Annotated in this window: 82 protein-coding genes, 1 tRNA gene, 1 rRNA gene and 1 riboswitch; of the genes, 55 read left to right on the top strand and 29 right to left on the bottom strand. The window is 63.9% G+C overall.

The genetic code is table 11. The features are described 5' to 3' along the window. The first annotated feature begins 69 nt into the window (after positions 1-69). Positions 70-186, top strand: a 5S ribosomal RNA gene (gene rrf, locus ASG84_RS14760). Positions 187-1382: 1196 nt separating this feature from the next. Here the strand turns inward: rrf and ASG84_RS14770 are convergent. Further along, positions 1383-1667 carry a GNAT family N-acetyltransferase gene (locus ASG84_RS14770; RefSeq protein ID WP_057477812.1) on the bottom strand — a complete coding sequence of 95 codons (285 nt, stop codon included), beginning with the start codon at positions 1665-1667 and terminating at the stop codon, positions 1383-1385. 186 nt (positions 1668-1853) lie between these two features. Between ASG84_RS14770 and ASG84_RS14775 the strand changes: the two genes are divergently transcribed. Next, complete coding sequence (locus ASG84_RS14775) at positions 1854-2621, top strand: hypothetical protein (RefSeq protein WP_057477813.1); 768 nt, start codon at positions 1854-1856, stop codon at positions 2619-2621. A 230-nt stretch (positions 2622-2851) separates the two neighbouring features. Continuing rightward, positions 2852-3172 (top strand): hypothetical protein, encoded by a 321-nt coding sequence (locus tag ASG84_RS14780; RefSeq protein ID WP_057477873.1) that lies wholly within the window; start codon positions 2852-2854, stop codon positions 3170-3172. A gap of 15 nt (positions 3173-3187) precedes the next feature. Here ASG84_RS14780 and ASG84_RS14785 read toward each other — a convergent pair whose 3' ends face one another. After that, a complete protein-coding gene (locus ASG84_RS14785; protein WP_057477814.1) occupies positions 3188-3550 on the bottom strand; it encodes a helix-turn-helix domain-containing protein in 363 nt (120 codons plus the stop codon). A gap of 65 nt (positions 3551-3615) precedes the next feature. Here ASG84_RS14785 and ASG84_RS14790 point away from each other — a divergent pair, with 65 nt between their 5' ends. Beyond that, positions 3616-4272 carry an FMN-dependent NADH-azoreductase gene (locus ASG84_RS14790; RefSeq protein WP_057477815.1) on the top strand — a complete coding sequence of 219 codons (657 nt, stop codon included), beginning with the start codon at positions 3616-3618 and terminating at the stop codon, positions 4270-4272. Positions 4273-4295: 23 nt separating this feature from the next. On the opposite strand, the gene ASG84_RS14795 is transcribed toward ASG84_RS14790, so the two are convergent. The 6 genes from ASG84_RS14795 to ASG84_RS28205 form a co-directional block, all read right to left on the bottom strand. Continuing rightward, positions 4296-5045: an ABC transporter ATP-binding protein gene (locus ASG84_RS14795; protein WP_057477816.1), complete on the bottom strand. Its 750-nt coding sequence runs from the start codon at positions 5043-5045 to the stop codon at positions 4296-4298. Beyond that, positions 5038-5874, bottom strand: coding sequence for an ABC transporter permease (locus tag ASG84_RS14800; RefSeq protein ID WP_057477817.1), 837 nt, complete (start codon positions 5872-5874; stop codon positions 5038-5040). Before ASG84_RS14800 ends, ASG84_RS14795 begins: the two co-directional genes overlap by 8 nt. Next, positions 5852-6865, bottom strand: a complete 1014-nt coding sequence (locus ASG84_RS14805; protein WP_057477818.1) for an ABC transporter substrate-binding protein — start codon at positions 6863-6865, stop codon at positions 5852-5854. Before ASG84_RS14805 ends, ASG84_RS14800 begins: the two co-directional genes overlap by 23 nt. Then, positions 6862-7584 carry a TenA family protein gene (locus ASG84_RS14810; protein ID WP_082521004.1) on the bottom strand — a complete coding sequence of 241 codons (723 nt, stop codon included), beginning with the start codon at positions 7582-7584 and terminating at the stop codon, positions 6862-6864. The genes ASG84_RS14805 and ASG84_RS14810 overlap by 4 nt, the downstream gene beginning before the upstream one ends. Then, a riboswitch (TPP riboswitch) is annotated at positions 7579-7678 on the bottom strand. Its footprint overlaps the gene before it by 6 nt. 63 nt (positions 7679-7741) lie before the next feature. Further along, positions 7742-9139, bottom strand: a complete 1398-nt coding sequence (locus tag ASG84_RS14815) for a sugar porter family MFS transporter (RefSeq protein ID WP_057477819.1) — start codon at positions 9137-9139, stop codon at positions 7742-7744. Between the two features lie 118 nt (positions 9140-9257). Then, positions 9258-9917 (bottom strand): hypothetical protein, encoded by a 660-nt coding sequence (locus ASG84_RS28205; RefSeq protein ID WP_235581673.1) that lies wholly within the window; start codon positions 9915-9917, stop codon positions 9258-9260. A 98-nt stretch (positions 9918-10015) separates the two neighbouring features. Between ASG84_RS28205 and ASG84_RS14825 the strand changes: the two genes are divergently transcribed. The 10 genes from ASG84_RS14825 (at position 10016) to ASG84_RS14870 (ending at position 21550) form a co-directional block, all read left to right on the top strand. Continuing rightward, a complete protein-coding gene (locus ASG84_RS14825; protein ID WP_057477820.1) occupies positions 10016-11578 on the top strand; it encodes a carboxylesterase/lipase family protein in 1563 nt (520 codons plus the stop codon). Positions 11579-11714: 136 nt separating this feature from the next. Beyond that, on the top strand, positions 11715-13232 hold the full coding sequence (locus ASG84_RS14830) for an ATP-dependent DNA ligase (RefSeq protein WP_057477821.1): 1518 nt from the start codon (positions 11715-11717) through the stop codon (positions 13230-13232). A 120-nt stretch (positions 13233-13352) separates the two neighbouring features. Further along, positions 13353-14192: a nitrilase-related carbon-nitrogen hydrolase gene (locus ASG84_RS14835; RefSeq protein WP_200936598.1), complete on the top strand. Its 840-nt coding sequence runs from the start codon at positions 13353-13355 to the stop codon at positions 14190-14192. Continuing rightward, positions 14192-15613 carry a dihydropyrimidinase gene (hydA, locus tag ASG84_RS14840; protein ID WP_057477823.1) on the top strand — a complete coding sequence of 474 codons (1422 nt, stop codon included), beginning with the start codon at positions 14192-14194 and terminating at the stop codon, positions 15611-15613. The genes ASG84_RS14835 and hydA overlap by 1 nt, the downstream gene beginning before the upstream one ends. Positions 15614-15616: 3 nt before the next feature. Continuing rightward, positions 15617-16648 (top strand): TIGR03842 family LLM class F420-dependent oxidoreductase, encoded by a 1032-nt coding sequence (locus ASG84_RS14845; RefSeq protein ID WP_057477824.1) that lies wholly within the window; start codon positions 15617-15619, stop codon positions 16646-16648. Beyond that, positions 16645-17577 carry an ABC transporter permease gene (locus ASG84_RS14850; RefSeq protein ID WP_057477825.1) on the top strand — a complete coding sequence of 311 codons (933 nt, stop codon included), beginning with the start codon at positions 16645-16647 and terminating at the stop codon, positions 17575-17577. Before ASG84_RS14845 ends, ASG84_RS14850 begins: the two co-directional genes overlap by 4 nt. Further along, a complete protein-coding gene (locus tag ASG84_RS14855; protein ID WP_057477826.1) occupies positions 17577-18356 on the top strand; it encodes an ABC transporter ATP-binding protein in 780 nt (259 codons plus the stop codon). Before ASG84_RS14850 ends, ASG84_RS14855 begins: the two co-directional genes overlap by 1 nt. Then, the gene (locus ASG84_RS14860; protein WP_057477827.1) at positions 18353-19096 is read left to right on the top strand and encodes an ABC transporter permease; all 744 of its coding nucleotides are present in this window, start codon (positions 18353-18355) and stop codon (positions 19094-19096) included. Before ASG84_RS14855 ends, ASG84_RS14860 begins: the two co-directional genes overlap by 4 nt. A 12-nt stretch (positions 19097-19108) precedes the next feature. Then, positions 19109-20245: an ABC transporter substrate-binding protein gene (locus tag ASG84_RS14865; protein ID WP_200936599.1), complete on the top strand. Its 1137-nt coding sequence runs from the start codon at positions 19109-19111 to the stop codon at positions 20243-20245. Next, positions 20246-21550 carry an aspartate aminotransferase family protein gene (locus ASG84_RS14870; protein WP_057477828.1) on the top strand — a complete coding sequence of 435 codons (1305 nt, stop codon included), beginning with the start codon at positions 20246-20248 and terminating at the stop codon, positions 21548-21550. It begins immediately after the preceding gene. 71 nt (positions 21551-21621) lie between these two features. On the opposite strand, the gene ASG84_RS14875 is transcribed toward ASG84_RS14870, so the two are convergent. Continuing rightward, entirely contained in the window at positions 21622-23004 is a 1383-nt protein-coding gene (locus ASG84_RS14875) for an FAD-binding oxidoreductase (protein WP_057477829.1), read from the bottom strand. A 231-nt stretch (positions 23005-23235) separates the two neighbouring features. On the opposite strand from ASG84_RS14875, the gene ASG84_RS14880 reads away from it, so the two are divergent. Further along, a complete protein-coding gene (locus tag ASG84_RS14880) occupies positions 23236-23547 on the top strand; it encodes a hypothetical protein (protein ID WP_057477830.1) in 312 nt (103 codons plus the stop codon). Between the two features lie 7 nt (positions 23548-23554). Here the strand turns inward: ASG84_RS14880 and ASG84_RS14885 are convergent, their stop codons facing one another. Together ASG84_RS14885 and ASG84_RS14890 are read right to left on the bottom strand one after the other, a co-directional pair. Beyond that, positions 23555-24199, bottom strand: coding sequence for a Type 1 glutamine amidotransferase-like domain-containing protein (locus tag ASG84_RS14885; RefSeq protein ID WP_057477831.1), 645 nt, complete (start codon positions 24197-24199; stop codon positions 23555-23557). Beyond that, positions 24196-24636, bottom strand: a complete 441-nt coding sequence (locus tag ASG84_RS14890) for an HIT family protein (RefSeq protein WP_057477832.1) — start codon at positions 24634-24636, stop codon at positions 24196-24198. The genes ASG84_RS14885 and ASG84_RS14890 overlap by 4 nt, the downstream gene beginning before the upstream one ends. Positions 24637-24888: 252 nt before the next feature. Here ASG84_RS14890 and ASG84_RS14895 point away from each other — a divergent pair, with 252 nt between their 5' ends. Genes ASG84_RS14895 through ASG84_RS14905 form a run of 3 tightly spaced genes read left to right on the top strand, consistent with a single transcriptional unit; the run spans position 24889 to position 27751 of the window. Next, complete coding sequence (locus ASG84_RS14895; protein WP_057477833.1) at positions 24889-26007, top strand: Re/Si-specific NAD(P)(+) transhydrogenase subunit alpha; 1119 nt, start codon at positions 24889-24891, stop codon at positions 26005-26007. Beyond that, on the top strand, positions 26007-26330 hold the full coding sequence (locus ASG84_RS14900; protein ID WP_057477834.1) for an NAD(P) transhydrogenase subunit alpha: 324 nt from the start codon (positions 26007-26009) through the stop codon (positions 26328-26330). Before ASG84_RS14895 ends, ASG84_RS14900 begins: the two co-directional genes overlap by 1 nt. Beyond that, complete coding sequence (locus ASG84_RS14905; protein WP_057477835.1) at positions 26330-27751, top strand: NAD(P)(+) transhydrogenase (Re/Si-specific) subunit beta; 1422 nt, start codon at positions 26330-26332, stop codon at positions 27749-27751. The genes ASG84_RS14900 and ASG84_RS14905 overlap by 1 nt, the downstream gene beginning before the upstream one ends. A 52-nt stretch (positions 27752-27803) precedes the next feature. Here ASG84_RS14905 and ASG84_RS14910 read toward each other — a convergent pair whose 3' ends face one another. Beyond that, complete coding sequence (locus ASG84_RS14910) at positions 27804-28343, bottom strand: hypothetical protein (protein WP_156399535.1); 540 nt, start codon at positions 28341-28343, stop codon at positions 27804-27806. Between the two features lie 756 nt (positions 28344-29099). On the opposite strand from ASG84_RS14910, the gene ASG84_RS14915 reads away from it, so the two are divergent. Next, on the top strand, positions 29100-29426 hold the full coding sequence (locus ASG84_RS14915; RefSeq protein WP_057477837.1) for a hypothetical protein: 327 nt from the start codon (positions 29100-29102) through the stop codon (positions 29424-29426). A 97-nt stretch (positions 29427-29523) separates the two neighbouring features. Continuing rightward, entirely contained in the window at positions 29524-30549 is a 1026-nt protein-coding gene (locus ASG84_RS14920) for a phosphotransferase family protein (protein WP_057477838.1), read from the top strand. Between the two features lie 4 nt (positions 30550-30553). On the opposite strand, the gene ASG84_RS14925 is transcribed toward ASG84_RS14920, so the two are convergent. After that, entirely contained in the window at positions 30554-31027 is a 474-nt protein-coding gene (locus tag ASG84_RS14925) for an acyl-CoA thioesterase (RefSeq protein ID WP_057477839.1), read from the bottom strand. Positions 31028-31037: 10 nt separating this feature from the next. Continuing rightward, positions 31038-32255, bottom strand: coding sequence for a benzoate/H(+) symporter BenE family transporter (locus tag ASG84_RS14930; RefSeq protein WP_057477840.1), 1218 nt, complete (start codon positions 32253-32255; stop codon positions 31038-31040). Positions 32256-32425: 170 nt separating this feature from the next. On the opposite strand from ASG84_RS14930, the gene ASG84_RS14935 reads away from it, so the two are divergent. Then, a complete protein-coding gene (locus ASG84_RS14935) occupies positions 32426-33169 on the top strand; it encodes a GntR family transcriptional regulator (RefSeq protein ID WP_442970955.1) in 744 nt (247 codons plus the stop codon). A gap of 2 nt (positions 33170-33171) precedes the next feature. On the opposite strand, the gene ASG84_RS14940 is transcribed toward ASG84_RS14935, so the two are convergent. Together ASG84_RS14940 and ASG84_RS14945 are read right to left on the bottom strand one after the other, a co-directional pair. Then, the gene (locus tag ASG84_RS14940; RefSeq protein WP_057477841.1) at positions 33172-33636 is read right to left on the bottom strand and encodes a PTS sugar transporter subunit IIA; all 465 of its coding nucleotides are present in this window, start codon (positions 33634-33636) and stop codon (positions 33172-33174) included. After that, complete coding sequence (locus ASG84_RS14945) at positions 33633-33863, bottom strand: glucose PTS transporter subunit EIIB (protein WP_032378914.1); 231 nt, start codon at positions 33861-33863, stop codon at positions 33633-33635. Before ASG84_RS14945 ends, ASG84_RS14940 begins: the two co-directional genes overlap by 4 nt. 179 nt (positions 33864-34042) lie before the next feature. On the opposite strand from ASG84_RS14945, the gene ASG84_RS14950 reads away from it, so the two are divergent. Genes ASG84_RS14950 through nagB form a run of 3 tightly spaced genes read left to right on the top strand, consistent with a single transcriptional unit; the run spans position 34043 to position 37260 of the window. After that, complete coding sequence (locus tag ASG84_RS14950) at positions 34043-35290, top strand: PTS transporter subunit EIIC (RefSeq protein ID WP_057477878.1); 1248 nt, start codon at positions 34043-34045, stop codon at positions 35288-35290. After that, positions 35287-36471 carry an N-acetylglucosamine-6-phosphate deacetylase gene (locus ASG84_RS14955; protein WP_057477842.1) on the top strand — a complete coding sequence of 395 codons (1185 nt, stop codon included), beginning with the start codon at positions 35287-35289 and terminating at the stop codon, positions 36469-36471. Before ASG84_RS14950 ends, ASG84_RS14955 begins: the two co-directional genes overlap by 4 nt. Continuing rightward, positions 36472-37260 carry a glucosamine-6-phosphate deaminase gene (gene nagB / locus ASG84_RS14960; protein ID WP_057477843.1) on the top strand — a complete coding sequence of 263 codons (789 nt, stop codon included), beginning with the start codon at positions 36472-36474 and terminating at the stop codon, positions 37258-37260. Between the two features lies 1 nt (position 37261). On the opposite strand, the gene ASG84_RS14965 is transcribed toward nagB, so the two are convergent. From ASG84_RS14965 to ASG84_RS14975, 3 genes are all read right to left on the bottom strand, one after another. Next, positions 37262-38089 (bottom strand): shikimate 5-dehydrogenase, encoded by an 828-nt coding sequence (locus ASG84_RS14965; RefSeq protein ID WP_057477879.1) that lies wholly within the window; start codon positions 38087-38089, stop codon positions 37262-37264. 10 nt (positions 38090-38099) lie between these two features. Beyond that, positions 38100-38828, bottom strand: a complete 729-nt coding sequence (locus ASG84_RS14970; protein WP_057477844.1) for an HNH endonuclease family protein — start codon at positions 38826-38828, stop codon at positions 38100-38102. 89 nt (positions 38829-38917) lie between these two features. After that, positions 38918-39823 carry an NADP-dependent oxidoreductase gene (locus tag ASG84_RS14975; protein WP_057477845.1) on the bottom strand — a complete coding sequence of 302 codons (906 nt, stop codon included), beginning with the start codon at positions 39821-39823 and terminating at the stop codon, positions 38918-38920. 103 nt (positions 39824-39926) lie between these two features. On the opposite strand from ASG84_RS14975, the gene ASG84_RS14980 reads away from it, so the two are divergent. The 7 genes from ASG84_RS14980 (at position 39927) to ASG84_RS15010 (ending at position 48982) form a co-directional block, all read left to right on the top strand. Then, on the top strand, positions 39927-42764 hold the full coding sequence (locus ASG84_RS14980) for a DEAD/DEAH box helicase (RefSeq protein WP_057477880.1): 2838 nt from the start codon (positions 39927-39929) through the stop codon (positions 42762-42764). Beyond that, a complete protein-coding gene (locus tag ASG84_RS14985) occupies positions 42764-43516 on the top strand; it encodes an SWIM zinc finger family protein (protein ID WP_057477846.1) in 753 nt (250 codons plus the stop codon). Before ASG84_RS14980 ends, ASG84_RS14985 begins: the two co-directional genes overlap by 1 nt. Before the next feature lie 78 nt (positions 43517-43594). Next, on the top strand, positions 43595-45103 hold the full coding sequence (locus ASG84_RS14990; RefSeq protein WP_057477847.1) for a CoA-acylating methylmalonate-semialdehyde dehydrogenase: 1509 nt from the start codon (positions 43595-43597) through the stop codon (positions 45101-45103). Between the two features lie 6 nt (positions 45104-45109). Continuing rightward, on the top strand, positions 45110-46249 hold the full coding sequence (locus tag ASG84_RS14995; protein WP_057477848.1) for an isobutyryl-CoA dehydrogenase: 1140 nt from the start codon (positions 45110-45112) through the stop codon (positions 46247-46249). Next, complete coding sequence (locus ASG84_RS15000; RefSeq protein ID WP_057477849.1) at positions 46246-47304, top strand: enoyl-CoA hydratase/isomerase family protein; 1059 nt, start codon at positions 46246-46248, stop codon at positions 47302-47304. Before ASG84_RS14995 ends, ASG84_RS15000 begins: the two co-directional genes overlap by 4 nt. Continuing rightward, complete coding sequence (gene mmsB / locus ASG84_RS15005; protein WP_057477850.1) at positions 47301-48209, top strand: 3-hydroxyisobutyrate dehydrogenase; 909 nt, start codon at positions 47301-47303, stop codon at positions 48207-48209. The genes ASG84_RS15000 and mmsB overlap by 4 nt, the downstream gene beginning before the upstream one ends. Further along, positions 48206-48982, top strand: a complete 777-nt coding sequence (locus tag ASG84_RS15010) for an enoyl-CoA hydratase (RefSeq protein WP_057477851.1) — start codon at positions 48206-48208, stop codon at positions 48980-48982. The genes mmsB and ASG84_RS15010 overlap by 4 nt, the downstream gene beginning before the upstream one ends. A gap of 52 nt (positions 48983-49034) precedes the next feature. Here ASG84_RS15010 and ASG84_RS15015 read toward each other — a convergent pair whose 3' ends face one another. From ASG84_RS15015 to ASG84_RS15050, 8 genes are all read right to left on the bottom strand, one after another. Beyond that, positions 49035-49859 (bottom strand): hypothetical protein, encoded by an 825-nt coding sequence (locus ASG84_RS15015; protein ID WP_057477852.1) that lies wholly within the window; start codon positions 49857-49859, stop codon positions 49035-49037. Positions 49860-49957: 98 nt separating this feature from the next. After that, entirely contained in the window at positions 49958-50494 is a 537-nt protein-coding gene (locus tag ASG84_RS15020) for a MarR family winged helix-turn-helix transcriptional regulator (RefSeq protein WP_032402876.1), read from the bottom strand. A gap of 35 nt (positions 50495-50529) precedes the next feature. Continuing rightward, on the bottom strand, positions 50530-51873 hold the full coding sequence (locus tag ASG84_RS15025) for a DUF2254 domain-containing protein (protein ID WP_057477853.1): 1344 nt from the start codon (positions 51871-51873) through the stop codon (positions 50530-50532). A 61-nt stretch (positions 51874-51934) separates the two neighbouring features. After that, positions 51935-52522 carry a class I SAM-dependent methyltransferase gene (locus ASG84_RS15030; protein WP_057477854.1) on the bottom strand — a complete coding sequence of 196 codons (588 nt, stop codon included), beginning with the start codon at positions 52520-52522 and terminating at the stop codon, positions 51935-51937. A 14-nt stretch (positions 52523-52536) separates the two neighbouring features. After that, entirely contained in the window at positions 52537-53433 is an 897-nt protein-coding gene (locus ASG84_RS15035; RefSeq protein ID WP_057477855.1) for a hypothetical protein, read from the bottom strand. A gap of 60 nt (positions 53434-53493) precedes the next feature. Further along, positions 53494-53566 (bottom strand) — tRNA-Arg (locus tag ASG84_RS15040). A gap of 69 nt (positions 53567-53635) precedes the next feature. Then, positions 53636-54352: a DUF305 domain-containing protein gene (locus tag ASG84_RS15045; protein WP_057477856.1), complete on the bottom strand. Its 717-nt coding sequence runs from the start codon at positions 54350-54352 to the stop codon at positions 53636-53638. Then, the gene (locus tag ASG84_RS15050; protein WP_057477857.1) at positions 54352-55257 is read right to left on the bottom strand and encodes a DUF3105 domain-containing protein; all 906 of its coding nucleotides are present in this window, start codon (positions 55255-55257) and stop codon (positions 54352-54354) included. The genes ASG84_RS15045 and ASG84_RS15050 overlap by 1 nt, the downstream gene beginning before the upstream one ends. Positions 55258-55489: 232 nt before the next feature. On the opposite strand from ASG84_RS15050, the gene argS reads away from it, so the two are divergent. The 22 genes from argS to ASG84_RS15160 all read left to right on the top strand — a co-directional run bounded on the left by argS (position 55490) and on the right by ASG84_RS15160 (position 78224). Further along, positions 55490-57142: an arginine--tRNA ligase gene (argS, locus tag ASG84_RS15055; protein WP_057477858.1), complete on the top strand. Its 1653-nt coding sequence runs from the start codon at positions 55490-55492 to the stop codon at positions 57140-57142. Beyond that, positions 57139-58560: a diaminopimelate decarboxylase gene (gene lysA / locus ASG84_RS15060; RefSeq protein ID WP_057477859.1), complete on the top strand. Its 1422-nt coding sequence runs from the start codon at positions 57139-57141 to the stop codon at positions 58558-58560. Before argS ends, lysA begins: the two co-directional genes overlap by 4 nt. Beyond that, positions 58557-59858, top strand: coding sequence for a homoserine dehydrogenase (locus ASG84_RS15065; RefSeq protein ID WP_057477860.1), 1302 nt, complete (start codon positions 58557-58559; stop codon positions 59856-59858). Before lysA ends, ASG84_RS15065 begins: the two co-directional genes overlap by 4 nt. Further along, on the top strand, positions 59855-60922 hold the full coding sequence (gene thrC, locus ASG84_RS15070; RefSeq protein WP_057477861.1) for a threonine synthase: 1068 nt from the start codon (positions 59855-59857) through the stop codon (positions 60920-60922). Before ASG84_RS15065 ends, thrC begins: the two co-directional genes overlap by 4 nt. Before the next feature lie 19 nt (positions 60923-60941). Next, positions 60942-61874, top strand: a complete 933-nt coding sequence (gene thrB / locus ASG84_RS15075; protein WP_057477862.1) for a homoserine kinase — start codon at positions 60942-60944, stop codon at positions 61872-61874. Positions 61875-62182: 308 nt separating this feature from the next. Further along, positions 62183-64366: a transcription termination factor Rho gene (gene rho, locus ASG84_RS15080; protein WP_082521005.1), complete on the top strand. Its 2184-nt coding sequence runs from the start codon at positions 62183-62185 to the stop codon at positions 64364-64366. Between the two features lie 199 nt (positions 64367-64565). Next, the gene (gene rpmE, locus ASG84_RS15085) at positions 64566-64799 is read left to right on the top strand and encodes a 50S ribosomal protein L31 (RefSeq protein WP_008715081.1); all 234 of its coding nucleotides are present in this window, start codon (positions 64566-64568) and stop codon (positions 64797-64799) included. Between the two features lie 97 nt (positions 64800-64896). Further along, on the top strand, positions 64897-65973 hold the full coding sequence (gene prfA / locus ASG84_RS15090) for a peptide chain release factor 1 (protein ID WP_032378891.1): 1077 nt from the start codon (positions 64897-64899) through the stop codon (positions 65971-65973). A 107-nt stretch (positions 65974-66080) separates the two neighbouring features. Next, positions 66081-66896, top strand: a complete 816-nt coding sequence (locus ASG84_RS15095; RefSeq protein ID WP_057477864.1) for an SHOCT domain-containing protein — start codon at positions 66081-66083, stop codon at positions 66894-66896. 34 nt (positions 66897-66930) lie between these two features. Beyond that, positions 66931-67815: a peptide chain release factor N(5)-glutamine methyltransferase gene (gene prmC / locus ASG84_RS15100; protein ID WP_057477865.1), complete on the top strand. Its 885-nt coding sequence runs from the start codon at positions 66931-66933 to the stop codon at positions 67813-67815. Positions 67816-67870: 55 nt separating this feature from the next. After that, entirely contained in the window at positions 67871-68533 is a 663-nt protein-coding gene (locus ASG84_RS15105) for an L-threonylcarbamoyladenylate synthase (RefSeq protein WP_057477881.1), read from the top strand. Between the two features lie 18 nt (positions 68534-68551). Further along, positions 68552-69763 carry a glycosyltransferase family 4 protein gene (locus tag ASG84_RS15110; protein WP_057477866.1) on the top strand — a complete coding sequence of 404 codons (1212 nt, stop codon included), beginning with the start codon at positions 68552-68554 and terminating at the stop codon, positions 69761-69763. Between the two features lie 66 nt (positions 69764-69829). Next, positions 69830-70261 carry a hypothetical protein gene (locus tag ASG84_RS15115; protein WP_057477882.1) on the top strand — a complete coding sequence of 144 codons (432 nt, stop codon included), beginning with the start codon at positions 69830-69832 and terminating at the stop codon, positions 70259-70261. 441 nt (positions 70262-70702) lie between these two features. After that, positions 70703-71428: a F0F1 ATP synthase subunit A gene (gene atpB / locus ASG84_RS15120; RefSeq protein WP_057477867.1), complete on the top strand. Its 726-nt coding sequence runs from the start codon at positions 70703-70705 to the stop codon at positions 71426-71428. A gap of 78 nt (positions 71429-71506) precedes the next feature. Beyond that, positions 71507-71746 (top strand): ATP synthase F0 subunit C, encoded by a 240-nt coding sequence (locus ASG84_RS15125; RefSeq protein WP_008715092.1) that lies wholly within the window; start codon positions 71507-71509, stop codon positions 71744-71746. Positions 71747-71753: 7 nt separating this feature from the next. Continuing rightward, positions 71754-72323, top strand: coding sequence for a F0F1 ATP synthase subunit B (locus ASG84_RS15130; RefSeq protein WP_032378886.1), 570 nt, complete (start codon positions 71754-71756; stop codon positions 72321-72323). Between the two features lie 8 nt (positions 72324-72331). After that, positions 72332-73159 (top strand): F0F1 ATP synthase subunit delta, encoded by an 828-nt coding sequence (locus tag ASG84_RS15135; protein WP_057477868.1) that lies wholly within the window; start codon positions 72332-72334, stop codon positions 73157-73159. An 88-nt stretch (positions 73160-73247) separates the two neighbouring features. Beyond that, a complete protein-coding gene (gene atpA, locus ASG84_RS15140) occupies positions 73248-74891 on the top strand; it encodes a F0F1 ATP synthase subunit alpha (RefSeq protein ID WP_032378884.1) in 1644 nt (547 codons plus the stop codon). 52 nt (positions 74892-74943) lie between these two features. Beyond that, positions 74944-75915 carry a F0F1 ATP synthase subunit gamma gene (locus tag ASG84_RS15145; protein WP_032373970.1) on the top strand — a complete coding sequence of 324 codons (972 nt, stop codon included), beginning with the start codon at positions 74944-74946 and terminating at the stop codon, positions 75913-75915. Positions 75916-75918: 3 nt separating this feature from the next. Then, a complete protein-coding gene (gene atpD / locus ASG84_RS15150) occupies positions 75919-77367 on the top strand; it encodes a F0F1 ATP synthase subunit beta (protein WP_027497899.1) in 1449 nt (482 codons plus the stop codon). Positions 77368-77397: 30 nt separating this feature from the next. After that, positions 77398-77757, top strand: coding sequence for a F0F1 ATP synthase subunit epsilon (locus ASG84_RS15155; protein WP_057477869.1), 360 nt, complete (start codon positions 77398-77400; stop codon positions 77755-77757). Positions 77758-77786: 29 nt separating this feature from the next. Beyond that, positions 77787-78224, top strand: coding sequence for a DUF2550 domain-containing protein (locus tag ASG84_RS15160; RefSeq protein ID WP_057477870.1), 438 nt, complete (start codon positions 77787-77789; stop codon positions 78222-78224). Here ASG84_RS15160 and ASG84_RS15165 read toward each other — a convergent pair whose 3' ends face one another. Beyond that, a complete protein-coding gene (locus tag ASG84_RS15165) occupies positions 78225-78827 on the bottom strand; it encodes a cob(I)yrinic acid a,c-diamide adenosyltransferase (protein WP_057477871.1) in 603 nt (200 codons plus the stop codon). It lies immediately after the preceding gene. 53 nt (positions 78828-78880) lie between these two features. On the opposite strand from ASG84_RS15165, the gene murA reads away from it, so the two are divergent. Continuing rightward, positions 78881-80134: a UDP-N-acetylglucosamine 1-carboxyvinyltransferase gene (murA, locus tag ASG84_RS15170; RefSeq protein WP_057477883.1), complete on the top strand. Its 1254-nt coding sequence runs from the start codon at positions 78881-78883 to the stop codon at positions 80132-80134. Here murA and pdxR read toward each other — a convergent pair. Continuing rightward, a complete protein-coding gene (gene pdxR / locus ASG84_RS15175) occupies positions 80127-81530 on the bottom strand; it encodes a MocR-like pyridoxine biosynthesis transcription factor PdxR (protein WP_235581674.1) in 1404 nt (467 codons plus the stop codon). The two genes, murA and pdxR, sit on opposite strands and share 8 nt — an antisense overlap. 92 nt (positions 81531-81622) lie before the next feature. Here pdxR and ASG84_RS15180 point away from each other — a divergent pair, with 92 nt between their 5' ends. Beyond that, on the top strand, positions 81623-82306 hold the full coding sequence (locus ASG84_RS15180; protein WP_057477872.1) for a pyridoxamine 5'-phosphate oxidase family protein: 684 nt from the start codon (positions 81623-81625) through the stop codon (positions 82304-82306). The last annotated feature ends 241 nt before the right edge of the window (positions 82307-82547 follow it).

An 82547-nucleotide genomic window follows, 5' to 3' on the forward strand; every position in this document is an offset into this window, starting at 1 on the left:
TTCGGGGGTAGCCACGAACTTGCCGATCGTATGACCGTTGTGTTCGCTCGTGACACTGTTTCGCAGAGTTACGGCGGCCATAGCGGAGGGGAAACGCCCGGTCCCATTCCGAACCCGGAAGCTAAGCCCTCCAGCGCCGATGGTACTGCACTCGACAGGGTGTGGGAGAGTAGGACACCGCCGAACACACTTTCCCGGAATGCCCCCGACCCTCGCGGTCGGGGGCATTCCGCATTTCGAAACCATTGCCCACACAACAGCATTCACCGCTCTCATGCGCCGTCCGATCGTGGTGGGCGTCGAACGCCCACAGCTAACGACCTTGCAGTGTCTCGAGACTGCATATCGGAGCGCACAGACCGAATCGCTGCCGGCTCACCCAGCGAGCGGAACCGTCAACGCCATGGTGAGCGTCAGGGCACACGCGAGCGCGTTCGCCAGACGCGCGCAGAGTCGTCACACCGATGAACGCCAATCCCCGTGCGGCGGACGAACGCGCACGCGTTTGCCATCGCCCGACGCGCAGAGCGACCGGTCTGTCCCAGGAATCGATACACCGGTGCACGCTCAACAGTCCTTGGATCGGTCCGCGGACATGATGGTGCCAGGATCGCGCTCCTCACGAACGAATGCGCGCGTTTGCCGGCCGTACATGATGGTGCACCCCACTGCTCACCGCACGCTCGTCCACCTGAAGCGGCCGCAAGCGTATGTGCCGTCGCGGCGGGCGCACTCACGTCGAGGCCGACGGTTGTGCTTTCGATAGCGTCGACGCTCCAGTGCTCCGATCGCACGTCGGCAGCGTCGATCGCAGAGGCGAGTGCGAGAGGGCCGGGTTCTTCGGTCGAAATCAACTATCGTGCAATGAGATTCGAGTCAAAGGCGCGTCTGTCGCTCGTGCATGAATTAATTCGGTGGAGTTCACGGCTCAGGCCGTGCATGATCATGGCACAGGCAGATCGTAGAGACCGTGGAGGTGGACAATGGCAGCAGAATCGAAGTACGCAAGCCGACGAGTCGGCTGCACTCGGTTTGCGGGTATTGCCAATAGTGCTCTCTGAGTAGAGCTTCGGACCGAAGGTGAAGTGGCACCCTTCGAATTCCTCGCCGCGCAGCGCATCGCTGTGTTCGGCGTCCATACTTGTTGTAGGAGAACAGATGTACCAATACGAACAGATCTTGAACGAACACCGACAACGCGTGGAGCGTGGTGTCCGGAACTACGAGCGGCTTCGAGTCTTGGCGGAAAGGGCAGCGAAATCGTCTGCGAGCAAGCAGAACTCACGGGAAGTCGATGTCATCGGCACCGGAGAACCCGAGGACTGCGATGACGGGACGTTCGAATCCGACGTCCACGTCGGGACGTCGTCGATGAGGTGAACTCAACGCTGGACCAGATCGGAATAACGATCGCCTGCCGCTTCGATGAAATCGCGAACGAACCAGCACGCAGGGACCACCCGGAGTCCCTGCGTGCTGGTGTCGTCCAGTGCGTGCTCGGTAAGTGTTGCTGCGAGACCGCGGCCGCGAAATCGAGGAACAGTGACGGTGTGATGGAACGTTCTGACGCCGTCGGATTCGAGGTACTCCGAGTAGCCGGCCAGCTGAGAATCGACGTAGATCTCGAATCGATTGTTCGCACTGTCATGGGTGATCGTCACCTGCATGTCGGTACCTCCCGGCCGAGTTCGCTCTGCTCACCGTAACCGGCACTCGCCCGACGGGGTGTTCGGCGGTTACTCGAGCGTGGGTCGAAGCAGTAGGGTGAGGTAAACCGAGTCGTGCAAGCGCCACCCGTCGCAACACCGCTCTTCATAAGTACGGGGGGCTCTCGAGGCTGAAGGTGGCAATCCGTGGAAGACACATCCGACCGGGGAATCAAGGCATTCATTCGAACCGTGGCGCAGCGCGGTGGACGTGCGGAGCGGCTGACCACGTCCCGTCGTAACCCCGTGCAGGTCTGGTCGATGGACGGAAAATCCTCGTGCATCGTACGAGTGCGATCGAAGGTCACCGGGGATTGGAAGGCTCGCAGGCAAGACGAGTCGCTCGAGAGCGACGACACCGGATCCTCGTATTGGGTGTTCGTCGACCTGGCGAACGAAGCGCCGCGCTTCTACATGGTGTCCTCGGAAGAGATGGCTACCGACATTCGCGGGGAAGTGGATTTGTGGGTTCAGGATTCGCCTCTTCGCACCAGAACCGGACATCACGCTATCGCGGTGGACCGGGTGGCACATGGCAGTGAGCGGTGGGACCTGTTGGGTCTGAGCTCCACGTTGGACACCACGCTCGATGTCGGTCCGGAGCAGACGTGGGTTCGTACGCCCCGGGTCAAAGCAACGCGAAAGTCCAAGGTCGTCGTCGAAGAAGAAGTGGTCGACAACCGTGTGCGGGTCGTCGCTGATTGCGAGGGCTATCGGCTGAGCGGCCGCTACGACCCCGAGACCCAGCGGTTGGAGATCACTGCTGGACCGATGGAGGGTCGGCGGTTCGACAACCCGTCCGTCGCCGCCAGTGCCGTCGCCACCCACATCAGCGGAGATGTCGAAGAGCGTGACGGCTGGCAATTCTGGCAACTGGACACTCCAGATCGAGCTCCGCTGGGGTCGTTTCATTAAAGAACCGCAGGCCGGACGGGCTTCGTTGTGATTGCTCACCAAATTGTTCCATCGGCCGGAAACGGGCGAAGGGTCGGATTAATCTAGCGCTGGTAGGACGAGCTCCCTGTTTTAGCCACTGGGTCGAATCGATGTTCGAGAGTTCGTTCGTACATCGAAGTTCGGGTATCAGCGAGCTCAACGGTCGACAGTGCGAGGGGTGCTGTCGACCGTGGGGAGAGGTATTCACCATGGAGCATTCCTACCGGTCAGGTTCGGCCCACGCGTCCCGTTTCGTGTTCCTCATCGCGCAGTTCGTCGATCGAAGAATCCCAGCCGAGTTCTTCTCGGCCCAGTTTCGCGAGCTGCAGAACACTCAAACCGCGTATCTCGACGCCGACGTGTCGTCCGTCATCGGCATGTTGTCGGTGGACGTCGGTGCCTACCTGGGTGACGTCGAGATCCGCGGAGTCGACTACATCGACTCCGAACAACTGTGGATGGCCGCCGGACAGGCGTTTCGTGATCTGATGACTGTGCAGTCCGAGCACATGGAGCGTGAGGCGGGCTGACGGTCCGCGGCGATGTCACCTGAACCGATCACGCTGCCGCAGAAGATCTTCGAGCCTGAATCGTCGATGGGTTCCGCGCATCTCGATGGGTAGATCGCCGGCATCGGCCAACCGTCGGACATAGGTATCGGAGACCCCGAGTACTGCTGCGGCTTGTGAAGTCGTGAGAAGCTCGTCGACAGTTCCGATTGCCACCGCTCGGCCGGTGGCCAGCTGGGTGAGTAGTTCGAGCACAGCAGTGCGCGCCGCGTCGTCGAGTGGGACCGACGAATCGCCGATTCTGACATCGACGTCCGCACCGGTTCGCTTGTGTACGATGGCCGCGAGTTGCGTGGCCGAGCGCGACGCGAGAGCGGGCATGACGAATCGGAAGTCCATTCGAACAGGATAGAAGCGGACCGTACGCATAGGCTCGAGGCACCCGACTCACAAGGAGTGCTTCAGTGCCGCAGTTGTTGCATCTCGATTCGTCCGCCGACCCGGTTCGTTCGATCAGCCGTCGGGTCACGTCCCGCTTCTCGGACAGCTGGCATTCGATCGGCACCGACCACTCCGTGATTTATCGAGACCTACACCTGAATCCGTTGCCGCACCTCCCCACCTCTGCACTGCACTGGGCACCACACCTGCGCACAGCCGACGAAAGTGTGGAGGCATCCGCCGAGGCGCTGCAGACCGAACTGATCGAAGAACTGATCTCGGCGGACGTTGTGCTCATCGGCGCACCGATGTACAACTGGTCGATCCCGTCGACCTTGAAGGCGTGGATCGATTACGTGCACGTTCCCGGCATCACCGTCCCGTTCGACGCCGACACGGCACCCCTCGTCGGCAAACCTGCCGTGGTGGTGACGAGCCGCGGCAACGACTACACCCCCGGTACGGACGGCGCGTCGGCCGATCACACCACGGCCCAGTTGCGGCAGGTCCTCGGGGTCGCGCTCGGGATGGACGTCCACTTCGTCCCGGTCGATCTGACGCTTGCCGAGCGGGTGCCGGCGCTGGCACCCCGTATTCCGCAGGCGCAAGCCAATCTCGAGTCCGCGTATGTCGCGGTCGAGGAACTCGCGCAGCAGTTCGGCGGGGCGTCGCCCAGGTAGGACCCGATCAGCCTGGCGAGGTGCTACCGAGGTGACGACACGTTCAACAGAACATCCATCAGCTGCTTCTCCACCGCAGCGAACTGAGGTGTCGTCACGATCCCTAGACTCCGTGGGCGGGGAAGGGTTACCTCGACCTGCCGTCGCACGTGGGCAGGCCTGGGGGAGAGGACGACGACCCGATCGGAGAGGTACACCGCCTCACGGATGTCGTGCGTGATCATCAGCACCGTCCATCGAAAGTCCGACCAGACCTGCTGCAACCAGGACTGCATGTCGCTGCGGGTCAACGAGTCCAGCGCACCGAACGGCTCGTCGAGCAACAGCACCGACCGGCCCTGCACCACCGTCCGTAGTAGCGCAGCTCGCTGGCGCATGCCGCCGGAGAGCTCGGCCGGCCTGGCCGACTCGTATCCGTCGAGGCCGAACACCGGGAACAGTTCCCGCGCCCGCGCCCGCGCTTCCTTCTTGGCGACACCCTGCACTTCGAGTCCGAGAGTCGTGTTGTCCAACACGGATCGCCAGGGAAACAGAAGGTCCTTCTGCGGCATGTAGGCGCATGGTGGCGCATTCACCGTGCCGGAATCGGGTCGGTCGAGCTGGGCCAGCATGTTGAAGACCGTGCTCTTGCCGGATCCGCTCGGCCCGATGATCGAGACGAACTCGCCGGGCTTCGCATCGAACGAGACGCCGTCCAGCACACGCTTGTCGCCGAACGATTTGGTCAGATCGCGAACAACGATGCAGTTGTCGGAGGCGGGCGGTTCAGACATGCAGTCCCGCCGAACCGTGGCGTGCCCACGGAGCAACCAATCGCTCCACCACGAACGTGGAGACGAAGAGCACCACACTGATCACGGCTGTGACGGCCACCGCGGCAAGAACCAGATCGGTTCGGAACGAGTTCTTCTGTTGGCTCATGTAGATGCCCAGCCCTGCACTCGCTCCGGCGTATTCGGCGAAGATCGCCCCGACGACCGCGTAGGTGATACCGATGCGTAGTGCGGTGAAGAACCGGGGGAGAGCAGACGGTAGGCGTACGTACCGAAACTGTTGCCAGCGTGAGGCTCCCATGCTCACGAGGAGAGACCGCGCATCGCGATCGGCCGCCGCGAAGCCCTCGATCAGCCCGATGGCCATGGGGAAGAACGTGGCCAGAGCGATCACCAGAACCTTGGGGAGCAAACCGAAACCGAACCAGATGATCAGCAAGGGTGCGATGGCAATGATCGGCAGCGTCTGCGACACGACGAAGAGTGGTACGAATGCGCGCCGGAGCCACGGCGAGAAATCCACCGCAACGGCCAGTAGCCAGGCGAGGGCCAGGGAGACCGCAAAACCGACGAGCGTCACCTGCAGGGTCGCAGCCGCGTTTTCGGCGATCGCGTCACGCTGCGCCCAACCCTGCACGACGACGCGACCGGGCGACGGCAGCACCTGCGGGCGGATGCCGCTGACCTGGACGTAGACCTGCCAGGCAGCTATCAGCGCGGCGACAACGGTGACTGCGGGCCACGCCCAGCGGATGGAGGCGCGGATTCCACTGAACGAGAACGTGTCTCGCTCAGCGGTGACCGGCTTACCGATCGCCGAGGTAGTCATTGGTGAAGTACGTCGACCAGTCCGGCTCCGTCGTGAGAGGGGTGCCGTTCTGATCGGCCAGTACACCGCTCTCGTACAGGAATTTCGAGTACGCCGTCCACTTGTCGAGGCTCTGTCTGCCGACCTCGCCGGAGGCATCCTTCATGTACTTCGCTGCGAGCATCTCCTGGCTCTCGAAAACGAGCGACTCGTCGGTGAAGGTTCCGGGGTTGGCGTCGATCAGATCCTGGGCAGCTCTGTCCGGATCGTCGGCAGCGAGTTGGTAACCGCGTTGCAGGGCCTGTACGAACTTCTTCGCCTCGTCCGGGTGGGCAGCGAGCCAGGGTTCGTTGCCACTGATGGTGAGAGCGTAGGCGTCGGGAAATCCGTAGTCGGTGTAATCGAAGTACTTCATCGGGGTTCCGCTGTGTTCGGCTTCGATGCCCTCCCACGCGAAGTAGGAGACGGTGAAGTCCGCGGTGCCCGAATACACCGCCTCGTACGCCGAGGTTCCCAGGACGACGGTCTCGTATTCGCCTGTGCCACCGTCGTTCTTGATGACCTGCTGGAGTCCGGCCTGCTCCCCGGATTCGCCGAAGCCGGCATAGACCTTGCCGTCGAGGGCCTTGGGGCTCGGGATGTCGTCTCGATCTGCGCGGACTCCGATGCCGGTCGCCCAATGCTGTAGCGGTGCGAGAACAGAGACGGTCTGCGCGCCCGCCGAGGTGGCGAACACCCCCGAACTCTGGGTGCTGATGCCGAACTCGGCGTTACCGGCATCGACGAGCGTGTCCGCTGCAGTGTTGTTGTAGGGCAGAACCTCTACGTTCAACCCGGCGTCGGCGAAGTAGCCTTCTTGCAGGGCAACGTACAGGCCGGTGTGATTGGTGTTCGGGGTCCAGTCGAGGGCGAATCGAATGGTGTCGGAATCGGTCGATTCCGAGCAACCTGCCAGCCCGGTGGTTGCCACGACCGCCGCTGCAAGCGTGGCGAGGATTCGTGTGGTTCTCATGCGTACACCGCGCTCTCGGCCAGGGGCCACGCAGTGGGATGTAAAGCGCTGTCCCAGAACATCAATTCGTATCGCGACGCGACGACGAAGGCGTCGATCATCTGCTTGCGCTGATCGAGCGTCGCAGCCGCAGCGGCGTCGTCCACGAAAGTCTTCGCAGCGTCGACGATGGCATGAAATTCGGGTGCGTCGTAGGCAGCCACCCATTGCGCATAGGGGTGTTCGGGATCGCGATCGAGAACCGTCTTCGCTGCCGCGGCGAGTGAGCGGCCGACCTCCGCGTAGATCCAGAAACACGGCAGCACCGCGGCGGCGGCCACGGCATACGGCTCGGTTGCTGCAGTGGCGATCAGGTAGGACGTGTAGCCCAGGCACTCCGGTGAAGCCTCCGGAGTCGACGTCGACGAGGGGAGCGACCCCCCGTTCAGCATGGCCTCGTGCGACGATGCCTCGTCCATGGCGCTCGCGGCGGCGCTTGCCCAGAATGCCCCGGCGAGCGGGTTCGGTGCATGTGCGGCCAGCAAGGACAACGACTTCACGTACCCGCTCAGATAGAGCGAGTCCTGCTCCAGATACCGACGGAACGCATCGAGCGGAAGTGTCCCGGCACCGAGCAGTCGGAGGAATTTTAGGTCGTCGATCGCGTGCCGGATATGCGCGGAGGCATCCCACAGGAGATCGGTGAAGCGGACCGGGTCCGCAGATACAACAGGCGTCATCGCCTTCGACATCCCTTCGTCAGCATTACCTGAATCAGGTTCGGCGGGTTTGATCTCAGCATCCGCATCGGCGGACACACCCCGTGTCAGAACGAAAGCGACAGTAACACCGGTCACCTGGTGTCGGTGCCGCCGCCCCTGTATCTGCGGCCCGGGCTCACCCCAGCATGTCTTCGAGTTCCATACCCTTGGTCTCGGTGATCTTGGCCTTGACGAACAAGAACGACAAGGCCGCGAACAGTGCGAAGCCGGCGTAGATGGCCCACAGGCCGACCGACGACGTGAGCGGCGGGAAGGCAAGCGTCACAGCGAAGTTGGCAATCCAGTTGGCTGCCGTGCCGATGCCGAGGGCCATGGCTCGCATGCGGTTGGGGAACATTTCGCCGAGCATGACCCACATGATCGGACCCCAGGTCGACGCGAAGAAGATGACGAACAGGTTGGCACCGATCAACGCAATGGCACCCCACGGAGCGGGGAGCGTGATGTCGTCGCCGCTACCGATCGACTGCGAGAAAGCTACCGATGCCATGACCAGTCCGACGAACATGCCGAGCGAACCCGCCAATAGAAGCTTGCGCCGACCGATGCGGTCGACGAACAGGATCGCCACGAATGTCATGACCACATTGATCACCGCGGTGATGACCGACGTGGTGAACGACTGGTCTTCGGTGAAGCCGACCGAGCGCCACAGCGTCGTCGAGTAGTAGAAGATCGCGTTGATGCCCACGAGTTGCTGCAGCACGGCCATCGTGATGCCCACCCACACGATCGGTTGCAGGCCGAACTTCGGCCCGCGGATGTCGGCAAACGACGAACGTGATTCCTTGCGCAGCGTCAGCCTGATTTCGTGAACGCGCTCGTCGGGATGCAGTTCGCCGGTGATCTCGGCGAGCACTCGCGCTGCTTCTTCGTCGAGATGCTGGCCCACCAGGTACCGCGGGGATTCCGGGATCAGTGTTGCCAGCAGCCCGTAGACCAGTGCCGGCACGACGCCCACGAGGAACATCCAGCGCCATGCTTCGACACCGAACCACAGGTCGTTCGACGCCCCGTCTGCAGCACCTGCGAGAAGTGCGTCGGACAGCAGGGCGGCGAAGATACCGATGGTGATGGCCAGCTGCTGAAGCGAGGCCAGGGAGCCGCGCCATTTGGCCGGTGCAATTTCGGCGATGTAGGCCGGTGCGATCACCGACGCGATGCCGATGCCGAGGCCGCCGAGCACTCGCCACAGCATGAGGTCGGGGACGCTGAACGCAAAGCCGGAGCCCACGGAGGAGATGATGAACAGCGCCGAGCCCAGCAGCATCACTCTCTTGCGTCCCCAGCGATCCGCGAGGCTACCGGCGAACCATGCGCCCACAGCGCAGCCGATCAGGGCGATCGCCACCACGAAGCCGGTGGTGAACGAGCCGAGGGAAAAGTGATCTTCGATCGAGTCGACGGCTCCGTTGATGACCGAGCTGTCGAAGCCGAACAGGAAGCCACCCACAGCTGCGGCGACGCTGACGCCGATGACCTTCGCTGTGTGGTGGTCCGAGGTCTGATTCATGAGTGACGCACCTTCTGGCCGCGCGCGGGGGCGTCGGCCGCTGGGGAGACCGTACGGCAGAGATTGTCGTACCGTACTCGGACATTACGCCTGGTCCTTTGCCGCGCAAACGACGCCGTCAGCGAAGGTCGAAATCCTCGGCCGAGACGGTGAAGCCATGGCCGACCTGGTCGGTGCAGGTGACGCCGGCTTGCTCGTCGACGCTGCATTGCAGGCCGTTGGTGGATCCGCTGCCGGGGACGGTGAGCACCTCGCCGTACGGCAGTGCCGCCGCGGGGCCGTCGAAACGATGGAACTTGGGATCGCCGAGGCTCTCGAACTTCGCCGGTGACCCAGCGATCAACTGCACGGCATTGGGTTCGACGACGGACTCCGAGGCTCCGCTTCCAGGAACCTTCGGTGCCGAATCGGGGAGCGAACCGTGGCAACCGGCGATCGAGGTGTTCAGCACGGCGATACCGCACTCGAATTTTCCACTGGGGCTCGAAAAGTAGTACCAGCCAGGTGCTTTGCCCGCGTAGTCCTTCGAATCGACCTGAGCCGCTGCCGAAGTCGTCGGCGTTGCCGTGGTGGTGGGTGGCGGCGTGGTGGACGCCGGCGGCGTCGTGGACGCAGGTGAGGGTGAGAGCGTACTGCGGGGCGTGGTCGGAAGCGCGGTGATGGGGGTGGGGCGGTCGGTGATGACGGTGGCCATCGCCCCGTCGCCGCCACTGGAACCGCAGGCGGCCAGTAGCCCGACTGCCACGACTGCCGCTGCGGCACATCCGATTCTTCTCATCGTCGATTCCTTCGCTCGGGGGCGTCGACGCCGAAAGAAGCGTCGCCGAGCCCAGGGGTGATGTTGGTACGTTGGGCAGCGAACGAACAGGAGGCTCGATGGGCAACGCGTCCGACTCCACCGTGTGTGTGAGCACGCCGTACGGCGAAGTTCTCGGCTATCCGGTCGCCGTCGACGCATCGCCGATCGTGGCATGGAGGGGAATTCCCTACGCGGCGCCGCCGGTGGGGAAGCTCAGATTCCGATCGCCGCGTCCCCTGCAACCGTGGAACGGCGTGCTCGACGGTCTGCACTTCGGTGCGATGGCACCACAGGGTCGCGACAGTCCGGTCCCGATCGATCCGTCGTTGTCCATCTCCGAGGATTGCCTGTCGCTCAACGTGTGGGCACCACGGCCCGACGGCGAACTGCGTCCGGTGCTGGTGTGGATCCACGGCGGCGCGTATTCGCTCGGTTCTTCTGCGCAACAGGTGTACGACGGGCGACATCTGAGCGAGAACGGCGACGTGGTCGTGGTCTCGATCAACTTCCGCCTCGGTGCCTTCGGGTTCCTCGACTTGTCGTCGTTCTCCACCGACGAGCACACGTTCGAGACCAATCTGGGACTGCGAGACCAGATCGCAGCCCTCGAATGGGTGCGCGAGTGCATCGCCGCGTTCGGTGGCGATCCCGATCGAGTCACCCTGTTCGGCGAATCCTCCGGGGGCGCATCGGTCACCACGTTGATGACGTCTCCGAAGGCCGAGGGCCTGTTTCAGCAAGCGATCGTGCAGAGTGCTCCTGCGACATCGGTGTACGGCCCCGATCGAGGTGCCGCGGTGGCGTCGAGATTTCTCGAATTGGTGGGTGTCGACCGGGACGACATCGGCGAATTGTTCGACATGCACTTCAGCAGGTTGGTCACCGCGGGGGACACGCTCTGCTACGAAGTTCCCACGAGAGTTCCTGGCACTTTGGGTCTTTCGCCGGTCGTGGACGGTGACATCGTTCCGCGTTACCCGGTGGCGGCGTTCCAGAAAGGGCTCTCGCACAAGATTCCACTGATCATCGGCACCAACCACGACGAGCCGTCGATCTTCCGATTCATGAAGTCCCCGTTGATGCCCATCACCTCCGACACCGTCTCGGAGATGTTCCGGGCCATTGCCCACGATCATGCCGATCTTCCCGCTCACCGAGTCGCCGAGATCATGGCGGCCTACCCGGACCGGAACAAACCGGCCGGCGCACAAGCCATGTCGCGTGACGCGGGATTCGTCATGCCGAGCATGTGGATCGCCGACGCGCACAGCAGGCACTCGCCGACCTGGATGTACAGATTCGATCACGCGACACCGATGCTCAAAGCGGCTCGTGTGGGCGCCGGACACGCAACCGAACTGCCGTACGTCTTCGGCAATTTCGGGACGTTGAACCGAGACCCGACGTTCTGGCTCGGTGGACGTAAACCGGCGATGGCGGTGGCGGCGCGGATCCAGAGGCGGTGGCTCGCTTTCGCGCGGTACGGCGTGCCCGCTGCGCTGGACGCGTCCAAGCACTGGGCTCCGTACACCGAGAAGACGCGATGGACGCTGGTGATCGACACATCCGACACCCTGGTCGAGGATCCCGACGGCGACATGCGCGCTGCCTGGGGCGACCGGGTTCTCGGATTCAGCTGACACGTCACCATGCGTCCTGTCGCATGGACGTTGCTGACATGAATCGAACGTAACAGCAAGAACACCGGTCGCTCGAGTCCCAGCGGTAACAATTGGATGTCAGCAGCCTGTCGGTAGGTGCAGTTATGTTCGGTGAGTGTTGATGTCCAGGATCGTCGAAGCCTCCCGTGCCGTGGCCGCGACGCGCTCGCGCAAGGTCAAGATCGAGCAGCTGAGCGCGGTGCTCGCCGAGGCGGAAGCCGGCGACATCGAATCCGCGGTGTCGTGGCTGTCGGGGGAGTTGCGGCAGGGACGAATAGGAGTCGGTTGGCGCACGCTGGCCGATCTCGACGTCACCTCCGCCGAGGTCTCGACGTTGACGGTGACCGAGGTCGACGATGCGATCTCCGCGGTCGCGTCGACGTCGGGTGCCGGGTCGGCTGCGCGGCGAGTAGCGCTGTTGACGGACCTCTTCTCGCGCTGCACCGCGGAGGAGCGGCAGTTTCTCATCAGGCTCGTCACCGGCGAACTCCGTCAGGGGGCGCTCGAGGGAATCATGGTCGACGCGGTCGCAGCCGCCACTAATCTTCCGCAGGCGCCGGTGCGTCGCGCGTTCATGCTCTCGGGCCGCCTGTCGGCCACTGCTGTTGCCGCGATCACCGGCGGCGTAGAGGCCCTGGATGCGTTCCGGCTCGAGGTGGGACGCCCGGTCCGCCCGATGTTGGCCTCGCCCGCAGAATCTCTGCGCGCGGCGTGGGAGCAACTGGACGGCGACGTCACCGTCGAATACAAGCTCGACGGCGCTCGAATTCAGGTGCACCGCTCCGGAACCGTCGTGAGCATCTACACGCGGACCTTGCGAGACATCACTGCGAGCGTGCCCGAGTTGGTGGAACTCGTACTCGCACTGCCGTGCGACTCAGTGGTCCTCGACGGGGAGACCCTTGCTCTCGACGACAGTGGGCGGCCGCGACCGTTCCAGGAAACGATGAGCCGGTTCGGCGCGGAGAGCACGCACGAACTCCTGCTGCAGCCCTACTTCTTCGATTGTCTGCACCTGGACGGCGACGATTTGCTCGATGTGCCCCTCGAAGAGCGGCTGGCTGCACTCGAACGAGTGGCACCGGGGCACCGAATTCCCAGTGCCGTTCGGCCCGATGCGGACGGAGCAGCCGCCCATTTCGATGCTGCACTCGACGCCGGGCACGAGGGGGTCATGCTGAAGGCTCTCGGAGCGCCGTATGCCGCAGGCCGCCGCGGAAAGAGCTGGCAGAAGGTCAAACCCGAACACACCCTCGACCTCGTCGTCCTCGGAGCCGAGTGGGGATACGGACGTCGTACCGGTTACCTGTCCAATCTGCACCTCGGAGCTCGCGATCCCGATGGCGGTGATCCGATCATGGTCGGCAAGACGTTCAAAGGCCTGACCGACGTTCTGTTGCAATGGCAGACCGAGGAATTTCCCAAACACGAGAGAGGGCGCGACGAGCACACCGTGTATCTGCGCCCCGAACTGATCGTCGAGATCGAACTCGACGGCGTGCAGGTCAGCCCACGCTACCCGGGCGGCGTGGCGCTGCGATTCGCGCGAGTCCTGCGGTACCGACCCGATAAGAACCTCGCGACTGCCGACACCATCGACTCCGTGCGTGCACTGTTGCCGAAGTCCAACTGATCAGCATCCCACCTGTGCACACCACGGACGATTAATACATACGAAACCGGACGAACGATCCCGTAACACGGCGCAAAATATTCTCGAGGGTGCAAGCCAGCGAGAGATGGAGTGCCAATGATGTCCACAGTTCGAGCTGCACTGGTCCAAAGCAAGTGGACCGGTGACAAAGAAACGATGATCGCGGCGCACGAGGGGTTTGCTCGGTCCGCCGCCGAGCAGGGCGCGAAAGTCGTTTGTTTCCAGGAACTTTTCTACGGTCCGTACTTCTGCCAATTGCAGGACGCAAAATTCTACGAATACGCCGAATCGGTACCCGGGCCCACCGTCGATCGTTTCGCCGCATTGGCGAAAGAGCTGGGCATCGTGATGATTCTGCCGGTGTACGAGCAGGAGCAGCCGGGCCTTCTTTACAACACGGCCGCCGTGGTGGACGCCGACGGCACCTATCTCGGCAAGTATCGGAAGCACCACATTCCCCATGTCAACGGATTCTGGGAGAAGTTCTACTTCCGACCCGGCAACCTGGGATGGCCGGTGTTCGACACCGCGGTCGGTCGAATCGGGGTGTACATCTGCTACGACCGGCACTTTCCCGAAGGTTGGCGTGCGTTGGGCCTTGCCGGCGCGGAGATCGTCTTTAATCCCTCGGCTACCTCGCGCGGCCTGTCGAACTACCTGTGGAAGCTCGAGCAACCCGCATCTGCCGTCGCGAACGAGTACTACGTGGGCGCGATCAACCGGGTCGGAATCGAATCCGAATACGGAGACGACGATTTCTACGGGACCAGCTACTTCGTGGACCCCGAGGGCAAATTCGTCGGCGAGGTGGCGTCGGATTCCGAGCCCGAGATCGTCGTTCGAGATCTGGACATGGACTTGATCAAGGTGGTCCGTGACCGATGGGCCTTCTATCGTGACCGCAGACCCGACGCCTACGGCCCGCTGGTGCAACCCTGATGGCCACCACCTTCGTGCACGGTGGAACCGTGGTATCCACCACCGGCGCACAGGAATTGGATGTGCTCATCGACGGTGAAACCATCGTCGCAGTATTGGCACCGGGCTCGGTGTCACTGGCCGCAGACTTGAAGACCTCGGCAGACGTCGTCATCGACGCCACCGGGAAGTACGTGATTCCGGGCGGCGTCGACGGACACACCCACATGGAGATGCCGTTCGGTGGCACGTTCGCCTCCGACACCTTCGAAACCGGAACGCGCGCGGCAGCCTGGGGTGGTACGACGACCATCGTGGACTTCGCGATTCAGACTCCTGGCCAGCGAGTACAGGACACATTGGCACAGTGGCACGAGAAAGCGGCAGGGAAGTGCGCCGTCGACTACGGGTTTCACCAGATCATCGGCGACGTCACCGACGATTCCCTGAAAGCCATGAGCGAGTTGGTCTCCGAGGGTGTCACCAGCTTCAAACTCTTCATGGCCTACCCGGGCGTCTTCTACTCCGACGACGGCAAGATTCTGCGCGCCATGCAGTCGGCGGCCGAAACAGGTGCGTTGCTGATGATGCACGCGGAGAACGGCATTGCCATCGACGTTCTCGTGGCGCAGTCGATCGCACGCGGAGACACGGCCCCGTACTTCCACGGGACGTCGCGTCCGTGGCAGCTCGAGGAGGAGGCGACGCACCGAGCCATCATGCTGGCCGACGTCACCGGCGCGCCGCTGTATGTGGTGCACGTATCCGCCAAGCAGGCGCTCGAGCAGATTGCGCAGGCTCGGGGCAACGGGCAGAACGTGTTTGCCGAAACGTGTCCGCAGTATCTCTATCTGTCGCTCGAAGAACAGCTCGGTGCGCCGGGTTTCGAGGGGGCCAAATGGGTGTGCTCGACGCCTCTGCGGTCGCGGGCCGAGGGGCATCAGGACGAACTGTGGCGTTACCTGCGCACCGGTGACGTCGCAACCGTCAGTACCGATCATTGCCCGTTCTGTATGAAGGACCAGAAGGAGATGGGTATCGGCGACTTCTCCAAGATTCCCAACGGAATCGGGTCGGTGGAGCATCGGATCGATTTGATGTTCCAAGGGGTGAAGAGCGGAAAGATCACCCTCGAGAAGTGGGTGGATGTCTGTTGCACCACCCCGGCCCGGATGTTCGGCATGTACCCGAAGAAGGGCGTCATCAGCCCCGGAGCCGATGCCGACATCGTGATCTACGATCCGAACGGGCACACCAGCATCGGAGTGGACAAGACCCATCACATGAACATGGACTACTCCGCGTACGAGGGTTTCGAGATCGACGGGCACGTCGACACCGTGATGTCTCGCGGGCGGGTGATCGTCGACGGCGGATCTTACTCCGGCACTGCAGGACACGGCAGCTTCGTCCGACGCGACCTGTCGCAGAATCTGATCTGAGCCATGGACATCGGGGTAGTGCTGCAGTGCAATCCGCCGGCGTCCCGTGTGATCGATCTGGCCAGACAGGCCGAGACACATGGCTTCTCGCACGTATGGACCTTCGATTCGCATCTGCTGTGGCAGGAGCCGTACGTCATCTACAGCCAGATTCTGGCCGCGACCAGGCGCGTGACGGTGGGTCCGATGGTCACCAATCCGGCTACCCGCGATTGGACGGTGACGGCATCGACATTCGCGACGCTCAACGACATGTTCGGCAATCGCACCGTCTGCGGCATCGGGCGTGGCGATTCCGCGGTCCGCGCTCTCGGTGGTAAGCCGACAACGCTTGCCGCGCTTCGTGAGTCGATCGATGTGATCGGCAGTCTCGCGAACGGGCGTAGCGCCCGAGTCGGTGAGACGACAGTGCAGTTCCCGTGGGCAGAGCACTCGAAGCTCGAGGTGTGGGTCGCGGCCTACGGACCCAAAGCCCTCGAGCTCACCGGGCAGGTAGCGGACGGCTTCATCCTGCAGTTGGCCGATCCGGATATCGCTGCCTGGACGATCGGTCGAGTACGTGCTGCGGCCGAGGAGGCGGGTCGCGATCCCGCTTCGATCTCGATCTGCGTGGCCGCTCCCGCCTATGTGACCGACGGTACCGAGGCCGGCCTCGAACATGCCCGCGACCAATGCCGCTGGTTCGGCGGGATGGTCGGCAACCACGTCGCCGATATCGTCGCGCGCTACGGCGGTGATGGCGGCGGGGTGCCTCAGGCACTCACCGACTACATCGCAACACGTACCGGGTACGACTACAACGAGCACGGTCGAGCAGGAAACTCGCACGCAGAATTCGTTCCGAACGAGGTGATCGACAGGTTCTGCCTGCTCGGCACCCCGGCCGATCACATCGCCAAGCTGAAGGATCTGGAGGCACTCGGCGTCGACCAGTTCTCGGTCTACCTCCAGCACGACGCCAAGGCTGCGACGCTGGAGGCGTACGGAGAGAGCATCATTCCGCAGATCCGCAAGTCCGTGACGGCTACGTCGTGACCGGTGTTCTCGATCAGGCGGCGGTGGTAGCTCCTACTCCCGCCCGCTCGGCGCGAGGGCTTCGTCGACCGGTCATGGCGGTGGCCGCAATCGTGTTGCTTCTGGTGTTGTGGGAGCTGGTGAAAGTGCTCGTCCCCGAGAACGGCGTGAGTGTCGGCGGTGTGCGGGTGTTGCCGCGCACCGACGACGGCGCTCTGCCGCATGTGTGGTCGGTGCTGGCGGCGCTGACCGAGCCGGAGGTGAACGTTGCCGGGGCGCGCAGTGTCGGCGCTGCGATCGTCTCGAGCGGACTGTTCACTTTCGGTCTTGCGGTGCTCGGATTCGTTCTGGGGGCGGTGGTCGGACTGGTGCTGGCTGTGGCCATGCAACGGTTCGTGTGGGTGGAGCGGTCCGTCTTGCCCTACGTGATCGTCTCCCAGACGGTGCCGCTGATTGCGCTGGCACCGCTCGTCGCCGGCTGGGGCGGGAAGATCGCCATCGGCGGGTACGCCTGGCAGCCGTGGATGAGCATCACCGTCATCGCGTCGTATCTCGCGTTCTTCCCGGTGGCGGTGGGGATGCTGCGCGGCCTACGTGCACCCGACCGGGCATCCCTGGATTTGATGCACAGTTACGCGGCCGGATGGTGGACCACACTTGTGCGGCTACGGCTCCCGGCCTCGGTGCCGCACCTGATCCCGTCTCTGCGGCTGGCTGCCGCTGCCGCTGTGATCGGTGCTGTCGTTGCCGAGATCTCGACCGGAACCACCGGCGGTATCGGCAGGCAGATCATCGTGTTCTCGCAACAGGCGACAGGTGACGCGTCTCGTCTGTACGCAGCTGTTCTGGGTGCAGCGGTGCTCGGACTCGTGGTCACCGGATTGGTGGCCCTGCTCGATATCGCTCTTGGGCGATATGCAGGCCGTACTCCTGCGCGAAGGGCGGATTGATGACCGTGCATGCCGTTGACGTCGAGAGCGTCGGCAAGACCTTCGATGGGGGAGTGACAGCGCTGGACAATGTGTCGCTGTCGATCGCTCCCGGCGAATTCGTCTCCCTGATCGGCCCTTCCGGCTGCGGCAAGTCGACGCTGCTTCGCGTCATCGCAGATCTCGAGCAACCCACCTCCGGTGCGGTGTCGGTGTTCGGTCTGACGGCGCGGCAAGCTCGGGTCGAACAGAAGTACGGCATCGCATTTCAGCAGGCAGGGCTGCTCGATTGGCGAACGGTGCAGTCGAACGTTGCGTTGCCGCTCGAGCTGCACAAGGTGTCCAAACGAGAACGCGCGGAACGGGTACGCGAACTGCTCGAACTCGTGGGACTCACCGATTTTGCCGACAGCTTTCCCAGTCAGTTGTCCGGCGGCATGCAGCAACGCGTGGCGATCGCTCGTGCATTGGCTCGAACGCCCGGACTGTTGCTGATGGACGAACCGTTCGGCGCTCTCGACGAGATGACGCGCGAGAAGATGCAGAACGATCTGTTACGCATAGCCGAGGAGTCCGGCGCAGCAGTGGTCTTCGTGACCCACTCCATTCCCGAAGCGGTGTATCTGTCCGACCGAGTTGTCGTGATGTCGCCCCGGCCCGGGAGGATCGTGGACACGCTCACGATCGGCACGTTCGACTCCGTCGGGGACCCACGCGAATCCACGGAATTCTTCTCCGCCATCACCTCGGTTCGGGATGCACTGCACGGGCGCGTCGTTCGCGGTGCGGATCTCCGATGAGAGTCTGGCTGCCGCCGGTGGTGTTCGGCGTGTTCCTGCTCGGATTGTGGCAGCTGCTGACCGTCGTCGCCGGGGTACCGTCGTTCCTCCTTCCCTCACCTAGTGCGATTGCCGAACAGTTCGCTCGTAACGTCGGCAACATCGGATCCGCAAGTGTGGCAACCGGAACCAATGCGTTGGTGGGGTTGATCGCGGGATCGGTCCTCGGTCTTCTCGCTGCGATGGTGGCCGTTCGCCTCAGGATCGTCGACGAGCTTCTCACCCCGCTGGCGGCGGGTGCCGCTGCGGTTCCCATCGTGGCCCTCGCTCCGGTGTTCAACTCGATGTTCTCCTCGACCACCGACTTACCGCGCCGCCTCGTCGTGACCATTGTCGTGTTCTTCCCGGTCTTCGTCAGTGCGGCAAAAGGACTCCGACAGGTGTCGCCGGTGCATCACGACCTGATGACCTCGTATGCGGTCGGCGGCTGGCAGTTCACGCGCATCGTTCGTCTTCCGTCTGCGGTGCCACACATCTTCACCGGGTTGCGGGTTGCGGCTCCGAATGCTGTCATTGCAGCCATCATCTGCGAGTACTTCGGTGGATTGCAGAACGGTTTGGGGTCGCGGATCACCTCCGCCGCGGCGAACACCGCCTACCCCCGGGCATGGGCCTACGTCGTGGGTGCCATCGCAGTCGGGTTGCTCTTCTTTCTGGTCGTTCTCTTGCTCGAGAAGCTCGTGTCCCGCCGTCGTACCTAGGAGAAGTCGAACGTGAAGATCACTCGAACCCCCCGACGCCTGCTGGCCGTCGTCATGGCACTGGCGGTAGTCGCCTCGGCCTGCAGCACCACCACGACCGAAACCGAGACCGGTGCCGACGGGAACACCCCGATCAAGTTGCAATTGCAGTGGTTCAAACAGGGCCAGTTCGCGGGCTATCTGGCGGCCGTCGACCAGGGCTTCTATACCGAGCAGGGACTGGACGTCGAAATATTGGACGGCGGAACTGATATCGTTCCGCAGACCGTGCTGGCGCAGGGACAAGCCGATTATGCCGTCGCGTGGGTGCCGAAAGCGCTCGCCTCCCGCGAGGCCGGGGCGGGCATCACCGACGTCGCTCAGATCTACCAGAAATCCGGAACATTGCAGGTCTCGTTCAAGGATCAGAACATCGCCTCACCCGCGGACCTTCGCGGCAAGACCGTCGGAAACTGGGGCTACGGCAACGAATTCGAGTTGTTCGCAGGTATGACCCAAGCCGGAGTGAGTCCGTCCGACGTGACATTGGTGCAGCAGCAGTTCGATATGAACGGCCTGCTGTCCGGCGATATCGCTGCCGCACAGGCCATGTCCTACAACGAGTACGCACAGCTGCTCGAGACGGTGAACCCCGCGACCGGTGCCTTGTACACCGCGGACGACTTCAACTCGCTGAACTGGAACGACGACGGTGTCGCCATGTTGCAGGACGCGATCTGGGCCAATACGGACAAGCTCTCCGACGAGGCATACCAGGATCAGACCGTCAAATTCTTGGCGGCATCGTTGAAGGGTTGGATCTTCTGCCGAGACAACGTCGAGAAGTGCCGCGACATCACCGTCGCTGCCGGCTCCACACTCGGCGCGAGCCATCAGCTCTGGCAGGTCAACGAAGTCAACAAATTGATCTGGCCGTCGGGTGAGGGCATCGGGATGATCGACGAGGCCGCCTGGCAGCAAACCGTGGACATCGCGAAGACCACGAAGAACGCCGAGGGCTCGACGGTGCTCACCGCTGATCCCGATGCCGAGGCCTACACCAACGAGTATGTCGGTAAGGCTCTGGATTTGTTGAAGGCCGACGGTGTGGACGTCACCGGAGAGTCGTACGCTCCGATGGAGGTCACACTGGAGGAAGGCGGCAAGTAGATGGATCACGTGTTCTACTCCTGGTCGGCGCAGGCCGAACTGAACCCGATTACCGTCGAGGGTGCCGAGGGGTCGTGGTTCTGGGACGACAAGGGCAACCGATACCTGGACTTCTCTTCCCAATTGGTCAACGTCAATCTCGGCCATCAACACCCCGACGTAGTGGCCGCCATCGTCGAGCAGGCGCAGGTGTTGACCACGATTTCCCCGACGGTCGCCAACAACAAGCGCAGTGAACTGGCCGCGTTGATCGCCGAGCGGGCCCCGGGTGATCTGAACCGAGTGTTCTTCACGACGGGTGGTGCCGAAGCCGTCGAGCATGCGGTGCGGCTGGCGCGTCAGCACACCGGACGCACGAAGATGCTGGCCGCGTACCGCTCGTACCACGGCGGAACCGGAGTTGCGATCGGTCTCACCGGCGAACCGAGGCGATGGGGCACCGAGCCGACCAACGTCGACGTCGTACGCTTCTTCGGGCCGTACCCTTACCGGTCACCCTGGGGCACAACGACTCCCGAGGACGAGACGGCCGCAGCACTGGCACATCTCGAACAGGTCATCGTGCTCGAAGGTGCGCAGAACATCGCCGGACTCATTCTCGAATCGGTCATCGGCACCAACGGAGTGCTGATCCCGCCGCCCGGATATCTGGCCGGCGTTCGGGCGCTGTGCGACAAGTACGGGATCGTCTACATCGCCGACGAAGTGATGGTCGGATTCGGGCGAATCGGCGAATGGTTCGCATGCCAGGCCTGGGATGTGACACCGGATCTGATCACGTTCGCCAAGGGCGTCAACTCCGGATACGTACCCCTCGGCGGAGTCGTGATCTCGGAGAAGATCGCCTCGCAGTTCGACCACAAAGCCTATCCGGGCGGATTGACCTACTCCGGTCACGTACTCGGGTGCGCCGCGGGCGTCGCGTCCATCGAAGTGTTCGAGCGCGACAAGATACTTCCGCACGTGCGTCACGTCGGCGAGGACGTACTCGGAGCGGGCCTGTCCAAGCTGGCCGAATCTCACCCCAGCGTGGGCGAGGTGCGCGGCAAGGGATTCTTCTGGGCCGTCGAACTGGTCAAGGACGGCACGACCCGAGAGCCGCTGGTGCCTTTTGCCGCGTCGGGCAAGGATGCGGCGGCGATGGGCACCGTGACCGCCGCGGCGAAGTCACGCGGACTGTGGCCCTTCGTTGCCGGAAATCGACTCCAGATCGCACCGCCGCTGACGACATCCGAGGACGAGATTCGTCAGGGACTGGAAATCCTCGACGAGGTGCTGACGGTGGCGGACGGGTTCACCGTCTGACTCGGGGTCGTGCACGGAACTTCGACCCCTGCTACGAAGTTGCGCGCACGTGCGGCGTCAGCCGCTCGTGGTCAGAGCACTGCACCGGGGTTGAGGATGCCCGCCGGATCGAGAGCGGTCTTGATGCGGCGGGTCAGTTCCATGACGTCTTCTCCGACCTGATCGGGCAGCCAGGCCTTCTTGAGACGACCGACGCCGTGTTCTCCGGTGATGGTGCCGCCCAGCGAAATTGCGAGATCCATGATCGCTCCGAAGGCGACATTGGCTCGGCGGGTCATGTCGGCGTCCTCGGGGTCGAACACGATCAGCGGATGGGTGTTGCCGTCGCCGGCATGAGCGATGACGGCCACCAGCACGTCGTACTTCACGGACAGCTCGGCTATTCCGTCGACCAGTGCGGGGAGCGCGGGCAGTGGTACTCCGACGTCCTCGAGCAGCAGGCTGCCGAGTCGTTCGACCGCGGGAATGGCGAATCGCCGTGCGGCAGCAAATGCTTCGCCCTCGTCGGGGTCGTCGGTGGTGAAGACATCCGAGGCACCGGCCTCGGTGCACGCGGCCGCCATGATCTCGATCTCGCGCCCACGGTCGGCACCGGGGGAGTCGGACCGAGCAATGAGCATCGCTGCTGCCTCGCGGTCGAGTCCCATGTTCATGGCATCTTCGACGGCACCGATGGACGCGCGGTCCATGAACTCGAGCATCGACGGTCGCAAGGTACGGGTGATGGCCAGAATCGCAGTCGTCGCATCGTGCACGGAGGCGAACGAGGCGACGACGGTGCTGGCCGGAGGTTGCGCAGGGATCAATCGAAGAGTGATCTCGGTGATGATGCCCAGCGTGCCCTCGGATCCGACGAAGAGCTTCGCAAGAGACAGTCCGGCAACATCTTTCAGACGTGGACCGCCGAGTCGGACGGCAGTCCCGTCGGCGAGGACGACCTCGAGCCCGAGAACGTAGTCGGTGGTGACGCCGTACTTCACGCAGCACAGCCCGCCGGCGTTGGTGGCCGCATTGCCGCCGATGGAACACATCTCGAACGACGAGGGATCCGGCGGGTACCACAGTCCGTGCTCGGCGACCGCCTTCTTGACCTCGACGTTGAGCAGTCCGGGTTGTACGACGGCGATACGGGTCACCGGATCGACGGTGATCTCGCGCATCAGTTCCGTGGTGAGCACGATTCCGCCGTCGACGGCAGTGGCACCGCCGGACAATCCCGACCCGGCGCCGCGGGGAACGACCGCCACGTTGTGTTCGGTGGCCCAGCGCATGACGGCACGAACGTCCTCGGTGGACTGTGCACGAACCACGGCCAGCGGGGTGCCGGCGTCGGGATCCTTGGCCCAATCGCGTCGGTATCCCTCGGTGATGTCCGGGTCGGTGACCATGGCACCGGCAGGAAGTAGGGATTCGAGTTCGGTCAGGCGGGCATCTGCATCCGTCGTCACCGACATCCGGTTCTCCTCACGTCGAAATGTGACCGTCGCCACTCGAGTCTGCCACGACCGAGAGTGGGGCGCGGACGAGGGACGCCGTCGCGCCTGCCGAGTCACATAAGTAACACCAGCCTCAGGCGTTACCAGATCGATGCGTCGTCGACACGCAATCTTGTAGTTCGCCACGCTAGCGTCCACCACAGCGAATCTCGCGCCCCATGTGACGCGAGTCGACAAGGAGGCTGCACCATGATCGATCCCGGAAGTGACTCCTGGAACTACGTGGCGGCGATGTTCTCGTACGAATTCCTCGGTGGTGGTGTCGAATACGACACCATCGAGCGGATCCATCGAGGTGACATCGACGAGTGGGTGCAGGCCTTGGCGCACTCCGGGATGTTCGAGAAGGCCACCGTGTCGCACATCGCGGACTCGTGGCGAGCGGCACCGCGCCAGTTGTTCGACATGCTCGTCCTGGACGCGGACGAGATGACCGCTCGACGATGCTCACTGGCGTGGTCGTCGCTCGACCGGCTCGCTCCACTCGCCCGCCTGGGTTGATAGCCGTTCAACCACCCAGAATTCGAGGGCCCGAATCATCGACGACGATGGCCTGTTCGTCGGTCAAGCCGTGACAGCGAACGCCGTCACGGCGGAGGCGCTGCAGGGTAGCCCATCCCGAATCATTCTCGTCCAGAACGGAATTCAGGTGGGGCACGATCGAGAAGTCCACCAGATTCAGTCCGTCCCATACCGTCTCGATACCGGTAGTGGGTCGGACCTCGGCGGGATCGTCTGCATCCTCGACTCCGACCAACGACGGAGCCGCCACACACGCACCCGCGCTGTAACCGCCGTAGGCGATGGAGTTTCCTCGCACACGCTCGCTCAGAATTTCGTCGGCACCGGAGCGGGTGAGCTGGGCGCGCAGGACGAACGTGTTGCCGCCGCGAACCCATACAGCACCGAATCCGTCGAGGACTCGCTCGAACGCTGCCGGCTTACCGACGTAGTCGCGTAGATCCACCTCCGCCGGTCGATATCCGAGAGCGCGCAACGGACCGAACTCGCTGCGGAGCGAGGAATCGCGCGCCGCGGCGGGCCACGCGTCCGACGCGTTCGCGATGACGGCGAGATCGGAGGGCGGCCCGGTGAGTTGGACGAAGGCGTCGGAGTGACCGCCGAATCGGTACGACGACAGGAAGAGTTTCACGCCGTCGGTTCTTCTCTGAGCCGAGTCAGCCCGACGCGAACGGCGTCCGCGACACGATCGGGCTCACGCAGGCGACGAGCCACAAAACCGGCAGCGAACCGCAGCCGATCTCGGTGCCATCGCGGTACGACGTGCAGATGCAGGTGAAATACCGTCTGAAAGGCAGCCTTGCCGTCGTTGATGACGAGGTTGGCTCCGTCGGCGCATAGGTCCGAGTCGCGCACCGCGCGCGCCAGGGTGTGTCCGACGCGAAACACCTCGGCGGCCGCGTCCGGATGGCTCGAGTTCAGATCGTTGGTGTGCTCGCGCGGAACGACGAGGAGGTGTCCGCGACTGATCGGTCGAATGTCGAGAAAGGCGACGGTGTGGTCGTTCTCGAACACTCGATGGGCGGGGGCGTCGCCGGCAACGATCGCACAGAAGATGCAAGATTCCACGGGTGTCACTGTAGGGTCCGATCATCAGCGATAGGCCTGTGTGGCGTGCAACACAAATGCGCGTCCCGTCGCCGGGGAATGTCGAACGGACTCGATTCAGAACGAATCGGACAGTGTTTCGGGTACCCGCGGTCTGTTTCCTCTGGCTACTATCAGGGACCTTGTGCCTTGTCGCATGGGTTCGTCCACTCGTCGCAAGTTCGGGGCCGTTGGCCGACACGTGGGCACCATTCAACGCAGGAAGACGGAGATTTGGATACATCGCAGAGCACGGAGAAGGGTTCGGGATCCACGACAGTCGTCGGTGTGGTTCGGGAATCGGGGGAGGGCGAGCGTCGTGTCGCTCTGGTGCCCAAGATCGTTGCGTCCCTGACGGGCAAGGGCGTCGAGATCGTCGTCGAATCGGGTGCCGGTCTCGGCGCTCTGATTCCGGACGAGCTCTACGTCGCCGCCGGCGCGACTATCGGTGATCCATGGTCGGCGGACGTCGTGGTCAAGGTCGCGCCGCCGTCGGATGCCGAGATCGCCAAGCTGACGTCGGGTTCGACGCTCATCGGATTCCTGGCACCGCGTAACGCAGAGAACAGCATCGGCGCATTGAAGGCTGCAGGAGTGCAGGCCTTTGCCGTCGAAGCTATTCCGCGTATCTCGCGCGCCCAGGTGATGGACGCACTGTCCTCGCAGGCCAACGTGGCCGGCTACAAGTCCGTGCTGCTGGCCGCCTCGGAATCGACCAGATTCTTCCCGATGTTGACCACCGCCGCGGGCACCGTCAAGCCCGCGACCGTGCTGGTTCTCGGAGTCGGGGTGGCGGGTCTGCAAGCGTTGGCCACCGCCAAGCGTCTCGGCGGTCGACCGACCGGATACGACGTGCGTCCCGAGGTTGCCGACCAGGTTCGATCCGTCGGCGCACAGTGGCTCGATCTGGGGATCGACGCAGCCGGTGAGGGTGGATACGCACGTGAGCTGACCGACGACGAGCGTGCTCAGCAACAGAAGGCGCTCGAAGAAGCCATCAAGGGCTTCGACGTGGTCATCACCACCGCACTGGTGCCCGGGCGCCCCGCGCCCCGGCTGGTCACCGCCGCGGCTGTCGAAGGGATGAAGCCCGGCAGTGTCGTGGTCGACCTTGCCGGCGAGACGGGTGGAAACTGTGAGCTCACAGAGCCCGGCCAGACCGTCGTCAAGCACGACGTCACCATCTGCTCCCCGTTGAACCTCCCGGCCTCGATGCCCGAGCACGCCAGCGAGCTGTACTCGAAGAACATCTCGGCATTGCTCGAACTCATGTTGGTCGACGGCACGCTCGCCCCCGATTTTTCGGACGAGGTCCTTGCCGGTGCCTGCGTGACACGTGAGAAGGAGAACTGATGTACACCCCGCTGCTCGCGAACATTGCGATCCTGGTGCTGTCCGGGTTCGTCGGCTTCGCGGTGATCTCCAAGGTGCCCAACACCTTGCACACCCCACTGATGTCGGGAACCAACGCCATCCACGGCATCGTCGTGCTCGGTGCGCTCGTCGTACTCGGAAAGGTCGAGGATCCCTCGATCGGCCTGCAGGTCATTCTGTTCGTCGCGCTGGTATTCGGAACGGTCAACGTCATCGGTGGCTTCGTGGTCACCGACCGCATGCTCGGCATGTTCAAGTCCAAGCCCGTCCCCGCCAAGATCGAGAAGGGGGCTGACTCCTGATGGACAATCTCGTCAACATTCTCTACATCGTCGCCTTCGGCATGTTCATCTACGGGTTGATGGGTCTGACCGGACCGAAGACAGCCGTGCGTGGCAACCAGATCGCTGCTGTCGGCATGTTCGTCGCCGTCGTGGCGACGCTGATCTCCATTCGTGACACAGAGAACTGGATCCTGATCATCGTCGGACTCGTCGTCGGCGTCGCGCTCGGAATCCCGCCGGCACGCAAGGTGAAGATGACCGCTATGCCGCAGCTGGTGGCGCTGTTCAACGGCGTCGGCGGCGGCACGGTCGCGTTGATCGCGTGGGCCGAATTCCTCGACACATCCGGGTTCTCGAACTTCAACCACGGTGAATCGCCGACGGTGCACATCGTCATCGGTTCACTGTTCGCGGCGATCATCGGTTCGATCTCGTTCTGGGGCTCGCTGATCGCTTTCCTCAAGCTGCAGGAGACTCTGCCCGGCTCGCCGATCACCATCGGCAAGTTGCAGCAACCGCTCAATGCCCTGCTGCTCATCGGTGCCGTCGCCGCTGCGGTGGTCATCGGCATCAACGCGATCCCGGGCGGCGGAGTATCGCAGTGGTGGATCGTCGCAGTTCTGGTGCTGGCGGGCATCCTCGGTCTGACGGTGGTGCTGCCGATCGGCGGCGCGGACATGCCGGTGGTCATCTCGCTGCTCAACGCTCTGACGGGCTTGTCGGCAGCGGCCGCCGGTCTGGCGCTGAACAACACGGCGATGATCGTCGCGGGAATGATCGTCGGTGCGTCCGGCACGATCCTGACCAACCTCATGGCCAAGGCGATGAACCGTTCCATCCCGGCGATCGTCGCCGGTGGATTCGGCGGCGGCGATGCAGCTGCCGGGCCGGCCGGTGCCAGCGGCGGAACGGTCAAAGCAACGTCCGCCGCCGACGCGGCGATCCAGATGGCCTACGCCAACCAGGTCATCGTCGTGCCCGGATACGGGTTGGCTGTTGCGCAGGCGCAGCATGCGGTCAAGGACATGGCCAAGTTGCTCGAGTCGAAGGGCGTCGAGGTCAAGTACGCCATTCACCCCGTCGCCGGTCGTATGCCGGGGCACATGAACGTGTTACTCGCCGAGGCCGACGTCGCGTACGACGCGATGAAGGAGATGGACGACATCAACGACGAGTTCTCGCGTACCGACGTCACGTTGGTCATCGGCGCGAACGACGTGACCAACCCTGCGGCGCGCAACGACCCGTCGAGCCCTATTCACGGGATGCCGATTCTGAACGTCGATCAGTCGAAGTCCGTCATTGTCCTCAAGCGATCGATGTCGTCGGGGTTCGCGGGCATCGAGAACCCTCTGTTCTTCGCCGAGGGCACGTCGATGTTGTTCGGTGACGCGAAGAAGTCGGTCTCGGAAGTGACCGAGGAGCTCAAGGCTCTCTAGTCACGACCTTCGCTCCCAGCGGGTGGGACGCTTCCGGCATCGATTCTCGATGTCAGCGGAAGCGTCCCATTTTGCGTTGGACGGCCATGGCCGCCGTATCCAACGGGTTGCGCGCTTCGCGGGCAGCGGCATCGGGGGAGTAGAGCATGACGATCGAGCATGCGGGCCACCACATGAAGACGACCAGCAATGCGCTTGCGATCCCGACGATCGATGCGGAACCGGTGATCAGGGCTGCCGCTGCCACCGCAAGCGTCGCGGTGGTGCCCAGACCGAGGACCACGGGTCGCCACGCCGAGGACGCCACCATGGATGCGGCACCGAGCAATGCCGTCGTGGCGACGAGCTGCCCGTGAGGAAGCCCGGTAGGCGCTACGGACGACCCGGCGAATTCACGAGCGAGTTCGCCGGTCACCACCGACCCGATGGTGCAGGCGATCACCACCCCGATCCCGTACGGCAGTTTTCGTAGCACCGCTACCGCGGCGAGGACGGCAACGGCGATCAACACCGTCGTCACGTCGATGGCACCGAGCGCCGCGCTGGCCAGTGCTGCGACGGGAGTGGCGTCCGCAGACGCTGGTGATGCCATGTGCGGTGCAGAGATCAGCAGTGCCAGAAGCGCGCTTGCGGACAGGCCCGACACTGTCGCACGCGTGACAATGGCTCGACGACGCCGATGTGCCGAAGTACCACCCCGTGCTGCGGTGCTCCCGGTTCGATGGGATCTGCGGATCGGTCCGCTCTCGAGGCTCGACGATGACATGACGGCCACAGTGCCCGATCAGCCTGAACGAAGCGTGTGAGGAACTCGAGAGCCCGCTGAATGGTTTCGGTAACGTTTCGGTCACAGTGACACGTTCGGGCTCCCTCTCTGGTTCCGAGGCCAGCCGGAACGCTCCGGGTAGCGACGCAGGTAGGTAAAAGTGCCTCAATGCGGGTGGCAAGAATGTTTTACGGGGCACGAGCAACCCTGAGGTTCGATACCGATTGCCACCATTTCGCTGGTCGTGTGGCTGCTTCTGGATGGATGCCGTCGGCAGAGGGTGTGGTATCAGGCCGTCTACCTGGGCTTTGTCGTGTTCGTTGTCCGCGATCACAGCAATTCGTAAAGCAAACTATGACTTCGTTGCAAGACGTTGATTGGATGGGTCCAAGTATGTGACGATAGTCACATAGTCCGGCTCACCTAGAGCGAGACCGACCAAAAGGGCGTAGTTTCAGCCGCATCGGAAAACCGTGTTTCGTTGTTACACGCAAATCGGTAACGATCTGAACACGGTATCCGGAGCAAGTCGAAGGCGAACTTCGCCATGAATCGGACGCCGGAAACTCGAAGGAGAAGAACATGACCGCAATGTCTCAGGGACAGCTCGATATGGTCCGCGCGTTCTTTTGCAACGAGTTCCAAGCGGACTCTCTCGATCGGTCCGTCATGCCCGAGCCTACCGCCGAAGCCGTGACCGAGTGGATCCATGCGTTGGCCACCAGCGGACTCTTCGCCCCGGCCGAGGTGCACAACATTTCTTCGGTCTGGAATGCCGAGCCGGATGCGCTGGTTGCGTTGCTCGTCGGTGAGGTGGACGAGATTGCCGTCAAGCGTCACGGTGCGTCGGTGCCTGCGGCCGCGATCGCTACCCCGGCGCTGATCTCGGCCTTCGAACGCGCCAGCTGACTCCCTGCCCTCGAAGGGGCCTGCGCTTCGCTACGATCATCCGATTGGATGACAGCAGTCGACGATTCTTCGTCGCGCAGCGAAATGAGGGCACTGAATGGGCGCGGTGGGACTGGACGAAGATGCGGTGTCGACCTGGATCGAAGGATTGGGAATCGGCGCGACGTCCCCGCTGACCTACCGTCGAATCGGAAACGGGCAGTCCAATCTCACGTTCGAGGTCCGGGACGCAGCAGGATCCTCGTGGGTTCTTCGCCGACCCCCGCTCGGACACCTGCTGGCCTCCGCGCACGATGTGGTGCGTGAACACCGAATTCTGTCGGCGTTGCAGAACACAGCGGTGCCGGTTCCGAAAATGATTGCAATGACCGAGGATTCGTCGATCTCCGATGTTCCTCTGGTGCTCATGAGTTTCGTGGACGGTGTTGTGGTCGATTCGGTTGCGGCGGCCGAGCAACTCGACATCGACCACCGTCGCCGAGTCGGGCTCGGTCTGACCGTAGCGCTCGCCGACATTCACCGCGTCGATCTCGAGTCGTCCGGCCTCAACGACCTGGCAAGCCACAAGCCCTACGCCGCTCGTCAGCTCGCCCGATGGACCAAGCAATGGGAGTCCTCGCGCACCAGGGACGTACCCGGGATCGATTCTCTCGCAGCCAGACTCGCAGCCGGCATTCCAGAGCAGCACGAAGTGGCCCTGGTACACGGAGATTTTCACCTCAGCAACGTCATCACCGCCCGCGACGACGGCCGAGTAGCTGCGGTCGTCGACTGGGAGCTGTGCACACTCGGGGATCCGCTGGCAGATCTCGGCGGACTGCTGGCCTACTGGCCACAAGCCGACGACGGGGTCGCGGGCCCGTTCATGGCGTCGACATTGCCCGGATTCCCCACCAGGTCCGAGCTCGTCGACTCATACGCTCAGCACACGGGGCGCGATGTCTCCGACGTCGGATTCTGGCAGGTTTTGGCGTTGTGGAAGCTCGCGATCATCGCGGAAGGCGTCATGCGCCGCATGGAAGCGGACTCGAGAAACAGAGCGATCGCGGGCGGTCCCACCACGACGCTCATCGACGACATCGTCACCCGTGCGGTGAACACCGCCGACGACATCGGCCTGTAGACCGTCAGCTCGCCGAGGTTCCGATCACCAGAGTGCGTGCTGCGCTTTCGATCTCGGGAGGGATGGGGACAGGTCTGCGCGTGACGCCGTCGACGTAGACGTGCACGAAGCGACCCCGGGCTGCCAGTTCCAGCGCATCGTCGTCGGCTTCCCGGAACAGTGCGAGCGAGTACACGATGCTGCGGGTGCCCAACTTCTCGACGGCCAGGCCGACCTGAAGGCGATCCGGGAAACTCAACTCGGACAGGTAACGACACGAGGTTTCCGCCACCACGCCGATCGCCGGGAGTTGCCGGATGTCCACACCCGTCGTCTCCATCAACCAGCCGTTGACGGCAGTATCGAAATACGCGTAGTAGGTGACGTTGTTGACGTGGCCGTAGTGGTCGTTGTCGTCCCACCGGGTCGGCACGGGCCACAGAGCCGGGAAATCGGATGCATGCTCCAACTCGGCCGTGGCGTTCGCCTGATCCGTCATGAACGAGACACTAGCCAGTGTCCTCGGGGGTAGTGGGCACCGGGGACTGCCGACGTAGAACGGACCGCACCACGAGCCCGACGGCCAATGCCCAGAACGCCGATCCGATTCCGGCGAACGTCAGGCCGGACGCGGCGACGAGGAACGTCAGAACGGTCGCTTCCCTGTCCGACGGGTGTTCGAGTGCTCCGAACAACGACGCGGCGAGCGTTCCCAGCAAGGCCAGTCCGGCAACGGTTTCCACCACTCCGGCAGGTGCAGCGGCCACCAGAGTTGCCAGAGCCGTGGCCAACAGTGCGAGCACGAGATACGAGCAACCGGCGGAGAACGCCGCGATCCATCGCCGCTTCGGGTCCGGGTGTGCGCCGGGATTGGCCGACAGCGCGGCACTGATGGCGGCGAGGTTGATCGTGTGACCACCGGCGAATGCGCCCAGGACGGTACCGGTTCCGGTGACCGTCATCGATGCACGCCACGGGATTCGGAAACCGAACGATGCCATGACGGTGGTGCCAGGAATGTTCTGCGACGCCATCGTGACGATGTACAGCGGTACGGCGATCCCTATCGTGGCCTGCCATGTCCAGTGCGGAACCGTCCAGTCGATTCCGGGAACGAGATCGGACGGCGCGATCGAGGTGTCGCTGCCGATCAAGTCTGCGGCGATGACCGCAGCCGCGGCAACGAACGCTGCCGGCACTGCCCATCGGGTGCTGAAACGGAGAACGACGAGCCACACGACTGCCACCGGCGCTATCAGCGCGGGGGAGTCGGCGAAGGCGGCCACCGGAGCCGAGCACAGGGGTAGGAGAACCCCCGCCAACATTGCCTGGGCAAGAGGGACCGGAATGCGCGAGACCAGCGCGCCCAGTCTGGGCCAGAGGCCGGTCAAGACGATCAGGACGCCGACCGTGACGAACGCTCCCACGGCGGCGGGCCACCCTCCGGCCACCACGCCGGTTCCGGCCAGCAGCGCCGCACCGGGCGTCGACCATGCCAAGGTGATGGGCTGTCGGTATCGGCGGGCCAGCCACATCATGCCCAGTGCCTGCGTCACGCACAGCGCCGACAATCCGGACGCCGCCTCTGCCGGGCTGGCACCGACCGCGCGCAACCCGGTCAGCACGACGGCGAACGAGCTCGTGAAACCTACCAACGCGGCGACGATTCCGGCGCTGATGGGAGTCGAGAGTGGAGTCGGTCCGTAGGCGGAATCGGCAGCGGTCACGAGTGTCGATCATGCACGGTCGGTCGCATCTTTCCCAGTGAACGAGTCCGCGATACTCCTCGGGTAGCGGAATACCGTCGAGGTGGTGCCGACGTCGCGTAGTCTTCGGTTGGACCGGACCAGTCCGTACCGCTGGTTCGGCGAATGACCGAAAGGCCGGCGCAGTGGTGATGCCTGTACACCTGAGGGACAGTCAGGTCCCGAAACACGAACAATTGCGCGCAATTCTGTTGCACCGCTGCACCAAGGAACTCCAGCCGGGCGATCTGATGCCGAGCGAGCGCAAGCTGATGGAAGACTACGGCGTCAGCCGTATCACCGTCAGGGAAGCGATCGGTCAACTCGTCAACGACGGTCATCTGGTGCGCGTGCGCGGCAAGGGCACGTTCGTGGCCAGCCGGACCGTGCAATCTCGTCTGCATCTGGCGTCGTTCTCGGAGGAAATGCGTGCACAAGGATTGACGCCGACGACCGTGGTGCTTTTTGCGCGGCTCGAAAAACCCTCGGCGGCAACCGTTCGCGCCCTCGGGCTGGCCGCCGGGGAGCAGACTTACCACATCAAGCGGCTGCGGCTTGCCGATGCCGAGCCGGTGAGCGTCGACGACGGTTGGTACCGGGCCGGACTGCTTCCGGACCTGATCGATCACGATCTGAGTCAATCGATCTACGAGGCTGTGCGCAATCACTACGGCCTGACGATCGACCGGGCCGAGCAGACCGTCAAAGCGACTGCAGCCGATAGTGATACGGCGACCCTGCTGGGGACCAAGCGCGGCGCACCGGTGTTGTACTTCGACCGCGTCTCCTTCAGCGGTGGTGAGCCGCTCGAGCACGCCGAGAGTTGGTATCGATGCGATCGATACCAACTGTCGATGGAGGTGGAAGGGCAGCGACGCACCACGCCGCGTCGGTGAGATCAGGGCAGCTCGAACAACGGATCACCCGTGGACACATCGGTGCCGACGTACGCGCTCGTGATCGAATCCGGTCTCGAATCCATCAGGACGACGGGCACGACATCGGAGTAACCCGCTGCTGCGATGGCGGCAGGGTCGTAGGTGACGACGAGATCGCCCGCCTGCACCGAATCGCCCTCGGCTGCAACGAGATCGAAGCCTGCACCCTTCATCTTCACGGTGTCTATTCCGATGTGCACCAGTACACCCGCCTTGTCGTCGGTGAAGACCACGAACGCGTGCGGATGAAGCTTGAGAATTTTGCCTGCGACCGGAGAACGAACCTCGACGGGACCGTCGCTCGCGGCCGGTTGCAGTGCAACACCGGAACCCACCATCTGTGCGGAGAACACCGGATCGGGCACGTCGGCGAGCGAGATCACCTGGCCGGCAACGGGGCTGAGGACAAGGTTGGCGTCGTTCACAGAATGTCTTCGATGTCTTCTGCGAGCGTATCCGCTTCGGGGCCGACGATGACCTGAACGGCTGTGCCCTTGTGGAACACCCCGTGGGCGCCCGCCGCTTTGAGTGCAGCCTCGTCGACCAACGAGCCGTCTTTCACTTCCGTGCGAAGCCGAGTGATGCACGCTTCGATCTCGACGATGTTGTCGGCACCGCCGAGGCCCTTCACGATCGCGTCCGCCTTGGACATGGTGCGTTCCTACTTTCTTCTCGGCTGCGACCCTGTCGGTTGGATCACAAGTCTGGGTTGACACGAGCTTGCCACCTGGTCAAACTACAACTGGTAATGACCGGACAGTACCCCTGATGGCACTCGGTCACAACAGCGAAATCCACCCTCGAAGGATCAGCCTCGAAGAGAAGGTCGCCATGACCCCGAAGAACACGGACTCGGTCGATACCGAGTCGAAGAAGGACTCCCGATCGTTGGCCGGACTGCAGCGGTTCGGTCGCAGTCTCATGCTTCCCATTGCCGTTCTACCTGCTGCAGGAATCTTGCTCAGGCTCGGCCAAGACGACCTGCTGGGCAGATTCAGTGCGCTCGAGACCGCCGCCGCCGTCATCTCGGCCGCCGGTCAGGCTGTGTTCACCTGGCTTCCCCTGATCTTTGCCGTCGGTATTGCCATCGGCTGGGCCAAGAAGTCGGACGGCTCGACGGCGCTCGCTGCGGTCGTCGGCTACATGGTGATGAACGGAGTCTTCACGGCGATGTCACCGGTGGTGCTCGACGGCAAGGTCGATGCCAACGGTGACCCGGCGGTGATCGACTACGGCGTTCTCGCGGGCATCGTCATCGGTCTGCTCTCGGCAATCCTCTGGCAGCGGTTCTACCGTCAGAAGTTGCCCGATTATCTCGGTTTCTTCAGCGGCCGCCGGCTGGTGCCGATCCTGACAGCGATCACCGGTCTCGTTGTCGCCGTCATCATGTCGTTCATCTACCCGCTCTTCTACAGTGCGCTCAACTGGGTCGGCAACACTGTCGCCGATCACAGCGTGGTGGGCAGCGGTATCTACGGATTCGCCAACCGCATGCTCATTCCGACCGGGCTGCACCACATTCTGAATTCCGTGGTCTGGTTCCTCGTCGGCGACTACCAGGATGCGAGCGGTCAGTTGGTGCGCGGCGACCTCAACCGGTTCTTCGCCGGCGACCCGTCCGCTGGAGTGTTCATGACCGGATTCTTCCCGATCATGATGTTCGCACTTCCCGCGGCAGCATTCGCGATCTACCGCAATGCCAAGCCTTCCCAGAAGAAGATCGTCGGTGGAATCATGTTGTCCACCGGCCTGACTGCTTTCGTCACCGGAATCACCGAGCCGCTCGAGTATTCGTTCATGTTCGTCGCCTGGCCGCTCTACATCATTCACGCGGTCCTGACCGGAACGTCGATGGCGCTGACCAATGCTCTCGGAATTCATGACGGATTCTTCTTCTCCGCGGGTGGTATCGATTACCTGCTCAACTACGGAATCGCCACCAAGGCATGGCTTTTGATCCCCATCGGTCTCGTGTACGCGGCGATCTATTACGTGCTGTTCAGCTTCGTCATCAAGAAGTGGAACCTGCGTACCCCCGGTCGCGAGGACGACGTGGTGGCCGAACCGACCCAGGCATGACCGATTCGATCTCGACGACGCTACGAGGGCGTGTCGTCACCGGTGAGGAAGTCATCGAGGACGGCGTGCTTGCACTGGCGGGAGATCGGATCTCGTGGGTGGGGCCCGCACAACTCTGGACGGGAGATGCAGTACCGCAGTCTGATTCGACAATCCTGCCGGGTTTGGTCGATGTGCACTGTCACGGCGGTGCGGGGGCATCGTTCCCCGATTCCGCAGCCGCCGATCTCATGACGGCGGTGCGGCATCACCGCTCCCGCGGCACCACGACGATGCTTGCCTCTCTGGTGTCGGCACCATCCGAACGGCTGATCGGGCAGACGTCGCTGTTGGCCGATCTGTACGAATCCGGTGATATCGCCGGGGTGCACGTCGAGGGTCCGTTTCTGTCGGTCGCCCGCTGCGGCGCACAGGATCCGGGCTCGCTTCGCAGCGGTGACACCGGACTTCTGGCGGACATCATCGGCGCGGGCAGGGGAGCGGTCCGGTCGATGACTCTCGCACCGGAGGTCGACGGATTCGCCGCTGTTGCGCAGATCCTGAGAGAGAACGACATCGTGCCGAGCATCGGGCATACGGACGCCGACGCTCTGACCACCCGCCGCGGTATCGAGATGCTGGGGGGCGGCCCGATCACGGCGACGCACCTGTTCAACGGAATGCCGACCTGGCACCACCGAGCACCCGGGCCTGTGAGCGAATGTCTGGCCGCCGCGGCGCGCGGAGGCATGGTGCTCGAATTGATCGGAGACGGAGTACATCTCGCCGACGAGACGGTGCGCGCGGTATTCGATCTCGTCGGCGGTACGCAGATCGCGCTGGTGTCCGACGCGATGGCCGCCGCCGGTATGGTCGACGGCCGCTATCGACTCGGGCCTTTGGACGTGACCGTCCAGCACTCGGTCGCACGACTCTCTCGTGGCGCCGATCCGGAGACAGCACCGATCGCGGGTGGAACCGCGACGGTATTGGACCTGGTGCGCCGGGCCGTGCAGGACGCCGGTGTGCCGCTGGTCGAGGCGGTGCGGGCGGGGTCGTCGACACCGGCGACGACGATCGGTCTGGGTTCGGACATCGGTTGTCTCCAGCCGGGAATGCGAGCCGACGTGCTGGTGGTCGACGGGACATTCGAGCCGGTGCAGGTCATCAGGGGCGGAATCGCGATAGAGGAGGACAGCTAGATGGAGATCGTGATCCTCGACGGAGTGGACGCGGTGGATCGAACAGCCGCCGACATCGTCGAGCGAACAGTTCGGGCAACACAAAAATCCACTCCCGTACTTGGCTTGGCTACCGGATCCACGCCGGTGGGCACCTATCGCGAACTGGCGAGACGTCACCGAGACGAGGGGCTGTCTCTCTCGCACTGTCGAGCGTTTCTGCTCGACGAGTACATCGGTCTCGCGAGAAGTGCCGAGCAGTCGTACTTTTCGTTCATTCGGGAGAACTTCGTCGACCACGTCGATCTGGACGACGCCGCGGTGTTCTCACCCGACGGCGAAGCGCACGACATCGAGGCAGAGGCGCAGCGCTACGACGCGGCGATTGCGGAAGCGGGCGGCATCGATGTTCAGATCCTGGGAATCGGCACCGACGGACACATCGGCTTCAACGAGCCCGGATCGTCGCTGCGATCCAGGACCCGAGTGAAGACGCTTACCGAACAGACCCGTACCGACAATGCCCGCTTCTTCGACTCGCCCAATGCTGTGCCGCATCACGTACTGACGCAGGGCCTGGGCACCATCGACGAGGCGCGCCACCTCGTCTTGATTGCGACCGGCGAGTCGAAGGCAGAAGCGGTGGCCGCTGCCGTCGAGGGCCCGTTGTCGGCTCACTGCCCGGCGTCGGTGATTCAGTGGCACCCGCACGTGAGCGTGCTGTTGGACAACGCTGCGGCGTCGTCGCTGGCTCTCGCCGACTACTACCGATACGCCTACGCCAACAAGCCTCGGTGGCAACACTTGTGAATCAGCTGCGGGCAAACTCCGATGCGCGGGTGATCTGTTCGTCCGACGGCCGGACGCCGGTGTAGAGGACGAATTGCTCGGCCGCTTGCAGGGCAATGACTTCGGCACCGGTGATGACAGGCTTGCCGGCCGCTCGGGCCGCCACGATCAGCGGTGTTTCCGATGGCATGGCGACCACGTCGAACACAGCCTGCGCCGCACCGATCTGTTCGTCGGTGAACGGCATGGAATCGGCTCCGGGACCTCCGGCCATGCCTAGCGGGGTGACGTTCACCAACAGATCCGCGGCCACTGCCTCGGCAGACCATTCGTAGCCGTAGTTCTCGGCCAGGGCGGGACCGGTGCGCGCGTTACGGGCAACGACGGTGCCGCGGGTGAAACCCGAATCTCGCAGTGCTGCAACAACAGCCTTCGCCATGCCGCCGCTGCCGGTGACGGCCACCGAGAAATCGGATGAGACGGAGTGCGTAGCCAGCAGATTCGCTACGGCCTGGTAGTCCGTGTTGTAGGCGTGCAGAACGCCGCCCTCGTTGACGATGGTGTTGACGGATTCGATGGCGCTCGCCGACTCGTGCATCACGTCGACCAGTTCGATGACGTCTTCCTTGAACGGCATGGAGACGGCGCAGCCTCGAATGCCCAGCGCGCGTACGCCTCCTACGGCGGCCGCAAGATCGGTGGTGGTGAATGCCTTGTAGACGAAGTTCAGGCCCAACTCGTCGTACAGGTAGTTGTGGAAGCGTGTTCCGAAGTTGCTCGGTCGGCCGGACAGAGACATGCAGAGCTGGGTCTCACGGTTGAGAAAGCTGCGCGACGGTGCCGTTGACATTCGGATCACCTTACGCCGCGCACGTTGTTGCAACCGATTGGAGAACGCCACGATCGGCCTCGGTGATCGGTAGTTCGTACTGCGCGGCCACCGTGAGGTACTTGCCCGCGTAGAAGCAGTGGTAGGCCGGGTTCGGTGGCATCCAATCCGACGGTGTCTTATCGCTTTTCGATTGATTGTCGGGCCCGTTGACGGCCAGCAACTCGAACGAGACATCATTCGCGAACAGAACGCGCTTGTCCGGCGGCCACGCGTGCGCGCCCATGTCCCATGCTGCGGCGAGGGGGTAAACATGATCGATCTGGACCGCGCTTCCATCGGACTTGGTGAACTGCAACCGCTCACCGGAGTACGGGTCTGCGAGCGAACCCGACAGGACCACACAGTCGCGGGTGCCTGCCCGGAACTCGATCTCCGTCATCGACAGAGCCAGTACGTTGTCGCGGGTGCCGCACCCGTCGTGGCCGCCCGGCCCGTCGTAATCGTCCGTCCAGGCGGGTCCGAACACGCAGCCTTCGCCGCTCTTGCATCCACGCTCGTACCCGAGGGCGTCGGGCCGGGCGGCAACCACTCGAACCTGGTCCAGCAACTGCTCGATCTGTACCCGGGTGGGGCTGCCAGGTGCAGGCGCGGCAGGGGTGAAACCCGGGATGACGGATCGGTCGCACGATCCGAACGCCGCCATCACCACCGCAGCGATCACCAGCACCGCCGCTACCCACAGTTTTCTCACACGCATCCCATCATCGATCGTCCACCGTCGGCCCCCGCGGCAGCATTATGTCGGTCCGTACCGACACGCTGCGGAATCCGGTTCTCAGGCGGGATTCAGCGAACTTCGACGACGACCTTGCCGAGTAGATGCCCGTTCTCGACGAGGGCGAGGGCCTCACCTGCGCGGTCGAGCGGGAACACGTTGTCGATGCGCGGGTTCAGCACGCCCGACGCGGTCAGCTCTGCCAACCGTGCAAAGGCGGCGGTCGTGCGATCGCGAGCGACTCCTGAACCACCCCACTCGGATGCCAGCACCGGATCTGCGACGCTCACGATCGGTGTCCCGGACCGGGCGGCAGTCGCTGCCCCACGCAACGTCTCTCCGCCGACGAGATCGACGATGGCGTCCACCGGCTGGGTGACGGCGGCGGAGGTATCACTGCCGGAGACGAAAAATCGGGCACCGAGGCTCTCGATCCACTCCCGTTTGCCGTCGCTCGCCACTGCTACGACTGCGATACCGTCCGCCCGAGCGAGTTGCAGCACGGCCGAGCCGACACCGCCGCCCGCGCCGAGCACGAGAACGGTATCGCCCGAACTTCTGGCCAACTGGCGCAGCGCGTCGTACGCGGTTCCCGCCGCGACCGGCAAGGTGGCCGCCGCGGCCCAGGAGACCGTCTCGGGCTTGTGCGCGGTACTCGATGCGTTGAACACGGTGTACTGCGCGTAACTGCCGTGTCCCGACGCGGTTGCCCCGAATACGTGGTCGCCCACCGAAAAGTCGGTCACACCGGTGCCGATATCGACTACGGTGCCCGATGCTTCCCGCCCGAGCACGGCAGGCAGAGTGATCTGCACCGTGTCTTTGCGGGTGCCTTTCCGCACCTTCCAATCTGCGGGATTCACACCGGCCGCGTGTACCGCGACGAGAATCTGGCCCGGTCCGGGCTCGGCAACGGGGAACTCGAGGAGGGACTCGGTTTCGGGTCCGCCGTATTCGCTGAAGCCGTACGCGATCATGAGACCACTGTGCCTTATTTTCGAACCGATCGGCACCGTGCGGAGTGGCTTCGTCCGGCTGCCTCACCGAGGTGATGTCGGTGCGTCCTGGTTGGATGGACCGATGTTGCACGGTCTGTGGTCTCCCGGTGCCGGGCTGATGCTGTGGGACGACGAGATCACCACCGGTGACGAGCCCGACCTGCCCTCGGCTCATGCGCAGGTGCTCACAAGAACGTTTCGGCATCGTGCTGCGGTGTCGTTTCCGGCAGCCGGACCTGGTGCGACCGCCCAGGCCCCGGTGCAGATTCCGGCCATCGCGCTCGCGCCGCACGACGCGGCAGACCTGCTGTTGCGAACGCCGTCCGATCACGCGCTGATCTCCGGCGACCTACGTTTTCTGGCGCACGTCACGCGTGGAATCGAACGATGGGTCCGCGGTGGGCGGGTTGTTCCTGCGCTGAAGCTGATCGACGGGCAGTGGTGGCCACGGTGGCGTCTGGTCGGCGGCGAACGTCAGCGAGCCTGGCTCAGCGAACTTTCCGTGTCGATGCCGTCGGTGCAGCGAGCGAACGAGCGACCGAGAAAGATCCTCGACGACATGGTCGACGAGCTCACCGATCCGATCGTCAGATCGCTTCTCGGCAGGCCCGACTCGGAACATCCGCTGCTGTCCGCGTTGGTTCGTGACGACCCGTACAGCGATGGCACTCAGCAGATCTCGACCCTGTTGGACAAGTGGCGGGCAAGCCTCACCGTCGACGAGCCGTCTCTGGTGTTGCGTCTGCTCGAACCCGATGACGAGGCCGACGCCGAGACCTACGCCGACACCGACGAGTCGGCGGAGTCGTTCTGGACCTTGCAGGTGTGTTTGCGGGCAGACGGCGAAGCTCCGCGGCCGGTTCCGATGAGCCGCAAGGTCGATGCCACACTGCTGTCGATCGCCGTGCGCAAACTCGGCGAGGCAGTCGCCGCATACCCGAGGCTGCGTGATGTGCCGTCCCAGGAAGGCACCCTGGATCTGTTGCTCCCCACCTCGGTCGTCATCGATCTGGTCGAACACGGTGCGATGGCGCTACAGTCCACCGGCACAACGGTGTTGCTCCCGCGGGCCTGGACCAGGCTGGACCCATCGATGAGGTTGCGCGTCGAGTCACCTGCAGTGACCAAAGCGGCCGCGGATCGCGCGGTCGGCATGGACGAGCTGGTGTCCTACGACTGGCAGCTCCAACTGGGCGACATGGTGCTCACCGAAGCGGAGATGAACAGGCTCGCTGTCTCGAAGGGTGACCTGGTTCGGCTTCGTGGTCAGTGGGTGTTGGCCGACGGCGGTCAGCTCGCACGAGCAGCGAAGTACGTCGCAGAGCATCACGGCGACGGAACCGCGTTGAGCACGCTGATGCGGGAGATGACGCTGGCCGACCCGCCGCCTGCCCCGGTCCAGGACATCCGGGCCACCGGCTGGGCGGCCACGCTGCTCGAGCCCGGCGCAGTACCGGAGACGATCCCCGTGCCCGACGGCGTCGACGCAGTGCTCCGGCCCTATCAGCAGCGGGGACTCGACTGGCTCGCGTTCATGAGCCGGCTCGGTCTCGGGGCGGTGCTCGCCGACGACATGGGTCTGGGCAAAACACTGCAGGTGCTCACACTCCTTGCCCACGAACAACATCCGAAGCCGACGCTGCTGGTGGCACCGATGTCGGTGGTGGGCAACTGGCAACGCGAGGCCGCGAAGTTCACGCCTGCACTTCGGGTCCTCGTGCACCACGGCCCGGCTCGGTCGAAGGGCGACGATCTCGACCGAGAGATCGCCCAGCACGACCTGATCGTCACCACCTATGCACTGATGGCAAAGGACCGCGCGCAGCTGTCGGAACAGATGTGGCGACGAGTGGTACTCGACGAGGCGCAGCACATCAAGAACGCCGGCACAGTTCAAGCGAAGGCAGCGCTCGCCATCCCCGCGGAACACAAGCTGGCCCTCACCGGCACGCCCGTGGAGAACCGCCTCGACGAGCTCAGATCCATTCTCGATTTCGCCAATCCGGGAATGTTGGGAAGGCCGTCCGATTTCCGGAAGCGGTTCTCGGTGCCGATCGAGCGTGAGAACGACGAGAACGCCGTCTCACGTCTGCGGGCCATCACGTCGCCGTTCATTCTGCGACGGGTCAAGACCGATCCGACGGTCATCTCGGATCTGCCCGAGAAGAACGAGATGACGGTGCGCGCCAACCTCACCGCCGAGCAGGCTGCGCTGTACAAGGCTGTCGTCGACGAGATGATGGCGCAGATTGCCGATGCGAAGGGTATGAAACGCAAGGGTGCCGTCCTCTCCGCACTCACTCGACTCAAGCAGGTGTGCAACCACCCGGCCCATTTTCTGTCCGACGGATCGTCGGTGCTGAAGAGAGGTCAGCACCGGTCCGGCAAGATCGGGCTGGTCGAGGACATGCTCGATTCGATTCTGGGCGACAACGAAAAGGTGTTGTTGTTCACTCAGTTCAGAGAGTTCGGCGAGCTCGTGGCACCGTATTTCGCCGATCGTTTCGGAGCCGAGGTGCCGTTTCTGCACGGCGGAGTGAGCAAGACCAAGCGCGATGCGATGGTGGAGAGGTTCCAGGGCGACGACGGTCCACCGATCATGATGCTCTCGCTGAAGGCGGGTGGTACCGGGCTCAATCTCACTGCCGCGAATCACGTTGTGCACCTGGACCGGTGGTGGAACCCGGCGGTCGAGAACCAAGCGACGGACCGGGCCTTCCGCATCGGACAGCGTAAGAACGTCGAGGTACGCAAGCTGTTGTGTGTCGGGACGGTGGAGGAACGAATCGACTCGATGCTCGTCTCGAAACAGGGCCTGGCAGATCTGGCGGTGGGCACCGGGGAGAGCTGGGTGACCGAAATGGATACCGCGGAACTGCAGGAGCTGTTCCGGCTCAGCGAAGATGCGGTGGGTGAGTGATGGTCGACTTCTCGCAGTACGGAAAGCGCCGAAAAGCCAAGGGCGGCATCGAGTCCCGAAACAAGCGCGGAGCCTTCGGGCAGACGTGGTGGGGTAGGCACTTCGTTGCTGCGATGGAGGACCTTGCCGATCCTGGTCGTATCGCGCGGGGGAGAACGTATGCGCGTCAGGGGCAGGTTCTCACTCTCGGCGTCGAACGTGGGCAGATCTACGGCGAGGTGCAGGGCAGCCAGCTCGAGCCGTTCTCGGCCTCGGTCACCGTCGAACCGCTGACCTCGGGTGAAGTGGACGCGCTCGTCGCTCGGGTGAGATCGAATCCCGGGATGCTGGCCGAATTGGCGTCGAATGCCATTCCGCAGGCGTTGGCCTCGATGTTGCTGCCGCACGACAAGGGCCAGCTCGATTTCGATTGCACGTGCCCCGACGACGGGTGGCCGTGCAAGCACGCGGCGGCGCTGATGTACATCGCAGCCGAACACATCGACGCGTCCGCGGCGACCATTCTGACCCTGCGTGGAGTGGACCTCGACCAGCTGATCGAGGGCGTGGGCGATGGAGGCGACGACGTCGATGCCGACGACTGGTTCGCCGATCGTGCGTCCTTCCCCGACCTTCCGCAGGTGACGTTCGCGCCCGCGATGGAGGATCTCGACCCGCTGATCCTGCGTCGGGTCTTTCGCGCCGACGGATCGCCCGAGGCGGAGGTCAGCCGAGCGTGCGCCGATCTGAGGCAGTTCTACGACCGGATGTGAACGGATCTGGACTTACGTGGACATCCGACTATAGGATGGGCGTACTTCAATTTCCAGGCTCCAGGACGGACTGATTCCATGGCTCGCGAACTCACACATTTCATCGGCGGTAAGCATGTCGCCGGCACGTCCGGAAAATTCGGGGACGTCTTCGATCCGAATACCGGCGAGGTGCAGGCCCGTGTACCTCTCGCCGATGTGTCCGAGGTCGAGGCTGCAATCGCCGACGCCGAACAGGCGCAGCGCGAGTGGGCCAAGTGGAACCCGCAGCGTCGCGCGCGGGTGCTCATGAAGTTCCTCGCGCTCGTCACCCGCGACATGGAGGAACTGGCGCGTCTGCTCTCGTCGGAGCACGGCAAGACCATCGCCGACGCCAAGGGTGACATCCAGCGTGGCGTCGAGGTCGTCGAATTCGCTGTCGGCGTACCGCATCTGCTCAAGGGCGAGTACACCGAGGGTGCCGGCGGCGGCATCGACGTCTACTCGATGCGTCAGCCGCTGGGCGTCGTCGCCGGCATCACCCCGTTCAACTTCCCCGCAATGATTCCGCTGTGGAAGGCCGGCCCGGCGATCGCCTGCGGCAACGCGTTCATCCTCAAGCCCTCCGAACGCGACCCGTCCGTTCCGCTCAAGCTCGCCGAGCTGTTCCTGGAGGCAGGCCTGCCGCCGGGTGTGTTCAACGTCGTCAACGGCGGCAAGGATGCTGTCGACGTGCTGCTCACCGACGATCGGGTCAAGGCGATCGGTTTCGTCGGCTCGACGCCCATCGCCCAGTACATCTACGAGACGGCCGCTCAGCACGGCAAGCGCGCACAGTGCTTCGGTGGAGCCAAGAACCACGCATTGGTGATGCCCGATGCCGATCTCGACGAGGTCGCCGACGCGTTGCTCGGAGCCGCGTACGGTTCGGCCGGCGAGCGGTGCATGGCGATTTCCGTCGCGGTTCCCGTCGGTGAGGAGACCGCAGATGCGTTGGTCGCCAAACTGACCGAGCGAGTGGCGAAGCTGAAGATCGGTCGCAGCGACGACGAGGACGCGGACTTCGGACCGCTCGTGGGCAGCGATGCGCTGAAGCGTGTCAACGATTACACCCAGATCGGTGTGGACGAGGGTGCCGAGCTGGTCGTCGACGGGCGCGGTTTCAGCCTCGAGGGTCACGAAGGTGGATTCTTCGCGGGCGCAACACTGTTCGACAAGGTGACCACCGACATGCGGATCTACAAGGAAGAGATCTTCGGACCTGTTCTGATCGTCGTCCGCGCGAAGGATTACGAGGACGCTCTGCGTCTGCCGACCGAACACGAGTACGGCAACGGCGTCTCGATCTTCACCCGTGACGGCGACACCGCTCGCGACTTCTGCTCCCGCGTTCAGGTGGGCATGGTCGGGGTCAACGTGCCGATTCCGGTGCCGATCGCTTACCACACGTTCGGTGGTTGGAAGCGTTCGGGATTCGGTGATCTGAACCAGCACGGACCGGACTCGATCCGCTTCTACACCAAGACCAAGACCGTCACTCAGCGGTGGCCGTCGGGCACCAAGGAAGCAGCTGCACAGAATCACTTCGTCATCCCGAACATGGACTGATCGGTCATGTTCACATTGAACGAGGACGAGCGTGCCATCAACGACACCGCTCGCGAGTTCGCCGACGAACTTCTCGCACCGAACGCCGTCGAATGGGATCAGCAGAAGCATTTCCCGGTGGACGTGTTGCGCAAGGCCGCCGGTCTCGGGATGGGCGGCATCTACATTCGTGAGGACGTCGGTGGATCGGGCTTGACCCGAGTCGACGCCGTGCGCATCTTCGAGCAACTCGCCACCGGGGATCCGTCCATCGCGGCGTACATCTCCATCCACAACATGGTCGCGTGGATGATCGACACGTACGGCGACGACGAGCAACGGCAGCGTTGGCTTCCGGGCCTCTGTGCGATGGACCAGTTGGGGAGCTACTGCCTCACCGAACCCGGTGCCGGATCGGATGCGGCAAAGCTCGGAACCAAAGCCGTCCGCGACGGCGACGAGTACGTGCTGGACGGCGTCAAGCAGTTCATCTCCGGCGCAGGCACATCCGAGGTGTACGTCGTCATGGCCCGCACCGGAGCTCCGGGTCCCCGCGGCATCTCGGCGTTCATCGTGCCGAAGGACACCGAAGGACTGTCGTTCGGCGCGAACGAGAAGAAGATGGGGTGGAACGCTCAACCCACCCGCCAGGTGATCCTCGAAGGTGCGCGCGTTCCGGCTGCCAACCTGCTCGGCAACGAGGGCGACGGATTTCGTATTGCGATGAACGGCCTCAACGGCGGACGCATCAACATCGCCGCGTGCTCGATCGGCGGCGCACAGTCCGCTCTCGACAAGGCAGTTGCTTACCTCGCCGACCGCAATGCATTCGGTGCGCGCCTGCTCGATTCGCAGGCCCTGCAGTTTCGGTTGGCGGATTTCAAGACCGAGCTCGAAGCTGCCCGAACTCTGCTGTGGCGAGCAGCGGACGGGTTGCAGAACAATGCAGCCGACAAGGTCGAACTGTGCGCGATGGCAAAGCGTTTCGGTACCGACACCGGATTCGAGGTCGCCAACGGTGCGCTGCAGCTGCTCGGCGGATACGGTTACCTCGCCGAGTACGGTGTCGAGAAGATCGTCCGTGACCTACGGGTCCACCAGATTCTGGAAGGTACCAACGAGATCATGCGCGTTGTCGTCGCTCGTTCGATCGTGGGTGCGGCGTGAGTGACGTCCTCCTGGAGGTGTCCGGAGGGATCGGTCGGATCACCCTCAACCGCCCCAAGGCCATCAACGCCCTCTCACACTCGATGGTGCAGCAGATAGCTCCGACGTTGGCGCAGTGGGCAACCGACGACACCGTCGACGCCGTCCTGTTGACCGGTGCCGGTGAGCGGGGGCTGTGCGCCGGTGGGGATATCGTCTCGATCTATCACGACGCGAAAGACGGAGGCAGCGGCAGTATGGACTTCTGGCGCGACGAGTACGTCCTCAATGCCGCGATCGCTCGGTTCCCCAAGCCCTTCGTTGCCATCATGGACGGCATCGTCATGGGCGGCGGCGTCGGTCTCTCGGCACATGCCAACACTCGCATCGTCACCGAGCGTTCCAAGATCGCGATGCCCGAGGTCGGAATCGGCTTCGTTCCGGATGTCGGTGGCACGTATTTGCTTTCGCGTGCACCGGGCGAGATCGGCACCCATTTTGCGCTCACGACGGCGCGGATGAACGCGGCCGACGCCATCGCGATCGGCTTCGCCGATCACTACATCCCGTCGGAGAAGCTCGAGGAGTTCTACACCGCCCTCGAGACGGTCAGTGTCGGAGAAGCCGTCGCGACGTTCAGCGAGTCGGCCCCGGAATCCGCCATTGCTGCTCAGCAGGAGTGGATCGACGAGTGCTATGCCGGTGATGACATCCAGGGCATCGTCGACGCTCTGGCCGCATCGTCGGTGCCGGAGGCACAGCAGGCCGCGAAGGACATCGTGTCCAAATCGCCGGTGTCGCTCGCGGTGACGCTGCGGTCGCTCCGGCGGGCGGCGACGCTGCCTTCCCTCGAGGCCGTGCTCGACGAGGAGTACCGAGTGTCGGTAGCCTCGCTGAGCAGTCATGATCTGGTCGAGGGGATTCGGGCGCAGGTAGTCGAGAAGGATCGCAATCCCCAGTGGCAACCGGCCACATCGGCGGACGTCACCACCGAGGATATCGACCGATACTTCGCGCCCTTGGGGGACTCCGAACTCGGTCTGTCGAAAGCACACACAGAAGGTGAGCAGTCATGAGCGAGAAGACGATCGGCTTCATCGGTCTCGGCCATATGGGCGGACCGATGGCCGCCAATCTGGCGGCGGCCGGCTACACGGTGCAGGGCTTCGATCTGGTGCCTGCGGCGCTCGAGCAGGCCACGAAGGACGGTGTCACCGTGGTGGAATCTGCAGTCGCGGCTGTGGCCGGAGCCGACATCGTGATCACCATGTTGCCGAACGGAAAACTGGTACTGGGGCTCTACGCCGACCTGCTTCCTGCTGCGGCACCGGGGACTCTGTTCATCGACTCGTCGACCATCGATGTCGCCGACGCGCACGCTGCGCACACATTGGTGCACGAGGCCGGACACCGCAGCCTCGACGCCCCGGTCTCGGGTGGTGTCGGGGGAGCGGCCGCAGGCACGCTCACGTTCATGGTCGGTGGTTCGGAGGACGATTTCGCCTCCGCCGCTGCCGTTCTCGACGTCATGGGCCGCAAGGTCGTGCACTGCGGACCGGCGGGCAACGGTCAGGCCGCCAAGATCTGCAACAACATGATTCTCGGCGTATCGATGATCGCCATCAGTGAGGCCTTCGTGCTGGGGGAAAAGCTGGGCCTGAGCAACCAGGCACTGTTCGACGTGGCGTCGACTGCGTCCGGTCAGTGCTGGGCGCTCACCACGAACTGCCCGGTGCCCGGTCCGGTTCCGACGAGCCCCGCCAACAACGAGTACAAGCCCGGATTTGCTGCGGCACTCATGGACAAGGACCTTGGTCTGGCGGCGAATGCGCTGCGCGACAACGGGGTCGAGGGAGTCCTCGGTCTGCGCGCAGCCGAACTCTACGCGCGGTTCAAGGAAACGTCCGGCGGGGGAACCGACGTGGACTTCTCCGGGATCATCAACGACATCCGCGAACGCTCGAACGGAGCAGCCCAGTGACCGACTACGAAACCATCCTGCTCGAACGCCGGGGACGCGTCGGCATCATCACGCTCAACCGCCCGAAGGCGTTGAATGCGCTCAACTCCCAGTTGATGCGCGAGGTCGTCGCGGTGGTCGAGGAGCTCGATGCCGACTCCGAGATCGGTGCCATCCTGATCACCGGGTCCGAGCGAGCCTTCGCGGCCGGTGCAGACATCAAAGAAATGCAGCCCAAGTCGTACATGGACGTGTACCTCGACGACTTCTTCGCGGCGTGGGATCGATTGGCATCGGCACGGACGCCGTTGATTGCGGCGGTGTCCGGCTATGCACTCGGCGGAGGGTGCGAACTGGCAATGCTGTGCGATGTGCTGATTGCCTCGGACACAGCGGTCTTCGGGCAACCCGAGATCAAGCTGGGCGTGATTCCCGGGATCGGCGGGTCGCAGCGGTTGACGCGGGCGGTGGGCAAGGCCAAGGCCATGGAAATGTGCCTGACCGGTCGCAACATGAAGGTCGACGAAGCCGAGCGCGCAGGGCTCGTCTCGCGCATCGTGCCGGCTGCGGACCTCCTCGAGGACGCCATCGCAACCGCGACCACCATTGCCGAGATGTCGCTCCCGATCACCATGATGGCAAAGCAAGCCGTGAACCGATCGTTCGAGTCGAGTCTGAGCGAGGGCGTTCTGTTCGAGCGCCGCGTGTTCCATTCGACGTTTGCTACGGAGGATCAGAAGGAAGGCATGTCGGCTTTCATCGAGAAGCGCACGCCCAACTTCCAGCACCGCTAGCGCTCCACGCTTGCTCTCGGGTCGTTCCGCGGGCTCCACTCCCGGGGTTGTCCTACCTGTCGGGGGACAGGAGGGCAGCCCCGCGGGCCGAGACCAGCTCGGGCATCGTCGGCACCAGCGTCGTCAGACCGGTCCGCAACTCCAACGACCGCGCGATCGAGGTGATGTTCGCGCCGCCGCCGACCACGACGATGGACTGCGGTCTGGCTCCGGATAATTCGATGGTCTGATCGACGAGCATGCCCGCGTACCGCACGGGGCCGGCAATCAGATCGTCGAAGTCGCGCCGCGTCAGCACGTGGCGCGCGGTCCCGGACGGGTCCGCCGTACTGACGACGGAGTCGACGCTCAGTTGCTCCTTGATGGATCGGCTGGCGTCGATTCCGAGGCGAACCCCGTTGGCGGAGAGCAGTCTACGGACCGAGTGATCGAGATCGTCTCCGCAGAACGTGGATGTACGACGCGTCATCAGCGTCCGAGACGACGCGAGATCGATGACGGTGACCGTGGTTCCAGTGCTGCCGATATCGCACAATACGGTGACGCCGTGGTTCGGTACCAGCCCGATGAACCGTAGGTAGCGCACTTGCGCAGCGGTTTCCGGTACGAGTGACGCCGTGCGGGCTGTGCCGCGGGTGGCGACCGAGCCGGGATCGGTGGCAACTCGGTACGCGATGGCCGAGAATTGCACCGGCAGCGACATCGTCGCAGCAATGGAGTGGATAGCGTCGACTCCGGTGGCGATCGTCGTGGCCAACGGTTGGCCTGGCGCGCGGCGGACCGTTCTCGACACGATCGGTGTGCGATGTGGACTGTCCAGATACGTCAGAATTGCACGTGCACCGTGTGCACCCGCTCCGACCCCCAACACCAGCACCCGCCCCGCCCTTCGACAGATCTGCCTCGCCTTGCGCGCAGTGCCATTTCACCACGAACGGTACGGGTGTTCCATTTACTTGTGACGAGTCACGATCATTATCGAAACGATGTGGTGATGTCATCACTGTCGAAATCGCCTGCATCCGAACGTAGTTCCGCAAGGATGCGAACCAGAGCCATCAGCTTGTCGCGCGCGAGCCCGGGCTTGGCGAATACCAGCGTGTTCAGGCGTTCGGTGGCTTCGACCGCCAACGTGCGCCCCTGCTCGGTGATTTCGACCAAGGTGGTCCGTCGATCGCTGGGATGGGGAATGCGACGCACGTAGCCGACGGATTCGAGTCGGTCCACCGCATTGGTCACACTGGTGGGGTGCACCTGCAGACGAGCACTGGCCTTCGCCATCGGTAACGCGCCGTTCTTGGTGAACGTCAACAACGTCAGCAGTTCGTACCGCGAAAAGGTCAGTCCCGTCGGCTTCAACGCTTCCTCGACTCGTGCCAGCATGATCTGCTGTGCGCGCATGAGCGAGGTGACAGCGGCCATACCGTCGGCGGCATCGGACCACCCGTGCTTGGTCCACTGACGGTGAGCCTCTGCAATGGGGTCGAGGGGAAGAGGCGACGGTGCTGGCATACAGACCATCCTCCCACGGTGTCCGGTTCGCGCGTCTACCGAATGACGGTGCGAACTACAGCGAGTGGCACTCGATCGGTGATCGCTGCTCGGGTCCGCGAAATCTGCTCGCGGGCATCGGCTGTGCGCGCAATGTCGGTCTCGTCAGCGGTCAGGGCTGCATCCAACAGACTCAGTTGAGCCAGCACGGAGTCGACATCGGCGGTGGAGCGCGCCGCACGACCGACCCTCTCGGCGAGGCGGATTCCGGCCTGGACCACCATGGGACTGCCGGTTCCGTAGATGCGCACTGCATCGAGCGCATGGTCGATCAGTACCGAGGCGGACACCCGCTGAACTATCAATCGCACCGGTCCGTCGGTTCCGCGCCGTCCGAGCAAGGGTGTCGGCCGTTGGACCAGAGACACGAGTCCGACGGAGAGATCGTCGATGGCGTTGCGTGCCGTGTAGGGATCGTTGACTCCGGTGGACAGTGCCCGGACTGCCATTTCTGTCATCTGCTCGACTGCGAACGCGATGTCGTGGCGAGGCGTCCTGCTGGTGCCGATGTCGAAAGACCCACGGACGCGGTCGATCGATTCGGCGGAGATGTCGGCCGAACGGTCGGCAAGGATGTCGACGAGCGGCTCACCGGAGACGACGTGGTCGCCCGGTACCCGATGAGTCTCGATCAGCGTGCCGTTGTCGGTCGCGATGCCGAGCAGCGCGTCCTCGTCGATGTCGATGATCACCCCGGATGTCTCGGCCAGCACCGTCACGTAGACAGGTGGTTTCGAGATGTCGTCTATCGATGCGGCGTCGTCGGGACGATCGGTCGGATAGAGGGAGTCGACGGATTCCGACAACTCGTCGCGAACCCTCGCGGACAGGGTGGCCACCTGAATCGACTGCGCGATGTGATGGATGAAGTAGACGAGAACGCCCACGTCGACCACGGCAAGCGCCACGGCAACGTTGACGGCAATGTCCGGGACGAACACCGAACCGTCGGATTCGATCGATCGGATCGAGCGCAGGACCATCAGCGAGTAGAGGAACGTCGCCCCGAAGATGCCGAGCACCACCTGATTGCCGCGGTCGGCCATGAAGTTTCGCACCAGGCGAGGACCGTAGGACGAACTGGCCGTGGCGAGAACGGAGATGGTGATCGAGAACGACGTCGCGGCCACGCCCAACATCGACCCGCCGATCGCACCGAGAATATCCCGGCTGCCGCTGGCCCCGACGTGATAGAGCAATGAACCCGTCAGGTCTATGCGGGTGTCGAGTACGTACCGGTCGAGGCTGACGAGTGCTTGCGCGAGCAGAAGCGCTAGAACTCCGAGGACAGCAGGAATGAACCAGAACGACTCCCGCAACTTCGCCATGTATTCCTTCACGTGGACAGTCTGCCCCAGCGTGTCCGAATCAACCCTCCGGCGCCGAGTCGTCGATGTCGCGTCAGGCCAACAGTGCGGGTTTTCGTGCCACGGTGACAGCCCACTCCGCGTCGTCGCGCCAGGGCCGCAGATCCCACGTCGCGAAACGATGTTCGACGGCGAAACCGACCGCGGCCAAATCTGCGTCCAGTGCGGCGACGGTGTAGTCGCGATCGGTGGCGAATCCGGTGACGAACACTCCTCCGTCCGTGAGATGTGCCCAGATGCGTTCCAGCGCTTGCCGTTCGGTGCCCGGTTCCATGTAGACGATAACGTTGCCTGCTGCGACTGCTGCGTCGAATGTCCGTCCGAGATTCAGCGTCGTCAGATCAGCGATGTGCACGTCGAGTTCTGGACGTGCTCGCGCGGCCTCGGCCAGAACCGGATCGAGATCCACTGCGGTCACTCGGTGTCCGCGGCGAGCCAATTCGGCACCGAGTCGGCCGGTGCCGCATCCGGCATCGAGAATGCTCGACGCGGGGGAGACCAACGCGTCGACCATGCGGGCCTCGCCGTGCAGATCCACGCCGCGTTCGGCCAGGCTGTCGAATCGCTCGATGTAGCGCTTGGAATCGTCGGCTGAGTTTTCGGTTTGCCAGCGTGTGGTCATGCCGCCAGGGTAGGTCAGTTCGATTTTTCGACGGCTGCCCGGGCTTCGGCCACGCGTGCCTTGGCGGCCTCGAGTGCCTCCGCCGCCGACTCGGCCTGCGCGACGCTTGTTCTCTCCGCTGCTCGCGCAGCCTTCGCTCTGGCTTTGGCGGCCTCCAGCTCGGCTTCTATCCTCTCGACTTCTCCTGTGGCGCTGCGTCGTTCGGACGCGGCACGTTCTGTGTCGGAGTCAGCAGTGTCGGCCGCATCGCGTGCGGTATCGAACGCGGTTTCGGCAGCGTCGAGTTCGGCGACCAATCGATTCTGTTCGGCCTCGCGCAGCTGATCGGACTCCGCTGCGGACTCGGGTACGTCATCGGCAGTGTCCGGTACATCGTCGGTCTCGGTCTCGTCCTCGGGAGGCTCCGGAACCAGCGACAGCAGCGCCGGCCCGAAGCCGCTGTAGGTTTCGGCCGTGACGGTTCGGCCCGCCCGCACGCGGTCGCGAATCTCGGAATCGGCCATCGCCGCGTTCAAGGTGTTGCCGATCTCGCGCGCAGCATTGTCGCCGACGGTCACTCCGAGCTCGCGCCCCAGGGAGATTGCCTTGTCCGTCAGTGCGCGTATCGAAGTGCTTCGAGCAGTGGACAATTCGCGCAGACGGGAGCCGTCGCCGCGCTGCTGAGCTCGTTCGAGCTGCTCGCCGACCTCGAACAGTTCCGACAGGGCAGATTCGTCTCGACGGGCAAGGCCGTTGACCAACCACGCAACGACCGTCGGCTTACGGAGGGCACCGATCCGTTTGCTGCCGGCTTTGTCGCCGGCCTTCTTGAACTGGGCGACGTACGCAGAGCGATGCGAGACGAAATCGGTGGGAGGGAGCGAATACAGGTCGTCGACAACCGTGTCGATGTGGGGGAGATCCTCGGACATCGAAGTCCACCGTCTCGTTCGAGCAGTCACATGTTTGCGGTGAGCTGCGTGAAAGATGTGTGCCCCCGGCAGGATTCGAACCTGCGGCCTTTCGCTCCGGAGGCGAACGCTCTATCCCCTGAGCTACGGGGGCAAACCGGCTTCGGCCGGCGTGCCTGTTGGGCTGTACGAAAGACTAGCGCATACGTGACCGGAGCCGAAATCACCCCTCGGGCAGCGGCTGCGCTCCCTTCGCGGCAAGCATCTGCTTCATCAGCGTCGACTCGCTGGTCTGGGTGGCCACCATGGATTTCGCCAGGTTGACCACTGCAGGAGACTGCGCATGGGTCTGGGCGTATTCCATCATGGCCAGACCGCCCTCGTGGTGGCGCAACATGAGCTGCAGAAACATCACGTCGACGTCCGTGCCGGTCGCCTGCCGAAGCGCGGCGAGCTCCGCGGAACTGGCCATGCCCGGCATCGCCCTGGTGGGATCGGAGGACCCCGGTTCCATCGACATTCCGCCCATCGAATGGCCGTGAGAGTCGTCCTCGGCCATCCAGGTCATGTAGCCGTCGGTCGATATCGGTGCGCGGTCCCACAGAGCCAGCCAGCCCTGCATCTGGCCGACCTGATTCTGCTGAGAGGTCAGCATGTCGAACGCCAGACTCTTCACGGCCTGATCGGGAGCGTTGGTCAGGGCCACCGCGGCCATCTCGATGGCCTGGTTGTGGTGCACGGTCATGTCCTGAGCGAAACCGACATCGACCGAGTCCGCGGCGGGCGAGTTGTCACCGTCACCGAACGGACTCTGCACCAGGAAACCCAGTGCGAACCCGATGGCCAAGACAGCAATCAGAGCCAGGGCCACCAACGCTGTGCGCTGGCTCGGCTTGGTTTCGGACGGGTCGGTGGTCGAGTCGACTGTGGATTCGGTCATCAGCTCGCGGGAACCTGTAGATCACTGGGTAGCTGCGCGCCACCGGGCAGGCCGCCCGGCAGTCCGCCGGCCCCGCTGGTCTCACTGGCGTCGGGGGTGATGCCGGCCCCGTCCATCGGAACGGCGTCCGCGCCGGGTGCGGAGGCGTCGAACAGCGGGGGATTGTCCGGATCGAAGGCGTTGTCACCTGCGCCCGGTACCGATGCGCAGCTGGCACCGACCTCCGGGTAGGCGAAGCGGTTCAGGCGCAAGGCGGAGATGAACTGGCCGATGCGCTCGTCGTCGACGCTGTCCAGCTTGAGCTGGTGGCCCCAGGACTGCAGCGACACAGGGGTGTCGAGCCCGGGGTAGGGCGACATCATCATCTGGGTCTCGCCGTCGACGCGGTCGGCCAGCGACTGGACCTGGTCCTCGTTCAGGTCGTCGGGGTTGTAGGTGATCCAGACGGCTCCGTGCTCGAGGGAGTGCACAGCGTTCTCGGTACGGATGGCCTCGGGGTAGACGATTCCGGTGCAGGTGGCCCACACGGCGTCGTGCGGTCCGCCGAAGGGCGGCGACTGGTCGTAGGCCACTCGCTGGGTACGCGCAACGTGCAAGGCCGCCGGGTACTCCTGGATCGCGACGCCGGCGATCGCCGTCGACGGATCCTGGTTGCTCTCGCTGGGTGCAAACTTCTGTGCTTCGGCGCGGTCCTGGTACTTGGGGTACAGGTTGATCCCGAGTCCGGCGACCAAGCCGACGACCACTACGACTCCGGCAACCGTCAGCCAGGGAATCTGCCTTCCCTTGGCGGCAGGCACGCCGCCCTTCTTCTTGCGAGCTGACTTCTTGTTGGCTGCGTTGATGGCTTTGTCTGCCTTCGCAGCCGACTTGTTCTGACTGCCTTTGTCGGGACCCGTTGGCATCGCTGTAGTTGCTCTCTCAGTCGAGGAAAGTTGGTGGTCGGTGTCGCTGGTCGTGCGTATCTGCTGGTGACGGCGTTGACCACGGACCGTCCGCGCAGAGCGCCCTTACTGTACGTTCTCTGCCTGAGAGCGTGCTCAGAGCCTGCAACGAGCGCATCGCGTGAGGTGGGCTCGCGATCGGACGGGCAGTGGATGCGAGTACGCCGCGCACCAGCCAATAGGATAGCTACCTGTGACTCCCGCCGATCTTGCCGAACTGCTCCACGCGACCGCCGCGAAGGTGCTCGCCGACCGCGGCCTGGACGCATCCGTTCTACCGGCGAAGCTGACCGTCGAGCGTCCTCGCAACCCCGAGCACGGCGATTACGCGACCAACGTGGCTCTGCAGGTCGCGAAGAAGGCCGGTGCCAATCCGCGCGATTTCGCAGGCTGGCTCGCCGAAGCTCTCGCAGCCGACGCGGCGATCGACAGCGCCGACGTTGCAGGCCCGGGATTTCTGAACATCAGGCTGGCCGCTGCAGCGCAGGGCGAGATCGTCGCCCGCGTGCTGTCCGCCGGAGCCGAGTTCGGTAACGGATCCTCGATGTCGGGCAAGAAGGTCAACCTCGAGTTCGTTTCTGCCAACCCCACCGGGCCGGTGCACCTCGGCGGCACCCGTTGGGCAGCCGTCGGCGACGCATTGGGCCGCATCCTCACCGCGCACGGTGCCGAGGTCACTCGCGAGTACTACTTCAACGATCACGGCGCTCAGATCGACCGCTTCAGCCGCTCGTTGATCGCCGCGGCCAAGGGGGAACCCGCCCCGGAGAACGGGTATGCCGGCGAGTACATCGCCGAGATCGCCGAGCGGGTGCTGGCGAAGGAACCGGATGCGCTCGCACTGGCCCCCGAGGCACAGGAAGAGACGTTCCGCTCCATCGGCACCGAGCTGATGTTCGACCGCATCAAGGCGAATCTGCACGAGTTCGGTGTCGATTTCGACGTCTACTTCCACGAGAACTCGCTCTTCGAGTCCGGTGCTGTCGAGAAGTCGGTCGACTACCTCAAGGGCTCGGGGAGCCTCTACGAGGAGGACGGGGCCTGGTGGCTGCGGTCCACCGAGTACGGCGACGACAAGGATCGCGTCGTCATCAAGAGCGACGGCAATGCCGCCTACATCGCAGGCGACATCGCGTACTTCCAGAACAAGCGTCAACGTGGCTTCGACCTGTGCATTTACATGCTCGGAGCGGATCACCACGGCTACATCGGACGACTCAAAGCTGCTGCCGCTGCGTTCGGCGACGACCCGGCGACCGTCGAGGTACTGATCGGCCAGATGGTCAATCTTGTGCGCGACGGCGTTGCCGTGAAGATGAGCAAGCGCGCCGGAACCGTCATCACGCTCGACGACCTGGTCGACGCCATCGGCGTCGACGCCTCCCGGTACGTCATGATTCGGTCGTCCGTCGACTCCAGCATCGACATCGATCTGGCCCTCTGGGCGAGTGCGAGCAACGAAAACCCCGTGTACTACGTCCAATACGCCCACGCCCGGCTGGCCTCGCTCGCGCGCAATGCCGCCGAACTGGGAATCGTTGCGGATCAACCGGATCTGAGCCTGCTCACCCATGAGCAGGAAGGCGAGCTGATCAGGACGATCGGCGAGTACCCGCGCGTGGTGGCCAGTGCCGCCGAACTGCGTGAGCCACACCGGATTGCCCGCTACCTCGAAGAGTTGGCGGGTGCTTATCACCGTTTCTACGGTGCGTGTCGAGTACTTCCACAAGGAGACGAGGAGCCCGGACCTGTGAACACCGCACGACTGGCGTTGGGGAACGCGACCCGGCAGGTCCTGGCCAACGGCCTCGAACTGCTCGGGGTCAGCGCACCGGAGCGCATGTGAGCGCGCATCCGGCAGGACCGAAGCATGCCGACGCGCCCGCGAAACAGTCGACGTCCCAGCGCCCGGTGAACGCGTCCGAGATGACCGCGTTGCCCGATCAGGTGTGGCCCCGTAATGCCGAGCGCGGTGACGACGGAACGGTTCGTCTCGCCGGAGTGTCGGTCACCGAGCTCGCGGAGCAGTACGGAACTCCACTGTTCGTCATCGACGAGGACGATTTCCGTTCGCGTTGCCGCGAAATGGCAGCCGCCTTCGGAGCGCCCGAGCGAGTGCACTACGCCTCCAAAGCATTTCTGTGCGGCGAGATCGCGCGCTGGGTTGCCGACGAAGGGCTCTCGCTCGACATCTGTTCCGGTGGCGAGCTGGCTATCGCGCTGGCCGCAGGGTTTCCGGCGGATCGAATTGCGATGCACGGCAACAACAAATCGGTCGCCGAGCTCGAGGCGGGCGTGCGCGCGGGCGTCGAGCATGTGGTTCTCGACTCCAACATCGAGATCGACCGTCTCGACGCCGTGGCCGGCGCGGCCGGAGTGGTGCAGGACGTTCTGATTCGCATCACCGTCGGTGTGGAAGCGCACACGCACGAGTTCATTGCGACCGCGCACGAGGATCAGAAGTTCGGCTTCTCGCTCGCCGACGGTTCGGCACTCGACGCGGTCCGCCGCGTGTTCGCTGCCGACAACCTTCGCCTCGTGGGACTGCACAGCCACATCGGATCGCAGATCTTCGAGGTCGACGGCTTCGAGTTGGCAGCACACAAGGTCATCGGCCTGCTCCGAGACATCGTCTCGGAATTCGGTGTCGAGAAAACCGCACAGATCTCGACGCTGGATCTCGGTGGTGGCATGGGCATTTCGTACGTTGCCAGTGACGACCCGCCGCCGGTGGAGCAGCTAGCGGCCAAGTTGACCGCCATCGTGGAGACCGAATCTGCCGCGGTGGGCCTGCCGGTTCCGACGATCGCCGTCGAACCCGGCCGTGCTATCGCCGGACCGGGCACCGTCACGCTGTACGAGGTGGGCACCATCAAGGACGTCACCGTCGACAAGGCAACGCGCAGACGCTACATCAGCGTCGACGGCGGAATGAGCGACAACATTCGCACCTCGCTCTACCAGGCCGAGTACGACTGCCGATTGGTCTCGCGGTCCAGCGAGGCTCCCGCCGTTCTGGCGCGAGTGGTCGGAAAGCATTGCGAGAGCGGCGATATCGTCATCAAGAACACATGGATGCCGGCGGACGTCGGGCCGGGTGACCTGCTCGCTGTAGCGGCCACCGGTGCCTACTGCTACTCCATGTCCAGTCGCTACAACCTGCTGACGCGGCCCGCAGTGGTCGCAGTCAAGGACGGGCGAGCGCGCCTGGTCCTGCGGCGGGAAACCATCGAAGATCTGCTCAGCTTGGAGGTTCAGCCATGACATCGAAGCCGATAGGCGTCGCCGTACTCGGACTCGGAAACGTCGGCAGCGAGGTCGTTCGAATCCTCACCGAGAACGCCGAGGATTTCGAGGCGAGAATCGGTGCGCCACTGGAGATTCGGGGCATCGCAGTGCGTCGGGTCGACGGCGATCGTGGAGTGCCGGCCGAGCTGCTGACCGATGATCCGGCCGAGCTTGTCGGCCGGGACGACGTCGACATCGTCGTCGAGGTGCTCGGCGGCATCGACATTCCCCGCAAGCTCGTGCTCTCCGCGCTCGAGAAGGGCAAGTCCGTCATCACCGCGAACAAGGCCCTCCTGGCCGAGTACACCGGTGAGCTTGCGGACGCTGCCGAGAAGTCGCGTGCCGATCTGTACTTCGAGGCGGCCGTGGCCGGAGCCATTCCGGTCGTTCGTCCACTGATGCAGTCCCTCGCGGGCGATCGAGTGAACAAGGTTGCCGGCATCGTCAACGGCACCACCAACTTCATTCTCTCCGCCATGGACGAGACGGGCGCGGACTACGCCGAAACTCTGGCAGAGGCAGGACGTCTGGGCTACGCCGAAGCCGACCCGACCGCCGATGTCGAAGGCTACGACGCGGCGTCCAAGGCGGCAATTCTTGCCTCGATCGCCTTCCACACGCGCGTCACCGCAGGTGACGTCTACCGCGAAGGCATCAGCAAGATCACCTCGGACGACCTCGAAACCGCGAAGTCACTGGACTGCACCATCAAGTTGTTGGCCATCTGCGAGCGCATCGTGACGGCCAAGGGTAAAGAACGAATTTCTGCTCGGGTCTACCCGGCGCTCGTTCCGCTCGAGCACCCGCTGGCATCGGTGAACGGTGCGTTCAACGCCGTGGTCGTCGAAGCCGAGGCGGCCGGCCGCCTGATGTTCTACGGGCAGGGCGCAGGTGGTGCTCCCACCGCGTCCGCAGTGTTGGGCGATCTGGTGATGGCCGCGCGCAACAAGTTCTACGGGGGACGGGGCCCGCTCGAATCCAAGTACGCCAAGCTCAAGGTGGCCCCGATGGGTGACATCCTCACTCGTTACTACGTCAGCATGCAGGTAGCGGACAAGCCCGGTGTCCTGGCCACCGTTGCGGCCGAGTTCTCCAAGCGGGACGTCAGCATCTCCACCGTGCGTCAGCAGGGCTCGGGTGACGGAGCCAGGCTCGTCGTCGTCACCCACCTCGCGGCCGACTCCGCTCTGTCCGAAACCGTTGCATCGCTCGAACAGCTCGACGTGGTCGTCCACGTCGCCAGCGTTCTCCGATTGGAAGGCACCACCGTATGAGCGTCCACACCCCCTGGCCCGGTCTGATCGAGGCATACCGCTCGCGTCTGGCGATCGGACCGGACTGGAAGACCGTCACGCTGCGCGAGGGCGGAACTCCGCTGCTGCCCGCCGGGCATCTGTCCGAATTGACCGGCTGCACAGTGCATCTCAAGGTCGAAGGGCTCAATCCCACCGGTTCCTTCAAGGACCGCGGAATGACCATGGCCGTCACCGACGCGCTCGCCCGGGGCCAAGAAGCCGTCCTCTGCGCCTCGACCGGCAACACCTCGGCCTCCGCAGCCGCCTACGCGGCCAAGGCCGGAATGAGCTGCGCCGTACTTGTTCCGCAGGGCAAGATCGCCATGGGCAAGCTTGCTCAGGCAGTCATGCACGGCGCGAAAATCATTCAGGTGCAGGGCAACTTCGACGATTGCCTCGAACTGGCCCGCAAGACCACGGCCGAGTTCCCGACCATCGGTCTGGTCAACTCCGTCAATCCCGTCCGCATCGAAGGCCAGAAGACCGCAGCCTTCGAAATCTGCGACGCCCTGGGAGACGCGCCGGACATTCACGCGCTGCCGGTCGGCAACGCAGGCAACATCACCGCGTACTGGCGCGGTTACTCGGAGTACTTCCGTGACGGTCTCACCACGCGCAAGCCGCGGATGCTCGGAGTCCAGGCCGCGGGCGCCGCACCGTTGGTTCACGGTGCGCCGGTGAAGGACCCGGAGACGATCGCCACCGCAATCCGGATCGGGTCACCCGCATCCTGGAACGGTGCCGTCAACGCCAAGGAAGAATCGAACGGAGCATTCCGCGCGGCTACCGACGAGGAGATCCTCGAGGCGTACCGATTGATCGCGAAAACCGAGGGCGTGTTCGTCGAACCGGCCTCCGCGGCCAGCGTTGCCGGATTGTTGGCGGCTCGCAAGGAAGGCTGGCTCGAGCCGGGCCTGACCGTCGTCTGCACAGTGACCGGTAACGGCCTCAAGGATCCCGACACCGCGTTGGCGGGTATGCCTGTCGTAGAACCGATTTCGGTCGATCCCGTCGCTGTGGCGGCTGCGCTCGAGCTGGCCTGAGTTGACGGAATCTCCGGCTATGACGACGACACTACCGATCGGGCTCACGGTCACCGCACGCGTTCCGGCGTCCAGTGCCAACATCGGGCCCGGATTCGACAGTCTCGGAATCGCTCTGGGGCTCTACGACGAAATCGAGGTCACGACCACTGCGTCGGGGCTGAGGATTCATGTCGACGGCGAGGGCTCGGCGGATGTCCCGTGGGGTCCGACGCATCTGGTGGTGCGCGCCATCGAGCGCGGGCTCGAAGCTGCCGGAGTATGGGCGGACGGTTTGGATGTCCACTGCCGCAACGCAATTCCTCATTCCAGGGGTCTCGGTTCGTCGGCGTCGGCTGTGGTCGGGGGCCTCGCAGCGGCCAACGCGCTCGCTGCGAAAGTCGATCCGTCCAGTGCATTGTCGGAGGGTCAGCTCGTTCAGTTGTCCTCGGAATTCGAGGGGCATCCCGACAATGCGTCGGCGAGCTGCCTCGGCGGAGCAGTCGTGTCGTGGAGCGAACCGCCCAATGCCAGTGTGACGGCGCGAAAGTACGCGGCCGTCCGCCTCGACGTCCATCCGAGCATCAGGGTCGTCGTGCTCGTGCCGTCGGAGCGTTCGTCCACCTCGCACACGCGGGGTCTGTTGCCCGAGTTGGTGCCCCACCGCGATGCGGCCTTCAACGTGAGCCGGAGCGCTCTCGCGGTGGTGGCGCTCACTCGCCGTCCGGATCTGCTGATGTCTGCGACGGAGGATCTGCTGCATCAGGGCCAGCGGGCCCAGGCGCTACCCGACACCACACGCTGGATCGCGACCTTGCGCGCCCGCTCGATCGCCGCAGTAGTGTCCGGCGCAGGCCCTACCGTCATGGCCCTGTGCACCGAAGAGTTCCCGGCCGATCTGCGTGACGCTGCGTCGGCCGAGGGGTGGCGAGTTCTCGACCTCGAGGTGGCCGACGGAGTCACGGTCGAATGACCGACACCGAATAGGGTTCTTGCCGAGCGAGGACAACGACGCTATGGTGAACCCTGTCCGTACATCGTGCGCTTCAGACGCCGGTTTCGTCAGGGCAATCAGGTCGCTGTATTCGGGGGAGTCAAAAATCCGAGTGATGTGACGCTCCTGACTCGATCCTCCCCGTGGTTCCCTGCGGTCTCGGATCGATGGTGTCGTCGACGGAGTGCGTCGAACATGAACGGCAATATCCGAGTTCGGCAGAACGTCGAACTGCGGAACGAACCCTCGGCTGCGCATCGAGCGAGCGAGGGAAGGAAAGGACCTCCGTGACCGATACGGAACTTATCTCTGCGCCCGAAACGTCACGTCGACGTGCAGGCCTGTCCGGAATGGTTCTCACCGAGCTACGCAGCCTCGCTGGCGAACTCGGCATCAAGAGCATCTCCGGCATGCGCAAGGGCGACCTGATCGCAGCCATTTCCGAGCGTCAATCGGGTGCTGCCTCGGCGAAGTCGGCCAAGTCCGACGCCCCGAAGTCCGACGCCCCGAAGTCCGACGCGCCCAAGACGCGTCGCGCCGCTGCGTCGACACCCGCCGTCGAAGATGGACCTGCCGCAGCACCGGCACCGGCACTCGAAGTGCCGACGTCCGACGCCTCGTCGACGCAGTCGGGCGATGCCGCAGACGCGGCCCCGGAAACCGGTCGCCGCGCACGTGGCCGTCGAGCAGCAGGTCGCCGCGCAGGTGCACCCGATCAGCTCCCGCTCGACGGCGGCGACAACTCGGCTGAATCCGAGACCGCTACAACTGCTTCCTCCGCGGACACCGCGTCGAGTGAAAAGCAGGACGAGGGCGACAACGCCGCCTCCGACCGGCCGCGACGCAGCCGGGGCGAGCGGAACCGTCAGGACGGATCCGACCGAGAACAGCGGGACGCCGACGGCAACCGCGACAACGCGGCTCGTGACAACGGAAGCCGTAATCAGGGCGACCGCGACACCGCCACCCGCGAGAACGGCAACCGTAACCAGAACGACCGCAACCAGGGCGATCGCAACCAGGGCGATCGCAACCAAGGTGATCGGGACAATTCCAACCGCGACAACGGTGGTCGCAATCAGTCCGATCGCAACGGCCGCAACCGCAATCAGGGCGACAATCGCAACGACGGTCGCAACGACGGTCGCAACGAGGAGCGGAACAACGGTCCTCGCGACAACCGCGACAACAATCAGGACGACGAGGGCGAAGGCAGGGGTCGTCGGGGTCGTCGGTTCCGTGAGCGGCGTCGTGGACGCGACCGTGGCGAGGGCAACGACGGCGGCGGCGGAGGACGCGAGCGCGACACCGAGATCCGTGAGGACGACGTACTCCAGCCGGTAGCCGGCATCCTGGACGTTCTCGACAACTACGCGTTCGTCCGTACCTCGGGCTACCTGGCCGGACCGAACGACGTCTACGTGTCGATGAACCTCGTTCGCAAGAACGGTCTTCGTCGCGGCGATGCCGTCACCGGCGCAGTTCGAGTGGCACGCGAAGGTGAGCAGTCGAGCCAGCGGCAGAAGTTCAACCCGCTCGTGCGATTGGACACCGTCAACGGGGGAGAGGTCGAGGCTGCCCGCAAGCGTCCGGAATTCGGCAAACTCACCCCGCTGTATCCCAACCAGCGTCTGCGTCTCGAGACCCAGCAGAACATCCTCACCACGCGCATCATCGACCTGGTGATGCCGATCGGCAAGGGCCAGCGTGCGCTCATCGTGAGCCCGCCGAAGGCGGGTAAGACCAGCGTTCTGCAAGCCATCGCCAACGCGATCGCCATCAACAATCCCGAGTGCTACTTGATGGTCATCCTCGTCGACGAGCGTCCCGAAGAAGTGACGGACATGCAGCGCAGCGTCAAGGGCGAGGTCATCGCCTCGACGTTCGACCGGCCGCCGGGCGATCACACCGCGGTTGCCGAGTTGGCGATCGAGCGGGCCAAGCGCCTGGTCGAAGCCGGACAGGACGTGGTGGTTCTGCTCGACTCGATCACCCGTCTGGGACGTGCGTACAACAACAGCTCACCGGCTTCGGGACGAATCCTGTCCGGTGGTGTCGACTCGACCGCGCTGTATCCGCCGAAGCGGTTCCTCGGTGCGGCTCGCAACATCGAGCACGGTGGATCGCTGACGATCATCGCCACGGCCATGGTCGAGACCGGATCCACCGGCGACACCGTGATCTTCGAGGAGTTCAAGGGCACCGGTAACGCCGAGCTCAAACTGGATCGCAAGATCGCGGAGCGACGCGTGTTCCCGGCGGTCGACATCAACCCGTCCAGCACCCGCCACGACGAACTGCTTCTGGCTCCCGACGAGGCGGCAGTGGTACACAAGCTGCGCCGCGTGTTGTCCGGACTCGACTCGCACCAGGCCATCGACCTGCTGGTCGACCGCCTGAAGAAGAGCAAGAACAACCTCGAGTTCCTGATGGAAGTCTCGAAGACAGCTCCCGGCGGCAACAACGACTGATCGGTTGTTCCCCGGATCTTTCACCCGGGGAACAAGCCGGCAGGTGCGTGCGTTGTAAGCATCTGTCGGCACAGAAGTACCGACGATTAGCAGGGCGGATGCACGCTCTGGCATAATCAACGGCCGAGTCCGGTTCCGGTTCACGTCTTCGATCGGCGAAGGCGACCCGGCGACCATTACAAAGAACGGTAAGGACACCATGAAGGCAGGAATTCACCCCGACTACACACTGACGACAGTCGTCTGTGGTTGCGGAAATACTTTCGAGACCCGAAGCACCACCGACAAAGAGCGCATCAGCGTCGAGGTCTGCTCGCAGTGCCACCCCTTCTACACCGGCAAGCAGAAGATTCTCGACACCGGCGGCCGCGTCGCACGCTTCGAGGCTCGCTACGGCAAGCGCGCCGGCAAGAAGGCCGACGCAGACAGCTAGCTGTTCCGCCGACGCCCGTCCTGTGATCAACAGGACGGGCGTCGGCTTTTTTGTGTCCACACCCAGTTGCACCCGCGTTCGAGAGTGAGTCATCCCCATGGCGAGAACAGTGAAGCCTTCGGCCATCGACGACATCCTTGCCGAACACTCCGGGCTCGAGCAGCAACTCGCCGACCCAGCGCTGCACAACGACCCGTCCGCGGCGCGCAGGGCAGGCAAAAGATTCGCCGAATTGGCTCCGATCATGTCCGCGCACACCAAGTTGACCGCCGCGCAGGACGACCTCGAAGCCGCACGTGAACTCGCTGCCGACGATTCGTCGTTCGCGGCCGAGATCCCCGAACTCGAGGCGACCGTACTGCACCTCGAGCAGACCCTCACCGACCTGCTCGCGCCACGAGACCCGCACGACGGCGACGACATCGTGATGGAGGTCAAGTCAGGTGAGGGCGGCGAGGAATCGGCGCTCTTCGCGGCCGATCTCGCGCGGATGTACGTGCGCTACGCAGAACGCCGTGGCTGGCGGGTCGAGGTGCTCGACGCCAACGTCTCCGACCTGGGTGGGTACAAGGACGCGACCCTGTCGATCAAGACCAAGGACCCACTCGACGGCGTGTGGGCGCGACTGAAGTTCGAGGGTGGCGTGCACCGGGTGCAGCGGGTGCCGGTCACCGAATCTCAAGGACGCGTGCATACTTCCGCGGCCGGGATTCTGGTCTATCCCGAACCCGATGAGGTCGAAGAGGTTCAGATCGACGAAACCGATTTGCGTATCGACGTCTACCGCTCGTCCGGCAAGGGCGGCCAGGGGGTCAACACCACCGACTCCGCGGTTCGGCTCACCCACCTTCCCACGGGCATCGTGGTGACCTGCCAGAACGAGCGCTCGCAGCTGCAGAACAAGGCGCGCGCGATGCAGGTTCTGGCAGCTCGCCTCCAGGCGGCCGCAGAGGAAGCAGCCAACGAAGAGGCTTCGGCCGGCCGGGCCAGCCAGGTGCGTACCGTCGACCGCTCGGAGCGGATCAGAACCTACAACTATCCCGAGAACCGCATCACCGATCACCGCATCGGCTTCAAGGCGCACAACCTCGATGCCCTGCTCGACGGCGAAATGGATGCGTTGCTCGACGCGCTCGCCAAAGCGGACCGCGACGCTCGGATGCAAGCAGAGTAGTTGGGGCGCAGAGCTTTTCAGATTTCGATCGGCCGGTCCATCGCTCGGTGCGATACCCTTGTTTTCCAGGTTCGACCCCGCACGAGCGCCCCGAGAGGCACAGCAGAATGAACCAGGCCTTGACACCCGCAGGCGAGAACGCCGTCACCGAGCTGTCGTCGCGCTACGGCATCTCGACAGACGCGGTCCGCACCATGCTCGACGCCGTCAACAACGGTCGCGGCACCATGGCGCAGTTCAACATTCCCGAGCTCGGTGGCAGCGGACAGTGGATGCGCGGCGGAATGACCATGGTGGGCAATATGTTCGATCACGGGCTCAAGAGCCGGGTCGACGGCCTGTGCCGTGATCTGTCTGCGGTGCTGTCGCAGCATCAGGTGTATCCGCCGCGGGAGGCTGCGGGTGGGTCGTTCGGTGGTAACTCGTTCGGGTCCGGTTCGTGGTGGCCATCGGATCTGGGTTCGCCGAGTTCGAGCGGCGGCCAGAACGGGTCGCAGTACGCGGTGTTCCCGGGTTCTCGGAGACTCGCGGTGCTCGTGGGCGGCGAATTGGCTGTGTACGACACGCTGGACCACTCCATCGGGGGAGTACAGCAACAGCAGGGCGGTGGACCGGGGTCGCTGGAGTTCACCAGCCAGTACGGCACGTTCAGTGCAGGGAGTCTGCCTCGGGTGGACCAGCAATCGAGCGGAACGAACTCGCGGAACCAGTCCGCATCGCAGGCCTACCCGCAACAGTCCTCGTCGCAGCAGTCTTCGGTTCCGCAGGTCTCGAACCAGTCCGGGGTCGGGGGGAACCAGGTCGGTGTCGACATCTCCGAGATCACCGCTGCGATCGAGGCCCTCGCCGGATTGCACGCGAAGGGGTTCCTCACCGACGACGAGTTCTTCGCCAAGAAGTCGGAGCTACTGGGACGCGTGTGAGTGAGTTGTCGGAGCGTCGTGGCAGTCTGAACCTGTGAGCCGCAAGCCGCTACGCCTAGCAATCCTCGAAGCAACATCGATGCTCGAGGCGGCCGGCGTGCCGAGTCCACGTGTCGATGCAGAATTTCTTGCCGCGCACCTCGTCGGTGTGGAACGTGGCCGTCTCGGTCTTGTTCCTCTCGTCGAACCCGAGCTGATCGAGGCGTACTTCCGGACCATCGAGCAGCGCGCGAAACGTATTCCGCTGCAATACATCACGGGTAAGACCTCGCTGGGCAACATCGACGTTGAAGTGGGTCCGGGTGTCTTCGTGCCGCGTCCGGAGACCGAGCTGCTGTTGGCCTGGGCCCTCGCGTTCCTCGAAAATGTGGACCACCATCCGCCCGTGATTCTCGATCTCTGCACGGGTTCGGGTGCGCTGGCACTCGCGATCGCCAACGCTCGGCCGGACGCCGTCGTGCATGCCGTCGAGCTGGATCCGTCCGCCTTGGCGTGGGCGAGGCGTAACGCAGATCTGCGCAGCGGTGAGGGCGATACCCCGATCACGCTGCACCACGGCGACGTCACGGCACGTGATGTGTTGGTCGAACTCGACGGCGCAGTCGACATGATCGTCGCGAATCCGCCGTACGTCCCGGAAGGGTCACAACTCGATCCCGAAGTGATCGATCACGATCCGCACATGGCTCTTTTCGGCGGTGCCGACGGACTGTCGGTGATCGAGCCGATGGTCGGCAACATCGCCCGTTGGCTTCGAGTCGGCGGCGGCGTCGCGATCGAGCACGACGACTCCAACGGTGACGAGGTGGCGGCACTGCTGTCCCGGAGACGGGTGTTCACCGAGGTCATCGCGCATCCGGACCTGGCAGGCCGGCCCAGGTTCGTCGTCGCCACACGGGCGCACCCCGCCTCGCCCTGACGGCGGGAGCGGCACCTGACACCACTTCGTTACCGCAAGTGGAAGGATGGGCACCGTGAGTACCGTTTACGACTGCAGTGAAGCCGATGCGCGCGCTGCGGGATTGACCGCGGCCCGCGGTGCCCTCAAGTCCGGCCGACTCGTGGTGATGCCCACCGACACCCTGTACGGGATCGCCGCCGATGCCTTCGACGGCAGCGCAGTCACAGATCTGCTGCGCGCCAAGGGGCGGGGACGCGATATGCCCGTGCCCGTGCTCGTCGGCTCGTGGAACACCATCGACGGCTTGGTCCAGAGTGTCCGGCCACGCACCCGAGATCTGATTCGCGCGTTCTGGCCCGGCGCGTTGAGCATCGTCGTCCAGCAGGCTCCGTCGCTGGCGTGGGATCTGGGTGATGCCCAGGGCACGGTCATGTTGCGTATGCCGCTGCATCCGGTCGCGCTCGAGTTGCTGCGTGAGGTCGGCCCGCTCGCGGTGTCCAGCGCCAACATCTCGGGAAGCCCGCCTGCCACCACCGTGACCGAGGCACGGGACCAGCTGGGTGGGTCGGCGGCGGTCTATCTCGACGGGGGACCGGCAGATCACGCGGTGGCGTCGACCATCGTGGATCTGACGAGCGACCGCGCGCGAATTCTGCGGGTCGGTGCCATTCCCACCGAAAAGATTGCCGAGGTTCTCGGTGTCACCGCCGAAAGCCTGGTCCCGGGAGCGTCCTGACATGCCCGTCCGTGCCGCATGAGTGTCGAGTTGCTGGCTCAGTCGAATCTGGGGGCAGGCGTTCCCATTCGGGAGCTACTGCTGGTCTTTCTCACTGCCGCCGTCGTCACGTTCTTCGCCACCGGTGGAGTCAGAGTGGCGGCGATCAAGTTCGGTGCTGTTGCCATTCCGCGCGATCGTGACGTCCACGTGCAAGCCACCCCGAGGCTCGGGGGAGTGGGCATCTACGTGGGCATGCTCGCCGCCCTGCTCTTCGCGTCGCAGCTGCCTGCCCTGGCCCGGGGTTTCGACGTCGCTTACAACCGCGATATTCCGGCCGCGCTGGTTGCCGGCTTCGTGATCGTGTTGGTCGGTGTCATCGACGACCGCTGGGGCCTGGATGCCCTGACCAAGTTCGTCGGGCAGGTGACGGCAGCGGGCGTGTTGGTGATCATGGGTGTCAGTTGGGTCGTGCTGTATCAGCCCTGGGGAGGTGAGCCCGGTCAGCCGGGTAGCACCCTGGTCCTCGATCAACTGCAGGCCGGACTCGTGACGGTTCTGATCACCGTCGTGATCGTCAACGCCATGAATTTCGTCGACGGCCTCGACGGGTTGGCCGCCGGTCTCGGGCTCATTTCCTCGGTGGCGATCTGCATCTTCTCGGTGGGGCTGCTGCAGGAGCAAGGCGGCGATGTGGGCGTCTACCCGCCTGCGCTGATCGCCGCTGCGCTGGCCGGTGCCTGTCTGGGATTTTTGCCGCACAATTTCCAACCTGCGCGCATATTCATGGGTGATTCGGGCTCCATGCTCATCGGGCTGACGCTGGCCACGATCTCGACGAGTGCCTCGGGGAGGATCCCGTTGACGGCGTACGGCCCGCGCGATCTGCTCGGCCTGTTGTCGCCGCTTCTGTTGGTCGGTGCAGTGATGCTCATCCCGATACTCGATCTGCTGCTGGCCGTCATCCGTCGCACGCGGGCCGGACGAAGCCCGTTCAGTCCGGACAAGATGCATTTGCATCATCGGCTCCTGCAGATCGGTCACTCACATCGACGGGTGGTACTGGTGATCTACCTGTGGGTCGGTGTACTCGCTTTTGGGGCGGTCGGATCATCCCTGCTCGATCGACGCATTGTTGTCCTCCTGGTTGCCGCCGGTCTTGTTTTCGCGCTGGTGGTCACAGCCGTCCCCACCTTGCGGGTGGATCGATCGCGTGGACAGGAACGTCGAAGCGCACGACGAGGCGGCTGATCCCGTCGGTTGTTCGCGCTCGCGAGCTGGGTACCCTCGACAACTGTGACCTTCACTCCGCAATCCATGCCCGACCAATTCGCGCCGCTTCGTGCCGCCGTCCGTTACGGACTGATCGGCCTGGTGGTGTTGACGGTGGTGAGTGTCGGTATCTCTGTGACTGCGGCCGGCACTCCCGGCCTGTGGGGATCGCTGATCGGCGTGGCCATCGGCGGAGGGTTTGTGATCACGACGGCCCTGTCGGTCGCTCTCACCACGCGTTTTCCTGCTTCGGCGGTCGGAGCGCTGTTGCTCGGTGGTTGGTTGCTGAAGATGGTGATCGCGCTGATCGTGCTGGTCGCGCTCAAGGATGCCGAGTTCTACAGCCGCTACGCGCTGGGGCTGACGATCCTGGGGGCGCTGGTGGTGGTGCTCGGGGCCGAGGTCTTCGGGGTCGTCAAGACGAAAGTCGCCTACGTCGACAGTGCTCCGTCCGCCGACCACCCCGACAGTCGGTAGTACGACACGGCGTCGTAATCGGTTAAGCTGAGGCCCGCCTACACAACGTCGTAGTTCTGTTGATAAAGTTTGTATCAAGCGGTGGGCAAGACCGGGACAAAAGAGACTTTTTCCCCGGACCGGACCCCCGCAGGTAGCAGTCAGCGTGAGCTTCCTTACAGTAGGCCCGGAGTCACAGACTTCGGCAACGTAAGGTTTCGCCCTGAGAGTTGCCGAGTCGACGTGAGTCGCCGACACCCGACAGACGCTTGGCCGATGAAGACCGGGCCTCAGCCTCTGACGATTGCGAGCCGATTTTCGTCGACTTGATAGATCGTCATTGTCCGATCGAACCGCAGTCGTCACTCGGCTGCGGCCCGAACACGGGAGAGACCGCTGAGCGTCACCAACCTGGCTGCGGAGTTCCATCCGCCGTCGCTATCCGATTTCTTTCCTCCCGCGGTGCTGTTCGAGGGAACCCCGTTCGAGCTCGACCGACTGATGCTCATTCGCATCCTCATGTCGGCGCTGCTCATCGTGTTCATGCTGATCGCTCTGCGCAGCCCCAAGATCGTGCCTCGCGGAATTCAGAACGTTGCCGAGATCGCTCTCGATTTCGTTCGGATCCACGTCGCGGAGGACGTGCTCGGCAAGGAACAGGGACGTCGCTTCCTGCCCGTCATCATGACGATTTTCTTCACGGTGCTGGCGGTGAACGCCAGTGCAGTCATTCCGTTCCTGAACATCTCGTCCAACGCCAGGATCGGATTGCCCATCGTGCTGGCCGCGGTCGCGTACGTCGCGTTCGTCTACGCCGGTGTGAAGAAGTTCGGCGTCGGCAAGTTCGTCAAGGGCACGATCGTCATCCCCGGCATCCCGCCGGCCATGCATGTGCTGTTGATTCCGCTCGAGTTCATCTCGAACTTCGTGCTCCGGCCCTTCACGTTGACCGTGCGTCTGCTGGCCAACATGCTCGCCGGTCACATCATGCTCGTGCTGTTCTTCAGCGCCACGCAGTTCTTCCTCTTCGAGGCCTCTGCCGGCCTGAAGATCTTCGCCGCACCCTCGCTCATCATGGGCTTCCTGTTCACGATGTTCGAGATGCTCGTGATCTTCCTACAGGCGTACATCTTCGCGCTGCTGACGGCGATCTACATCGATCTGTCGCTGCACGCCGACTCACACTGACCGACCGAAAGACCGAACTAGCTACACCGCCACCTCCGACACCCGGATGTGGACCGAAGAAAGGGAACGGAAAACCGAATGAGCCTTGAAGTTCTGGCCCAGGCGCAGGAAATCACCGCCAGCGGATACGGCGCCATCGGCTACGGCCTCGCAGCGATCGGTGGTGGCATCGGCCTCGGCCTCGTCGTCGCCAAGAACATGGAAGCCACCGCTCGCCAGCCCGAGCTGGCCGGTCAGCTCCGTACGACGATGTTCCTCGGCATTGCATTCACCGAGTCCCTCGCCCTGATCGGCCTCGTCGCCGGCTTCATTCTCTGAGAGCGCGATGACAAACGCGATAACGCTGCTCGCAGCAGGGGCTGAAGGGGAGGAATCCCCGAACCCACTGTTGCCCGCAACATACGACATCGTTTGGTCGATCGTCTGCGTCGTGATCATCGGCTTCCTGTTCTGGAAGTACGTCGTACCGCGTTTCCAGACGGTTCTCGCCGAGCGCTCCGAGCTCATCGAAGGCGGAATCAAGAAGGCCGAGCAGGCTCAGGCCGAGGCCAAGGCTGCGCTCGAGCAGTACCACGCTCAGTTGGCCGATGCCCGTTCCGAGGCCGCGCAGATCCGTGAGGAAGCGCGTACTCAGGGGCAGGCGATTCTCGCCGAGATGAAGGAAAAGGCGCAGGAAGAGAGCGACCGGATCGTGGCTGCAGGCCACAATCAGCTCGTTGCTCAGCGTCAGCAGATCGTCACCGAACTTCGTGGAGATCTGGGACGTACGGCCGTCGAACTCGCTGAGAAGGTCATCGGAGAGCAGCTGTCCGACGACGCGAAGCGTTCCAGTTCGATCGATCGCTTCCTCAACGAGTTGGATTCCGTCACCGCGGACTCCGCATCCGGAAAGTGAGTCGAACCATGTACGCAACTTCTCGTGAGTCACTCGCCCGTACTCGGTCGGTTGCCCACGAAGCTCTGGGGTCCGCGTCGGATGGCGAGGCAACAGCTGTCGCTGCTCAGACCGGCGCCGAGTTGTTCGCCGTCGTCGAGACCCTCGACGCGCAGCGCACGTTGCGTACCGCTCTTGCCGACTCGTCGGTCGAGGGCGTTCGGCGAAGCGATCTGGCCGGAGAGGTCTTCTCCGGCCAGGTATCGAGTGCAACGGCAACGATCGTCAAGGCCGCTGCCGGCGAAAGCTGGTCCAACGCCCGCGACCTGCTGAACTCTCTGGTCGAGCTGGGACGCGAAGCTTTGCTCCGCGCTGCGGCCGATCAGGACCAGCTGGACACGGTCGAGGACGAGTTGTTCCGACTGGGACGCATCGTGGCCGGCAACCCGCAGCTCGAGCAGGCCCTGTCGGATCGCTCGAAGCCGTCGCAGGCCAAGCGCGAACTGCTCGGTCGTCTGCTGTACGGCAAGGTCACGGCAGTTACCGAGGCGCTCGCAGTTCAGGCTGTGACGCGTCCCCGCAAGACTGCCCCCGCGGATGTTCTGAACGGCTTGGCAGATCTGGCCGCCGAACAGCGTGACCGCGCGGTTGCACACGTCCGCAGCGCAGCACCCCTGAGCGACAGTCAGCTCGAGAAGCTGACGGCAACCTTGACCCGCACGTACGGCAAGCAGGTCACGGTGCATGTAGAGGTCGATACCGAACTGCTCAGCGGACTTGTCGTTCGTATCGGCGACGAGGTCATCGACGGTAGCGGGGCAGGCCGCCTCGCTGCATTGCGAAAGACGCTCAAATAGTCCGACACGGACACAGTAACGAGAAGAAGCGTCTCGACTTTCGAGACATTTCACCCCGCGATCATTTGAAGGAAGAGCAGGAAACACTATGGCGGAGCTGACGATCTCCTCCGACGAGATCCGTAGCGCGATCGATAACTTCACCGCGAGCTACTCACCGGAGTCTTCCCGCGAGGAGGTCGGCACGGTTACGGACACGAGCGACGGAATCGCTCACGTGTCCGGATTGCCGTCGGCGATGTCCAACGAACTCCTGGAATTCCCCGGCGGAGTCCTCGGTGTCGCGCTGAACCTGGATGCCACCGAAATCGGTGCCGTCATCCTCGGTGACTACGAGCACATCGAAGAAGGCCAGGAAGTCAAGCGCACCGGAGACGTGCTGTCGGTCCCCGTGGGCGACGGCTACCTCGGCCGCGTCGTCGACCCCCTCGGCAAGCCCATCGACGGCCTCGGCGACATCGAGTCCTCCGAGACCCGCGCCCTCGAGTTGCAGGCTGCCTCGGTGCTCGAGCGCCAGCCTGTCGAGGAGCCGCTGCAGACCGGTATCAAGGCGATCGACGCCATGACCCCGATCGGCCGTGGCCAGCGTCAGCTCATCATCGGCGACCGCAAGACCGGCAAGACCGCGGTCTGCATCGACGCCATCCTGAATCAGAAGGCCAACTGGGAGAGCGGCGACGAGAAGAAGCAGGTTCGCTGCATCTACGTCGCCATCGGCCAGAAGGGCTCCACGATCGCAGGCGTCAAGGCTGCACTCGAAGAGCAGGGCGCACTCGAATACACCACCATCGTCGCCGCACCCGCGTCCGATTCGGCCGGCTTCAAGTGGCTCGCTCCGTACACCGGCTCGGCCATCGGCCAGCACTGGATGTACCAGGGCAAGCACGTCCTCATCGTGTTCGACGACCTGACCAAGCAGGCCGAGGCGTACCGCGCCATCTCGCTGCTGCTGCGTCGTCCGCCGGGCCGCGAGGCATACCCCGGTGACGTCTTCTACTTGCACTCCCGTCTGCTGGAGCGCTCGGCGAAGCTGTCCGACGAGCTCGGCGGCGGATCGTTGACGGCTCTGCCGATCATCGAGACCAAGGCCAACGACGTCTCGGCGTACATCCCGACCAACGTCATCTCCATCACCGACGGCCAGGTCTTCCTGGAGTCGGACCTCTTCAACAAGGGCGTCCGTCCCGCGATCAACGTGGGTATCTCGGTTTCCCGAGTCGGCGGTGCTGCGCAGACCAAGGGCATGAAGAAGGTCTCCGGATCCCTTCGTCTCGAGCTCGCTCAGTTCCGTGAACTCGAAGCCTTCTCCGCATTCGCGTCCGATCTCGACGCTGCCTCCAAGGCACAGCTCGAGCGCGGTGCTCGCCTGGTGGAGCTGCTCAAGCAGGATCAGTACGCACCGGTGGCTGTCGAAGACCAGATCGTCTCGATCTGGCTCGCCGGACAGGGCACATACGACTCCGTCCCGGTCGGCGATGTTCGCCGCTTCGAGACCGAGCTGCTCGAGGATCTGCACCGCAACGCAAGCGGCGTCTACGACAGCATCGCCGGTGGCAAGGCTCTCGACGACGACAACCAGAAGGCACTGACCGAAGCGACCGAGAAGTTCAAGGCCGGTTTCGTGGACTCGGACGGCAACCGCGTCGTCAACGAGGCCGAGGCCGACACTCTGAACGCCGACGAGGTCAGCCAGGAGCAGGTCAACGTCACCCGCAAGACAGTCAGCAAGTAGGCCGGCGATGACAGGTGACAAGACGAGCACAGAAGGGAGCGTGAACAGCTAGATGGCAAGCATTCTCGAGCTTCGCTCCCGTATCAAGTCGGTCAACTCGACGAAGAAGATCACCAAAGCGCAAGAGTTGATCGCAACTTCGCGAATCACCAAGGCGCAGGCCCGCGTTGCCGCATCGAAGCCGTACGCGGAAGAGATCACCAAGGTGCTCTCCGCGTTGGCGAGTGCATCGAGCTCGCTCGATCACCCGTTGCTCAACGAGCGACCCGAGCCCAAGCGTGCCGCAGTCCTGGTCGTGACCAGTGACCGCGGTATGTGCGGTGGCTACAACTCCAACGTCCTCAAGGAATCGGAAGAGCTGTTCCAGCTCCTCCGCTCCGAGGGCAAGGATCCGGTCATTTACGTACTCGGGGCAAAAGGCCTGGGCTACTACACATTCCGCGAGCGGGACGTGAAGGGTGCCTGGACCGGCTTCTCCCAGGAACCCGGCTACGCCGACGCAGCGAAGGCCAGTAAGCATCTGGTCGAGCTGTTCATGGCGGGCTCGGGCACCGAGGTCGACGCTCCCAACGGTGAAGGCACCGTCGAGGGCGTGGACGAGTTGCACATCGTCTACACCCGCTTCGTGTCGATGCTCACGCAGAAGCCCGAAGTTCGCCGAATGGCACCACTCGAAATCTCGTACACAGACGAGGAATTCGAGATGGGTGCGGACGCGTTGACGGACTCGCCGACGGCAGATGTGCAGGCACAGTACGAATTCGAGCCGGAGGCAGGCACTCTGCTCTCGGCGCTGCTGCCCAAGTACATCAGCACCAGGATCTACGCGTCGTTGCTCGATGCAGCAGCGTCGGAGTCCGCGGCGCGTCGTACCGCCATGAAGGCAGCGACGGACAACGCGAACGAATTGGTCGAGACCTTGAGCCGTCAGGCCAACCAGGCTCGGCAGGCCCAGATCACCCAGGAAATCAGCGAAATCGTCGGTGGCGCCAACGCGTTGGCCGACAGCGCAGGAAGTGACTAAGCAATGACCGCAGCAGTAGCCCAAGAGAACGCGAGCGGAGCGGACACTCAGTCCGGCCGTGTCGTTCGGGTCATCGGCCCCGTTGTGGACGTCGAGTTCCCGCGCGGCTCGATTCCCGCACTGTTCAACGCCCTCAACGCAGAGATCACTCTGCCGACCGTGGCCAAGACCCTGACGCTCGAGGTAGCACAGCACCTCGGCGACAACTTGGTTCGCACCATCTCGATGCAGCCGACCGACGGACTCGTCCGCGGCACCGCTGTCGTCGACTCGGGCAAGCCGATCTCGGTTCCCGTCGGCGACGTCGTCAAGGGCCACGTCTTCAACGCCCTCGGTGACTGCTTGGACACCCCCGGACTCGGCCGCGACGGCGAGCAGTGGGGCATCCACCGCAAGCCCCCAGCCTTCGACCAGCTCGAGGGCAAGACCGAGATCCTCGAGACCGGTATCAAGGTCATCGACCTTCTCACCCCGTACGTCAAGGGCGGCAAGATCGGACTGTTCGGTGGTGCCGGTGTCGGCAAGACCGTGCTGATCCAGGAAATGATCACCCGTATCGCACGTGAGTTCTCGGGTACCTCGGTGTTCGCAGGCGTCGGCGAGCGCACTCGTGAGGGCACCGACCTTCACCTCGAGATGGAAGAGATGGGCGTCCTCCAGGACACCGCCCTCGTCTTCGGCCAGATGGACGAGCCGCCGGGCACGCGTATGCGCGTCGCTCTGTCCGCACTGACCATGGCGGAGTACTTCCGCGATGTGCAGGGCCAGGACGTGTTGCTCTTCATCGACAACATCTTCCGGTTCACGCAGGCAGGTTCGGAGGTGTCGACCCTTCTCGGTCGTATGCCCTCGGCCGTGGGCTACCAGCCCACGCTGGCGGACGAGATGGGTGAGCTCCAAGAGCGCATCACCTCGACCCGCGGACGTTCGATCACCTCGCTGCAGGCGATCTACGTTCCCGCCGACGACTACACCGACCCGGCACCGGCAACGACGTTCGCGCACCTCGATGCGACGACCGAGCTCTCGCGTCCGATTTCGCAGATGGGTATCTACCCCGCTGTGGACCCACTGAGCTCGACCTCGCGCATCCTCGAGCCCGGCATCGTCGGTGCGGAGCACTTCCGCGTCGCCAACGAGGTCAAGCGGATCCTTCAGAAGTACAAGGAACTGCAGGACATCATCGCCATCCTCGGTATGGACGAGCTCCAGGAAGAGGACAAGGTTCTGGTCGGCCGTGCACGTCGCCTCCAGAAGTTCCTCGGCCAGAACTTCATCGTTGCCGAGAAGTTCACCGGTGAGGCCGGTTCGGTCGTGTCGCTCTCCGACACCATCGAGGCATTCGACAAGGTCACCAAGGGTGAGTACGACCACCTTCCCGAGCAGGCCTTCAACAGCTGTGGCGGTCTCGACGATGTCGAGGCAGCCGCGAAGAAGATGGCCGGAAAGTAGACCGACGTGACTTCTTCCGAGAAGAGCGGCATGGAGGTCTCCCTGGTCGCTGTGGAGCAAAAGCTGTGGTCCGGTACCGCGACCATCGTCAGCGCTCAGACCACCGAAGGTGAGATCGGAATCATGCTGGGCCACGAGCCTGTCCTTGGGCAGCTGATCGAGGGTGGCACGGTGTCGATCACGACGACCGATGGCGAAAAGATCATCGCCGCCGTCCACGGTGGATTTCTGTCGGTGACGGGCAAGACGGTGACCGTACTGGCGGAGTCGGCTGATTTTGCCGACGACATCGATGTAGAAGCGGCACGGTCCGTAGTGGCAGAGAACGGCGACGACCTCGAGGCCATTGCTGTGGCCAAGGGACGTATCCGCGCTGTCGAGCGGTCCTAGGTTCACGAGAAGCCGCGACGAGACCTGCGATGCCTTCTGGATTGATTGCTCTGATCATTCTGGTTGTGCTGCTTGCAGGACTCGTCGCGGCTTTCGCGTACCGTTTGGCGGTGCTGCGCCGGGGAGGCACGGCTGCGATCATGCGGGTGCTTCCGTCCGACGGCGGCGCCGGTTGGCGGCACGGCATCATTCGGTACGGCGACAACACGCTGGTGTTCTTCAAGTTGTCGAGCCTGCGACCCGGCCCTGATCACCGCCTGGGTAGGCAGGATATCCACGTGGGGGAGCGGCGGGCCCCGCGTGACACAGAGTTCGACATCATGACTCCGGACATCGCTGTGCTGGAGTTGTCGCACAGCGGCAAGAAGTACGAAATGGCTTTGGACAGAAGTGCGTTGACCGCTTTCCTGTCCTGGGTGGAATCCCGACCGTCCGGCCGCTCGCGTCGCAGGCGGCCGGCGGCGTAATCAGTTCTCGTCGGCTTCGGGTTCGCTCGTGGTCCGACTCGAGCCCGGTACCCACTGAATGTCGCCCTCGGGATTGGCGTACCGACTGAGAATGAACAGCAGGTCCGAAAGCCTGTTGAGGTATTTGGCCGGCAAATCGCTCGTTGATTCGGGGCCGGCGTGAACCGCGGCCCAGGCCGATCTCTCCGCGCGCCGTGCGACGGTTCGCGCAACATGCAGCAACGCTCCCAAAGGTGTGCCGCCGGGCAGAATGAACGACGTCAGCGCGGGCAACTCGTCGTTGAATTCGTCGCACCATGCTTCGAGACGGTCGATATAACTCTGATCGATCCTCAGCGGTGGGTATTCCGGATCCGCCACGACGGGCGTCGACAGATCGGCACCCGCGTCGAACAGGTCGCTCTGAATGGTTCGAATCACGGCGCACACCGCTTCGCTCGGATTTCCCAGTGCGAGTGCGACTCCGAGGCTGGCGTTGGTTTCGTCGCAGTCTGCGTAGGCGATCAGCCGCGCGTCGTTCTTGGAGACCCTCGAGAAATCGCTCAATCCCGTGGTCCCGTCGTCGCCGGTCCGAGTGTAGATACGAGTGAGGTGAACGGCCATGCGGCTACGGTACCGCGCGGGTGACGGTCGGTACCGCTGGCTACGCTGTCGAAGTGAGCGAACGTTTCTTGGTCAACGGTGGTAACCGCCTCGTCGGTGAGGTGGCGGTCGGCGGCGCGAAGAACAGCGTCCTCAAATTGATGGCTGCTGCGCTACTTGCCGAAGGCACCAGCACGATCACCAATTGCCCCGACATCTTGGATGTCCCACTGATGGCAGAGGTGTTGCGTGGGCTCGGGTGTGAGGTCGATCTCGAAGGTTCGGTCGTTCACATCACCACCCCTGCGATGCCCAAGTATCACGCCGATTTTGCGGCCGTTCGACAGTTCCGAGCATCGGTGTGCGTGTTGGGCCCGCTGGTGGCGCGATGTAAGCGTGCCGTCGTAGCGCTGCCGGGCGGTGACGCCATCGGTTCACGACCCCTCGACATGCACCAGTCCGGTCTGCAGTTGCTGGGTGCACGTAGCGAGATTCAGCATGGATGCGTCGTAGCCGAGGCCGACGAGCTGCGCGGCGCGAACATCAGGCTGGCTTTCCCTTCCGTGGGAGCGACGGAGAACATCTTGATGGCGGCGGTACTCGCTACGGGTGAGACCGTGATCGACAATGCAGCACGCGAACCGGACATCGTCGATGTGTGCAACATGCTCAACGAGATGGGTGCCGATGTGCAGGGTGCCGGTACGTCGACGCTCACCATTCGCGGTGTCAGTGCGCTGAAGCCGACCACTCATCGGGTCATCGGCGATCGGATCGTGGCTGCTACGTGGGGGATTGCCGCGGCGATGACGCGAGGCGATGTCCGAGTGCGGGGGGTCAACCCCAAGCATCTGTCGCTGGTTCTGGACAAGCTGCGTTCTGCCGGTGCCGAGGTGACCAGCGAGCCGGACGGCTTCCGCGTCGTTCAGCACGAGCGGCCGCGAGCGGTGAACTTCGCGACGTTGCCCTATCCCGGGTTCCCCACGGATCTTCAGCCGATGGCAATCGGCCTTGCAACAGTCGCCGACGGGACGTCGATGATCACCGAGAACGTATTCGAGGCGCGCTTCCGGTTCGTCGAGGAAATGATCCGGCTGGGCGCTGACGCTCGTACCGATGGCCACCATGCTGTGGTGCGCGGTGTGCCGCAGCTCTCCAGTGCACCGGTGTGGTCGTCCGACATTCGGGCAGGGGCAGGGCTGGTGCTGGCCGGGCTGGTGGCCGACGGAACGACCGAGGTGCACGACGTGTTCCACATCGACAGGGGCTACCCGCGATTCGTGGAAAACCTGACTGCTCTCGGCGGGGACATCGAGCGAGTCAGCTGACGCCCTTTCTTTCGAGCGCGTCGACCAGCACTCCCAAGGCACGTTGGAATCGATCGTCGGACACCGAGCCGTAGCCGACGACGACTCCACCCTGGGTGGTGGGCGACCGCGTCGAGTGTTCGAGGGTGGGCACGTCGACCCCGTTAGTTGCACAGTCGGCTGCGACGTCGCGTGCTACGTCGGTGTCGAGCATCAGCACGGTATGCAGGCCGGCACCGACACCACGAAGCTCGCCGAATCGAGAGAGTGCGGCGGCAACGATGCGGTCACGTGCGCGATAGATTCGACGCGCGGCGCGTACGGATCGGTCCCATTCGCCGTCGCGGAGCAGTGAGCTCATGGCGTATTGGATGGGAATCGAGGGGTGGTCGCCGATTGCGCGACGCGTTTCGGTGATGCGCTCGACCATCGACGGGGGAGCCACCATCCATCCGAGCCGCACGCCGGCACCCAACGTCTTCGACACGGTTCCCAGGTAGACGGCGTTGTCGGGGACGAGCTCGGTAACGGTGGGCAAAGGTGCTATGCCGTAACGGAATTCGGAATCGTAGTCGTCCTCGATGATGGTCGATCCGGTATTCCGCGCCCAGTCCGCGAGGGCGCGCCTACGAGCTATGGGCATGAGCCCGCCGGTGGGGTACTGGTGCGAGGGGGTGACGTAGACGGCAGGGGTCCTTGGAGGTGCAGTCTTGAGTTCTCCGACTTCGAGGCCCCCACGGTCGACGGGGACGTCGTGAACGGTCCAACCGCGGTGCTCAGCGAGGGCGGCGGCAGATCGATAACCCGGATTCTCCAGTGCGAGAACCTTTTCGACGCCGAGGTGCGCCGAAAGTGCGCCCAGCGCAAGGTCGAGGCCGTGAATGCTTCCTGTTGTGACGACGATCGAGTCGGCGGTGGTGTGCAGTCCGCGCGCACGGCCGAGCAGATCTGCGATGCGTGTTCTCAGGTCCAATAAGCCCGCTGGATCGGGGTAGTCGCCGGGTGGAGGCGATGCGCCCACATCTCGCCAGGCTCGCTTCCACGCTTCGGACGCACGAGGAGGAGTCCACGGTATTCCGGGTCGCAGCGAAATGCGCTGCGCAACCGGTGAGTCTTCCCGTGCTGGTCGTAGCCGACGGTGCGACCGAACGGCATGCGGAACATCTCGGACGTAGTTGCCCGATCCGCGACGTGCGTCGAGCCATCCCTCGGCGACGAGCTGTTCGTACGCCTTCTCGACCACGGCGCGAGCCAGTCCTACTTCGACGGAAAGTGCTCTGGTACTGGGTAATCGGGCTCCTGGTGCAAGTTCCCCGCGATCGATCGCCGTGCGAATGCCGTCGGCGACCTGAACGGGCAACGTACGACGGTCGGCGCGATCGACCGTGATCGACAGCGAATTCGGCGGCAAGGTCATCGTGCGTCACCGATCCAAGTAGGTAAGTGGCCTAGCAAAGTTACTGTCTATTGGACCATGACAGTGAGCCAAACAAGCAGGATCCTGTCTTCATGACGATCGATGAAGAACCCCTGTCCCCGACGCCCAGAACCGCGGTGATCCGTGGTCGGCAGCGCGCTCTAGCGCAGCGATCGGCGCTGCTGGACGTGCTCGGCTCGGCGCGCCTCTGCCATCTGGGCGTAGTGGTGGAGAACGTGGCGCGGGTGCTTCCGACCGTGTTCGGCGTTGATCCCGACGGCCCGGACAGGGCCGGGACTCTGTACCTGCACGGCTCGGTCGCCTCTCGCAGCATGATCGAGGCTCCGGCACAGGACATCTGCGTGACGGTCACCGTGGTCGACGGGTTGGTCCTGGCTCGTTCCGCGTTCCACCACTCGATGAACTACCGAAGTGCCGTCATCGTCGGGCTCCCGCGTCGAGTGGAGGACGAGAGGGAGCGGGTTCGCGCGTTGGACGCAATAGTCGACCAGGTCGTTCCCGGTCGAAGTGCGCACCTGCGTGCGCATACGAGAAAGGAACTCGCAGCGACCAGTGTTCTGGCGCTTCCGCTGTACGAGGCATCTGTGAAGGCGCGTGCCGGCGGACCCGTCGACGACGAGTCCGATATCGCTGCCGGGGGAGTGTGGGCGGGTGTCGTTCCCATCGGCGAAAGCGTCGGTCATGCCGAACGTGGCGACGACGTGGACCCGCGCCTTGCGATGCCGGATCATGTCTTCGCGTTGTCACGCCTGTGAAACCAGTATCGCCGGCATTTCCCGCAAATATGGTGGGCGTCACACGAGAGCATTTGTCTGCCGGGTCGACGGGGCAGGGGCACGTATGGGCTCTTACCTGCGCAGATGACCGCAACCCCTCGGTTCACCTGCCGATTTGCACGGGTGGGGTTGGTGGCGTAACTTTTGTCGAGTCAGAGCGACGGACACCGACCCGGTCTTCACGGACAGGGATACGAGGTTGGACGTGTGGCCTGGCAGG

This window comes from Rhodococcus sp. Leaf278 (assembly GCF_001426085.1).
Classification (GTDB): Bacteria; Actinomycetota; Actinomycetes; order Mycobacteriales; family Mycobacteriaceae; genus Rhodococcoides.

Coding starts and splice junctions, on each gene's coding strand:
- ASG84_RS15110 (WP_057477866.1), top strand. CDS start 68,552: ATGAGTGTCGAGTTGCTGGCTCAGTCGAATCTGGGGGCAGGCGTTCCC.
- ASG84_RS15155 (WP_057477869.1), top strand. CDS start 77,398: ATGGAGGTCTCCCTGGTCGCTGTGGAGCAAAAGCTGTGGTCCGGTACC.
- ASG84_RS15050 (WP_057477857.1), bottom strand. CDS start 55,257: ATGCCAACGGGTCCCGACAAAGGCAGTCAGAACAAGTCGGCTGCGAAG.
- ASG84_RS14965 (WP_057477879.1), bottom strand. CDS start 38,089: ATGTCAACGGCACCGTCGCGCAGCTTTCTCAACCGTGAGACCCAGCTC.
- ASG84_RS14800 (WP_057477817.1), bottom strand. CDS start 5,874: ATGACTACCTCGGCGATCGGTAAGCCGGTCACCGCTGAGCGAGACACG.
- ASG84_RS14920 (WP_057477838.1), top strand. CDS start 29,524: ATGGGCGCGGTGGGACTGGACGAAGATGCGGTGTCGACCTGGATCGAA.
- prfA (WP_032378891.1), top strand. CDS start 64,897: ATGGCGAGAACAGTGAAGCCTTCGGCCATCGACGACATCCTTGCCGAA.
- ASG84_RS14975 (WP_057477845.1), bottom strand. CDS start 39,823: ATGATCGCGTACGGCTTCAGCGAATACGGCGGACCCGAAACCGAGTCC.
- mmsB (WP_057477850.1), top strand. CDS start 47,301: ATGAGCGAGAAGACGATCGGCTTCATCGGTCTCGGCCATATGGGCGGA.
- ASG84_RS28205 (WP_235581673.1), bottom strand. CDS start 9,917: ATGAGAAGAATCGGATGTGCCGCAGCGGCAGTCGTGGCAGTCGGGCTA.
- ASG84_RS14905 (WP_057477835.1), top strand. CDS start 26,330: ATGGACAATCTCGTCAACATTCTCTACATCGTCGCCTTCGGCATGTTC.
- ASG84_RS14870 (WP_057477828.1), top strand. CDS start 20,246: ATGGATCACGTGTTCTACTCCTGGTCGGCGCAGGCCGAACTGAACCCG.
- ASG84_RS14805 (WP_057477818.1), bottom strand. CDS start 6,865: ATGAGAACCACACGAATCCTCGCCACGCTTGCAGCGGCGGTCGTGGCA.
- pdxR (WP_235581674.1), bottom strand. CDS start 81,530: ATGACCTTGCCGCCGAATTCGCTGTCGATCACGGTCGATCGCGCCGAC.
- nagB (WP_057477843.1), top strand. CDS start 36,472: ATGGAGATCGTGATCCTCGACGGAGTGGACGCGGTGGATCGAACAGCC.
- ASG84_RS14825 (WP_057477820.1), top strand. CDS start 10,016: ATGGGCAACGCGTCCGACTCCACCGTGTGTGTGAGCACGCCGTACGGC.
- ASG84_RS15145 (WP_032373970.1), top strand. CDS start 74,944: ATGGCAAGCATTCTCGAGCTTCGCTCCCGTATCAAGTCGGTCAACTCG.
- ASG84_RS15130 (WP_032378886.1), top strand. CDS start 71,754: ATGACAAACGCGATAACGCTGCTCGCAGCAGGGGCTGAAGGGGAGGAA.
- thrC (WP_057477861.1), top strand. CDS start 59,855: ATGAGCGTCCACACCCCCTGGCCCGGTCTGATCGAGGCATACCGCTCG.
- ASG84_RS14950 (WP_057477878.1), top strand. CDS start 34,043: ATGACCCCGAAGAACACGGACTCGGTCGATACCGAGTCGAAGAAGGAC.
- ASG84_RS14785 (WP_057477814.1), bottom strand. CDS start 3,550: ATGGACTTCCGATTCGTCATGCCCGCTCTCGCGTCGCGCTCGGCCACG.
- ASG84_RS14810 (WP_082521004.1), bottom strand. CDS start 7,584: ATGACGCCTGTTGTATCTGCGGACCCGGTCCGCTTCACCGATCTCCTG.
- ASG84_RS14990 (WP_057477847.1), top strand. CDS start 43,595: ATGGCTCGCGAACTCACACATTTCATCGGCGGTAAGCATGTCGCCGGC.
- ASG84_RS14900 (WP_057477834.1), top strand. CDS start 26,007: ATGTACACCCCGCTGCTCGCGAACATTGCGATCCTGGTGCTGTCCGGG.
- ASG84_RS14925 (WP_057477839.1), bottom strand. CDS start 31,027: ATGACGGATCAGGCGAACGCCACGGCCGAGTTGGAGCATGCATCCGAT.
- ASG84_RS15035 (WP_057477855.1), bottom strand. CDS start 53,433: ATGTCCGAGGATCTCCCCCACATCGACACGGTTGTCGACGACCTGTAT.
- ASG84_RS15115 (WP_057477882.1), top strand. CDS start 69,830: ATGCCCGACCAATTCGCGCCGCTTCGTGCCGCCGTCCGTTACGGACTG.
- ASG84_RS15165 (WP_057477871.1), bottom strand. CDS start 78,827: ATGGCCGTTCACCTCACTCGTATCTACACTCGGACCGGCGACGACGGG.
- ASG84_RS14935 (WP_442970955.1), top strand. CDS start 32,426: ATGCCTGTACACCTGAGGGACAGTCAGGTCCCGAAACACGAACAATTG.
- ASG84_RS15180 (WP_057477872.1), top strand. CDS start 81,623: ATGACGATCGATGAAGAACCCCTGTCCCCGACGCCCAGAACCGCGGTG.
- ASG84_RS14770 (WP_057477812.1), bottom strand. CDS start 1,667: ATGCAGGTGACGATCACCCATGACAGTGCGAACAATCGATTCGAGATC.
- ASG84_RS14780 (WP_057477873.1), top strand. CDS start 2,852: ATGGAGCATTCCTACCGGTCAGGTTCGGCCCACGCGTCCCGTTTCGTG.
- ASG84_RS14845 (WP_057477824.1), top strand. CDS start 15,617: ATGGACATCGGGGTAGTGCTGCAGTGCAATCCGCCGGCGTCCCGTGTG.
- ASG84_RS14880 (WP_057477830.1), top strand. CDS start 23,236: ATGATCGATCCCGGAAGTGACTCCTGGAACTACGTGGCGGCGATGTTC.
- ASG84_RS14995 (WP_057477848.1), top strand. CDS start 45,110: ATGTTCACATTGAACGAGGACGAGCGTGCCATCAACGACACCGCTCGC.
- ASG84_RS14910 (WP_156399535.1), bottom strand. CDS start 28,343: ATGGCATCACCAGCGTCTGCGGACGCCACTCCCGTCGCAGCACTGGCC.
- ASG84_RS15160 (WP_057477870.1), top strand. CDS start 77,787: ATGCCTTCTGGATTGATTGCTCTGATCATTCTGGTTGTGCTGCTTGCA.
- ASG84_RS14915 (WP_057477837.1), top strand. CDS start 29,100: ATGACCGCAATGTCTCAGGGACAGCTCGATATGGTCCGCGCGTTCTTT.
- ASG84_RS15065 (WP_057477860.1), top strand. CDS start 58,557: ATGACATCGAAGCCGATAGGCGTCGCCGTACTCGGACTCGGAAACGTC.
- ASG84_RS14985 (WP_057477846.1), top strand. CDS start 42,764: ATGGTCGACTTCTCGCAGTACGGAAAGCGCCGAAAAGCCAAGGGCGGC.
- atpD (WP_027497899.1), top strand. CDS start 75,919: ATGACCGCAGCAGTAGCCCAAGAGAACGCGAGCGGAGCGGACACTCAG.
- ASG84_RS14970 (WP_057477844.1), bottom strand. CDS start 38,828: ATGCGTGTGAGAAAACTGTGGGTAGCGGCGGTGCTGGTGATCGCTGCG.
- ASG84_RS15095 (WP_057477864.1), top strand. CDS start 66,081: ATGAACCAGGCCTTGACACCCGCAGGCGAGAACGCCGTCACCGAGCTG.
- atpA (WP_032378884.1), top strand. CDS start 73,248: ATGGCGGAGCTGACGATCTCCTCCGACGAGATCCGTAGCGCGATCGAT.
- ASG84_RS14815 (WP_057477819.1), bottom strand. CDS start 9,139: ATGAATCAGACCTCGGACCACCACACAGCGAAGGTCATCGGCGTCAGC.
- rpmE (WP_008715081.1), top strand. CDS start 64,566: ATGAAGGCAGGAATTCACCCCGACTACACACTGACGACAGTCGTCTGT.
- ASG84_RS14835 (WP_200936598.1), top strand. CDS start 13,353: ATGTCCACAGTTCGAGCTGCACTGGTCCAAAGCAAGTGGACCGGTGAC.
- ASG84_RS14875 (WP_057477829.1), bottom strand. CDS start 23,004: ATGTCGGTGACGACGGATGCAGATGCCCGCCTGACCGAACTCGAATCC.
- ASG84_RS14795 (WP_057477816.1), bottom strand. CDS start 5,045: ATGTCTGAACCGCCCGCCTCCGACAACTGCATCGTTGTTCGCGATCTG.
- ASG84_RS14945 (WP_032378914.1), bottom strand. CDS start 33,863: ATGTCCAAGGCGGACGCGATCGTGAAGGGCCTCGGCGGTGCCGACAAC.
- thrB (WP_057477862.1), top strand. CDS start 60,942: ATGACGACGACACTACCGATCGGGCTCACGGTCACCGCACGCGTTCCG.
- ASG84_RS15045 (WP_057477856.1), bottom strand. CDS start 54,352: ATGACCGAATCCACAGTCGACTCGACCACCGACCCGTCCGAAACCAAG.
- ASG84_RS15030 (WP_057477854.1), bottom strand. CDS start 52,522: ATGACCACACGCTGGCAAACCGAAAACTCAGCCGACGATTCCAAGCGC.
- ASG84_RS14860 (WP_057477827.1), top strand. CDS start 18,353: ATGAGAGTCTGGCTGCCGCCGGTGGTGTTCGGCGTGTTCCTGCTCGGA.
- ASG84_RS15135 (WP_057477868.1), top strand. CDS start 72,332: ATGTACGCAACTTCTCGTGAGTCACTCGCCCGTACTCGGTCGGTTGCC.
- ASG84_RS15020 (WP_032402876.1), bottom strand. CDS start 50,494: ATGCCAGCACCGTCGCCTCTTCCCCTCGACCCCATTGCAGAGGCTCAC.
- ASG84_RS14855 (WP_057477826.1), top strand. CDS start 17,577: ATGACCGTGCATGCCGTTGACGTCGAGAGCGTCGGCAAGACCTTCGAT.
- ASG84_RS15125 (WP_008715092.1), top strand. CDS start 71,507: ATGAGCCTTGAAGTTCTGGCCCAGGCGCAGGAAATCACCGCCAGCGGA.
- hydA (WP_057477823.1), top strand. CDS start 14,192: ATGGCCACCACCTTCGTGCACGGTGGAACCGTGGTATCCACCACCGGC.
- ASG84_RS14980 (WP_057477880.1), top strand. CDS start 39,927: ATGTTGCACGGTCTGTGGTCTCCCGGTGCCGGGCTGATGCTGTGGGAC.
- ASG84_RS14955 (WP_057477842.1), top strand. CDS start 35,287: ATGACCGATTCGATCTCGACGACGCTACGAGGGCGTGTCGTCACCGGT.